Raw genomic sequence first — 112,533 nt, forward strand, 5'->3', positions numbered from 1 at the left:
ATCCTGCTGATGGACATCTCCACCATCGTGTTCGCCTTCGCAATGGGCCTGCGTCTGGGCTGGCCGTTGCTGCTGCTGGCCGTGGTCAGCGGAAGCACCAAGCTGATGATCCTGTGGCTGTTCCGCCGGGAGCGTCGTAGCGCGGGAGCCGAAACAGCGGAGCGGCGGGATGAACGGGGCGGAGTTGCGATCAATGAGATGTAGGTGCACACTTTTATGGCAAAAATTGCCAAAGAGGTCTGATCATGGCCACGATGAACATCTCGCTCACCGATCCGCTCAAGCAGTTTGTCGATGAGGAAGTCAGCCAGGGGGGGTACTCCAGTACGTCCGACTACGTGCGCGACCTGATCCGCCAGCGCCAGCGGCAAAAGGCCGAAGAGCTGCTGCGCAGGTTGATTGCGGAGGGCTTGGCGTCTGGCCCAAGTGCGCCGGTCACCTCGGCAACTTTCGAGCGGATGCGCCGTGACCTGGCAGAGCGGTTGGACCGTGAAGCGGATTGAGTGGCGGCCACGCGCGGAACAGGACGTGGCCGACGCTGCGCTCTGGTTCGCGCGTCAGGGAGGGTTGGCGCTGGGCGAACGGTTCATCGCGACGGTGGATGCCACACTGCTGCGGATCGCGGCATTTCCTGGGGCAGGGTCCGCTCGGCACGCTTGGGTCAGCGATGACCTGCCGGTCCCACTGCGATTCGTGATCTTGCCCATCTTTGATCGCTATTTGGTCTATTACCTTGACCTTCCGGACCGCGTTGACATCCTTCGCGTCTGGGATACCTCGCGCGGGCTCGATGCATTGATGGATCAGACGCCATGACCGTCCTCCGGTGCACGCAGCGCCATTCAAGCGGATGACGCATCCGCTCGTCCCCATCCATCCTGCACGGACATGATTTCATGACCCATCTCCCCCAGCTCCGCATCCCTGCCACCTACCTGCGCGGTGGCACCAGCAAGGGCGTGTTCTTCAAGCTGACCGATCTGCCTGCTGCGGCGCAGGTGCCTGGTCCGGCGCGCGATGCGCTGCTGATGCGCGTGATCGGCTCGCCCGATCCGTATGCCAAACACACCGATGGCATGGGCGGCGCGACCTCCAGCACCAGCAAGTGCGTGATCATTTCCGCGCCGTCGGTGCCGGATCACGACGTGGACTACCTGTACGGCCAGGTCTCGATCGAGACCGCCTTCGTGGACTGGAGCGGCAACTGCGGCAACCTCAGCACCGCGGTCGGCCCGTTCGCGATCAGCAACGGACTGATCGAGCCGGCGCGGATTCCGCACAACGGTTTGTGCACCGTGCGGATCTGGCAGGCCAATATCGGCAAGACCATCCTGGCGCATGTGCCGATCGTGGACGGCCAGGTGCAGGAGGATGGCGATTTCGAGTTGGACGGGGTGACCTTCCCGGCGGCGGAGATCCAGCTGGAGTTCCTCGACCCGTCCGATGATGGCGACGGCGAGGGCGGGTCGATGTTCCCGACCGGCAATCTGGTCGACACGCTCGACGTGCCCGGCGTGGGCAGCTTCCAGGTGACGATGATCACCGCCGGCATTCCCACCATCTTCCTCAACGCGGCCGACCTGGGCTACACCGGCACCGAACTGCAGCCGGCGATCAACGAGGACAAGGCCGCACTGGCCCGCTTCGAGGCGATCCGCGCGCACGGCGCGGTGCGCATGGGGCTGATCGAGACCATCGAGCAGGCCGCGATCCGCCAGCACACGCCGAAGGTCGCGTTCGTCGCCCCGGCGCAGGACTACGTGTCTTCCAGCGGCAAGCAGATCGCGGCCGGTGATATCGATCTGCACGCACGCGCGCTGTCCATGGGCAAGCTGCACCACGCCATGATGGGCACTGCCGCAGTCGCCATCGGCACTGCCGCCGCGATCCCGGGCACCCTGGTGAACCTGGCCGCCGGGGGCGGCGAGCGCGAATCGGTGAGCTTCGGGCATCCCTCGGGCACCTTGCGCGTGGGCGCGCAGGCGGCCCTCGTTGACGGTCAGTGGACGGTCACCAAGGCCATCATGAGCCGCAGTGCCCGCGTGTTGATGGACGGTGCCGTACGGGTGCCCGCGACGACCTTGTAACACCCAACAGGAGAATCACGATGTCCGGTCATGACAGCCACAGCAACCAGCGTCCCGCATGGGACACGGTCCTGACCGACATCGTCGATTACGTTCGCGACTATCAGGTCAGCTCGCCGCTGGCGTATACCACCGCGCGGCACTGCCTGATCGATACGCTGGGCTGCGGGCTGGCCGCGCTCTCGTTCCCGGCCTGCAGCAAGCTGCTTGGGCCGGTGGTGCCGGGCATGCGCGTGATCAACGGGGCACGCGTGCCCGGCACCCGGTTCGAGCTCGATCCGGTGCAGGCGGCCTTCAACATCGGCGCGATGATCCGCTGGCTGGATTTCAACGACACCTGGCTGGCGGCGGAGTGGGGGCACCCCTCCGACAATCTCGGCGGCATCCTCGCCACGGCCGATTGGCTCAGCCGCAATGCCGAGGCACTGCGGCGCGCCCCGCTGACCATGCGTGATGTGCTCGCCGCGATGGTCAAGGCGCACGAGATCCAGGGCTGCCTGGCGCTGGAGAACGCCTTCAACCGGGTCGGGCTGGATCATGTGGTGCTGGTCAAGGTGGCGTCCACGGCGGTCGTGTCGCACATGCTCGGCCTGGATCGCGAGCGCATGCTCAATGCCGTGTCGCTGGCGTGGGTGGATGGGCAGTCGCTGCGCACGTACCGGCACGCGCCCAATACCGGCTCGCGCAAGAGCTGGGCGGCGGGCGACGCCACCAGCCGTGCGGTGCGCCTGTCGCTGATGGCCGCGGCCGGTGAGATGGGCTACCCCAGCGCGCTGACCGCGCCGACCTGGGGCTTCTACGATGTCTCCTTCGGCGGGCAGCCGTTCCGCTTCCAGCGGCCGTACGGCAGCTACGTGATGGAGAACGTGCTGTTCAAGATCAGCTATCCGGCCGAGTTCCATGGCCAGACCGCGGTCGAAGCGGCAATGGACGTGCATGCGCAGATGCGCGCCACCGGAAAACGCAGCGAGGACATCGCGCAGATCACCCTGCGCACCCAGCAGGCCTGCCTGCGCATCATCGACAAGCCCGGCCCGCTGCATAACCCGGCCGACCGCGACCACTGCGTGCAGTACATGGTGGCGATCGGGCTGATCTTCGGCCGCCTGGTCGCCGAGGACTACGAGGATGACGTCGCTGCCGATCCGCGCATCGATCCGCTGCGGGCGAAGATCACCTGCGTGGAAGACCCGCAGTTCACCGCCGACTACCTGGACCCGGACAAGCGCAGCATCGCCAACGCGCTGCACGTCACCTTCTCTGACGGCAGCACGATGGAGGCGGTGGTCGAGTACCCGCTGGGCCACGCCCGGCGCCGGGCCGAGGGCATCCCGCTGCTGGAGGACAAGTTCCGCCGGCACCTGGCTGGGGTGTTTCCGACCGTGCAGCAGCGCCGGATCCTCGAGGCCTCGCTGGACCCGGTCGCGCTGGAGGCAATGCCCGTCCACGAGTACGTGGACCTCTACCTCGCCACGTAGAGCCGACCGTTGGTCGGCTGCCTTTCGCCGCGCACCTGCCCCCCGACCATGACGCCCGCACTGCCAGGGCTCTCCGCCTCCGGACGGACCGGGACGGCCCGTATACTGGCCGCCTTGTTCAAGGAGTGACGTCATGGCTAGCCGCAGTCGGTTCGGGCAGTGGAGCTGGAAGGGAATCGCAGGCCTGGCGCTGGTCGTCGGCCTGGCCATCGGCGTAGGGGGCTGCAAGCGCAACGACAGTGGCCAGCTGCCAGCCCCCTCCGGCTCACCGATCGCGGCCAAGGCCGAGGCCATCACCGAGTTCACCCTGGTCCGGGCCTACCCCGATCAGAAGAGTGACGGCCTGTCGCTGGCGCTGGAGTTCTCCCGCCCGCTGGTCGGCACCCAGGATTTCGACGCGCTGGTCCGCTTCGCCGAGAAGGTCGGCACCGAGGACAGCAGTTGGTCGCTGTCCGATGACGGCAAGACCCTGCGCTATCCGTTCGTGGAAGCGGCCAAGGAATACTCGCTGATCGTCTCCCCCGATCTGCTCGCCGCCGATGGCAGCCGGATCGGCAAGGAGCTGCGCCAGAAGGTCTTTACCGGCGAGCTCAAGCCGGTGGCCGGGTTCGCCTCGCAGGGCAGCGTGCTGCCGGCCAAGGACAGCCGCGGCCTGCCGGTGGTCTCGGTCAACGTGCCCGAAGTGGACGTGGAGTTCCTGCGCGTGCGCGAGAAGGAACTGCCGAACTTCTTCAGCCAGTACCAGCGCGGCGGCCGCCGCGGCAGCTGGGAGCTCGACAGCGACTACGGCGACAAGACCCCGATGTCGCAGCTGGCCGAGCCGGTCTACGTCAACCGCTTCGTGATCGGCGGCAAGCAGAACGAGCGCGTGCTCACCTACCTGCCGACCCAGGACATCAAGGAGCTGCAGCAGCCGGGCCTGTACTTCGCGGTGATGAAGCGCAGCGGTTCGTTCGAAGGGGAGTACGACACCGCCTTCTTCACCGTCAGCGACATCGGCCTGCATACGCGCGCCTACAAGGACAAACTGTTCGTGCACACCGCCTCGCTGCAGAGCGGGGCGTCGCTGAAGAAGATCGAGCTGCGCATCCTGGATGGAAAAGGCGAGGTGGTGCTCAAAGGCGCAACCGACGGCAACGGCAATGCGCTGCTGAACTACACCCTCGATGCCAGCCACGTGCTGATCGCCAGCAGTGGCGGTGACACCTCGATGCTGCCGTTCAACCAGCCCGCGCTGGACCTGAGCGAGTTCGCCGTGGCCGGGCGCGACAACGCCTGGTTCGACGTGTTCACCTGGTCCGGCCGCGATCTGTACCGCCCGGGCGAGACCGTGCGCATCTCCGCCCTGCTGCGTGACAACGACGGCAAGCCGGTCAAGCCTCAGCCCGTGTTCCTGCGCCTGAAGCAGCCGGACGGCAAGACCTTCCGCGAGACCCGCCTGACCCCGGGCGAGCAGGGCTACTTCAGCTTCGAGCAGCTGATCCCGGCCGAGGCGCCGACCGGGCGCTGGCAGGTGGAGTTCCGCACCAACCCGGCCAGCAAGGAAGCGATCCAGGGCATGACCCTGCGCATCGAGGAATTCCTGCCCGAGCGCATGAAGCTGGACCTGGACAGCGCCCAGAAGACGCTCAAGCCGGGCGAGCCGCTCAAACTGCAGGCCGATGCCGCGTATCTGTACGGTGCACCGGCCGACGGCAACCGCTTCACCGCACGGTTGGCCGTGGCGGCCGAACAATCGCCGGTCGAGTCGCTGCCGGGCTATTTCTTCGGCGACCCGACCACCGCGCTGCCGCGCGAGGCGCGTGACGTCATCGATACCGAGTTCCCGGCCGACGGCAAGCTGCGCCAGGACGTGGAGCTGCCGGCCGAGGTGAAGCCGACCGCGCCGATCGCCGTCGTACTGTCCGGCAGCGTGTATGAAACCGGTGGCCGCACGGTGACCCGCACCCTGAAGCGGGTGATGTGGCCAGCAGCCGCCCTGGTCGGTGTGCGCCCGCTGTTCGATCCCAAGGACGGCGCGGACGCCAACAGCACGGCGCGCTTCGAGCTGATGCGCGTGGACACGGCGGGCAAGCCGCAGCCGGCCAAGGGCCTGAAGGTCACGCTGGTGCGCGAGCTGCGCGACTATCACTGGACCTTCAACGACAACCGCTGGGATTACGACTTCACCCGTCGCTTCGAGAACAAGGACACCCGTACCGTCGACGCCGGCAGTGCCGCGGTCGGTGTTGATTTCCCGGTGGAGTGGGGCGAGTACCGGCTGGACGTGTTCGACCCGGCCACCGGGCTGACCAGCCGCTATCCGTTCAACGCCGGCTGGAGCTGGAACGACGACAACCGCGGCCTGGATGCGCGCCCGGACAAGGTCAAGCTCGCACTGGACAAGACCGGCTACAAGGCCGGCGATACCGTGCGCGTCACCGTGACCCCGCCGCATGCCGGCAAGGGCGTGCTGATGGTCGAGAGCCACAACATGCTCTACGTCCAGGATATCGACGCCAAGCCGGGCAGCACCTACGACATTCCGGTCACGGCCGAGTGGGAACGCCACGATGTCTACATCACCGCGCTGGTGTTCCGTGGCGGCAGTGCCCCGAGCAAGATCACCCCTGCCCGTGCGGTCGGCGTGGTGCATGTGCCGATGGACCGCAAGGCACGCCAGATCGCGGTCGGCCTGGTCGCACCCAAGCAGATGCGTCCGGAGCAGACGCTGCCGGTCACCGTGAGTGCCCCGCAGCTGGCCGGCAAGGTCGCGCATGTGACCGTCTCGGCGGTGGATGTGGGCATCCTCAACATCACCCGCTTTCCGGTGCCCGATGCCGCCGCGCACTTCTTCGCGCAGCGCCGCCTGGGTGTGGATGCCTATGACATCTACAGCCGCGTGATCGAAAGCTTCGACGGCAGCAGCGGCAAGTTGAAGTTCGGCGGCGACATGGCGCTGGCGGCGATGCCGCAGGCCAAGCGCCCGACCGCGCGCGTGCAGACAGTGGACCTGTTCTCCGGCCCGGTGAAGCTCGATGCCAAGGGCATCGCCCGGGTCGCGCTGAAGGTGCCGGACTTCAACGGCACCCTGCGCGTGTCGGCGCTGGTGTATGCCGATGACCAGTACGGCAAGCGTGACGTGGAGACCGTGGTGCGCGCGCCGATCCTGGCCGAGGCGAGCATGCCGCGCGTGATGGCGCCCGGCGATACCAGCACCGTGACCCTGGACGTGCAGAACTTCACCGGCACGCCGGGCGAGTTCAAGGTGCAGGTGGATGGCATCGGGCCGCTCACCCTGGGCGAGTCCAGCCGCACGCTCAAGCTCAACGCCGACGCCAAGAGCACGCTGAGCTTCCCGCTGACCGCGCGCGAGGGCTACACGGTAGCCAAGGTGCGCGTACGCGTGGACGGCAACGGCTTCAAGGTCGATCGCCGCTATGACCTGCCGGTGCGCGCGGCGTGGCCGCAGGTACTGCGCGCACAGACCCGCACGCTGGATCCGCTGGCCGCGGTCACGATGGAAGCCGGGCTGGCCGATGGCCTGATGAACGACTCGGTGACCGCGCGCATGCTGGTCAGCGCGCTGCCGCCGATTCCGTTCGCCAGTGCCTTGAACGGCGCGCTCAATTATCCGTATGGCTGCGCCGAGCAGACCACCAGCAAGGGCTACGCCGCGCTGATGCTGGATGAGGCGACCTCGGCCATGCTCGGAGCGGACGGGCTGGATGCCAAGACCCGCCGCGAGCGCATGGAAGGTGCGTTCGGCCGCCTGGCCTCGATGCAGGTCGCCAACGGCAACTTCTCGATGTGGGGCGACGACGGCTACATCAATCCCTGGCTGACCCCGTACATCGCCGAGTTCCTGCTCGATGCCAAGGACGCCGGCTTCGCCGTGCCGGACAACGTGCTGCAGAAGGCACTGAACCGGCTGAGCGAAGACCTGCTCTCCGGCGGCAACCAGTTCTATGGCGAGGATCGCCGCGAGAACCTGAAGTTTGCCAACCAGGCCTATTCGGGCTACGTGCTGGCCCGGGTGAACCGTGCGCCGCTGGGAACCCTGCGCGCGCTGTATGACAACGAGCGCAGCAAATCGCTGACCGGCCTGTCGCTGGTGCACCTGGGCATCGCGCTGTCGCTGCAGGGCGATCACAAGCGCGGCGATGCGGCCATTGCCGCCGGCTTCGCCAAGAGCGCGGCGGACCGTCCGGCCTACTTCGGCGATTACGGCAGCGCGGTGCGCGATGACGCGCTGATGATCGCGCTGCTGCACGAGCGCAAGCTGTCCAAGCCGGCCTACGATGCACGTGCGGTCGATCTCGGCCGCGCGCTGGACGCCCGCCGCAACAGTGGCTGGATGTGGCTGAGCACCCAGGAGCAGGTGGCGCTGGCGCGCATGGGCAAGGCGCTGTCGGCCAACCAGAAGAAGCTGGTATCCGGTGAACTGGTGGTCGGTGGCGAAAGCGAGAGCATCTCGGCGCGCCGCATGTTCGGCCGCAGCTTCGACTACGCCGCGCTGGCCAAGGGCGTGCGCTTCACCCCGCAGGGGGAGCCGCCGATGTTCGCCAGCCTGGAAGTGGCCGGCATTCCGCGCAACCCGCCTGAACCGGACAGCCGCACGCTGGGCGTGGAGCGCAGCTGGTACACCACCGACGGCAAGCCGTGGACGCCGCGGCCGCTGAAGGAAGGCGAGGCCCTGATCGTACGCGTCAGCGTCACCCCGAACGTGGACATGCCCGATGCACTGTTGACCGATCTGCTGCCGGCCGGGTTGGAGATCGAGAACTTCAACCTGGGCGATGCCAAGCAGTGGGCCGATGTGGTGGTCGATGGGTTGAGCGTCAACGACCGCGGCGATGCGGCCAACATCAAGCACGAAGAGTTCCGCGACGATCGCTATGTGGCCGCGCTGAAACTCTCCCGTGGCAGCACCGCCAAGGTGTTCTACCTGGTACGTGCGGTCACGCCGGGCACCTACCGCGTGCCGCCACCGCTGGTGGAGGACATGTACCGTCCGGACCTGCGCGGCGTAGGGCGCAGCCTCCCGGCATCGCTGACCGTGGTGCAGCCCTGATCGCAGGGCGGGCCGTCCGCGTGACGGCCCGCCTGCCTCGTTGCTGACCTGACATGACGTCTCTTTTTTCCAAGCGGTGGTGGGCGTCGGCGGTGCGCAGTGTGCTGCCTTACCTGCGTTGGGGTACGGCTGCGGTGCTCACGCTGCTGCTGGTGCTGGATCTCGCGTTTCCGCCACCGCTGCCCAGGCAGCGTGACACCAGCACCCTGGTGGTCGCACGCGATGGCACCCCGTTGCGCGCGTTCGCCGATGCCGACGGCGTGTGGCGCTACCCGGCCTCGGCCGAGAGTGTGTCACCGCTGTATCTGCAGGCCCTGCTGAACTACGAAGACCGCTGGTTCTGGCGGCATCCGGGCATCAATCCGTGGGGGTTGCTGCGGGCCGGCAAGCAATGGCTGTTCGAGCAGCGGATCGTCTCCGGTGGTTCAACCCTGACCATGCAGGTCGCGCGTATTCTCGATCCGCATACGCGCACGCCTTGGGGCAAAGCCAAGCAGCTGCTGCGCGCGGTGCAGCTGGAACTGCACCTGAGCAAGGCGCAGATCCTGGCGCTGTATCTGGAACGTGCGCCCTATGGGGGCACCATCGAAGGCGTGGAGGCGGCGAGCTGGGCCTATCTGGGCAAGCCAGCCTCGCAGTTGTCGCATGCCGAGGCGGCGTTGCTGGCGGTGCTGCCGCAGTCGCCCAGCCGGTTGCGTCCGGACCGCCATCCGGAGGCGGCACAGCGGGCGCGTGACAAGGTGCTCGAACGCATGGTGTCACTCGGTGTGTGGTCACGCGAGGAGGTCGACGATGCGCGCATCGAGCCGGTGGTCACCCGCGCCCTGCAGCCCCCGCTGCATGCGGCGTTGTTGGCGCAGCGCCTGCGCTCGGCGCAGCCGCGGGCGGCGCGGATCGAGAGCACGCTGGATATCGGCCTGCAGCGCACGCTGGAAGAGCGTGTGTCGTCCTACTTTTCACAGCTGCCCGAGCGCACCTCGGCGGCGTTGCTGGTGGTGGACAACCGCACACTGGAGGCACGTGCCTACGTCGGTTCGGTGGCGTTCGGCGACAAACAGCGGCTCGGCCATGTGGACATGGTGCAGGCGTGGCGCTCACCGGGCTCAACGCTGAAACCGTTCCTGTACGGCATGGCGCTGGATGATGGCCTGATCCATTCGGAAAGCCTGATGGTGGATGCGCCGCAGAGCTTCGGCGGGTATCGGCCGGGCAACTTCGATGCGGCCTTCAACGGGCCGGTCAGTGCCGCCACGGCGCTGCGGTTGTCACTCAATGTGCCGGCGGTGGACCTGCTGGATCGCGTCGGCTCGGCGCGCTTCGCGGCACGCCTGTCGCATGCGGGCATCAATCTGCGCTTTCCGCACGGCAGTGCGCCCAATCTCTCGCTGATTCTCGGCGGCACCGGCGCGCGGCTGGAGGATCTGGTCGGCACCTTCGCCGCGTTCAACCGCAACGGTATCGCCGGGCGGGTGCGTTATACCGCCGGGGATGCGGTGATCGAGCGCCGCCTGATGTCCCCCGGCGCGGCGTGGATCACCCGCGAGGTGCTCGAGTCCAATCCCCGCCCGGGCTACGGCACCGGCACCTTCGATGTCACCGGCCGCCCACGTGTGGCCTGGAAGACCGGCACCAGCTACGGCTACCGCGATGCCTGGGCGATCGGCACGACGCGCCATTACACGGTAGGTGTGTGGGTGGGGCGCCCGGATGGCACGCCGCTGCCCGGGCAGTACGGCGCGGTGACCGCGTTGCCGCTGATGTTCGAGGTGGTCGACAGTCTGCCGCGCCAGGCCGGCGATGCCCGTGCGGCGCCGATGCCGGCGAGCGTGGCGCAGGCCGATATCTGCTGGCCGACCGGTGGTCTGGCCGAGCAGATGGCGCCCGCGCTGTGCCAGCGGCGGATGCCGGCGTTCGTGCTCGATGGGGCGGTGCCGCCGACCTTCGCCGAGCGCGAGGCGCGGCTGTGGCAGCCGGGTCTGCAGCGGTTCCAGGTGGATGCGCGCACGGGGCTGCGGCTGTCGCCGGAGTGCAGCCGACCGCATGCGACGGAGTCGCGTGAGATCGCGCGCTGGCCGGCGCTGTTGTCGCCGTGGTTGCCGCACGCGCAGCGTCAGGCCTCGCAGTTGCCTGCGTTGTCCCCGGACTGCAGCGACGATGGTCGAGAGAGTGGTGGGACGCTGCATATCGAGGGGCTCAACGACCGCGCCACCCTCGCACGCGCGCCGAATGCCGAGCGCGGCGTTCGCCTGCAACTGCGTGCACTGGGCAATGAAACGACCGTGGATTGGCTGCTGGATGACCGCTGGATCGCCCGCACTGAAGGCGCGCGGCTGTTCCAGCGCGATTTCGACGAGGTGGGTGAGCACACGCTGACCGCGCTGGCCGCCGATGGTGCGTGGACGCAGGTGCGGTTCCGGATCCTGCGCTGACGGGTTGCTGCCCGCGATCGGGTAGTGCCGGCCGCTGGCCGGCATCATCCCATCAACGGTAGTGCCGGCCGCTGGCCGGCATCACACCATGAACGGTAGTGCCGGCCGCTGGCCGGCACTGCACGCCGTTCGGATGCTGCAGGAGCCGGCCAGCGGCCGGCACTACAGCGTCAGGAGCCGGCAGCGGCCGGCACTACAGGGCCAAGAGTCGGCATGCGGCTGGCGTTACTCGCCGATCCAGCCGTCCAGCAGATCGGCGAATTCGTCGGCGTGCTCTTCTTCCTGCGCGAGGATCTCTTCGAGGATGCGCTTGGTCGTGGTGTCCTTGTCGCCGACGAAGTTGATCATCTCGCGGTAGCTGTCGATCGCGATGCGCTCGGCAATCAGGTTCTCGCGGACCATGTCGCGCAGGTCGCTGCCTTCCTTGTACTCGGCATGCGAGCGCGCGGTGAGCATATCCGGGTTCAGATCCGGCTCGCCGCCCAGCTGCACGATGCGTTCGGCCAGCTTGCCGGCATGCGCCTGTTCCTGCTGTGCGTGTTCCAGGAACTCGGCCTTGATCGAATCGGCGAGCATGCCCTTGGCCATGAAGTAATGGCGGTAGTAGCGCAGCACGCAGACGTACTCGGTGGCGAGCGCATCGTTGAGCAGCTTGATCACCGCCTTGCGGTCGGCGCTGTAGCTGTCGGTGATCGCGCCATCTTCGATGTCCTTGCGGGCCTTGGCACGCAGGGTGGCGGTGTCGCTGATGCCCGGCGGGCGGGCGTTGTTGGGGGTGTTCTTGGCTGGCGTTGACATGGCTGGCCGGGTTCCTCTGTTGCGTGGGTCTAGCGGGGGAGATGCTCCAGCACGTACTGGGCCGAAGACACCTCGAATTTTCCGGGTTCCTCGATGAAGGTTTCGCGCACGACACCGTCTTCGACATACAGCGCGAAGCGACGCGAGCGCGTGCCCATGCCCGAACTGCTGGCATCCATTTCCAGGCCCAGCGCCCGGGTGAATTCACCATTGCCGTCGGACAGCATCTGCAGCCCCTCGGGGACCTGTTGGCTCTCGCCCCAGGCCTTCATGACAAACGGGTCGTTGACCGCCATGCAGAACACCTCGATGCCGCGGTGGCGGAATTCGGGGAACTGCTCGATGAAGCCGGGCAGGTGCCGGGCCGAACAGGTCGGGGTGAATGCGCCGGGCACGCCGAACAGCACCGCCTTGCGCGAATCGAACAGGGCATGGGTATCGATGGTCTCCATGCCCTCGCGGATGCGCTTGAGGGTGACTTCGGGAATGCGGTCGCCAACGTGGATGGTCATGCGGACTCCTTGGACACAGGCAGGGTAGTGAGGGGCATGGGATGGCCATGTCAACATGTTGAAAACCGGCCGTGCAGACCCATCTTCAGCGGGAAAGGCGGGCCACGGGGGCAGCGTAGCCGCCCGGGATGTCCGCCGCATTGCGCAGGATCATTCGCCCCCGGCGTCACGGTGGGCCGACCCGCAGCAGCTAGAATTGCGCGGACGGCGCCCGCCCACGCGGGTGGCCGAACTTAGTCGAGGTGTTTGGATGGAATTCAAGGATTACTACGCCACGCTCGGGGTGGAACCCACCGCGGGCGATGCTGAGATCAAGACCGCTTACCGCCGCCTGGCGCGCAAGTACCACCCGGATGTGAGCAAGGAAGCCGGGGCCGAGGACAAATTCAAGGCGGTCAACGAGGCGTATGAGGCGCTGCGCGATCCGCAGAAGCGCGCGGCCTATGACCAGCTCAAGGCGCAGGGCTACCGGCCCGGCGAGGAGTTCCATACCCCGCCGAACTACGGCGGTGGGCAAGGCTATGATTTCGAGGAGGTGTTCGGGGGCGGCGCCGGTGGCGGCGGCTTCAGCGATTTCTTCGAAAGTCTGTTCGCGCGCCAGCGCGGCGGTGGCGGCGGGCGTGCCAGCGGTTTCGGCGGTGCCAGCCAGGGCCCGCAGCCGACCCGCGACACCCGCGCCAAGCTGTCGGTCCCGCTGGAGGCCGCCTACCAGGGCGACAGCCTGCGCATCAACGTCAACGGCAAGCAGCTGGATGTGCGCGTGCCCAAGGGCATCCGCCCGGGCCAGGTGATCCGCCTGACCGGGCAGGGCACCGGTGGCGGCAACCTGCTGCTGGAAGTGGAGTACGCCGAGCACCCGCAGTTCGAGGTGGATGGCCGCAACATCCTGTACACCCTGCAGGTGACCCCGTGGCAGGCGGCGCTGGGCACCAGCATCAGCGTGCCGACCCTGGGCGGTGCGGTGGACCTGAAGGTGCCGGCCGAGTCCGATGCCGGGCGCAAGCTGCGCCTGCGTGGCCGTGGCCTGCCGGGCAACCCGGATGGCGATCAGATCGTGGAGCTGGAAATCATCGCACCGGCGCCCACCGATGAGGCGCAGAAGAAGGCCTACAAGGCGCTGGCCAAGGCCTTCGGCGAGAAGGTGTGAGGCATCGGCATCACGCCGTCGGCGGTTCCTGGTGGCTGAAAACGCGCTCCAGCACCTCCGACAGCTCGTCTTCGGAGAACGGCTTGGTGATGTAGGCCTTCGCCCCCTGCCGCATGCCCCACATGCGGTCGGTATCTTGGTCCTTGGTGGTCACCAGGATCACCGGAATGTGCCTGGTCGAGGCGTCGCGGGCCAGCGTCCGGGTCGCCTGGAAACCGTTGAGGTTGGGCATCACCACGTCCATCAGCACCAGATCGGGCAGCTCGGCCTTGGCCGCTTCCACCCCGGCCGCGCCGTCGGTGGCGGTCAGGATCTGGTGCCCGAGTTTCTCGACGATCCGCTGTATCCCCAACAGCTGCGACGGTGAATCGTCGACGATCAGAATGCGTGCCATGGTGTTCCCCGTGTGATGCCCGCAGTGTAGTGCGGGCATCGCGCCGTCGTGAAGCGCCGGGCGTGCCGTCCGTCGCCCGGCTGCCACGCTCAGTCGATTCGTACCACCGTGCGGCCGTGGTTGCCGCCCGCAAGCAGGGTATCGAACGCCGCCGGCAGGCCATCCAGCCCGATTTCGCCCGTACAGATCGCGTCCAGATGCGCCGGCTTCCACGCACCACCCAGCTTCTCCCAGACCGCTTCGCGCAGCTCGCGCGGTGCACTGGAGGAAGACACCCCGATCAGCGACACGCCGCGGATGATGAAAGGCATCACCGTCATCTCCAGCTCCGCGCTGGCGGCCAGGCCGGCACTGACCACGGACCCGTAAGGCACGGTCTGGGCCAGCAGGCTGGTCAGCATCGCGCCACCCGCGTTGTCCAGCCCACCGCCGAAGCGCGCCGACTCCATCGGGCGGGTGGTTGCCAGCACCTCACGCGGCAGGACCTCGCGCGCACCCAGGCCACGCAGGTAGTCGGCCTGGTCGGGCTTGCCACTGATCGCATGCACCTCGAAGCCCGCCCGGGTAAAGATGTCCACCGCCAGCGAGCCGACCCCGCCGGTGGCCCCGGTCACGGCCAGCGGCCCGTGGGCAGGGGTCTGCCGGTTGTCCAGCATCCGCACCAGGGCCAGTGCGGCGGTGAAGCCGGCCGTGCCCAGGATCATCGCCTCGCGCGGGGTCAGTCCCGTCGGTTGCCGGATCACCGCGCTGGCGGCCAGGCGCACATACGGGCTGTAGCCGCCATCGCGGGTCTCGCTCAGCCCGCAGCCGGTGGCGAGCACCGCATCACCCTCGCGGCAGGCCGGATCGGTCGAGGCGACCACCGTGCCTGCCACGTCGATGCCGCCGACCAGCGGGAAACGCCGCAGGATCCTGCCCTTGCCGGTGCCAGCCAACGCATCTTTATAGTTGACCGAGGACCAGTGCGCGCGGATCACCACCTCGCCCGGGTTGAGCTGCGCCAGCCCGATCGGTTCCAGCCCGGCGTGGTAGCCGGTATCGTCCTGGTGGATGCGGAAGGCGTTGAACCGGTCGGGAATTGCCATGAAGATGCCTGACGGGGGGAAACCACTACCTTACCCGCTGCGGTTATGAATCGTTCCCGGAGATGCGTGACCCCTTCCAATCCTGTCGATCTGCCCCATCTAGTAGAATCGACAACGTTTTAACGGTTGACGGTGCGGGAGTGGCCCGCAGGCAACCTTACCTTGATGGAGCGTGCATGGCCTGGAATACACCCGGCGGCAACAAGGGCGGACAAGGCCCCGACGAGAATCGACGTGGGCCGTTCGGTCCTCGCGGTGGCGGCAATGGCGGCGGTTGGGGCGGTTTGCCCGGTCCGTTGAAAGACCTGTTCGATGGCGGCATCCTGCGCTGGGTCGCGGTGGCTGCGGTGTTGCTGCTGCTGTTCTCCAGCTTCCAGCTGATCGGCGAACAGCAACGCGGTGTGGTCCTGCGCTTCGGCCAGTTCCATCGCATCCTGCAGCCTGGCCCCAACTTCAAGCTGCCCTGGCCGCTGGAATCGGTCACCAAGGTCAATGCCACCGAGATCAAGACGTTCAGCAGCCAGGTGCCGGTCCTGACCCGCGACGAGAACATCGTCAACGTCTCGCTCAACGTCCAGTACCGCATCGATGATCCGCGCCTGTACCTGTTCGGCTCGGTCGATGCCGACCAGGTGCTGGAGCAGACCGCGCAGAGCGCGGTGCGTGAGCAGGTGGGTCGTGCCGACCTCAACAACGTGCTCAACAACCGTGGCCCGCTGGCCGTGGCCGCCGAAGAGCGCTTGCAGGCCTCGCTCGGCATCTACCGCACCGGTCTGTCGGTGACCGGCCTGACCCTGCCCGATGCCCGCCCGCCCGAGGAGGTCAAGCCGGCCTTTGACGAGGTCAACGGTGCCCAGCAGGTCAAGGAGCGTCTGATCAACGAAGCCCAGGCTTATGCGGCCAAGGTGGTCCCGGAAGCGCGCGGCCAGGCCTCGCGGGCCCGGACCACCGCTGAAGGCTACAAGCAGGCCGTGGTTGCCAAGGCCGAGGGTGATGCCGAGCGCTTCAGCCTGCTGCAGGCCCAGTACAAGGACGCCCCGGAAGTCACCCGCAAGCGCCTGTGGCTGGAAACGGTGCAGACGGTGCTCTCGGAGAACCGCAAGATCATCGGCGGCGATGGCCGCCAGCTGATCTACGTGCCGATGCCGGGCGACACCCGCACCAGCACCAACGCCGCTCCGGCGGTGACCCCGGAAGTCATGCTGCCGTCGCTGCCTGCCAGCACGGCCGTGGATGGCGTTCGCAATGCGGAGCGTCCGACGACGCGCCCGACCGGTCGTGAGGAGGGCAGCCGATGAGAAGTTCACTGTGGATTGGTCTGGCCGTAGCGGTCCTGCTCGGCCTGCTGGGTTCGGTCTACGTGGTCCGTGAGGACCAGACCGCGATGGTGCTGAACCTGGGCAAGGTGGTCCGTGCGGACATCAAGCCGGGCCTGCACTTCAAGGTGCCGCTGGTGGAGACGGTGCGCGTGTTCGATCGCCGCTTCCAGGTGCTCGATACCGCCCCGGCGCGTTACTTCACCGCCGAGCAGAAGGACGTCAGCGTCGACTTCTTCGCCATCGGTTACATCTCCGACGTGCGCGCGTACTTCCGTGCGACCGGCGGCGATGCCCGCGTGGCCAACGCCCGTCTGGCCCCGATCATCACCGACTCGCTGCGCAACCAGATCAACTCGCGTTCGTTGCAGCAGCTGGTCTCCGGGGATCGCAGCGAACTGATCGCCAACCAGCTGACCGGCATCAACGAGTCGGTCAAGGCGCTCGGCATGCAGATCATCGACCTGCGCATCAAGCAGATCGACCTGCCGACCGACAGCCAGGTGATCAACGATGTGTACGAGCGCATGCGCGCCCAGCGCAAGCAGGAAGCAGCCAAGCTGCGCGCCGAGGGTGAAGAGCAGTCGCTGACCATCCGTGCCCAGGCCGACCGCGAGAGCACCGTGATCGTGGCCGAAGCCGAGCGCGACGCCCAGCAGCTGCGCGGTGCCGGCGATGCCGATGCCGCCCGCATCTACGGCAAGGCCGGCTCGGCCGACCCGTCGTTCTACGCCTTCTACCGCAGCCTGGAGGCCTACCGTGGCTCCATGACCGACGGCAACGGCGTGATCGTGCTCGACAAGAACGACCCGTTCCTGCAGTACCTCAAGAGCGATCGCTGAGGCCGCAGGCGGTAGTCATTCACGGGGACCCGGTGCAGACCGGGTCCCCGTTTTGTTTGTGGAGATGTCATGAAAGAGTTGTTCTCGGCGCTGTGCCTGGTCGCCGTGCTGGAAGGCCTGTTCCTGTTCGCCGCCCCGTTGGCCTGGAAGCGCATGGCCGAGCAGCTGTTGATGCTGCGCAGCAGCGCCCTGCGTGCGTGGGGCGGGGTGATCCTGCTGGCCGGCCTGACCACGCTCTGGTGGATCCGTCACGCATAGCGTCGGGCGTTGCCCGGCCCCTGACCCGGTAATGCCGGCCACTGGCCGGCTCCGCTCTGCCCCGCCTCTGACCGGTTGCCAACACGGGCCGCCAGCGGGGTGGCACCTGCCCAGGGAAACCCGGATAATGCAAAAAAGCCGGACGGGCCTCCCCGTTCGGCTTTTTCCGTGTCTGGGCCTTCCATCGCCGGCCGCTCCCCGTTTGGAGCCGCCATCACCGCGCTGGCCAGCCCTGCCACGGTTTACCCGTCCGCGGCCCCGATGGCCGCAACATATGAGGAGCCCGTCATGGGTCAGTCTGTCGTAGTGCTTGGTGCCCAGTGGGGCGATGAAGGCAAGGGCAAGATCGTCGATCTGCTCACCGAGGAAATCGGTGCCGTAGTGCGTTTCCAGGGCGGCCACAACGCCGGCCACACCCTTGTCATCAATGGCAAGAAGACCGTGCTGCACCTGATCCCGTCGGGCATCCTGCGCGAAGACGCGCTGTGCCTGATCGGCAACGGCGTGGTGATCTCGCCGGCCGCGCTGCAGAAGGAAATCGCCGAGCTGGAAACCTCCGGCGTGGAAGTGCGTTCGCGCCTGAAGATCTCCCCGGCCGCGCCGCTGATCATGCCGTACCACATCGCCCTGGACCAGGCGCGCGAACGCGCTGCCGGCGGCAAGGCGATCGGCACCACCGGCCGTGGCATCGGCCCGGCGTATGAAGACAAGGTGGCGCGTCGCGGCATCCGCATCGCCGACCTGCATTACCCGGCCCAGCTGGAAGAACTCCTGCGCACCGCGCTGGATTACCACAACTTCGTGCTGACCAAGTACCTCAATACCGACGCGGTCGACTTCCAGAAGACCTACGACGAAGCACTGGCCTTCGGCGAATACGTCGAGCCGATGAAGTCCGACGTCGCCGGCATCCTGCATGACCTGCGCAAGCAGGGTAAGCGCGTGCTGTTCGAAGGCGCCCAGGGCGCACTGCTGGACATCGACCACGGCACCTACCCGTACGTCACCAGCTCCAACACCACCGTGGGTGGTGCACTGGCCGGTGCCGGCGTCGGCGCCGATGCGATCGACTACGTGCTGGGCATCGCCAAGGCCTACGCGACCCGCGTCGGCGGTGGCCCGTTCCCGACCGAGCTGGACGATGAAGTCGGCCAGGGCATCCGCGACCGCGGTGCCGAATACGGCGCTTCGACCGGCCGCCCGCGTCGCTGCGGCTGGATGGACATCGTCGCGCTCAAGCGCGCCGTGGCCATCAACGGCATCAGCGGCCTGTGCATCACCAAGCTGGACGTGCTCGACGGCATGGAGAAGCTGAAGGTCTGCATCGCCTACGAATACCGTGGCAAGCGTACCGAGTACGCGCCGCTGGACGCGCAGGGCTGGGAAGAATGCACCCCGGTGTACCTGGAGTTCCCGGGCTGGACCGAGAACACCCACGGCATCACCAACTGGGATGACCTGCCGCCGGCCGCCCGCGCTTACCTGCGCGCGCTGGAAGAGCTGGCCGGTTGCCCGGTCAGCATCGTCTCGACCGGCCCGGACCGCGACCACACCATGGTCCTGCAGGACCCGTTCGCCTGATCAGGCGCGGGCGTGCCGGGCATGCCCGGTAGTGTCTGAAGGTGCAGGAAAAGCCCCGCGAAAGCGGGGCTTTTTCGTGGCCGGGGCGCCTCAGCGCTGGCCGATGCCCACCCGTACTTCGGACAACTCCAGGTTGCCGTCCTTGTTCGCATCCAGCCGTTGGAAACGCATCTCCGAGGAGCGGCGCATCTCTTCGGCACTCAGTTCACCGTCACCATTCTGGTCGGCGATGCGTAGCCACTCGGTAGCGGAGAACTCACCGTCGCGTTGCGGTCCCAGTACCGCCTGTACTTCATCGACGCTCACGCGGTAGTTGTGATCCGCATCGACCAGACGGAAGAACGCGTCACCGTCATACTCATCACGGCTGACCTTGCCATCGCCATTGCGATCCAGCATCGCGAAGCGGTCCGATGCGGTGGCAGGCAGGTCCTGCGCCGCGGCAGCACCTGCTGCGAGTACGCCAGACAACACGAGCAGGGCGATACGGGGGGCGGACATCGTCACGGTCTTCTCCAGAACGGGCAGGGCGTGCCGTCAGGGCCCAGTGTCCGCCGCGTGGATGACCGCGACAACGGCAATTTCCCGCATTCGCGCCAGTAGTTTTACTGAGTGCGCCCGGGCAGCTGACCGCAACGTTCGCGCCCGCGCCATCGACACCATGGCATGCTGTGCAGCCACTCAACGAGACACCGGGGCGGCATGGAAACGGGAGATCAGGCGGGCATCGGCATGAGCAGCGCGAACCGCGCCCTGCATGCGGTGGTATCCGAGCTTGAAGCGCTGTTGCGCGGCGACGGCGAACGCCACTGGGCGGACTGGATGCGGCGCGTCATCACCCAGCTCGAGCAGGGCAATCCCGGCGCGCCGGAAAGCCTTCTGCGCGCCTACGGTGGCATGGGGTCTTTCAACGACCTCGCGCTTGGCCAGGATTACAGCAACGGCCGCTTCCAGTGGAAGGCAGACGCTGGCGAACTCAATGACCGCCTGGATGCGCTGCGCGGCCGTGCCTGGGAACTGGCGCGGGCGATCCGGGACGCTACCCCCGGCCCCCGTTGATCAGAGCGCCTGCTGACCTTTCAGCACCGGATAGGGGTTGATGGATTCGCCTTTCCACCACTGCTTTTCCGGGCCCAGTACGTGGATCTCGAAATGCAGGTGCGGCGCGTCGGGGCTGGCATTGCCGGTGCTGCCGACATAGCCGATCACCTCGCCACGCTTGATGGTCTTCTTCTCGGCCAGACCGTCGGCATAGCGGTCCAGGTGCGCGTAGTAGTAGCAGTAGCGGCCGCTCGGCTCGAACTGGTACACGGTCAGCCCGCCCCGCACGCTGTCGAACAACTTTTCGACCGTCCCATCGGCAACCGCCAGCACCGGCGTGCCGTTTGGCGCAAGGATGTCGATCGCATCGTGCACGCGACCTTCGCTGCGTGCATCGGTGAAGGTGTCCTGCAGTTGCTCGGCACCGATGCCCTGCACCGGGAGCAGCAAGGCGCCGGCCGCGTTTGCCGGTGCCGGTGCGGCACCGCCCGCGTCAGGCGCGGGCGGTGTGGGCGTGGTCTGGATCGGTACCGGCGTCGGGGCCGGGGTGGCAGCAGGTGGCGGTGGCGCATCGAGTGCGGCGCGGGTGGAACTCGTGGCCGAGCCTATCTTGGCCGGCTCGGCGGCTCCCAGGCGGGCAGAGGGGCCAGGCCCCAGCAGCCAGTACCCGACCACGCCGATGACCAGGCCCACCGCCAGCAGTCGCAGGATCTTCATCTGCTTACTCCTGCATCACGACCGGCACGGAGGCATCCACTGCGTCGGCCACCTGCAGCGCATCCCAGTTGGTCATGCGCACGCAGCCGTGCGATTCGGTCTTGCCGACGTGGCCGGGCTCCGGGGTGCCGTGCAGGCCGTAGTGCGGCTTGGAGATATCGATCCAGACCACGCCGACCGGGTTGTTCGGGCCGGGCGGCAGCACCGCTTTGCTGTCACCGGCCTTGGCGTCCCAGAACAGCTTGGGGTTGTAGTGGAAGGTCGGATCGCGCGAAATGCCCAGGATCTTCCACTTCCCGATCGGCAGCGGGTCATGCCTGCTGCCCGAGGAAACCGGGAACTGCGCATAGACCTTGCCGTCGGCATCGAACAGGCGCAGCGTCGAGTCGGATTTGTCGATCACCAGCTTGCTGGCCTTGGCCAACGGTGTGACGGAGATGTTCGGTACCTGGATCACACTGCCGGCCTTGCCCAGGTCCACGCCCGGGTTAAGGGTTTTGAGCAGTTCCGGCGAGGCATGGAAGCGTTCGCCCAGCGCCTCTTCCACCGAGCCGAAGCCGAGCGCTTTCAACTTGGCCTGTTCGGCCGGGCCCTTCGGCACGGGGTTGAACGGGCCGGCAACGTCCTCGGCGGTCAGCGTATAGCGCACCAAGGGCGGAGCGCTGTCCGGCTGCAGGGCCTTCCACGTCGCATCGTCCAGTTCGCCGGTGACCTTCAATCCTCGCGCGGCCTGGAAGCCGGAGACCGCGCGTTTCTGGTTCGAGCCGACTTCGCCATCGATCTGCCCCGGCGAGAAATGGGCGCGATCCAGCAGCACCTGCGCGTGCAGATCAGAGCGGACGCCGGTCGCCACGGGTGTCTTGGCGGTGGCCGTGTCAGCGGGAGTGGCCGCGGGTGCCGTCTGTGCGACCGCCCAGCCGGAGGACGCTCCCAAGGCGAGGGCGAGCGCGGTGAGGCGGGCGATTCGGTGCAGGCGAAGGGACATCGGCAACTCCAGCGGGAACGTGTTTCCACCATGCCTGCCCGGTGTGCGCACTCGCCGTGAAAACCCTGACGCGCGGCTGAGTGGCGTACGGGAACGCGCACGCGGCGCGCCTAAGGTGAATCCATTCACAGCGTGATCACGCTAGCCGGTCAAGCCGCTGGCCCTGGCGCCGATACCAGCCCACCCCCCACGTTTTTGGATGTCTCATGAATTATCTGCGCAACGTCAGTGTCGTCTGGCGTCTAGGTATGGGTTTTGGCCTGTTGTTGCTGCTGGTGGCGGCCGTCGTGGCCACCGGCGCGACCGGCAGCGCCGTGCAGAAGCGCGCGATGCAGCAGGTGGTCGAGGTCAACGTGACCAAGGTGAGGCTGCTCTCGGACATGCTCGATGCCAACAACCAGATGATGGTCGTGCGCCGGGAGATGCTGATCCGGCAGGGCGACGGTCTGGCCGATGACGAAGCGCGCATCGCCGCACTGGTCGCGCGCTATGAAGCCAGCTGGGCCGCCTACCAGGCGCTGCCCACGCAGCCCGAGGACAAGGCCATCGGCGAGGCCATCGCGGCAGCCCGCGCGGTGGCGCGTCCGCTCAACAAGCAGATGAGCGAACAGCTGCAGCAGGGCGATGTTGCCGGTGCCACGGCGCTCACCCTCGGCGCCGTGCAGCAGGCGGCCAATGGCTGGAACCAGGCGCTCAGCAATGGCGTGGTCTACGAGGAAAAGCAAAGCCGCCAGGCCGCTGCCGAGGCGATCCGGCTGGGTGAGCGGACCCTGCTGCAGTTGCTGGTGCTGGGGGCGATCGCGCTGGTGGTCGGCATCGCCGCCTCCGTGCTGATCGGCCGCAGCCTGACCGGTCCGCTGGCCCGCGCCGTCGGTCTGGCCAACCGGATGGCCAAGGGTGATCTGGCCCACGACGTGGATCTGGGCGGCCGCGATGAGATCACCCAGCTCGGCAACGCGATGGCCACGGTTCGGCAGAGCGTCCAGGGCGCCATCGCCGCGCAGCTGGACATGGCGCGTCAGCATGAAGCCGGGGCCATCAGCCATCGCATGGATGAGACGGCCTTCCCCGGCGATTTCGGGCGGATGATCCACGCCACGAACGCGTTGGTCGGTTCCCACGTCGCCGTCGAGTTCCACATGGTCGAGGTGATGCAGCGCTACGCGATCGGCGACCTCAGTCGCGACCTGGACAGCTACCCCGGCGAGAAGGCCGTGTTGACCACCACCATGGCCAACGTCAAGGACAGCCTGATGGCGATCAACCAGCAGATCGAGACGTTGGCCGCCGCCGCGCGTGCCGGTGACTTCTCGGTGCGCGGCAGCGAGCAGGCCTTCCAGTTCCAGTTCCGGGCCATGGTGGCCCAGCTCAACGGCATGATGGCCAGTTCACAGAGCAGCATCGCCGACCTGTCGCAGGTGCTGCGCGCGATCTCCACCGGCGACCTGACCGCGCGGATGGAGGGCCACTACGAGGGTGTGTTCGCGCAGATGCGCGACGATGCCACGGTGACCGCCGGGCAGTTGACCGGCATCGTGCGGCAGATCCAGGGCGCGGCCGGCAGCATCAACGATGCCGCGCAGGAACTGGCGGCCGGCCACAATGACCTGTCGCGCCGCACCGAGCAGCAGGCCGCCAATCTGGTGGAGGCGGCCGCGTCGATGGAAGAGCTGACCTCCACGGTCCGGCAAAACGCCGAACTGGCCAACCAGGCCGACCTTGAAGCCCATGCAGCCGGTGCCGCGGTCAAGGCGACCGAGCAGGCGATCGCGCAGGTGGCGGCGGTGATGAGCCAGATCGACCAGTCCTCGGCGCGCATCGCCGAGATCTCCTCGGTCATCGACGGCATCGCGTTCCAGACCAATATCCTGGCGCTGAACGCTGCGGAGGAAGCGGCCCGCGCCGGCGAGAACGGGCGCGGCTTCGCGGTCGTCGCCACCGAGGTCCGGACCCTGGCCCAGCGTGCCGGCACCGCGGCCAAGGAGATCAAGGAGCTGATCGACGACGCCAGCGCCAACGTCAGGACCGGGCTGAATGTCACGGTGCAGTCCGAAGCGGCGATCGCCCGCCTGACCCAGGCCAGTTCGCGCACCAACCAGCTGATGAGCGACATCGCCGCGGCGACCAAGGAACAGGCCGCGGGCATCGAGCAGGTCAACCAGGTGGTGGTGCAGATGGACCAGGTCACCCAGCAGAATGCGGCGCTGGTGGAAGAAGCCACCGCCGCCAGCCGCGCGCTGGAGCAGCAGGCGCACGCACTGACCGGGTCGGTGGCGGTGTTCACCCTGGAACCCGATGCCACGGCGCGGGTCCGGCCGGCGCCGTTGCAGGCGGCATGATCGCGCGGCCCGCCGGGTAAACCGGAACGCGCCGCGTCGGCGGGGCGTTGTGCCGGTCGAACCCGTCCGCCGGCGCACGCTGCCGGCGGACGGGCTCAGTCGTCGTTCTCTTCCGCCGCCTCGCGACCCTGCTGGCGGATCAGCGCTTCTTCGCGCGCATCGTTGATGGCATGGCGTACGCCATCCAGGTCGATGCTGCTTTCATCCTGTTCGAATTCGCCGGTCAGCACGCTGTCCGGCAGCAGGTCGCCGGCCTCGAACAGCGCCCACATCTCTTCGCCGTACCAGGTCTCCAGCAGTTCCGGCGCCCAGCGGCCCAGATAGGCGGTGAGGTTGTTGACGTCGCGCAGCAGCATCGTGCGCGCGGCGTTGTTGCCCGCCGCACTGACCACCTGCGGGAAATCGATCACCACCGGGCCTTCCGGGCCGACCAGCACGTTGTACGGCGACAGATCGCCGTGGATCAGGCCGCAGCACAGCATCCGCACCACCTGGCGGACCAGGATCTGGTGGAACTCGCGGGCCTGTTCAGGACTGAGCTCGACCTCGCCCAGGCGCGCGGCGGAATAGCCCTCGGCATCGGTGACCAGCTCCATCACCAGCACGCCGTGGAAGTAGCCGTACGGCTCGGGCACGCGCACGCCGGCATCGCGCAGCTGGTACAGCGCTTCGACCTCGGTGTTCTTCCAGGCCGCTTCCTGCTGCTTGCGGCCGTAATTGCTCGCCTTGCCCACGGCGCGCGCTTCGCGGCTGCCACGGACCTTGCGGCCTTCCTGGTACTGCACGCGCTGCTGGAAACTGCGCTGGGCCATGTCCTTGTAGACCTTGGCACAGCGCACGTCGTCGCCGCTGCGGACCACGTATACCGCTGCTTCCTTGCCGCTCTTGAGCGGGCGGAGCACTTCATCGATCACGCCGTCGTCGATCAGCGCCTGCAAGCCTTGGGGGGTCTTCACGGTATCTCGGGAATCGGCTGGCGCGGGGCCTGCCCTGGAGGGGGAGGGATTTTCGCATCTTCGGGCCGGGGGAGCCATCGACCCGGCCCGGCGCAGTGAGGTCGTTCAGCTGCGTGTACGTGCGCGACAGCTTGAAATCTGATTCACATCGGCGCGGCAGGCTGGGGCCACCTTCCAAGGAGTGTCGCCCATGATGCTGTCCCTGCTGCGCCGCACCGGTGCCGCCCTGGCCATGTTGCTGGCCGTTTCCACCGTGCATGCCCGCCCTGCGGCCACCGATACCGTGCTGATCGTGGTCAGCGGCGAAGGCCGCGACCAGGGCAAGACCCGTCCCGGCTTCGAGATGGACGAGTTCGCGCAGGCCTACCTGATCTTCCGCGACAACGGCCTGGCCGTGCAGGTCGCCAGCCCGCAAGGCGGACCGGTCGAGGCCGACAAGTTCAACGCCGAGGAGCCCTTCAACGCACGCGTCCTGGCCGATCCGGCCGCGGCCGCACTGCTGGCCGATACCCGCGCCACCGCGACCCTCAGCGCCGCCGACTATGCGGCGGTCTACGTGGTCGGTGGCAAGGGCGCGATGTTCGACCTGCCGGCCGACCCCGCGCTGCGGGGGCTGCTCGGCACGATGCACGACCGTGGCGCGGTGGTCGCGGCGGTCTGCCACGGCCCGGCCGCACTGGTGGACGTGCGGCTGGCGGACGGATCGCTGCTGGTGGCCGGGCGCCGCATGACCGGCTTCACCAATGCAGAGGAAGGGGTGTTCGGCAAGCGCTGGGCGAAGGAGTTTCCGTTCCTGCTGGAAACCGCGCTGCGCGAGCGTGGCGCGCGCTGGGAGCAGGCGCCGCTGATGATGCCCAAGCTGGTGGTGGACGGGCGCCTGATCACCGGGCAGAACCCCTATTCGACACCGGCCGTGGCCGAGGCGATCGTGCAGGCCACCGGCCGCACGCCGATCGCGCGCACGCCGTGGCGCGATGAGGCCAGCATGGCGCTGGTGCAGCGGCTGCTGGCCGGTGAAGGCGAGGCGGTCAAGCGCGAGCTGGCCAGCAACCGTACCGGCTATCACGATCAGCTGATCGGCGTGCTCGGCTACTACCAGCTGCAGGCCGCGCAGGACGATGCGGCTGTACGTGATGCGCTGTCGATCATGCAGCTGGCCGCCCCGTACATGAGCGAACCGCAGCTGCCGCTGGGCATCGCACAGGCGCATTGGCGGCTGGGCGAGGTGGCACAGGCGCGCGCGGTACTCGGCAAACTGCTGGAAACCCACCCGGACATGGCCGAAGCTAAGCAGCTCAAGGACACGATCGAAGGCTGACCCATGGACGATGGCCTGCACATCCTGGTGATCGAGGACAACCCGGCGTTGCGCGCCGGCATGGCCACGCTGCTGGAGGCCCGCGGCCATCGCGTGGCCTTTGCCGCCGATGGCCGCAGTGGCCTGCAGATGGCATTGGCAGAGCCGCCGGATGTGCTGGTGCTGGACCTCACCCTTCCGGGCATGGATGGCCTGCGCGTATGCAGCCATCTGCGTGAGCAGGCCGACCGCCACATCCCGATCCTGATGCTGACCGCGCGCGACACGCTGGCCGACAAGCTGGTCGGCTTCCAGGCCGGTGCCGATGATTACCTGGTCAAACCGTTCGCAGGCGAGGAACTGCTGGCGCGGTGCCTGGCCCTGGCCCATCGGCACGGCCGACGCGACGGGCATGTGCTGCGCGTCGGATCTCTCGGCATCGACCGCCGCAGCGGGACCGTACACCGCGGTGAGCAGCCGATCGAGTTGCCGCAGACGGCCTACCGCCTGCTGGTGCTGCTCGCCGAAGCCTGGCCGCGCACGGTGACCCGCAGCGAGTTGATCCGGCGCCTCTGGGGCGATGAAGCACCGCCCTCGGATCCGCTGCGCTCGCATCTGTATCTGTTGCGACAGGGGCTGGACAAGCCCTTCGACCGGCCGATGCTCAAGACCGTGCACGAGGTCGGCTTCAGGCTGGAGGCCGACGCATGACGGCACGGGTGCATCGCCTGCGCAACCGGTTGATGCTGGCCTTCGCGGTGTTCGCGCTGGCGGTGGCCGGCCTGTTCGGCCTGTACGTGGCGGTGTTCGTGTACAGCGTCGAAGACCGGTTCTTCGACGCAATGCTTGAGCAGGAAGCGCAGCAGCAACTGGAGCAGCGGGCCGCGAGTGGGACCTGGTCGCCACCGCGCAATGCGTTCATGGCGGTCCATGACAGCCCTGCCAGCTTCCCCACGGATCTCAAGGCCGCCTTCGATGCTGAGCCATGGCGCCGCGAGATCGCCGGCACCGAAGGGCGGCACTATCACCTGCGCGCGCTGCCGCCGGGCGGAGCCGGTACACCGGGATGGCTGGTCGCCGAGGTCAGCCAGCAGCTGGTGGTGCGGCCGATGCGCAGCCAGATTCTGGCGCTGCTGGCCTGGTCCGGGCTGGCCGTGGTGGTGGTCGCCATCCTGGCCGGCGCATGGCTGGCGCGACGGACCACGCGTCCCTTGTCGAAGCTGGCGGCGCTGGTCGACGGCATGGCGCCGGACAGGTTGCCGGTGGGGTTCGCCGGGGACTTCCCCGATGACGAGGTCGGCGTGCTCGCCCGCGGCCTGGACAATCTGAGCGGGCGCGTGCGTGCCTTCATTGCGCGCGAGCATGCCTTTACCCGTGATGCCAGCCATGAGCTGCGCACGCCCCTGGCGGTGATCCGCAGTGCCACCGAACAGCTGGCCAGCGAACCTGGCCTGTCCGGGGCCGGGCGGCGGCAGCTCGCGCATGTCCAGCATTCGGCGCGTCAACTCGAACAGACCGTCATCACCCTGCTGACACTGGCCCGCGAAGAGAACGTGGAACAGGACGCGACGCCACTGGCGGTGCTGCCGGTGCTGGAACAGGTGGTGGTCGAGCAGGCCGTGCTGCTGGAGGGCAAGCCGGTGGCGGTGCGGGTGGACGTGCCAGCCGACGTGAGCCTGCCGGTACCGGGGCCGGTGCTGCACATGCTGCTGGCCAATCTGGTCGGCAATGCGTTTGCGCATACCCGGGCGGGTGAGGTGTACATCGATGTGGCGGCTGGACGACTGCGCATCCGCAACACGGCGCCGGCAGGTGACCCTGACACGATCATGCAGCCATTCGCGAAAGGCGAGGGCAGCGCCGGCTTCGGGCTCGGCCTGGCGATCGTGCACCGGCTGTGCGACCGCTTCGCCATCGACCTGCGCATCGAGGGAACCGAGCACGCCACGGTCGCCAGTTTCAGCGTGCAGTAAGGCCGGCCCGCTTCCGTCCATCGCCAAAGTGCGCGATGCTCTGCCGAACGGGGGGGGGGCGCATGGGCAACAGGGACGAGGGCAGCATTCACGGGGATGTCCCGGCGGAGCAGACGCCGACCGATTGGTCGTTGCTGCCGGTCACGCACGGCAATGAAGACTCGATGGTGGCTGTGATCTGGCGCCTGCTGCGGCAGGAGCCGGCGTTGATGGTGAGTGGGGGCTACGTATTCCTGTCCGTGCTGGGGTTGTGGTCGAGCTACTTCTTCTATTTCAAGTTCCGGTTGTCGATCCTGGATTACCTGCAGGTCAGCGACTTCCTGGTGGCCGGGCTGCGTGATCCGGCCTACGTGCTGATCCTGCTGTTGGGCGCGTTGCTGGCAGTGCTGCTGGGCTGGCCGGAAACACTGCGGCGGCGCAATCCAGCCAAGGTGGCACGCCTGCGTGCGCGGCATTGGGGATGGCGGATGCTGTTCTCGGAGTCGCCGTGGATGAACTGGGAATTCTCCGGGCTGCGTCCGCTGACCGGCATGTGTATTGCGGTGGTCTGCTTCATGGCATTCGGCGCGGCGCTGTATGCGCTGAGCTCGGCCGAGAAGATCCGCGATGGTAGGGGCGGTACACCAGTGCAGGTCGTGCTCGGAGGTGACGCTGCAGCGCTGCCGGGCACCGCGAAACTGCTGGGATCCAGCAGTGCGTTCGTGTTCCTGTGGTGGCCGGAGCAACGGCGCGCCGAAGCCGTGCCGATCAGCGCGATCCGTCGGCTGCAGTCGTTGCCCTTGCCAGTCAAACCGGTGGCGCCCCGAACGGTCACCCCATCCAGGCCGTCCACCGCGCCAGCGGCGCGGTAAGCGCAACGGTAAGTGCTCTGCCGCCTGCTGCTTCAGGCAGCACGCGGTAGATGCACGGTCGGCCCTGCGCGTACGTCAGCCCTTGCCGGCTGCTCGCTTGCGGGCGCCGGTCGCTGCCGTCTTTTTCGCAGGCGCCCCGGTGGCGGTTTTCGAGGCCGCTTTGCCGGTGGCCTGCTTGGCGACGGTCTTCTTCGCCACCTTCTTTGCCGTTTTCTTGATCGCGGTTTTCGTCGTCGCTTTTTCAGCGGCCTGCGTCGCCGTCTTTTTTGCAGTCTTCTTGGTGGCCTTCCCGGGCGCTGCTTTCGCAGCGGCCTTCTTCGCAGCGGTTTTGTTTACCGCTGCCTTCTTCGTCGCCGCGGTCTTCGAGGTCGTCGTGGTCTTGGCGGCGGTCTTGTTCGCACTACCGCTCCTCTTCCCGCCACCATCCTGCTTGTTGACCGTGGCCCAGGCGATGCGCTCCGCAGCCGCTTCGCTGCGGCCCTGGTCTTTCTCGCTTTCCTCGATATGCTCGGCGTTGCGCTTCTGCTTGTCGGTATAGCTGGATTTATCACCGCGCGGCATGGTCATGCTCCTGTCTGGTGACGAAGGTGGCGCCGCTCAGGAGAGCGTGCGCACCTTCGGTTCGCGGGCCCACTGCCGCGTAGCGGCGGCGGCAAGGAAGGCCTTGGCATCCTCGGCTTCCACCACCCCGGCATCGTTGCCGACACGCGCGATCTTCAACAGCGCCTGCGCGCCATCATCGGCGGCGATCGCCTTCAGGTGGACCCAGGCATCGCTGACGAAATCGATTGCGGCCGATTCCTTGCCCAGCTTCTTTGCCGCCTCGGGGCTGAGTACGACGGCCACCGCATCGAAGACCACCGACGGCGTACCGGCCAGCTGGCCATCCGCCGCCAGCGTCTTGCCGTCACTGAGCCTGGCGCCACCGATCTTGGGCGCAACCAGCTTGACGCTGGCGCCGGCCTTGTCGGCCGCCTTGCGCAGGTTGGCGATCAGCGCCGCATCGGAGCCCTCGTCGAACAGGATGCCGATGCAGCGACCGGTCAGCAGGTCCTTGGTGCGGCCGATGATGCGCACTTCCGGCGCCTTCGGGAAATCCTGCGCCGGGGTCTGCGTGGCGGCCGGCTCGGGCAGGGCCGGCATCGCCAGACCATCGGCAACCCGCTTGGCCAGGGCCTCATCGATGTTGCGCAGATGGCTCACGGTGCGCTCGCGCACCTTGACCGTCTCCACCTTGGACAGCTCGAACACCAGCGCCGAGGCCAGATGAGCCTGTTCCGGTGCCTCCAGGCTGCGGAAGAACATCCGGGCCTGGCTGTAGTGATCGGCGAAGCTGTCGGCCCGCACGCGCCCCTTGCGGCCGTCATCCGGCGCGGTGGCGTGGCTCGGGAAGCCATCGGCGGTCTCGCGCGGGCTGTCGCCCTCCAGCGAACTGGGATCGTAGGCGACCCGTCCCTTGGGGATGTTCATCTGCATGTGCCCGTCGCGCTGATGATTGGCGAAGGGGCACTTGGGCGCATTGACCGGGATCTGGTGGAAGTTCGGGCCGCCCAGGCGGCTGAGCTGGGTATCCAGGTAGGAGAACAGGCGGCCCTGCAGCAGCGGATCGTTGCTGAAGTCGATGCCCGGCGGCACGTTGGCCGGGCAGTAGGCTACCTGCTCGGTTTCGGCGAAGAAGTTGTCCGGCCAGCGGTCCAGCACCATGCGCCCGATCACGGTCAGCGGCACCAGCGACTCGGGAATGATCTTGGTCGAATCCAGATGGTCGAACGGGAAAGCCTCGGCCTGTTCCTCGGTGAACAGCTGTACCGCCAGTTCCCACTCGGGGAAGTTGCCGGTGGTGATCGCCTCGAACAGATCACGGCGGTGGAAGTCGTTGTCCGCGCTCTGCAGCTTCACCGCCTCGTCCCAGACGGTGGACTGGATGCCCAGCTTCGGCCGCCAGTGGAATTTGACGAAGGTCGACTCGCCGGCATCGTTGATCAGGCGGAAGCTGTGGATGCCGAAGCCCTCGATGGTGCGCAGCGAACGCGGGATCGTGCGGTCGCTCATCGCCCACATGATCATGTGCATCGATTCGGGCATCAGCGAGACGAAGTCCCAGAAGGTGTCGTGCGCGCTGGCTGCCTGCGGGAATGCCCGGTCCGGTTCCATCTTCACCGCGTGGATCAGGTCGGGGAACTTGATCGCGTCCTGGATGAAGAACACCGGGATGTTGTTGCCGACCAGGTCCCAGTTGCCTTCCTTGGTATAGAACTTGACCGCGAAACCGCGCACGTCACGCGGGGTGTCGACCGACCCGGCGCCACCGGCCACGGTGGAGAAACGGGTGAACACCGGGGTGCGTACGCCCACTTCATTGAGGATCCGCGCCCGGGTGTACTCGCCAAGCGAGCGGGTCAGCTCGAAATAGCCGTGCGCCGCGCTGCCGCGGGCATGCACGATGCGCTCGGGGATGCGCTCGTGATCGAAGTGGGTGATCTTCTCGCGAAGGATGAAGTCTTCCAGCAGGGTCGGCCCGCGCGGGGTGGCGCGCAGCGAGTTCTGGTTGTCACCGACCGGAATGCCCTGGTTGGTGGTCAGCCCGGGGTGGCCGTTGCCCGCGCGCTGGTGCAGTTCATCCCCTTCGCCGCGGACATCGGTGGCGGGTGCGGGGGCGTTCTTCGTGCTTTTCTTGCTGGCGGCCATGAGGCGACTCCGGGAGCTGGCGGGAAGGGGGATCACCTCACACTGGCGGGCCGGGCGTTAATCGAAGGTGCGAAAACACGACGCTGCTTGCACCCGCGCTTCACATGCGGCGCCCGGGCGCTGGGTGAGGCGCGCGCGGGCAGGTATCCTTGGGCGCGTCTTCTCCTGTCTTTCCCAGCCGCATGCGCGTTGAACCCGCCGACATCGAAGCCCTGTTTGATGCGATCCCCGACGTCCTGTTCTTCATGAAGGACTGCGACGGGCGGTATACGCATATCAACCAGACCATGCTGCGCCGGCTGGGCCTGAAGTCGCGCAAGGAGGTGATCGGGCGGACCGCGGCGGAGATCTATCCCACCGGCCTGGGGGCCGATTACGCCACCCAGGACGAGCAGGTGCTGGCCGGCAAGGTCATCGAGAACCTGATGGAACTGCATCTGTTCGCCAACCGCGAGCCGGGCTGGTGCCTGACCTGCAAGCGGCCGCTGCTGGTGGACGGGCAGATCCGCGGGTTGATCGGCATCTCGCGCGACCTCGGCCAGAAGGACAGCCTGGGCACCCAGTACGAACAGCTGCGCCTGGCCCTGGCCCATCTGAATGCGCATTACGCCGAGAACGTGCGCATGCAGACCCTGCTCGACATCACCGGCTTCTCGCTGTCCAAGCTGGAGCGCACCTTCCGCAAGGTGTTCCAGATGACCCCGCAGCAGGTGCTGACCCGGCTGCGCATCCAGATGGCGGTGCACCTGCTGCACGGCCCGGACAGCATTGCCAGCATCGGGCAGGCGTGTGGCTTCACCGACCAGAGTGCGTTCACCCGGAAGTTCAAGGCCGAGGTCGGGCTGTCGCCCCGGGCCTATCGCGCCCAGATCGGGGAGCGCGCCGCCGCCTGAGGCGGGGTGGGGCTTCCGGCCTATGCCGCCGCGCGGCCGACAGGGTATGGTGTCGCACTTGTTGCCCGCCAATCGATTCCGATGCCCGCATCCCAGACTCCGGCTCCTGCCACTCCGCCCGCCGATACCCGCCTCGGGCACGCGCTCAAGCCTCGCCAGCTGATCATGATGGGCCTGGGCAGCGCGATCGGTGCCGGCCTGTTCCTCGGCTCCGGCGTGGGCGTCCAGGCCGCCGGCCCGGCGGTCCTGCTGTCGTATCTGGTGGCCGGCGCACTGGTGATCATCGTGATGAACGCGCTGGGCGAAATGGCCGCAGCCAAGCCGACCAGCGGCGCGTTCTCGGTGTACGCCGCTGATGCCATGGGGGCCACTGCCGGTGCCACGGTGGGCTGGCTGTGGTGGGTGCAGCTGGTGATCGTGATCGCCGCTGAAGCGGTCGGTGCGGCTGGCCTGCTCGCCACGGTGTGGCCGGCGATCCCGGTGCCGATGGCTGCGCTGGCCTTCATGCTGTTCTTCACCGCGATCAACCTGCTCGGGGTGAAGAACTTCGGCGAGTTTGAATTCTGGTTCGCGATCCTGAAAGTGGCCGCGATCGTCGGCTTCATCCTGATCGGCGTGGCGCTGCTGATGGGCTGGCTGCCGGACGTGGCCTCACCGGGCCTGCGCAACTTCACCGAGCACGGCGGGTTCATGCCCAAGGGCCTGGCCGGCATCGGCGCGGCGCTGCTGGTGGTGGTGTTCGCCTTCGGCGGCACCGAGATCGTGGCGGTGGCCGCGGCGGAAACCGAAGATCCCGAGCGCAGCATCGCCCGCGCGATCCGCACCGTGGCCTGGCGCATCCTGGTGTTCTACATCGGCTCGCTGAGCGTGATCATCTCGGTGGTGCCGTGGACCAGCGAGGCCCTCCGCTCGCCGTTTGCCGCTGTGCTCGAAGCGGCCAAGATTCCTGGCGCGGCCACGGCGATCACGTTGATCGCGGTGATCGCGCTGTTGTCGGCGCTCAATGCCAATCTGTACGGCGCGTCGCGGATGATGTACTCGCTGGCCCAGCGTCGCGAGGCGCCGGCCGTGCTGGGCTGGACCGATCCGCGCCAGGTGCCGATCATCGCGGTGCTGGCCAGCGTGCTCTTCGGTTTTGCGGCGACGGTGATGGAGCTGCTGTTCCCGGACAAGGTACTGCCGGTACTGCTCAATATCGTCGGCTCGACCTGCCTGCTGGTGTGGACCATCTCGCTGCTGTCGCAGCTGATCCTGCGCCACCGTGCCAACCGCGACGGCACCCGCCTGCCGTTCCGCATGGCCGGCTATCCGTACCTCACGGTGATCGGCCTGGGGGTGCTGGCGCTGATCTTCGGCCTGCTGCTGTCCGAGTCGCACACGCGCCTGCAGTTCCTGTCGATGGCCGCGCTGACGGCGGTGATCGCCATCAGCAGCGAAGTCGCCCGCCGCGTGCGCGCCAGCCGCCGGGCCGACTGACCCCGGGCGGGTGGTGGGTGCCGACCGTTGGTCGGCACACCCCGCAAGGGCACGCAACAAAAAACGGCCCGCGCGATGCGGGCCGTTTTCATTCCAGATGCATGCCGATCAAGGTAGGTACCGACCGTTGGTCGGTACGCCTGTCAGGCATCGTGCCGACCATCGGTCGACACCTACATCTCCACGCCCTCGTCTTCCTTGTACGCATCGACCGGGATGCAGGCGCACATCACGTTCTTGTCGCCGTACACGTTGTCCACGCGCGCCACCGGCGGCCAGTACTTCTGCTGGCGCAGGCTGGCCAGCGGGAAGGCCGCCAGCTCGCGCGGGTAGGCGTGGGCCCACTCGCTGGCCGACACCACCGCAGCGGTATGCGGGGCGTGCTTGAGCGGGTTGTCCTCGCTGTCCAGGCGGCCGTCTTCGATCGCGGCGATCTCTTCGCGGATCTGGATCATCGCGTTGATGAAGCGATCCAGTTCGTGCAGCGATTCGCTTTCGGTCGGCTCCACCATCAGCGTGCCGGCGACCGGGAAGCTCAGGGTCGGGGCGTGGAAGCCGAAGTCGATCAGGCGCTTGGCCACGTCCTCGGCGCCGATGCCGGAGGTCTTCTCCAGCGGACGCACGTCCAGGATGCACTCGTGCGCCACCAGGCCGTTGCGGCCGGTGTACAGGGTCTTGAAGTGCGGGGCCAGGCGCTTGGCGATGTAGTTGGCGTTGAGCAGCGCGACTTGGGTCGCCTTGCGCAGGCCGGCGGTGCCCATCAGCGTGATGTACATCCAGCTGATCGGCAGGATCGAGGCGCTGCCGAAGCTGGCCGCGCTGACCATGCCCACATCGCCTTCGCCGCCAAGCACCTTCGGCAGGAACGGGGCGAGGTGCGACTTGACCGCGCACGGGCCCACGCCCGGGCCGCCGCCGCCGTGCGGAATGCAGAAGGTCTTGTGCAGGTTCAGGTGCGACACGTCCGAGCCCCACTTGCCGGGCTTGGCCACGCCGACCAGGGCGTTCATGTTGGCGCCGTCGGTGTACACCTGGCCGCCGTGCTTGTGCACGATCTCGCAGATTTCCACCACTTCTTCCTCGAACACGCCATGCGTGGAGGGATAGGTGATCATCAACGCGGCCAGGCGGTCGCTGTACTTCTCCGCATTGACGCGGATGTCGTCCAGGTCGACGTTGCCGTTGGCATCGGTCTTGGTCACCACGACCTTCATGCCGCACATCTGTGCCGAGGCCGGGTTGGTGCCGTGCGCCGAATCCGGGATCAGGCAGACGTCGCGATGGCCTTCGCCGCGCGAGCGGTGGTAGGCGCGGATCGCCAGCAGGCCGGCGTACTCGCCCTGCGCACCGGAGTTCGGCTGCAGGCTGACCGCGTCATAGCCGGTGCATTCCACCAGCATCGCTTCCAGGCCGTCGATCAGTTCCTTGTAGCCGGTGGCCTGGTCGGCCGGGGCCAGCGGATGGATGTTGGCGAACTCCGGCCAGGTCACCGGAATCATCTCGGCGGTGGCGTTGAGCTTCATGGTGCAGCTGCCCAGCGGGATCATGGTGCGATCCATCGCCAGGTCCTTGTCCGCCAGCGAACGCAGGTAACGCAGCAGTTCGTGCTCGCTGTGGTGGGTGTTGAACACCGGGTGGGTCAGGAATTCGCTGGTACGCACCAGGCCGGCCGGCAGCGCGTCGGCGGTGGCGGCGTCGAGGGCATCGACATCCACCGTGGCACCGAACAGCTGGCCGAGCGCGACGATGTCGGCGCGGGTGGTGGTTTCATCCAGGCTGATGCCGACCGCGTCGCTGTCGATCGCGCGCAGGTTGATGCGCGCCGCGGCGGCCTTGGCGTGGATCGCCTTGGCATCGACATCCTTGACGTGGAGGGTGTCGAAGAAGTGCTCGCCGACGTTGACGCCGGCAGCGCGCAGCGCACTGGCCAGGATCGCGGCCAGGCGATGGGTGCGGCGGGCGATGCGGGTCAGCCCTTCCGGACCGTGGTACACCGCATACATCGACGCCATCACCGCCAGCAGCACCTGGGCGGTACAGATGTTGGAGGTCGCCTTCTCGCGGCGGATGTGCTGCTCGCGGGTCTGCAGGGTCAGGCGGTAAGCGGCATTGCCCTGCGCATCGACCGAGACGCCGATCAGGCGGCCCGGCATCGAGCGCTTGTACGCATCGCGGCAGGCCATGAAGGCGGCATGCGGGCCGCCGAAGCCGAACGGCACGCCGAAGCGCTGCGAGTTGCCGACCACAATGTCCGCGCCCCATTCGCCGGGGGCGGCGATCAGGGTCAGTGCGAGCAGGTCGGTGGCCACCGCGACCAGGCCGCCGCGCGCATGCACGGCATCGGCCAGCGCCTTGTAGTCGCCGATATGGCCGAAGGTGTCCGGGTACTGCAGCAGCACGCCGTAGGCTTCGGCTTCCATCGCCTCGGCCGGGGTGCCCACGCGCAGCACGATGCCCATCGGCTCGGCGCGGGTGCGCAGCAGTTCCAGCGTCTGCGGGTGCACCGCGTCGTGCACGAAGAAGGTATCGGACTTGCTCTTGGCCGAGCGCTTGGCCAGCGTCATCGCTTCGGCGGCGGCGGTGGCTTCATCGAGCAGCGAGGCGTTGGCGATCTCCATGCCGGTCAGGTCGGCGCACAGGGTCTGGAAGTTGATCAGCGCTTCCATGCGGCCCTGCGAGATCTCGGCCTGGTACGGGGTGTAGGCGGTGTACCACGCCGGGTTTTCCAGCACGTTGCGCAGGATGACGTTCGGGGTGAGCGTGCCGTAGTAGCCCTGGCCGATGAAGGTGCGGAACACCTGGTTCTTGTCGGCGATGGCGCGGATCTTGGCCAGTGCCTGCACTTCGGTCAGCGACTCGGGCAGGTCCAGCGGCGCCGGCGACTTGATCCCGGCCGGGACGATCGCATCGGTCAGCGCGTCCAGCGAGGCGTGGCCGACCACGTCGAGCATCTGCGCGATTTCGGCGTCGTTGGGGCCGATGTGGCGTTCGACGAACGCGTGGCTGTGTTCAAGCTCGCGCAGGGAGGGAGTGTTCTGGGACATGGCTGGCATCTCGGAGAGTGGGCACGCACGTTCGGAAGGCGGCCGGGCCAGGGCGCGTCGCGGGCGACAGCGATCCACCGGACCTTGCGGTCTTCCTGGGTGCCCCTCTGTCCTTTTGCCTGAGAGTTTAAAAGCGCGCATCGGCGTGCTTCGTGCCCCTTCGGCGCCGGCACTCGCCGGTCTCTCCAGAGTTTTGGTACGGGTGGTATCGGGCCTGAGCGATTACGGGCGTTGCGCCTTCGGCAGCGGGTGCTTCAAAACAAAGCGCCGCTTCTCCCACCATGTAGCCCGGCGATTATAGCCCAGCGCTTCCACTCGCTGGGCCTTTCCAGCACCTGAATACGGGGACGCACGGACCCCGGAAACCGCGCTTGGCCATGGTGCCGGGGGCGGCAAAGGCCTATGATCACCGGATCCTCGTATTCATTTGGCGCCGCCCGTTCCGGGCTGGCGCCCGCCGTGCATTGCGCATGGCCGCTGACGGAAGCCCGCATGACGCCCGCCTCGCCCTCGACCCGCCGCCTGGCCCTGCTGCTCGCAGGCCTGGCGATGTTCGGTCCGTTCTCGATCGACACCATTTTCCCGGCGTTCCTGCTGCTGGGCGACCGCATGCAGGTGGACCAGGTCGCGGTGCAGCAGACCATCAGCGTGTACCTGCTGTTCTACGGGCTGATGAGCCTGGCGCACGGCCCGCTGTCGGATGCGTTCGGCCGGCGCCGGGTGATCATCGGCGGGCTGGTGTTGTTCATCGGCGCCTCGATCGGGTGCGCGCTCTCACGGGACATGACCACGCTGCTGGTCTTCCGTGCCCTGCAGGGCGTGACCGCCGGCGTGGGCGTGATCGTCGGCCGTGCGGTGATCCGCGATCTGTACCACGGTGCCGACGCGCAGCGACTGATGAGCCAGGTCTCGATGATCTTCGGCGTCGCGCCGGCGATCGCGCCGATCATCGGCGGTTGGATCCTGCTCGGTGGCGGCGACTGGCCGCTGATTTTCTGGTTCCTGGTGCTGTTCGGCGTGGTGCTGCTGCTGGCCACCGGCAAGTGGCTGCCCGAAACCCATCCGGTCGAGGCCCGCACACCGCTGTCGATGCGCGCGCTGCTGCGCAGCTATGCCCGCATGGGCTCCAACCCGCGCCTGCTCCGTCTGGCCGCGGCCGGCGCCTTCAACTTCTCCGGCATCTTCCTGTACATCGCCTCCGCGCCGGTGTTCGTGATGCAGCACCTGCAGCTGGGCGAGGGCGGCTTTGCGTGGTTGTTCATTCCCACCATCGGCGGCATGACGGTCGGTTCGTTCCTGTCCGGCCGCATGGCCGGGCGGATCGTGCCGCAGCGGCAGATCGCGATCGGTTTCGGGCTGTGTGCGGTCTCGGCGCTGTTGAACGTCGGTTACGTGGTGTCGGTGCCGCAGATCGCGCTGCCTTGGGCAGTGATGCCGATCTTCCTTGGCGGTGTCGGCATGGCGCTGATCTTCCCGATCCTGGCGCTGGCCGTGCTGGACATGTATCCGCATCAGCGCGGCCTGGCCTCGTCCATGCAGATGTTCATCCAGCTGATGATCAACACCGTGGTGGCCGGCGTGGTCTCGCCGATGCTCAGCAGCAACCCGCTGCATCTGGCCCTGGGCTACGCAGGCTTCTTCGCCATCGGCGGCAGCTTCTGGTACTGGGAGCGGCACTGCGAACGCCGCCGCGACCTGCTCACGCCGATCGAGTGAGCCACACGCACGCCCCGCCTGCACAGAATGCAGGCGTGGCGGCATTGCCATTGTGCGACTGCGGCGTATCCTGTGCCTTCGCCAGCCAGTTCGTGCTCCACGACAGCCAATACGCTCCCCTGCGGACGCCGCGTCCGCCGCAATTCAGGGTGATTGCATGGCTGCCCAGCAGACCTACCGCCTGTTCGATGTCGCGCTCAAGCAGCGCACTGTTCTCTCTCCGTCGCTGACCCGCATGGTCTTCGCTGCGCCCGATGTGGCCAACATGAAGACCGACGGGCCGGATCAGCGCATCAAGGTGTTCTTCCCGCTCGCCGGCCAGGCAGCCCCCGAGGTGCCGCAGGGCGAGGACTGGTACGCGCGTTATCGCGCGCTGCCCGACACAGAGCGTGCGCCGATGCGCACCTACACCCTCCGTGCGCTGCGCCCTGACGTGGGCGAAGTTGATATCGATTTCGTGCTGCACGGCGAGACCGGCCCCGCCTCGCGCTGGGCCATGCAGGCACGTGTCGGCGAACGGGTCGGCCTGCTGGCGCCGGATGCGCGGGTTGAAGCCAGCAGCGAGGGCTACGAGTGGAAGCCGCCGGCGCAGGTGAAGCGCGTGCTGTTGGTGGCCGATGACACTGCGCTGCCAGCCGTGGCCGGCATTCTGGAAGGCCTGGCGCAGTGGCCGCAGCCGCCGGAGGTGCAGGCCTTCCTGGAGGTGGAGCACGAAGCGGATGTGCTGCCGCTGCAGGCACCGCCCGGTGCGCAGCTGTTCTGGCTGGCCCGCGAGGGCGCCGCGCATGGTCAGCGGCTGCAGGACGCGGTACGGGCCCGGATCGGTCCCTACGGTCCGCGCGATGGTGAGCAGGAACTGGCCGAGATCGACATCGATCAGGACATCCTGTGGGAGCAGGCCAGTGCAACGGGTGGCGGGCTGTATGCCTGGGTCGCCGGCGAGGCCGGCGCGGTGATGGCGATCCGCCGGCACCTGGTGAAGACCTGTGGGATCGACCGCCAGGCCATCACCTTCATGGGCTATTGGCGGCACGGCAAGGTCCTGGATTGAGCCGGCCGCAGCCGCTTCAGAACGGGCCCGCCGGGGCCCGTGCGGTATCCTTGGCGCTTTGCCGCAGTCCGGATTTCCCCATGTCGACCACCTCCAAGCTGCGCCGCGACATCCGCCGGCGCCGTGAAACCCAGGCCGCCAACCGTGAGCAGGCCAACGCCACGCCGGTTGAGCCGCATGCCGAGCTGCGCGACCAGCAGCGCACGCTGCTGGCCGGCATTGTCCGCCGGGATGGTGAGTGGGTGCTGGGCATGGACGGCCGTATCGCCGGCCAGACCCCCAGTGCAGCGCGGGTGCTGGCCCTGATCATGCAGGCCGCTGAACTGCACGAACGCCAGGGCACCCCGGTGCGTCTGGTGTATTCGGACGCGCTCAAAGACGCGGCGCACGCCGAAGCCAAGGCCGACGGCATGGACTTCGAGCAGTTCAAAGTGGAACTGGCCGCCCAGCTGAAGCCGGCGTCCTGAAACAACACGGGGCGGCGCACCCGCGCCGCCCCGTCGTCCCTCAGCGACCGCGCAGGTCGTCGATCACGTCCACGTTATCGAACTTGTCGATGACGCATTTCACGTAATCGGCGGGCTTGAGCGCCGAATACGGCGTCTGGTAGGTCACCAGCTTGCACTGGTAGCTCTTGCCGCCGACGTTGCCTTCGTGCCAATCGTAGTTTTCTTCCCAGTAGATCGGCAGAGCGCCAGCGCCGCCCTCATCGAACTGCTTCATGCCTTTGCAGCCCAGCACTTCATTGCCCGGCACCGGGACGTTGAAGTGAGCCGCCGCGGCCCGGTAGTACGTGATCCGGTTCTGCGACTGCAGGTGCTCAGTGCTGCCACCGCATTCCACACCACCGTTGATGATCTGCGTGGTCACCCCGAAGCCGGGCACCAGACCATTGGCGAGGTCGCGTGCGTTGGGCTGCCAGGTGCCGTCGATCACATGCATCATCGAGGGCTTGGGCGGCTGCGGATACATGTAGAAGAACGCGGCGCTGGCCAGGTTCAACCAGGTATCGGCGACCAGCTCGGGCTGGTCGAGCAGGGTGCGCACGGTGCCGAACATCGCATCGGAGAACGGTCCGTAGTTGTAGTTGTAGGACAGCTGCTTGGCGCCCCGCCCGAAGTAGCTCTTGAAGCGACCGGCGTGAGGGCCGCTCTCGAACACACCACACGGCCAGGTCTGGCCCTGCCAGGTGGCCGGGTTGCATTCGCCTGCGTAGCCATCGGGCGTTTCCTCGCTCCACCCCATCTCGCGGACGTGCACCAGCGCCTGGCGCCACTCGGGAATCGGGCTGTGCGCATCGTGGCCGCCCGTCTCCTGCGCGAAGTGCGCCACCATTGTTGCCAACGTCCTGCGGCAGATGGCGTCGGCATCGCGGCCATCGGTGTAGGAGGCGCAGATCGCCGGGAACTTGGCGAACGCCTGCAGGAAGCCCCGGTAGGTGTACTCCGGGGCCCGCATCGGGAAGAGGTCGTCGAACTGCGCGGCATCCAGCAGCGCTTCGACCCGGCGCACGTTCTCGGGGTTGGCCGCGCGCAGTGGCTCGACGGCCTGGACCTGGGTGTTGGGCAAGGTACGAATCGATGCCAGCGTCTGCTGCATCAACGGGAAGTCGGTGAGGCGGGCCTCGTCGGCCAGCAGCTGGCTCAGCGGGATCTCGACCGGGTCAAGCGGATCGGGGCCGCCGGGGCCCGGACCGCCGGTGTCATCGTCACAGCCGGGTGCGGTTTCGGCAATCTCTTCCCAAGGCGAGAGCCATGGTTGGGCCGGGTCGATGGCCGCGGGCGATTCGCCGACGTTGGCCCACCATTTCGCCTTGAAATAGCGCGACTGGAAGATCACCACGCAGCCGGCGACGTAGGTCTGGGTCGGGTCGTAGGTATCGCTGGCGGCGGGCATGGCGGCGGTGCGCAGCGGTGGACGGGAGTCGGCATCCGCCGAGGCGGACCGGGTGACGGCGAAGGCGGCGTTGCTGCCGTGGGCCGTGGCGCAGCCAAGTACGGCCAGCACCGCAGCGGCCAGAAGGGTGTGACGGGTCATGGGCAATCCAGCGCAAGGGAACGAGCACTGACCGTAACGCTCACACACCGGCATCACGTGTCGCGTTCTGCATGACGTTGTGGAAGCTTGAACTGCATCGGACCTGTCTATCGCATTGGATCACTTTTTCACGCAATGCTTGTCGAGAGGCCCGCGCGCACGGACTGTGAACCGGCTCACGCGCTGCGCGGAAGAGCGGACGGGGCGGAAGCAAAGAAAAAGGCCGACATCGCTGTCGGCCTTTTCCTGATTGCCAGGGTTGCGCGTTGGATTACTGCTTGGTCGTTGCCGGCGCCGCCGTGGCCGCAGCCGTCGTGCTGGCCGGCAGCTGCCAGCCACACATCTGGCCCTGGTTCTGCTGCTTGAGCCACTCGTTGACCGGGGTGAAGTACTCGATCATCGGGCCGGCATCGAGTTTGTCGCCGCCGGTGATTTCCTTCAGCGTCGCCTGCCACGGCTGGCTGGCGCCCTTGCTCAGCATCGCCCAGAACTTCTGGCCGGCTTCCTTGTTGCCGTAGAAGCTGCACTGGTGCAGCGGCCCCTTGTAACCGGAGGCATCGCACAGGCCCTTGTAGAACTGGAACTGCAGGATGCGCGCCAGGAAGTAGCGGGTGTACGGGGTGTTGCCCGGCACGTGGTACTTGGCGCCCGCGTCGAAGAATTCCTCACCGCGCGCGCTGGCCGGGGCCACGCCCTGGTACTTGGCCTTCAGGTCCCACCACGCCTGGTTGTAGTGGTCCGGGGTGATCGAGCCGTCGAACACGCCCCAGCGCCAGCGATCGATCATCAGGCCGAACGGCAGGAACGACACGCCGCTCAGGGCCATGCGCATCTGCGCGTTGATGGTCGCCTCACGGCTTTCCTGCGGCGTGTCGACCAGGCCGATCGAGTTCAGGTACTGCGGGGTCATCGCCAGCACGATGGTGTCGCCGATCGCTTCGTGGAAGCCATCGTTGGCACCGCCCTGGAACAACGGCGGCAGCGGGTTGTAGGCCAGGTCGTAATAGATGTGGCCCAGCTCGTGGTAGATCGTGGTGAAGTTCTCTTCGTTCGGCTTGATGCACATCTTGGTGCGCACGTCGCCGTCCATGTTCATGTCCCACGCGCTGGCGTGGCAGACCACGTCACGGTCCAGCGGCTTGATGAACTGGGTCTTGTCCCAGTACGACTTCGGCAGCGCCGGCATGCCCAGCGAGACGTAGAAATCCTGCGCGCGCTCGGTCATCTGCTTGGCGGTGCGCAGTTCGGCCTCACGCTGCGCCTTGTACAGCGCTTCGACGTTGGCACCGCTGCCGGCCTTGGCCAGGGCGCCACTCAGGTTGGTCTGGTACTGCTTTTCCAGCGCGGCGGTGATGTCCAGGTTGCCGGCACCGGGATACGGTTCCAACTGGTCCCACAGGTTGGACCAGTCCTGCTGCCACATGTTGCCGGTGAGGTGCGCGGCGATCAGGCCGCCATTGACCTCGGCCTTGTCCTTGCCATAGGTCGCATCGAGCTTGGTGCGTGCGTAGCAGTGCAGCTGCTCGTACATCGGCTTGACCTGGTCCCACAGCCGGTCGGTTTCCGGGCCGATCTGGTCGGCGGGCATGTCATAGCCGCTGCGCCACATCTGGCCGGCATCGGCGAAGCCCATTTCCTTGGCGCCTTCGTTGACCAGGCTGACGAAGCGCTCGTAGTCGGCGCGCATCGGCTTGGTGGTGCCATGCCAGCCCTGCCAGGCGTCGAGCTGCTTGTCGTAGTCGCGGCTGCGGGCCAGCACCTGCTCCAGGTCGCCGAGCTGGCGGCAGCTCTGCGGGTTGGCTTCGTCGGTGCAGTACTTGCCCGAGCCATAGGCGCCTTCCATGCGGCTGGCGATGCGGGTCAGCTCGGAGAGCTTGGCCGGGTCGCGCGGGGCGGGCATGGAGGTCATCAGCTTGAGCAGGTGGATCTGGCGCTTGGTGTCTTCGCTCATCGGCTGGCCGTCGTACTGGCCGGCCTGGGCGATCCAGCCATTGAGCACGGTCAGCCAGCGTTCGTTGGCCTTGGCCGCGACGCGCTCGGAATCGTCATTGATGTAGGTCGAAGACAGCCACTGGGCCGAGGTCATTTCCGGGTACATGGCTTTGTACTCGGCGTTGACGCGGGCGATGAACTGGTCCGCGGTTTCCTTGGACTGGGTGGTGCCCGTGGCCGGTGCATCGGTGGGGGACGGTTCCTTCTGGCAGGCCGCCAGCGTCAGTGCGGCAGCACTGACTGCCAGGGCCAGCAGGAGCGGGCGGTGGTTCACGGGCACATCCTTGGGTGGTGACAGACCGGCGAAGGCTAGTGAAGCGCCGGGCACACCGCAAGGGGCAAGGCAGCACGGTCCCGCCACGGTATGGCCTGCCTCGCCTCAACTGGAAGGCGAAAAGCGGGCGATTTTCCGCCCCGGACGCTGGACCATCACCAAAGCGCGGACGTCCTCAAACCTCGCACCCAGCAAACAGATCCCGGTCACGCTCATACACCGATGTCTTGACCTGCATCAGCCCCAGCACCGACGGAAACAGATTGTCGTGGTCGGTGTACTTGCCCGCGCGCGCCCGCACGCAGGCCAGGTTGAGCCCGCGGTTGGCCGCGAACGAGGGCGAGAACCACATCGTCATCGGTACCCGGGTCTGTTCCTGCGGGGCGATCGCGTAGGGCACGCCATGCAGGTAAAGGCCTTTCTCGCCAAGCGACTCGCCGTGATCGGAGAGATAGATCATCGCCGTGTCGTAGTCGTCCATGCCCTTCAGTGTGCCGATCGTGCGCGAGAGCAGGTGATCGGTGTACAGCAGCGCATTGTCGTAACTGTTGGTGATCTGCTCGCGGCTGCACTTGCCCAGGTCCGGCGTATCGCAGGTCGGGGTGAAGCGGCGGAAGCGCGCCGGATAGCGTTCGAAGTAACTCGGCCCATGGTTGCCCAGCTGGTGCAGGACCACCACGCGGTCACCGGGCCTGGCGCGGACCTGGGTGGCCAGATCGTCGATCAGGATCTCGTCCATGCAGCGCCCGTTGGCGCACAGCGTCGGGTGTTTGGCATCATCCAGCGGCTGCATTTCCAGGCCCTCGCACACGCCCTTGCAACCGGATTGGTTGTCGCGCCACAGCGTGGCGATGCCGGCGTGGTCCAGCGCGTGCAGCAGTGACTGGTGCGCGCGGATCTTTTTCTCGTCGTAGTCGTGGCGTCCGTAGGGCGAGAACAGGCAGGGCAGGGAGACTTCGGTGCTGGTGCCGCACGAATGCATGTCCGGGAAGTTGATCACCCCGGCCTGGACCAGTTCCGGCGTGGTCTGTCTGGCATAGCCGTTGAGGCCCCAGTTCTGCGCGCGCGCGGTTTCGCCCATCACGATCACCAGCAGGCGCGGGCGGCTGCCGGCTGCACGCGGGGTGGCCTTGGCATCGGTGCCGATCGGCAGTTTCGGAGCGCGCTGGATCGGGTTGTCGCCGCGCAGCGCCTTGGGCAGGCCGAGCAGGAAGTTGCCCGGCGTGGCCAGATAGCGCACCTCGCGCTGGTTGCGCATCAGCGAGGACATCTCCTGGAAGGACAGCATCGCCCCGCCGAAGGCAATCAGGGCCGAGAGCAGCAGGAAACCGAGGCGCCACAGCAGGGCCCTGCCCAGCGTGCGCCGGCGCAGCTGCACGCGCCACAGCAGCAGCATCGGCGCCAGGGCCAACAGCAGCAGTGGGGCGATCAAGGTGGGCGTGATCAGCTCGCGGCTTTCCCTGTGGTCGGTGGCCAGCACGTTGCGCAGCATGTCCGCATCCAGATAGATGTGGTAACTGCTCATGTAGTGCGCGGCCAGCGCCGTACCGATCAGCAGCACGCTGAGCACCACCTTGGCGTTCCAGCGCCACACCAGCAGCCCCATCAGCAGACAGTGCGCGCCGACCAGGAACAGCAACAGCGAGACGGCGAAGCCGACGCTGCCCGGGTGCGTGGCCATCGCGCTGTGCCAGAACAGGCCGTTGCAGGCCACCGCGAAGAACACGCTGGTGAGCAGGATCAGGGTTTCGGTGGTGCACTGCGGGCGCCAGCCACGCAGGGTGGCCAGCGCAGGGAAGCGCGAGGCGCGCGGAAGGGTGGTGCTCATGCCGCTTCTCCCTGCGCGCTGACCGGTGCAGTGCTGCGTTCGCGCAGCCGCCCCGGTTCGATCAGCAGGTACAGGCCAAGCGAGACCGCCCAGCAGGTGGCCAACGTCCACAGGTCATGCGACAGAAAGTGCGCGCCACGCAGCTGCTGCGAAACCCCGAACAGGCCGCCAGCCAGCAGGCCGACCGCCAGACCGCCCCAGCGCCAGGCAGGGCGCATCATCAGGGCGACGAAGTACAGGCTGACCCATGCAAACCCCGCGCTGGAATGCCCGCCCGGAAAACACACCCCGCGCGGCATCCCCGCTGGGCGTGTGGCGAACAGGCCGATGAACTCGCGGCTGCCGCCATAGCGGGCCAGATCCCACGGGCAATCCATGTTGGTCAGTGACTTGAGCAGCGAGACCACGCCGGTGCCCAGTGCGACCGCGAGCACGAGGTACAGCAGCGGCCAGCGCCACGCGGCGGCCCGTTCGCTGCGCCAGGCGTGGAAGCACAGCATGATCGCCACCAGCGCCGCTGCACTGCTGGCCCATTTGCCGGCCTGGTGGATCAGGTGGGTGGTGACCCAGGCATTCTGCAGCGCCCACTGCTGCCCTTCGAGTCGATAGAGCTGATCGGCCAGCCACTGGTCGCCACCGGCGCCCATCAGCACCGCGCTGGCCAACAGTGTCACGGCCAGCGGGAGCCAGAGATGGGCACGGAGGAAGCGCGGCGTGGTTGTGGCGGCGGGAAGGGAAGAAAGCGCAACGGTGGACGCTGGAAACATGGACGAAGAGGCCGGCGGGAGATTCCGGCGCCATGGTCGTCAGCGGAGTGTCGGAGAGTGGTCGGAGCGATGTTGGCCGCCGGTTAAGCGCGGCCTGCCGTTCAGTCTTCCTCGTCCTGCGCGGTGTCGGTGGCGGTCACGGCGGCGTGGCAGTCGGCCTGCCAGGCGGTGCCCGGGAACAGCAGCCACCGGTTGCGGTTGGCGCTGCCGATCTCGATCACCGCCGACGGGTCCACACACGGGCTGATCGCTTCATCGAGCACCAGCAGCCAGCGTTGCCGGGGCGCGTGTGACAGCCACGGGCCGGCGGCCTGCCACTGCTGGTCCCACGGGGTCTTGAAACCAAAATCGGTCACCGGGCGGTCGGCCTGCAGCAGGTTCTGTTCGCGCCAGGCGACCACGCCGAGCTCGGCCTCCGGCCCGATCCGCTTGCCGACGCGCTGCATCACGGCCGAGGCGGAACTGTACGGGTTCAGGGTTGGCATCAGGACCCAGCCGTACAGATTCCAGAGCAGGAAGGCCGCCGCGACCACCAGCGCGCCTGCCCGGTGCTGGCGCCACCACAGGGCCAGCGCCAGCAACACCACGCCGAAGGCGATCAGCCAGCCGCCAAGCACGGGCAGCAGCGTGTCGGGCATCGCGCGCCGCGCCAGCTGCACGTGCGCCCATGTGCTGGCCGACCACAACTGGGTGCCGACATACAACGCCGCCACACCGAGAACGGCGACATACGCCCACAGCAGCCAGCGCAGGCCGGCCCGGCGCAGCAGCCCGGGCAGCAGCGGGGCGGCGGCCAGGCACAACGCGGGCAGCATCGGGAAGATGTAGACCTCGCGTTTACCCGGGCTGGCACTGAAGAACACCAGCACCAGCAGCGACCACCCCAGCAGCAGCCACCAGCGTCCATCCAGGCGCTTGAGGCGGCGCCACCATGCCGGCACCAGGGCGGGCAGCAACAGGCTGCCCGGCAGCCACAAGGTCGCCATCACCTGCAGGTAGTACCAAGCCGGCTTCACGTGGTGCCATGCGTTGGCGTAGCGGGTGCCGGTCTGCTTGAACAGCAGTTCGCGTGCGTAGGCGTGCAGGGCGGGGTCAGACGAATGCAGCAGGGCAACGCCCAGCGGTGCCAGCCAGACCGCCGTGCCGAGCAGGAAGGCGGGCAGCAGCCACCACAGATCGCGGGCGGTGCCGGCCGGCAACGCCGCGCCGCGCGCGCGCCAGCGCCAGGCGGCGAACGGCAGCAGCACCAGCAGCGGCAGGAAGCCCACGCCCTTGGTCACCGTGCCCAGCCCGGCGGCGAAGCCGGCCAGCCACAGCGCGGGCCGGTTGCGGCCTTCCAGCAGGTGGCGCAGCAGCCCCCACAGCGACAGCGTGGTCATGGCCACCAGCACCATGTCGATCTGCGCCCGCTTGGCCATCAGGCCGAACTGCAGGCAGCTGAACAAGGCGAGCAGGGCCCACCACCCGACGCGGCGGTTCCACAGGCGCCGCCCCAGGTCCCAGGTCAGCCACAGGGTCAGCAGCGCCGCGAGCAGCGATGGCACCAGGAACGCGATGCTCCAGCCGCCGAACAACTGGTGGCTGGCGGCCTGCATCCACATGAACACCGGCGGCTTTTCGGCGTACAGCTCGCTGCCCCTGTGCGGCAGCAGCCATTGCCCGGACTCGACCATGGCCTGCGCGGCCAGCACGAAACGGGGTTCATCGGGCGGTGAGGGCTGGCGCAAGCCGATGCCCGCCGCCAGCGCCAGCAGCAGGGCAAGGCACACCAGCACACGCGGCCAGCGCCGCAGGAAGAGGGATTCGGTCACGCCCAAGCTCACCGGCAAAACAGCCACTGTCTCCCCGACAGCGTAGGAAAAGCGTCGTAACCACCCCATTGCGACCGGATTCCGACACGGTTCCGGCTACCATGCGCCCAACCGGTCAAGAGAGTGTCCCATGCGGTTGCTGGTCATTGAAGACAACCGTCAGCTGGTTGCCAATCTATTCGATTATTTCGAATCGCGGGGCCATGTACTGGACGTCGCACCCGATGGCGTGACCGGCCTGCACCTGGCCGTGTCGCAGCCCTATGACGCCCTGATCCTGGACTGGATGCTGCCGCGCATGGAAGGGCCCGAAGTGCTGCGCCGGCTGCGTGCCGACCACGGCTCGGAAGTGCCGGTGATCATGCTCACCGCGCGCGACGAACTCCCCGACAAGATCGCCGGCTTCCGCGCCGGCGCCGACGACTACCTGACCAAACCCTTCGCACTGCCCGAGCTGGAAATCCGGCTGGAAGCGCTGATGGTGCGCGCCAAGGGGCGCAACCCGCGCAAGGTGCTGGAAGTGGCCGACCTCAAGCTGGATCTGGCCACCCTGGAGGCGCAACGCGACGGCAAGCTGCTGCACCTGTATCCGGCCTGCCGCAAGCTGCTGGAGGTGCTGATGCGCGCCAGCCCCGGCGCGGTGACCCGCCAGCAGCTGGAATTCGCACTGTGGGGTGACGAGCTGCCCGACGGGGATCTGCTGCGCTCGCACGTGTACGAACTGCGCCGCAGCGTGGATGGCCCGTTCCAGCAGAAGCTGATCCACACCTTGCCGCGGGTCGGTTACCGCCTCGGCGTTTCCGCGGCGGGTGGTGCAGATGAAGTGGCGTAAGCGCCCGCCCACGCCATCGCCGATGCACCGGCGCATGGTGTGGTGGCTGCTGGGGTACCTGGCGCTGATTTCGCTGGCGGTGTTCAGCGTGGGCAACTACGTGCACGAACACGCCGAACACTCGGCATGGCGGGCGCTGCTCAACTCCGAGCTGGACAGCATCGTCAACCACATCGAACACGAGCCGCACTACCGCTGGCAGGATTCGGACACGCTGCGGCTGTTCTACATCAACGGCAGCCCGACGGTGCCGGAAAGCCTGCGCACGCTGCACCCGGGGCTGCACGACGGCGTGGAGGTCAACGGCCGCGCCAGCGCGGTGATGGTGCGTGAAACCACCCAGCTGGGGCGCTTGGCGCTGGTGCTGGACATCAACGATTTCCACGAGCTGGAGCAGTTCGCCACGCGCTGGGTGCTGCTGGCCGGCGTGCTGATGATCATCGTGACCGTGCTGATGGCCTCCTTCGGCGTCGGGCGGCTGGTGCGGCCGCTGAGCTCGCTGGCACGGCGCATCGACGATCTGCACCCGGGGGTGCCCGGGCAACGGGTGGAGGTGGACCCGCGCGCCAGCTCCGAGCTGTACGTGATCGCCAACGCGCTCAACGACTACCTGGCGCGCAACGAACAGTTCGTCGAGCGCGAGCGGGTCTTCATCAGCACCGCCAGCCACGAACTGCGTACGCCGATCGCGGTGATCACCGGGGCCTCGGAACTGGCGCTGGGCCAGCCGGACATTCCAGAGCGTGCGCGCCAGCAGATGCAGCGTGTGCACCGCACGGCCCAGGGGGTGGAGCAGCTGATCCAGCTGCTGCTGGTGCTCGCACGCGACCCGGCCCGGCTGGCCGCGCTCGGTGAACGCATTCCGCTCGACCTGCTGGTGCCGGACATCATTGAAGACCATCGTCATCTGATGGGCGACAAGGACCTGCACATCGAGATCGACGGCCTTGCGCGCGTGGATATCATCGCCCCGCTCGGCGTGGTCCAGGCCGCGATCGGCAATCTGCTGCGCAACGCGATCGAGAACAGCGGTCGCGGCACCATCCACATCCAGGTCTCCGGGCAGGCCGTGGTGACGCTGCAGGACCCCGGGCTGGGCATGAGCCCGGAAGAGATCGCCGCCGTACATGCACGCATGGCGCGCGGCGACCGCAACGAGCAGAGCGGCATCGGCCTGGAGCTGATCGCCCGGCTGTGCGAGCACCTGGGCTGGGCGCTGCAGATCCAGCCGTGTGTGCCGCGCGGTACCTGTGTGATCCTCGATCTGGGCGCTTCGCTGCCGGGCCGCTCTGAACGCGCATCGCTGCCCGCGTCGTGATCGGCCCGCGCGCTGCGCTGCAAAGTGTGGCGTCGTGAAGACAATGTTAAGCTCCGGAGGCGCCGCTCTATGCGGCGCTTTTTTTTTCCCTTCGATCGACAGAGGATGGCTTGATGCCGACCGAACCCAGTACTGCCCTGATCACTAATGACATCGTCGGCCTCGGCCTGATCGCCGCCACCCTGGCCGTGATCTTCTGGGCCGCCAGTGGCCCGACCCCGATCCTCAAGAAGATTTTCGCGTGGGTGCCGGCGCTGTTGCTGTGCTACTTCATCCCGGCCATCTACAACACCGCCGGCCTGATCGACGGCCACAACACCTCGCTGTACAACCCGATCGCCCGTGACGTGCTGCTGCCCGCAGCGCTGGTGCTGCTGACACTCTCGATCGACCTGAAGGGCATCATGAAGCTGGGCCCGAAGCTGCTGGTGGTGTTCTGCGCCGGCACGCTGGGCATCATCCTCGGCGCGATCGTGTCGTTCCAGACGATGTCCTGGATCCACCCGGCCACCGTGGCCGGTGATACTTGGAAGGGCATGGCCGCCCTGGCCGGCAGCTGGATCGGCGGCGGCGCCAACATGGTGGCGATGCGCGAAGTGTTCGGCACCGATGCCACCACCTTCGGCCAGTTCGCGGTGGTCGACGTGGCCTGCGCGAGCCTGTGGATGGCGGTGCTGCTGTTCCTGGCCAACCGCGCCCAGCAGATCGATACGCGCAATGGCGCCGATACCCGTGCCATCGATGAGATGAAGGCCCGGATCTCCGCCTACGAGGCGCAGAACGCCCGCATTCCCAGCCTCACCGACCTGATGGTGATCGTCGGCGTGGCACTGGGTGGCGTCGGTCTGGCGCATGCCATCGCCGCACCGCTGAGCGGCTGGTTCAAGACGAATGTGAGCTGGGCCAGCCAGTTCAGCCTGGACAGCGCGTTCGTCTGGGTGGTGCTGTTGTCCACCGCGCTCGGCCTGGGCCTGAGCTTCACCCGCGCGCGCCGCCTGGAGTCGGCCGGTGCCTCGCGCCTGGGCACGCTGTTCCTGTACTTCCTGATCGCCTGCATCGGCATGCAGATGGACCTGCTTTCGCTGCTGGACCGCCCGTGGCTGTTCGCGTTGGGCGCGATCTGGATGCTGACCCACATCCTGGTGCTGTGGATCGCCGCCAAGCTGATGCGCGCGCCGCTGTTCTTCTTCGCGATCGGCTCGCAGGGCAACATCGGTGCGGCGGCGTCGGCACCGGTGGTCGCCGCGGCGTTCCATCCGTCGCTGGCGCCGGTTGGCGTGCTGCTGGGCACCGTGGGCTATGCCACCGGCACCGGCCTGGCCTATGTGACCGGGCTGATCCTGAAGTGGATGGCGGGCGCGTAAGCAGGCGCTCCTAGTTGTTGACTCCCGGGGCGGCCTTGATGGCCGCCTCTTTTTTGGGCGACGTGCCGCTGAGGTGCGAAAGGTCTGGGATCACCGTCACGTCCAGCTGTCAGAAATGGCTTCATTTGTCATGAAGTGTGAAAGAGGTGCCGGATCGTCCTGATACCGCCGCGTAAGGTCCGGCGCCATGCACTGTGCCTTGCGCCGGGCGCGCACGGCATGGAACCCATCTGTCGATGGCAGTCGGCGCCCATCAGGGAATGCGATGAAGACGAAGGGAACCTGGATGTCGCTGGTCACCACCGGCGTACTGATGATTGCTTCTGTACTGCCCGTACAGGCCGCACCGGGCGACGGTGGCAACGTGCATGCGGTGACGGAGGCGAGTGCGCGCGATGTGGCGGCGTGGCTCGGTCAGCCGGCATTGGCCGACGCCGTGGTCGATGCGCTGGCGGCGCACCCCGATCGCGGGCTGCCATTGACCTCGGTCATGGCCCGGGCCGATCCGGATGGCAGCAGCCTGGCGGCGCGCACGCTGGCTGGACGCGATGGCCTGGTCCGCCAGTACAAGGGCTTGCCGGCCGGTGCGCGCAGTTTGCTGCAGGTCCGCAGCTTCGTGCCTGCTGGGCAGGTGCTGAGCGCGGTGGCGCCTGCCGATCTCTGGGTAGCGGTGCTGCCAACGGGAGACGACCGCACCTGGACGTCGATGGTCGCCTACGACCGGCACGGACGTCAGCATCTGCTGGACGCGCAGATAGCCCCGACCTTCCCGGTGCTGATCGTGGACATCGACACAGGTCAGGCGGTGCAGGAAGGCATGGCGCTGATCAATGCAGGGTTGCAGGCGAGGGGGCTGCAGTCGGCAGATCGCCTCACGGTGACCGCCAATGGAGCGAGCTCTCTGGATGTCACCCGGCTCGACCGCATTCGCCTGGTCAATGACGGCGAGCCGTGGGCATTGGGCGGCGCCGAAGTGTTCGCGGTCGTGTCCGGGCTGCAGATCGACACGGCAGAGCCGGAGATGGCCACGGTGTCACTGCCGTATCTGGACCATGACAAGACCGATTACACCCCGGGCCAGCCGTTGGTGATCTGGGGCAATTACCGGTTCGACACCGCCAACGTGCAACTGTTCGAAGACGATGGCGACACCAATTACAAAGACCTGCTGATCGCCCTCACTTCAGGCGTGAAACTGGCGCTGGGTGCCTTCGCCCCGGAGTATGCGGTGATTGCTGATATCGGCGGCGCGATTCTCAAGGCAATTCCTAGCGGCTGGTTCACCAACGATACCGACTACCTGGACAGCTTCTACCTGCTCCAGCGCGGTCAGCGCTATACCGGAAGGATGGGCGCGGCGAACAATGCACAGGTGACGTTGAGTCCCCTCACGCTCCAGTAGTGCCGGCCGCTGGCCGGTTCCGCTTGAGGACGGCCGCAGGCAGTGTCGATCGCAGTCTGAAAAAAAAGGCGGCGCTTTCGCGCCGCCGTTTGTTCATCTGTGTCCCAACCCGCGGCCGGGACCATGCGCACCCTGCGGCGTCAGCAGCAGCGCCCCCCGTTCTTGCCGCTGTATCGCGCCTCCTGGCGCTCGCGGAAGAACGTCTTGTAGTCCATCGGCACGCGGTCCGGATGCTTCTCCAGCACATGCCGGACGTAGTTGTCGTAATCAGGAATGCCGCAGCACAGCCGTGCGGTCTGCACCAGGCGCCGCCAGATGCGGCGGTGGGCCTGGTATTGACCGGCGGGGACGAGTTCAGTGCTCATCACAGGTCCGCCATCTGGTGCGGCTCAAGCGCCACGTACGGGGTTTCCTTGTCGGTCCGCTGCGGAGTGCGGCGGGCCATGAAGATGGTCTTGATCGCGTAGAACAGGATCGAGAACACCACGAACAGGAACAGCACGGTCAGGCCGGTATTGACGTAGGCGTTGACCACGATCTGATGCATCTGGCCGACGGTCTTGGCCGGGGCGGTCAGCGTGCCGCTGGCGATCGCATCCTGGTACTTGTGCGCCTGGGCCAGGAAGCCCTGTGCCGGGTTGCTGTCGAAGATCTTGATCAGGCCGGCATACGTGGTGCAGATCAGCAGCCACACGGCCGGCACGCCGGTCACCCAGGCGAAGCGGTCACGCTTCATCTTGAACAGCACCACGGTGCCGAGCATCAGCGCGATACCGGCCAGCATCTGGTTGGAGATGCCGAACAGCGGCCACAGGGTCTGGATGCCACCGAAGGGATCCACCACGCCGGTGTAGAGCAGGTAGCCCCACAGCGCCACGCAACCGGCGGTGGCGATGATGTTGGCGGTCCACGATTCGGTCTTCTTCAGGGCCGGGATGAAGTTGCCCAGCAGGTCCTGCAGCATGAAGCGACCGGCACGGGTACCGGCATCGACCGCGGTGAGGATGAACAGCGCTTCGAACAGGATCGCGAAGTGGTACCAGAACGCCATCATCGCGTTGCTGCCGCTCGGGATCGCCTCGTGCAGGATCTGCGCGATACCCACCGCCAGCGTCGGTGCGCCACCGGCGCGGTGCAGGATGGTCGGCTCGCCGATCGCCGCGGCCGTGGCCTCCAGCTGTTCGGGGGTGATGATGAAGCCCCACGTATTGCTGATGTAGGCCGCAGCGGAGACCGCATCCGGACCGATCACGGCCGCCGGTGCGTTCATGGCGAAGTAGATGCCCGGGTCGATGATCGAGGCAGCCACCAGCGCCATCACCGCGACGAACGATTCCATCAGCATGCCGCCGTAGCCGATGTAGCGCATGTGGCGCTCATTGGCGAGCAGCTTGGGCGTGGTGCCCGAGGCGATCAGGGCATGGAAGCCGGAGACCGCGCCGCAGGCGATGGTGATGAACAGGAACGGGAACATCCCGCCTTTCCAGACCGGGCCGTCGCCGCTGGCGGCGAACTGGGTCAGGGCCGGCATCTTCAGTTCCGGCATGACGATCAGGATGCCGATCGCCAGCGCCACGATGGTGCCGATCTTGAGGAAGGTGGACAGGTAATCGCGCGGGGCCAGCAGCAGCCACACCGGCAGCACCGAGGCGACGAAGCCGTAGCCGATCAGCATCCAGGTGATCTGGATGCCGGTGAAGGTGAAGGCCGGGCCCCAGACCGGATCGGCGGCGACCTTGCCACCGAACCAGATCGCGGCCAGCAGCAGGATCAGGCCGACCACGGAGATCTCGCCGATCTTGCCCGGGCGGATGTAGCGCATGTACACGCCCATCAGGATGGCGATCGGCATGGTCGCGATGACCGTGAACATGCCCCATGGGCTTTCGGCCAGCGCCTTGACCACCACCATCGCCAGCACCGCCAGGATGATGATCATGATCAGGAAGGCGCCGAACAAGGCGATGGTGCCGGGTACCGGCCCCATTTCCTCACGCACCAGGTCACCCAGCGAGCGGCCGTTGCGGCGGCTGGAGAGGAACAGGATCATGAAATCCTGCACCGCGCCGGCCACGACCACACCCACCACCAGCCAGAGCAGGCCGGGCAGGTAGCCCATCTGCGCGGCCAGCACCGGGCCGACCAGCGGGCCTGCACCGGCGATGGCGGCGAAATGATGGCCGAACAGCACGTGTTTGTTGGTCGGGACGTAATCCAGGCCATCGTTGTTGATCACCGCGGGCGTGGCCCGGGTCGGATCGAGCTGCATCACCTTGTCGGCGATGAACAGGCTGTAGAAGCGATACGCGATGAGATAGATGGAGACCGCAGCGACGACGATCCACAGCGCATTGATGGGCTCACCGCGGCGTAGCGCGACGGTGCCTAGGCAGAATGCGCCAAGCAGTGCGATGACTGCCCAACCCAGTTTCGAAAAACCTTTCATGAGATTGCGTCTCCCTGGAGATCGTCGTAAGAGTCCGCCTTGGCACTGACGGGGTCAATGCAATGGCGGGGGCTTGCTGCTAGTACTTTGGTCGTAGGGTGGGTGTGGCGCGTGTCTGTGCACGTCGCCGGAACATCACGCTTGGAACAATCGGTTGCGGGCATGACGGTTGGCCGGCGGGGCCGGCGAGGCCATCTTGTTGATCGATCACCGACCCTGGAGTCACCATGAGCAGCCCAACCCCGGTGCGCGTGCTGCGCACCATCCGTGGCATGGCCACCTCCGATGGCGCCGGCGTGCGCCTGACGCGGGTGATCGGTGGGCCGTCGCTGCCCGATCTGGATCCGTTCCTGCTGCTGGATGAATTCGGCACGGACCGCGCCGAGGACTACATCGCCGGCTTCCCCAGCCATCCGCACCGCGGGTTCGAGACCGTGACCTACATGCTCGACGGACGCATGCGGCACAAGGACAACCACGGCAACGAGGGCCTGCTCACGCCGGGCAGCGTGCAATGGATGACGGCGGGCCGCGGTCTCATCCACTCGGAGATGCCCGAGCAGGAATCCGGGCAGATGCGTGGGTTCCAGCTGTGGGTGAACCTGCCGGCGCGCGACAAGATGACGGACCCGACGTACCAGGAGTTCGCGCCGGACCACATCCCGGTGACCGTGCCGGCCGACGGCGTGCAGGTCAAGGTCATTGCCGGCCAGGTGGGTGACACCGTGGGGCCGATCGTGCAGCCGGCCACCGATCCGGTGTACCTGGACATCACGCTGGATGCCGGCGCGGGCTGGAGCTACGCGCTGCCCGATGGCCATAACGCGTTCGCCTATGTGTTCGAAGGCGGGCTGGAGATCGGCGAAGGCGACGATGCGCGTCCGGTAGCCCGCCAGGAAATGGCGGTGCTGGGCGGCGGCGAGCAGCTGGTCCTGCGTGCCGGTGAAACCGGGGCGCGCCTGATCCTGGTGGCGGGCCGGCCGCTGCGCGAGCCGGTCATGCGGCATGGGCCGTTCGTGATGAACACCAAGCAGGAGCTGATGCAGGCCTTCGTGGATTTCCAGGAAGGCCGCTTCTGAGGGGCGTTGGCACCGCTCGCTGGCCGACAAACGCAGGACACCTGACGGTGTGGGAGGCGCCGGCCAGCGGCCGGCGTTACCGTGAATGGCGGGATGAGTGCGGTGCACCGTCCCGGCCTCGTGCTCAGCGCCCGGCGGCGACGGCCGAGGGCGTCAGGCTCATGCCCTGCGCCAACAATTGCAGCGAGCCGAGTTCGCTGGCGTCACCGGCATACAGCGCGATCTGGGCAAAGCGGTTCCTGTCGAACTTGACCACGGTGATGCGGCGGGTTTCATACCCCGGCGGCTTCTGGCCGCCCAGGTCGGGCTGGTACCAGTATAGGGTTTCACCGGCGAAGCTGCCTTTTTCCTGGCGCAGCGCACGGTTCAACGGCAGCTCCGGATTGCGTGCGCTCAAGGTCAGGCTGAGCACTTCACGCCCATCGGCGGTGCTGGCCCTGCACAGGATCAGGTCCCGCTGGGCCAGTTGCTGCCAGTTCAGGCCGCTGCTGGCGGGCAGGGACGGACATTCGCTGGTCGCTTGCGCCGCGACGGCGCCGGCAGACACCAGCAGACACACACACACAACAGCGCGCAGGACGTTCATGCATTCCCCCAAGGTCGATGATCGCGTCCGTCGCTGACAGGCGTTCCGGTGGCCGTCGACACCCCTGGCCGTGGTGGCGCATTCCCCGCGCGTCTACCGGATCACTCGCTGCCGTCAGTGTCGGACGAGTGCTCGGGACCTTAACGGAATGTGACTCAGTGTACAAATAACGGTTTCAGTTGATTCCTTTGTCAGCGTCAGCGGCCGGGCGGGGGTTGCCCGCCCGGCCCTGAGCATCAGCGCGGCGCGGTGCCCATCCACTTGTAGAGAGTGCCGCCGATCAGCCCGCCCAGCAGCGGAGCCAGCCAGAACAACCAGAGCTGGCTGAGCGCGCCGCTGCCGGCGAACAGGGCCACGGCAGTGGAGCGCGCCGGATTGACCGAGGTGTTGGTCACCGGAATGCTGATCAGGTGAATCAGGGTCAAGGCCAGGCCGATGGCGATCGGGGCGAAGCCGGCCGGTGCGTTGCCGTGGGTGGAGCCCATGATCACGATCAGGAAGAACGCGGTGAGCACCACTTCGCAGAGGGCGGCGGCGGCGACGCTGTAGCCCCCCGGCGAAAGTGCGCCATAGCCGTTGCTGGCGAATGCGCCGGCCTGGCTGCCATCGATCTGGAAACCGGGCGCGCCGGAGGCGATCTGCAGCAGGATGAAGCCGGCCAATGCGCCGCCCAGCACCTGCGCCACGATGTAGGGAAGCAGCTCGCGCGCGGGGAAGCGGCCGCCAGCCCACAGGCCGACACTGACCGCCGGATTGAAGTGCGCGCCGGACACGTGACCGAACGCATAGGCGCCGGTCAGCACGGTCAGGCCGAAGGCCAGCGCGACGCCCAGAAAGCCGATCCCCAGCGGATTGCCATCGCCGCCGAACGTGGCGGCCAGCACGGCGCTGCCACACCCACCCAATACCAACCAGAACGTGCCCAGGAACTCGGCGGCCAGACGTTTGCCCATGCTCATCGACGTGCTCCACGTGTATGCCCGGGGTGGGCAGGCGCAACGTAGCTGAATCGGGGTTCATCGGGGTGACGATGGCGTCAATACCCGACGAACGGTCGATGGCGGTGCGCGGGTCAGTACGTGGGCAGCGGAATGAACTCTTTGTCGTCGCCGGGGATGGTGCCGAAACGCCCGGATTCCCAGTCGTGCTTGGCCTGCTCGATACGCTCGGTGGAGCTGGACACGAAGTTCCACCACAGGTGGCGCGGGCCATCCAGCGGTTCGCCGCCCATCAGCATCGCCTTGATCGGGGTCTTGGCGCGCAGGCGGCCGCGGGCACCGGGCTCGGGAATGATCAGGTGCTGGGCGGGAACATCCACGCCATCGAGCTGGGCCTGGCCTTCCAGGATGTAGAGCGAGCGCTCGGCGTGGCCGGTATCGAGATCGATTTCCGCATCGGCATCCAGATCGATGGCAACGTTGAGGGTATCGGCGAAGACCTTGACCGGCGATTCTTCGCCGTACGCGCGGCCGGCGATGACACGCAGCCAGGCCCCCTTGCGGCGCTGCTGGGGCAGGGTGGCGGCGGCATGGTGGTAGAACGCGGGATCGGTCTCTTCAAACTGCTTCGGCAGCGCGAGCCAGGTCTGCATGCCGTGCAGCGGATGGTCGTGCTCGCGTTCGACGGCGGGCGTGCGTTCGGAATGGGCGATGCCGCGGCCGGCGGTCATCCAGTTGACGTCGCCGGGGCGGATCACCTGGTCCGAGCCGAGCGTGTCGCGGTGGCCGATGGCGCCGGACCACAGGAAGGTGACGGTGGCCAGGCCGATATGCGGATGCGGGCGCACGTCGATGCCGGTGCCGGGGGAGAGCACGGCCGGGCCCATCTGGTCGACGAAGACGAACGGACCCACGCTGCGCGCCTGCAGGGTCGGCACGGCGCGGCGTACCTGCAGGCCACCGATGTCATGGATGCGGGGGGCGATGATGGTCGTCATGCGGGCGGTCTCGCTGGCGGGGACAGAGCGGGAGGATCGCATGCGGGGTGTGGGGGCGGGAGGCCTGTATCGGTAACAGGTTGTTCTGGTCGCACAGGGATGGCAGCACAAACGACAACGCCACCTCACGGTGGCGTCGTCACATCACATCATCGCGCCTCAGATCACGGGCTCACGCAGTACCGGCGAGTCCCATCCCGGGCGCGGGGCGAAGCGATCGCCGTAGCGCTGCTGCAGCACCTTGAGGCGTTCGACCAGCACATCGGCACCGGTGGCGCGGATGTACTGGATCGGGCCGCCGCGGAACGGGGCGAAGCCGGTGCCGAAGATCACGCCGGCATCGAGCAGGTCCGCATCGGCGACCACGCCGTCGTGCAGGCAGGCCACCGCTTCGTTGAGCAGCGGCAGGATCAGGCGGTCTTCCAGATCGGCCGGGATCTCGTAGTTGGCGGGGACGTCCGGCTTCTGCGCCCGGCCGTTCTCCCACTTGTACAGGCCCTGCCCGTCCTTCTTGCCGCGCTTGCCCTGTTCCACCGTCGCCAGGGCAGCCGGCACCTGCAGCCCCAGAAAGGGCGCCAGTTCCTTGCCCACGCCTGCGGCCACGTCCAGACCGACGGTATCGAGCAGTTCGATCGGGCCCATCGGCATGCCGAACTTGACCGCGGCCTTGTCCAGCACCGGCCCGGGCACGCCTTCGGCATAGGCGGTGGCGGCTTCGAGCATGTACGGGAACAGCACGCGGTTGACCAGGAAGCCAGGGGTACCGGCGACCGGCACCGGGAACTTGCCCAGTGCCTTGCAGAACGAGGCCAGGCGACGCTCGGTTTCCGGGGCCATGCCGTCGTGATGGATGATTTCCACCAGCGGCATCTGCGCGACCGGGTTGAAGTAATGCAGGCCGGCAAACTGCGCCGGCCGCTGGATGTGGTCGCGCAGTTCGTCCAGCGGGATCGATGAGGTGTTGGTGGTCAGCAGCGCATCGGCCTTCATTGTCGGCTCCAGCGACTGGTACAGATCACGCTTCGCTTCCGGATTCTCGATGATCGCTTCGATCACCAGATCGGCCAGCGCCACGCCCTCGCCCGCGAGATCGGCCTTCAACCGCGCGGCCACGGCCGGGCGCTTGCTGTCGTCCTTCACCCGCTTGGCGAACAACGCCTGCGCGCGTTCCATGGCCGGATCGATGAAGCGCTGCTCGCGATCCTGCAGGGTCACGTTGAAGCCCTTGTAGGCCGACCACGCGGCGATGTCACCGCCCATCACGCCGGCACCGACCACGTGCACGTGCTGGATGCCATGGTCCTTGCCACCCAGGGCCTTCAGGCGTTCGGTCAGGAAGAAGATGCGGATCAGGTTGCGTGCGGTCGGCGTGCCGGCCAGCTTGACCACCGCGCGACGCTCGGCATCCAGGCGGGTCTGGATCGGGCTGCCACCGGTGCGCGCCCAGGTGTTGATCAGCGCGTACGGCGCCGGGTAGTGCTCCTTGCGCGCCTTGCGGGCGACCTGCTTGGCCATCTGCGGGGCGAGCAGCCTGCGCGCCAGCCAGGTGTTGGTGATCCACGCCGTCGCGCGCTGCTTGAACGGGCGGGTGGTGCCCTTCAGTGCGAGCGAGACCGCGGTATCGAGCAGCACGGCGGGCGCGACGACCTTGTCGACCAGGCCGATGTTGCGCGCGGCCGAGGCCGACAGATTGCGGCCGGTCAGCATCATGTCCATCGCCGCCGGCGCGCCGACCAGCTGCGGCAGGCGCGAGCTGCCGCCCCAGCCCGGGAAGATGCCCAGCTGGGTTTCCGGCAGGCCGATCCGGGTGGACGGATCATTGGAGGCCACGCGGTAACGGCAGGCCAGCGCCAGCTCGGTGCCGCCGCCCAGGCAATGCCCATGGATCGCCGCCACGGTCGGGCAGGGCAGTTCGGCCAGCTTCTGGTAGGTGCTCTGGCCACGGCGGATCGCGTCATTGACGGTGCCGCGGCGGTCGAACGCCTGGAATTCCTTCAGGTCCGCCCCGGCAATGAAGCCGGCCGCCTTGATCGACTGGATCACCACCGCCTTGGGCGGGTCCATCGCGATCCGCTCGATCAGGTCGCCCAGTTCGAGCAGCACGTCCTGCGACATGGCGTTGACGCTGCTGTCCTGGCGGTCGAGGCTGAGCACCACGACGCCATCGTCACGGATCTGCGGGTGCCAATGCGAGAAGCGGAGCCCATCGAAGCCTGAGAGCATGGGAACGTTCCATCCGGTTGTGTATGGAGAAGGGGGCTATGATCCAGAGGTTGTTTCCTCCCCGTCAAATCCCTATAGCTGGGGAGAGATACCGTCGATTCATTGCCTGGATCGGAAACCTTAACGGAACGGTGGTTAAAAGCTGGTGCGGCGCTGTGTGATCGAGCGCTGAACTTTTCCCGGGATTGGCAGTCTCATTGCCCGACGTCGGTTGGGCTGACAGGAGTGCGGCCCCCCATGGCCGAGGTTGAAACACCACAGGAGCTGGACCTGGAGCTGGTCCGACGTGTTCAGCGTGGCGAGAGCGCGGCGTTCGATGTCCTGGTGCGCAAGTACCAGCATCGGGTCATCGCGCTGATCGGGCGCTACATCGCGGACTGGAGTGAATGTCAGGACGTCGCCCAGGACACGTTCGTCCGCGCGTACCGCGCGATCGGCAGTTTCCGCGGCGACGCCCAGTTCTATACCTGGCTGCACAGGATTGCCGTGAACACTGCCAAGAACCATCTCGCCGCGCACAACCGCCGCCCGCCCACCGATGACATCGAAATCGGGGACGCCGAGCAGTACGACAGCGGCACCCGCCTGCGCGACACCGACACGCCCGAACGCGAGTTGATGCGGCAGGAACTGGAACAGACGGTGATGAAGGCAGTGTCCGCGCTGCCTGAAGAACTGCGGTCAGCCATCACCATGCGCGAGGTGGAGGGCCTGAGCTACGACGAAATCGCGCAGAAGATGGGGTGCCCGATCGGCACCGTGCGGTCGCGGATTTTCCGTGCCCGCGAGGCGATCGACACTGAACTTCGGCCGCTGCTCGATGTGGGCAGCGCCACCCGCGAGAAGAGCCGCGCATGAGCCACGATATGTCCAATGATGCTTCCCGGGGCGCGTCCCCCGATAAATTCGACGCCCATTACCGTCAGCAGCTGTCCTCGCTGATCGATGGTGAACTGTCGGCCGATGAAGCGCGCTTCATGCTGCGTCGGCTGGAACACGATGAGGCCTTGTCCAGCTGCAACGAACGCTGGCAGGTGCTGGGCGATGTGCTGCGCGGGCAGGCCTGCGCACCGGCCCCGGTCGATTTCGCCGAGCGTGTGCGCGCGTCCGTGGCCGTAGAGCCCGCCCCGGCGATGCAGGCCAGGGTGGAGCGTGGCCCGGAGCAGGCGCAACGGCGCGGCAGCTGGCGACGCTGGGGCGGTGGCGCGGCGTTGGCCGCCTCCGTGGCCGCGGTGGCGATGTTCATGACGCGCGAACAGCTGCCCGCCCAGGCCCCGCTGGAGGCGCCGACCACCATCATCGCCAGCCAGGCCGAACTGCCGGCCGCACCGGTTACCGAAGCCTCTGCCGCCGAACAGGCACTCGCCGTGGCTGCGGTGCCGGCGGCTGCGGTGGCGGCGGCCAGCCGCCGCCAGGACGTGGCCACCGCACGCCGCGCCAGCGCCAGCGCCACGCGCACCCAGCAGGCCGCGCGTGGCAGCGCCGCCGAACGCAGTGCCGAACCGCAGCGGGCGGTTGCCAGCCAGGCGCCGTTGACCCCGGCCATGCCGGCGGCGACCGTGCGGCAGTTCCCGTTCGGTGAGGTCGGCAACCTGCAGGCCAAGCCCTGGCCGCGGTCCAGCCTGGCCCCGGCTGCGGGCGGGGCGCTCAATGCGAGCTTCTCCACGCAGGCGCCGCAGGCTGCGTTCTATCCCTTCGAGCCGCGTCTGCAGGAGTCAGCCGAAACGGCCGAACCCGCACGCCGGCACCGCGACTGAGCATCGTCGCGGCGACGCTCCGCTCCGGCCCGTGCGCCGGAGCGTTCCCCCCCCCCCCTTTTTTTCCTGACCCGGAGGCTCGTGTCTGATGACCGCCCGTATCCGTACCCACGCCCTGGCGCTGATCGCCATGACGCTCCCACTGGTGGCCTGCGCCCAGTCGCCGTCGCCGGCCACCGCTGCCGCCCCGGCGGCGGCCGCCGCTCCGCGGGCGCCGGCGCCGCAGCTGGTCAGCGGTCTGCCTGACTTCACCAACCTGGTCGAACAGGTCGGTCCGGGCGTGGTCAATGTCGAGACCACCATCGTGCGCAGCAACCGCCAGGCGCGCATGGCCGGTCCGGCGGACCAGGACATGCCCGAATTCTTCCGCCGCTTCTTCGGTCCGGACTTCCAGATGCCGGGGCAGGGCGCCGACGGCCCCGATGACGGCACGCCGAGCATCCGCGGCCGCGGCATGGGCTCGGGCTTCATCATCTCCGCCGATGGCTACGTGCTGACCAATCACCACGTCGTTGCCGATGCCAGTGAAGTGAAGGTCAAGCTCGGCGATCGCCGCGAGTTCACCGCCAAGGTGGTGGGCAGCGACCAGCAGTACGACGTCGCCCTGCTCAAGATCGACGCCAAGAACCTGCCGACGGTGCGCGTGGGCGATTCCAATACGCTCAAGCCGGGCCAGTGGGTGGTCGCGATCGGTTCGCCGTTCGGGCTGGACAACTCAGTGACCGCCGGCGTGGTCAGCGCGGTGGGGCGCAGCACCGGCGGTCCGGACCAGCGCTATGTGCCCTTCATCCAGACCGACGTGGCCATCAACCAGGGCAACTCCGGTGGCCCGTTGCTCAATACCCGCGGCGAAGTGGTCGGTATCAACTCGCAGATCTTCTCCGCGTCCGGTGGCTACATGGGCATCAGCTTCGCGATCCCGATCGACCTGGCCATGGGCGCGGTCGAACAGATCAAGAAGACCGGCCGGGTCAGCCGGGGCCAGCTGGGCGCGGCCGTCGGGCCGATCGACAGCCTCAAGGCGCAAGGGCTGGGCCTGCCGGACAGCCGCGGCGCGCTGGTCAACGAAGTGGTCGCGGGCAGCGCGGCGCTCAAGGCCGGTATCGAGCCGGGTGACGTGATCCGCTCGGTCAATGGCAGCCCGATCAATACCTTCAGTGATCTGCCGCCGGCCATCGGCGCGCTGCCGCCGGGGAGCAAGGTCCGCCTGAGCGTGCTGCGCGACGGCAAGGAGCGGGAAATCACCGCCACCCTGACCGAACTGGCCGAAGACGCCGAGCGCGGCGCCACCCGTCCGGCCGCGGAAGCGGCCAAGCCGGAGACCGGCGCCAATGCCCTGCTGGGGCTGGACGTGGCCGATCTGACCGCCGCGCAGCGCCAGCAGCTGGGCCTGGCGGCCGGCGAGGGCGTGCGGATCACCCGGGTCAACGGCCAGTCGGCGCGTGATGCAGGCCTGTCGCCGGGGCTGGTGGTGCTGCAGGTCGGCCGCACCCCGGTCGGCACCGTGGCCGCGCTGAACAAGGCGCTGGGCGGTTACAGCAAGGGTGACGTGGTCATGTTGCTGGTCCGCGCCAACGGCAACAGTGCCTTCGTGGCGGTCAAGGCCGGGCAGTAAGCCCGCCCCGCCTGTGTTTCCGGGCCCGCTTCGGCGGGCCCGGTCGTTTCCAGGGGGCCGTTGGCGACAATCGCCGCCGGGCCCACGCGGGACCGGGCCGGCCATGCGATAATCCGCAGTCATCCTGACGACGCGACGCGCCGCCGCCACCTATGTCTTCTGATTCGATGCGGTTCATCCGCAACTTCTCCATCATCGCCCACGTCGACCACGGCAAGTCCACGCTGGCCGATCGCATCATCCAGCTTTGCGGTGGCCTCCAGGCCCGTGAGATGGAGGCGCAGGTGCTCGACTCGAACCCGATCGAGCGCGAGCGTGGCATCACCATCAAGGCCCAGTCGGTCTCGTTGCCGTATGTCGCCAAAGACGGCCAGACCTACCACCTGAACTTCATCGACACCCCCGGGCATGTCGACTTCTCCTATGAAGTCAGCCGCTCGCTGGCCGCCTGCGAAGGCGCGCTGCTGGTGGTCGATGCGGCCCAGGGCGTGGAAGCGCAGTCCGTCGCCAACTGCTACACGGCCGTTGAGCAGGGGCTGGAAGTGGTGCCGGTGATCAACAAGATCGACCTGCCCACCGCCGATATCGAGCGCGCCAAGGCCGAGATCGAGGCCGTGATCGGCATCGACGCGACCGATGCCGTGCCGGTCAGTGCCAAGACCGGCCTGAACGTGCAGGACGTGCTGGAGGCGATCGTGCATCGCATTCCGCCGCCGGTGCCGCGTGATACCGACAAGCTGCAGGCGCTGATCATCGACTCGTGGTTCGACAACTACCTGGGCGTGGTCTCGCTGGTGCGCGTGATGCAGGGCCAGATCAAGGCGGGCGACAAGCTGCAGGTGATGTCCACCGGCCGCAACCACCAGGTCGACAACGTCGGCGTGTTCACTCCCAAGCGCAAGGTGCTGCCGGCCCTGCGCGCCGGTGAAGTGGGCTGGGTCACGGCCAGCATCAAGGACGTGCACGGCGCGCCGGTCGGCGACACCCTGACCATGGCCGCCGACCCGGCCGCCAAGCCGCTGCCGGGCTTCCAGGAAATGCAGCCGCGCGTGTTCGCCGGCCTGTTCCCGGTCGATGCCGAGGATTATCCGGACCTGCGCGAAGCGCTGGACAAGCTGCGCCTGAACGATGCCGCGCTGCGCTTCGAGCCGGAAAGCTCCGAGGCGATGGGCTTCGGCTTCCGCTGCGGCTTCCTGGGCATGCTGCACATGGAAATCGTGCAGGAGCGCCTGGAACGCGAATACAACCTGGACCTGATCAGTACCGCACCGACCGTGGTCTATGAAGTGCTCAAGACCGACGGCACCATCATCAACATGGACAACCCGGCCAAGCTGCCGCCGGTGAACCAGGTCGATGAGATCCGCGAGCCGATCATCCGCGCCAACGTGCTCACCCCCGAGGAGTACATCGGCAACATCATCAAGCTGTGCGAAGAAAAGCGCGGCAGCCAGCTTGGCATCAACTACCTGGGCAGCCAGGTGCAGATCAGCTACGAACTGCCGATGGCCGAGGTGGTGCTGGACTTCTTCGACAAGCTCAAGTCGGTCAGCCGTGGCTATGCCTCGCTGGACTACCACTTCGTGCGCTTCGATGCCGGTCCGTTCGTCCGCGTGGACGTGCTGATCAACGGCGACAAGGTCGATGCGCTGTCGCTGATCGTGCACCGCAGCCATGCCGATCGCCGCGGCCGCGAGCTGTGCGAGAAGATGAAGGAACTGATCCCGCGGCAGATGTTCGACGTGGCCATCCAGGCCGCCGTCGGCTCGCAGATCATCTCGCGCACCACGGTCAAGGCGATGCGCAAGAACGTGCTGGCCAAGTGCTATGGTGGCGACGTTTCGCGCAAGAAGAAGCTGCTCGAGAAACAGAAGGAAGGCAAGAAGCGCATGAAGCAGGTCGGCCGCGTGGAAATCCCGCAGGAAGCCTTCCTGGCCGTGCTGCAGATGGACAAGTAAGGCCGGATGGCTTTCCCGGCAGCGGCGGGCGGCACCGGATCGGTGTCGCCGGACGCGCAGGGGCACACCACACCGCTGCAATCGTTCCCAAGGACACTGCATGAAATTGTTTGAGTTCCTCCTGGTCGTACTGACGTTGGCCTCGGGCCTGATCCTGCTGGCTGAAAAGCTGTACTTCGCCAAGCGCCGCGCCCAGCGCGCCGGCCTGCTGGACACCGAGCCGGTGGTGGTCGATTACGCCCGGGCGTTCTTCCCGGTGCTGGCGATCGTACTGGTGGTGCGCAGCTTCATCGCCGAGCCGTACAAGATCCCGTCCAGCTCGATGATGCCCAACCTGCTGATCGGCGATTTCATCCTGGTCAACAAGTTCTCCTACGGCCTGCGCCTGCCGTTGAACAACGCCAAGGTGATCCCGTTCGGCGAGCCCAAGCGGGGCGACGTGGTGGTGTTTCACTTCCCGGGCCACTCGGACAACGATCCGGCCAAGGGTGAGAACTTCATCAAGCGCGTGATCGGCGTGCCGGGCGACCAGATCGAGTTCCAGGGCAATGGCCTGATCCTCAACGGTGAGCCGGTCAAATACGACAACAAAGGCCTGTACGCCGGCCATAACGGCCAGGGCGAGGGCAGCTCGCTGCTGGTCGAGCACCTGCCGGGCCGCACCCATACCGTGCTGGAGACCGACTACGCCCGCGGCGAAGGCCAGTGGACCGTTCCGGCCGGCAAGTACCTGGTGATGGGCGACAATCGCGACAACAGCGACGACGGCCGCTTCTGGGGCCTGCTGCCGGAGGAAAACCTGCGCGGCAAGGCCTTCCTGATCTGGCTGAACTGCTCGGGCTGGTTCTGCAAGGACGGTTTCGAGCCGTCGCGGATCGGCACGGGTATCCATTGATTGATGGCACACGCGTATCTGGGGAGAACGCAATGAAGAACATGACATCGCAGCGCGGCATCACCTTGACCTCGTTCCTAGTGGTCCTGATCGTGGTCGCCTTCTTCCTGTACATCGGGATGAAGCTGTTCCCGATGTACCAGGAGTATTACGCCGTGCGCACGGCGCTGAAGAGCCTGGCCAAAGAGCCGGGGGTGGCCAACATGGAGCCGGCCAGGGTCCAGGAGCTGTTCTTCAAGCGCATCCACATGAGCTATTCCGAGAATCTCAAGCCCTCCGATATCAAGTTCGACCGCATCGACGGCGGCTGGAACTTGAAGGTCAACTACGAAGTGCGCCGTGAGCTGATCGGCAATCTCGACGTGGTGGGCAAATTTGACACCAACCAGGATCTGACTCTCCGCGGTGCCGACTAAGACCTTCCAACGCGGTGACCTGATCGGTCACCCCTTCAACGATCCGGGCCTGCTCCAGCAGGCGCTGACGCATCGCAGTGCCGGCACGCCCAACAATGAGCGGCTGGAATTCCTCGGCGACAGCATCGTCAACATGGTGGTGGCCCAGGCGCTCTACGAACGCTGGCCCAAGGCCGACGAGGGCGCGCTGACCCGCGCCCGTGCCGAACTGGTGCGCGAGGGCGCGCTGGCGGTGATCGCGCGCGAGCTGCACCTGGGCGAGCGCCTGATCCTGGGCCCGGGCGAGATGAAGACCGGCGGCCATCGCCGCGACTCCATCCTGGCCGATGCGCTGGAAGCGGTCGTCGCCGCAATCTACCTCGATGCCGGCTTCGCCACCTGCCGGACCGTGGTGCTGCCCTGGTTCACTGCTTCGATGCAGGCCCTGCCGGCCACCGGCAAGCCGGAGAAAGACCCCAAGACCCGGCTGCAGGAATGGCTGCAGGCGCGGCAGAAGGCATTGCCCCTGTACGAGCTGGTGTCAGAATCGGGTGACGATCACGCCAAGACCTTCCGGGTACGCTGCGGCGTAACCGACCCCGCTGTCAGCACCGAAGGCGAAGGTGCCTCGCGACGGCTGGCCGAACAACAGGCGGCTGCCGCCGCCCTCGAGCAACTGGATTCCAAGTGAACGAAGCAACCCCCCATCGTTCCGGCAGCGTGGCCGTCATCGGTCGCCCCAACGTCGGCAAATCCACCCTGACCAACGCCCTGGTGGGCGCCAAGGTCAGTATCGTCTCAAACCGGCCGCAGACCACGCGGCACCGGCTGCTCGGCATTGCCAGCTACCCGGAAGGGCAGATCGTGCTGGTCGACACCCCCGGCCTGCACCGTGCGCAGAAGCGCGCCATGAACCGGGTGATGAACCGCGCCGCGCGCGGCTCGCTCGAGGGCGTGGACGCCGGCATGCTGGTGATCGAAGCCGGCCGCTGGGACGAGGAAGACACGCTGGCCTTCAACGTGCTCAGCGACTCGGGGATCCCGGTGGTGCTGGTGGTCAACAAGATCGACCGGCTCAAGGACAAGGGCGCCCTGCTGCCGTTCCTGCAGCAGGTCACCGAGGGCCGCACGTTCGCCGCGGTGCACCCGATCTCGGCGCAGAAGCGCAATGGCCTGGAATCGCTGGTCCGCGACCTGATGAAGCTGTTGCCGGAAGCCCCGCCGATGTTCGGCGAGGACGAGATCACCGACCGCAGCCAGCGCTTCCTCGCCGGTGAGCTGGTGCGCGAGCAGCTGATGCGCCAGCTCGGCGAAGAACTGCCGTATGCGACCACGGTCGAGATCGAGCGCTTCGTCGAAGATGGCAACCTGCTGCGCATCGGTGCGGTGATCTGGGTCGAGCGCGAAGGCCAGAAGGCGATCGTGATCGGCAAGGCCGGCACCCGCCTGAAGGAGATCGGCGCCAAATCCCGCCTGCAGATGGAACGTCTGTTCGGCGCCAAGGTCTTCCTGGAAACCTGGGTCCGGGTGCGCGAAGGCTGGTCCGACGATGAAGCCGCGCTCAAGGCGTTCGGCTACGAATAAGCCGGCCCCTCCAACCCCGGGCGGTTGAACCATGCGCATCGAGGATGAGCCGGCGTTCGTGCTCCACGCCCGCCCGTGGCGGGAAACCAGTCTGCTCGTGGAGGTGCTGACCGAGCAGTACGGCCGGATCGGGGTGCTTGCCCGAGGCGTATCCAGCCCGCGCAGCCAGGCGCTGCGCGCGGCCCTGCAGCCATTGCAGTGGATCCGCCTGACCGCCGTGCAGCGGGGCGAGCTGGCCCAGCTGCGCGGGGCCGAGGCCCTGGACGCTGCGCCACGCCTGACCGGCCAGGCGATGCTGGCCGGGTTCTACATCAACGAACTGCTGATGCGGCTGGCGCCCCGCCAAGACCCGCTGCCCGAGCTTTACGACCATTACGCGCAGGTCCGCGCACGGCTGCGCGATGGCGAGCCGCTGGCCTGGACCCTGCGCCGTTTCGAGCGCGACCTGCTGGAGGCCCTGGGCTTCGGCTTCGATCTGCTGCACGGCAGCGATGAGGAGCCGGTCGACCCGGCCGCACGGTATGAGCTGGACCCGCAGGAGGGGCCGCGCCGGCTGCTCAGCGACCGCGGTGTGGATCAGCGCCGTGGCACCGCGACCGGCAGTGCGTTGCTGGCGCTGGCCGCCGATGAACTGCCCGGGCCCGAGGATCTGGGCAGCCTGCGCCGGCCGATGCGCGCAGTGCTGATGCACCATCTGGGCGGGCGAGGGCTGAAATCCTGGGAAATGCTGGAGGACCTGGCGCGACGGGACACCTGAGCGCAGGCGGCCCGCGGCGCCGTTGCGGGGGGACTCACGCGGAAACGCTGCACGCGCTGCCGCCCGTGCTCACTGCAGCAGGGCGTCGACCGCCACGCGAAAGCGGCTCTGCGCCCCGGTGGAGTCCGGGGCCTGGTGCAGCTGGCGGACCGCCCGGGCCAGGCGCGCGGCGCCGACAAATCCGCAGCTGGCCTGCAGCCGATGCAGCTGGCCTGCAGCCGATGCAGCTGGCCGCGCAGGGCCCGCACATCGTCCTCGCGCAGGGCCTGGGCCACCGCGTCGCGAACCCCGGGCAACTCGGCCAGGAACAGCTCGCGCAACGCGATGAGGTGGTGGCGCTGCCCGTTCAGCGCGGCCAGGGCCGTGGTTTCGTCCCAGTCCTGGCGCTCGCCCTCCGCGTCCTCGGCGTCGGCAAGCACCGGGGTGGACAGGCTGCCAGCGGTATGCACCAACGCGCGGCGGACGGCCTTGAGCAGGTGCTCACGGCTCAGCGGTTTGACCAGGGTTTCACTAAAGCCGGCATCGCGCAGCCGCGAATGGATCGAGGTGTCGCCATCGGCGGTATGTGCCAATGCCGGCGTGTCCGGCCGCGAGCGGCGCAGCTCCTGCAGCAGTTGCGTGCCGTTACCGTCGGGCAGGTTGACGTCGATCAGCCACAGATCATGTTGGTTGCCACGGGCGCGGTCCATGGCCGTGGCCAGGGAATCGGCGGTATCCACCTGCGCCGGCAGGGTTTCCAGCGCGGCCTTGAAGAAGCCGCGGCTGATGGTGTCGTCCTCGACGAGCAGGAATCGGGGCATGGGATCCCTCGGGGTCATCTGCATTGGGGCTGCCTCCATGTCAGCTGCGCCCATATTAAACGCGAAGTCCCCGCCTGCAAGCGGTTTCAGCGGGCGGCAAGTCAGTTGGCAGTTGGTATCTGCGACAATACGCACCCTTTTTGCCCGCAGCCTGTTGCCACGTGGCCCGAACCCGCTCCCGCCTCGACCGTACTCCCTTCCAGACCGACATCCTCGACCTCAGCCATGACGGCCGTGGCGTTGCCCGCCGCGACGGCGAGGGTGGCAAGGTCACCTTCATCACCGGCGCGCTGCCCGGTGAGGTGGTGACCGCCGAGCCGACCGCGCGCAATCGTCATTTCGATGAAGCCCGGACCATCGAGGTCGTACAGGCCTCGCCGCAGCGGGTGACCCCGCGCTGCCCGCATTTCGGCGTCTGTGCCGGCTGCGTGCTGCAGCACCTGGAAGAGTCGCAGCAGATCGTGGCCAAGCAGCGGGTGCTGATCGACAACCTGACCCGGATCGGCCACGTCACGCCGGGCACGGTGCTGCCGCCGCTGGTGGGCGACAGCTGGGGCTACCGCCGCAAAGGCCGCTTCTCGGTGCGCCGCGTCGAGAAGAAGGACAAGACCCTGGTCGGCTTCCGCGAGCTGGACCCGCGTTTCGTCGCGGACCTGAGCCAGTGCCTGACCGTCATTCCGGAAATCGGAATGAAGGTCGGCGTGCTCTCCGAGTTCATCGAGACCCTGGACGGCAAACGCGACATTCCCCAGATCGAATTCATCGCCGGCGATGACGCGATCATGCTGACCATCCGCCACATGCAGCCGCTCAGCGATGCCGACCGTGCCGCGTGGATCGCCTTCGGCCAGGCACACGGTTTTGCGATCTCGCTGCAGCCCGGTGGCGTGGAGTCGGTGCAGCCGCTGTGGCCGGCCGAGGTGCCGTTGTCGTTCAAGCTGGCGCCGTGGGATGTCGAGCTGGCGTTCCGCCCGCTGGATTTCATCCAGGTCAATGCCAAGCTCAACGTGCAGATGATCGCGCACGCGCTGGCCCTGCTCGATGCCGGTCCGGACGAGCGCGTGCTCGATCTGTTCTGCGGGCTGGGCAATTTCACCCTGCCGCTGGCGCGCACCGTGCGCAACGTGGTCGGCGTGGAGGGTGATGCCGGCCTGGTGGCGCGTGCGCGTGAGAACGCGGTGCGCAACGGGCTGGAGAATGCCGAGTTCCATGCCGCCGATCTGACCCAGGACCAGCGCCAGGCCTCGTGGATGCGCCAGGGCTTTGACAAGCTGCTGCTGGATCCGCCGCGCTCGGGCGCCATCGAAGTGCTGCAGCAGCTGCCGCTGAAGCAGTTCAAGCGCATCGTCTACGTGAGCTGCCATCCGGGCTCGCTGGCGCGCGATGCCGGCTACCTGGTCAACGAGCAGGGCTTCACCCTGGTCTCGGCCGGCGCGATGGACATGTTCCCGCACACCGCGCACGTGGAAAGCATCGCGGTGTTCGAAAAGCGCTGATCAGCGCCCGTCCCCGGGCGCGGCGTTCTGCCACTGGCCGTGTGCGTCGAACACATAGGTCTGCGGTTCGGTGCCGCGCTCGGTCGCATCCCCGGCGGTGACATTGCAGCGGATCTCCGGCGCCTCGGTGCTGCGCAGTTCGCAGTCGTCGATCGCGAAGATCTGCAGGCGTTGCTGGAACGCGCGCAGTTCCTCGCGGGTGGCGGCATCGTCGATGGACGCAGCACGGCGATCAAGCTGCGCATTGAGCAGCTCGCGGACACGTTCGCGCGGGGGCACCGGCGCGTCGACATCGGCGCGCTGCATCGCCCAGCCCATGCCCTGCGGAACGAAGCGCAGCATGCGGTAGCGGTTCTTGAGGCCGATCTCCATGCCGACCAGGCAGTCGTATGCACCGGCGAGCGTGGTGCTTGTCCAGCACGGGCCATGTTCGAACCGGCGAGGGGTGAACATCGACTGCAGCAGCAGATCCTGGGTAGAGGCGGCCGGCGTCTTTTCCGCCTCGACCATGGCCATCACCGCCGCCTCGATCTGTGCAGGCGTGGGCGGCGAGGCGGCGAGCGCGCCCAACGGCAGCACGGTCAGCAGCAGGGCGGGGAAGAGCGGTTTCATCGGGGCGTCCTTGCAAGGCAGCCGGGCAGTATAGAAGCGCGCCGTGGCCGCGGTGCCGCGATCGCCGCATACTGTGCGCATGGGCATTGAAATCGAACGCAAATACCTCGTCACCGGTGAGGGCTGGCGCACCGCTGCGCACGCGGTGATCCCGATGGCACAGGGCTATCTCAACGACGCCGCCTCGCTGGAGAGCGGCGCGCAGAAGGCATCGGTGCGCGTGCGCATCCAGGGCGCGCAGGCCTTCCTCAACATGAAGTCGCGCGAGATCGGGCACACCCGGCAGGAGTTCGATTATCCGATCCCGGTGGAGGATGCGCGCGCGTTGCTGGCGCTGTGCGTCGGCGGGCTGATCGACAAGCGCCGGCACCTGGTCGAGCACGACGGGCTGCTCTGGGAGGTGGACGAATTCCTCGGCGAGAACGCCGGGCTGGTGGTGGCCGAAGTGGAGCTCGAGCACGCCGAGCAGACGGTCACGCTGCCCGAGTGGGCAGGCGAGGAAGTCACCGACCAGGTGCGCTATTACAACCTGGCCTTGGCAGCGCACCCCTTTTCACGCTGGTCCAGCGCTGAACGCGGCTGATCCGCGGCCCTTGTGAAGCGGTCTTTCCGCCCACAATCTGGCCAGATGAAAATCGATATCTGGTCGGATGTGGTGTGCCCCTGGTGCTGGATCGGCAAGCACCGGTTCCAGCAGGGACTGGCGTTGCTCGGCGCTGACGCGCCCGAGGTGGAGGTGCATTGGCACCCGTTCCTGCTCGATCCCGACGCCGGCACGGCCCCGGTACCGCTGCGCCAGGCGTACGCGGCCAAGTTCGGCAGTGCCGAGCGCACTGAACAGATCCTGACCCAGACCCAGGCCGCGGCGTGCGCCGAGGGCCTGCCGATGGATTTCAACCAGGGCCAGGTCCGGGTGACCACGCTGCCGGCGCACCGGCTGATGTGGCTGGCCGGGCGTGAAGGCGTCCAGGCCGAGGTCGGCGAGGCACTGTTCCGCGCGCATTTCGTGGAGGGCCGCAACCTGGCCGACCCCCAGACCCTGATCGCCGCCGGCGCCGCCGGCCGGCTCCAGGCCGAGCGCATCACCGCGCTGCTGGAAGGAGAGGAGGGGCTGGAGGAGATCCAGGCGCAGCTGGCGCAGGCGCAGCGCTTCGGCATTCAGTCCGTGCCCACCTTCGTGATCGACGATAAATACGCCATCCAGGGGGCCCAGCCACCGGAGGCGTTCGCCCAGGCCCTGCGCCAGATCGCGGCCGAACGCACGCCTGCAGGCCCTGCGGGGCACGGCGATGGCTGCGGCCCGGACGGTTGCGAGGTCTGACGCTGCGCGCGGGTTCTGCGACAATGCGGCAGTGCGCCATGGTGGCGCCCCGTATTGGAGACACCCCATGCTCGTGATCGGCGTTGCCGGGACCGAACTCACCGCCCAGGAACGCGAGTGGCTGCAGCACGACGCCGTGGCCGGCGTCATCCTGTTCAAGCGCAACTTCGCCTCGCGCGAGCAGATCGCCGAGCTCTCGGCGGCCATCCGCGCCGCCGCGCCGCGCCCGCAGCTGATCTGCGTGGACCAGGAAGGCGGCCGCGTGCAACGCTTCCGCGAGGGGTACAGCGCGCTGCCGCCGCTGCAGGGCTTCGATGCGCTGTATGCCTCCGATCGCGAGGCCGCGCTGGCCCTGGCCGAGCAGCACGCTTGGCTGATGGCCAGTGAAGTGCGCGCCAGTGACGTGGACCTCAGCTTCGCCCCCGTCGTCGATCTGGGCCGTGGCAACCTGGCGATCGGCAATCGCGCCTTCAGCGCGGACCCGCAGGTGGTCGCAGCGTTCACTGCCGCCTATGTGCGCGGCATGCACAGCGTTGGCATGGCCGCCACGCTCAAGCATTTCCCCGGGCACGGCACCGTGCTGGAAGACACCCATTTCCACGACGCCAGCGACCCGCGCTCGCTCGATGAACTGCGCGCGCTGGACCTGATCCCGTTCGCGGCCGGCATCGCCGCCGGCGCCGATGCGGTGATGATGGCCCACGTGGTCTACCCGCAGGTCGCGCCGGAGCCGGCCGGCTACTCGCCACGCTGGATCCAGCAGATCCTGCGCGAACAGATGGGCTTCCGCGGCGTGGTCTTCTCCGACGACATCGGCATGGCCGCTTCATTCGCCGCCGGTGGCGTGAAGGCGCGCGTGGATGCACACCTGGACGCCGGTTGCGACGTGGTGCTGGTCTGCCACCCCGAACTGGTGGAAGAATCGCTGCGCGCCGTCGAAGGTCGCACCCTCAACACCGCTGCGCTGCTCGGCCTGATCGGCCGCGGCGCGCTGGGCTGGGACGGCCTGCTGGCCGATTCCCGCCACGGCACCACCCAATCCCGTTTGCTTGACACCCTTGGAAGAACCGTCTGATGCCCAACCTCACCATTTCCCAGGCCCTGGCCCAGGCCGACCTGCTGGTCGACCGTCCCACCATCGACAAGGCCATCGCTGGCATCGCCGACGCCATCGCGCGCGACTACAAGGGCGAGGTCCCGCTGTTCCTGTCGATCATGCACGGCGCGCTGCCGTTCGCCGGCCAGCTCGCACTGGAACTGGGCGCACGCGGCCAGGACGTGCAGTTCGATTACCTGCACGCCACCCGCTACCGCGGTGAAACCACCGGCGGCGACCTGGTCTGGAAGCACAAGCCGGCCACCGCGCTGTTCGGCCGCCGCGTGCTGCTGGTCGATGACATCCTCGACGAGGGCTACACGCTGCAGGGCGTGCGCACCTGGTGCCTGGAGCAGGGCGCCACCGACGTGCGCATCGCCGCGCTGACGGTCAAGCTGCACGACCGCGCGCTGCCGGACGTCAAGGCCGACTACGCCGGCATCGACCTGCCGGACCGCTATGTGTTCGGTTTCGGCATGGACGTCAACGAAACGCTGCGCTGCGTGCCGGCCATCTACGCGATGAAGGAATGATGGAACACATTTCCCTTGCCGTCATCGGCGGCACCGGCGTCTACAAGCTGGCCCAGCTCGACGATGTGAGCAGCCACCAGGTCCAGACGCGCTACGGCACGCCGTCCGGCCCGATCCGCGTCGGCACGCTGCTGGGTCAGCGCGTGGCCTTCCTGGCCCGCCATGGTGAAGGCCACTCGCTGCCGCCGCACAAGATCAATTACCGCGCCAACCTGGCCGCGCTGCAGCAGATTGGCGCGCAGCGTGTGCTCGCGCTCAACACGGTCGGCGGCATCACCGAACTGTTCGGCCCGCGCGTGCTGGCCTGCCCGGACCAGCTGATCGATTACACCTGGGGCCGCATCTCCACCCTGTGCGAAGAGCCGGGCACCGACGTGCTGCACGTGGACTTCGGCCACCCGTACACGCCGATGCTGCGCAGCAAGGTGCTGGCCGCGGCGAAAGTGACCGGCGTGCGCCTGCAGGACGGTGGCTGCTACGGCGCGACCCAGGGCCCGCGGCTGGAAACCAATGCGGAAATCGCGCGCATGCGCCGCGATGGCTGCGATCTGGTCGGCATGACCGGCATGCCCGAAGCCAGCCTGGCCCGCGAGCTCGGCCTGGACTACGCCTGCCTGGCGATCGTGGCCAACTGGGCCGCCGGCTGTGGCGATGGCGATGAAATCACGATGGCCGAAGTGCTGGCCAATGTGGACGCCGCCTCCTCCGGCCTGCCCGAATTGATCGGTGAATTGGCACGGGGGTGATTGTCATTACCGTACAAGGTTTGCATACTCCGCCAGTGCGCTGGTTGAGCGTACACCACCCATTCATAGAAGAAGGTCTCGCATTACCATGCCGAACGGTACCGTCAAGTGGTTCAACGACGCCAAGGGATTTGGCTTTATCTCGCCGGAGGACGGCAGCGCCGACGTCTTCGCGCACTTCTCCGCGATCAACTCCAAGGGCTTCCGCAGTCTGCAGGAAGGCCAGAAGGTCACCTATGACGTGACCCAGGGCCCGAAGGGCGCCCAAGCCTCGAACATCGTGCCGGCTGAGTGATTTTCTCGGCTGCGCATTGAAAACCCCGCTTCGGCGGGGTTTTTTTTCATCAGTGAGTCCCCCATGACCCCTCGTCGCACCATCGCCATCGTCGGTTACGGCACCGCTGGCCAGGCCCTGTCGATCCTGCTTTCACGTGACCATCACCAGGTGCACGTGTTCGAGCGCGCGGCGCGGCCCGGTCCGGTCGGGGCCGGCTTCCTGCTCCAGCCGACCGGGCTGGAGGTGCTCTGGCAGATGGGGCTGCTGCCCGCGGTGATGCAGCACGGTGCCCCCGTGCGCCGCTTGCACGGCCAAACCCCGTGCGGGCGCACGGTGATGGACATGCGCTATGCCGACTTGAATCCAGCGCTGCACGGCGTGGGCATGCAGCGCGGTGCGCTGTTCTCGCTGCTGGCCGCTGCGTGGGAGCAGCCGGGCAATCTGCAGCCCGCTACGTCCATCGTCGAGGTGAACACCGCGCAGGGGCGCGTGCGTGACGCACAGGGGCGCTGGCATGGCCCCTATGATCTGGTGATCGCCGCCGATGGCGCGGCCTCGTCGCTGCGTGCGCAGGTGCAGGGCACATCGCTTGACCGCGAATACCCGTGGGGCGCGCGGTGGTGCCTGCTGCCGCGCGGCGATTGGCCGCACATCGATGAGCTGCGCCAACGCTATGTGGCGGCGCGCAAGATGATCGGGCTGCTGCCGGTGGGCACGCGACCCGGCAACGATGAGCCGCAGTTGAGCTTCTTCTGGAGCCTGCCACGCGACCGGTTCGCCCAGTGGGAGCGTGACGGCATGGCGCGCTGGCTGGATGAGATCGCCACATTGTGGCCGCAGGCGCACGCGCGGTTGGCGGGCGTGTGTGAACCCACACAGTTGGCTCGCGCCGGGTATCGCGACGCGGTGCTCGCGCGCTGGCACCGCGAGCGGCTGGTGCTGGTGGGGGACGCCGCCCACGCGATGAGCCCCCAGCTGGGGCAGGGCGTGAACATGGCGCTGATGGACGCACTGGCGTTGCGCGATGCACTGCGCGCGCACGCTGATCGCGACAATGCGCTGCAGGCCTACCAGGCACAGCGCCGCGCGCATGTAGCGATCTACCAGTACTGGAGCCGCTGGCTGACGCCGTTGTTCCAGTCCGAACGGGATGGCCTGGCGCGCGCCCGCGATGTGCTGTTCCAGCCGATGGGCCGCATCCCGGGCGGGCGTGGACACATGCTCCGCGTCCTCAGTGGAACGCAGCGCGGCTGGCTCGGCAGACTGCCGTTGTCGCCCGCGTTCATGCAGGCGATGCACGGGCTGCAGGACACGCGCGAGCGCGACAGCATCTGCTGATAGCCCCGCGTAGCAGTGCATCGCAGCGGATGTGAAGGCGTGAATAACATCCATTGACGGTGGACTCACCGCCCACGTGGGACAACACTCAGGCAAACGCAGCGTGCATGTGGTTCATCCATGCGCGACCTGCTGCTTCCACGGACGCGCTGTCCGATGCCTGATCGCTTGGAGCCCCGCGACTGCGGGGTGGTAGGGTGGGGCTGCGTTTGCGACCTACGGTCCGGTGGACCGATCGCAACCCAAGGAGATTGAAATGCTGTTCTCGGCCGAAACTCTGGAAAGTGAAATCCGCAAACTGCGCGGACTGCTGCAGATGCTGCATGAGGATCAGCCGGACGTGATGGAAGACGTGTTTGAGTTCCATGTCACCAGCCTCATCACGCACGCTGCGCCGGAACACCACCCGCGCATCCGCAGCGCTGCCCATGAGATGTTGACCGCGATCCAGCGGCAACCGGTGCGGCCCAATCCGAATGCACCGGATATCCGGTTGATGCCCAGCCTGTTGGCCTCCGCTGCCTGATGCAGGCAAGGTAACTGCGTCACCGACGTCGCGCGCTGTCCGGATCAGCGCGCCGGCAACGCGATGGCCTGGTCCTCGACGCAGGCCACCAGCCTTTCGCCCGAGGCCAGTACCGGTGCGATGCCGGCAGTGAAGCCCGAGAACGCCGGCAGTATCGTCATTCCCTCGCGCATCCAGAACGCTGGCCAACGCCGCTGCATGCCCGGCAAGCGGGCCAGCGGATGCAGGTGACCACACAGCACATGCAGCCCTGGCTGCGGCTGCGGTGCATGACGCAGCAGGAACGGTCCTTCCTGGATACGCTCGCCCAGCAGTTCGATGCCCAGGTCGGCCTTGGGCAGCACACGGTCATGATTGCCTTCCAGTGCACCGATCCACAGCTGTGGATGCTGCTCGCGCCATCCCTGCCACTGGCGGTACCACGCGGCGCGGTGCGCAGCGCCATGCAGTACATCGCCGAGTATCCACAGATGGCGGATGGCGCGCTGCTGTACCACGGTGCCCAGACGCTGCAGGTCATCGGAGGTGCCGCCACTGGGCAGTCCGATGCCCGAACGCCGGAACAGATCGGCTTTGCCCAGGTGAAGATCGGCGATCAACAGTGCATCGCGCGCCGGCCAGTACAGCGCACGCGCACCGAGCAGATGGACGCTTTCGCCGGCGAGCGTGATCGGCAGTTCAGGCGCCATGGCGCTTCTCCAGTTGCTGCGCGGCGCGCAGGACGCGGGTCTTCCAGTCTTCGTTGCTGAGCTGGCCGCGCAAGCGTTCTGCCCAGAGCGGGAAAGACAACGGTCCCAGGCTGGTCGGATGCTGCACGCTCAGCGTGCGGGCCTGGCAGCTCGACAGAGCGCGGGCCAGGCTTCCCAGATCGAGTTGATCCTGCAGCACTTCGTGTTCGGCCAACGTCAGCAGGATGTGATCCGGATCGTGCTGTCGCAGCACGTCGTACAGCAGCCCGCTGGAGGCCTGCAGCTGGCGCAGGCTGCGCGGTGTGCGGCCGGGCAGTGCCGGTACGAGCATGCCTGACACCCGCGCGATATCGCGGAACTGGCGCCGCGCCAGTTCGCCCAGGTTGAGGCTCTCGCGCAGATCGGTGAGCAGTCCCTCCGGTGCCAGCAGGGTGCGCACGCGCGCTGCATCGAGTTCGACCGGGCGTGCCGGTGCGAGCACGAAGCCATAGTCGTTGGCAGCGTAGCCGAAGGTATTGCTGTGCTGCCGCGTCCAGCGCAATGCCATCAGCGCGGCCAGCCCTTCATTGACCTGGCGACCGGCGAAGGGATACACGAACACGAACTGGCCATCGCGACGCCGCACGTGCTCCACCAGCAGCAGCTCCGGACCGGGGAGGGCGGACAGGCGCGTCTGCAGCGCGAGCAGCGGCGCCAGCCAGCGCATCTCCGGGCTGTCGGCAGGGCGGGCCAGCACCGTTTCCATTTCATGGCCCAGCGCGTCGGACAGTGGCAGCCGGCCGCCCTGCCAGCGCGGCACCACGCCATCGCCGCCCCGGGCCAGGCGCACATACGCGGTCAGGTTCTCCAGCCGCACCAGTTCCAGCAGGCGACCGGCGAACTGGAAGCGATCACCGGGGCGCAGCCGGCTGAGGAACTGCTCCTCCACCGCACCCAGCCGGCCGCCGCGCAGGAACTGCACCATGACACTGCCATCGCTGGTGATGGTGCCGATCGACAGCCGGTGCCGCAGCGCGACGCGACGGTCGTGCACGCGGTAGATGCCATCGTCATCGCGCACCACCTTGTGGAAGTCCGGGTACTGCGACAGCGCGCGGCCGCCCTGCACGATGAACTCGAGCACGCCCTCCCAGTGCGTGCTGTCCAGCCCGGCGAACGCGTGCGTGCGCCGCACCTGCTCCAGCAGCGCGTCCGGATCGAAGCCGCCGCCCAACGCGCAGCTCACCGCGTGCTGCGCCAACACATCCAGCGACAATCGCAGCGGCCGGCGGGCTTCGATGTGCCCCTGGGCCAGCGCGCGACGCGCGGCGGCATACTCCACCAGCTCCAGCGCGTGCGAGGGCACGCACACGATGTGCCCGGATTCGCCGGGGCGATGCCTGGCGCGCCCGGCACGCTGCAGCAGCCGCGCGATGCCCTTGGGGCTGCCGATCTGCAGCACCTGGTCGACACTGGGGAAATCGACGCCGAGATCCAGGCTGGAGGTGGCGACCACGCAGCGCAGGCGACCTTCGCGCAGGCCCTGCTCGGCGGCGCGGCGCAACGCCGGGTCCAGTGAGCCATGATGCAGTGCGAGGGTATCCGGGTCTTCCGGCCACACTGCCGCCAGTGCCTGGTGCCAGAGTTCGGCATGGGCGCGGGTGTTGGTGAACAACAGGCTGGTGCGCACCGTGAGCAGCTTCTCCAGCACGCGCTGCAGCTGCGACAAGCCCAGGTGGCCGGCCCAGGGAAAACGCTCGCCCTGCGCGGGCAGCAGTGTCTCCACGCTGACCGGACGGGGGCGTGCGCCGGCCACCAGCGGCGCGTCGGGCACGTCGGGCAAGAGCACCTCGCGCGCCTCCTCCAGATTGCCCAGCGTGGCCGACAGCCCCCATACCTGCAGGGCGGGCAGGGCGTCGCGCAGGCGGCGCAGATTCAACTGCAGCAGTACGCCCCGCTTGTTGCCCAGCAGTTCATGCCACTCATCCACGACCACGCAGCGCAGGTGCTGCAGGCGGGCCATCGTGTCGGGGTAGCTGAGCAGCAGGGCCAGTGATTCGGGCGTGGTCACCAGCACATCCAGCCGACCCTCGCGCGCCAGTCGCTTGTCGCGCGCGCTGGCATCGCCGGTGCGCAGGCCGACCTGCCAGTCCAGCCCGAGGGCGTCCAAAGGCTCTCGCAGCGCGCGCGCGGTATCGGCGGCCAGCGCGCGCAGCGGGGTGATCCACAGCACCTGCAGGACCGGCACCGGTGTCTTGGCACGGCCACGCGTGGTGCGTGGTGGAGGATCGTGCAGCGCCTGCAGCAGCGGCCCGCCGAACATCGCCAGCGTCTTGCCGCTACCGGTGGGTGTGTGCAGCAGGCCCGAGTCGCCCGCCAGGTAATGCTTCCACATCGCTTTCTGGAACGGCAGCGGCGCCCAGCCCCGGCTGGCGAACCACGCTGTCAGGCGGGCCATGGCCTCCCGTCGCGTCACCGCGCCAGTGCCTGCAGCTGGGCCAGCGTGTCCGCTTCGCTGGCCGGTTTGTCATGCCGCCAGCGCAGGATCCGCGGAAAGCGCACGGCGATGCCGGACTTGTGGCGCTTGCTGCGGTTCACCGCCTCGAAGCCGAGCTCGAACACCTGCTCGCCACGAACGCTGCGGACCGGCCCGAAGCGCTCGATCGTGTTCGCGCGGATCCAGCGGTCCAGCGCGAGGATTTCCTTGTCATCCAGGCCCGAGTACGCCTTGGCCACCGGCACCAGCGTCTGGCCATCCCACACGCCGAAGGTGTAATCGGTGTACAGCGTACTGCGGCGGCCATGGCCGGACTGGGCATAGATCATCACCGCATCGATGGTCAGCGGCGCGATCTTCCACTTCCACCAGTCGCCGCGCCGGCGTCCGGCCTGGTAAACCGACTCGGCGCGCTTGAGCATCAGCCCTTCCACGCCACGCTCGCGGGCCAGGTCGCGCTGCAGTGCCGCCGTGTGCCAGTCCGCCACGCTGAGCGCCGGTGACAGCCGCAGGCGCGGGTCGTCCAGCGTGGCCAGTACCTCGGCCAGGCGCGCCCGCCGTTGCGAGAGGGGCAGGGCGCGCAGGTCTTCACCGCCCAGCTCGAGCAGATCGTAGGCAAGCACGCGCACCGGCGTATCGCGCAGTGTCTTCGGGCCGGGCTTGAGTCGCTGGATGCGGGTCTGCAGGGCGGTGAAGGGCAGCGGCAGATCGTCGCCGTCCGCCCAGGCCAGCAGCTCGCCATCGATCACGCAGCCATCGGGCAACGCCATCGCGGCCGCCTCGATCTCGGGGAAGCGACCGTCCAGTCGCTCCTCGCCACGCGACCACAGCGCGACCTCACCCTGGCGGCGCAGCACCTGCAGACGGATGCCATCCCACTTCCATTCCAGCAGCCAGTCATCGATCGGGCCCAGCGTGTCGACCTCGGCCTCCAACGGCGATGCCAGGAAGAACGGGTAGGGCTGCTGGCGATCCTCGGGGCGCTCTTCGGGGGACAACAAGGCGGCCAGCAGGCCCGGCGTGGGTACCCAGCTGCCGAGCATGCGCTGGGCAATGCGCGCGATGTCGATGCCCGACCATTCGGCCAGCGCCTGCTGCACCAGCCGCTGTGACACGCCCACCCGCAGCGCGCCAGTCAGCAGCTTGTTGAACACCAGCCGCTCATCGAAGGCGAGCTGTTGCCACGCCCCGGTGACGGCGGCGTGACGCACCGGCTCGGGCTGATTGGCCACCGGCAGCAGCTTCTGCTCGATCCAGTCGGCCAGCCCGATATCCGCGCCGGCCTGCGCCGGATCATTCATGAGCAGGGTCAGCGTCTCGGCCAGATCGCCAACCTGGTCATAGCTGTCGTCGACCAGCCAGGCGGGCGTATCGGACAACTCGGCCACCCACGCGCGCAGCTCGGCGTTGCCGGCGATCTTCTGGCGCGCGCTGGTGACCTTGCCGCCGGCCAGCAGGAACAGGGCCCATGCGGCATCGTGCGCGGGGGCCTGCTGGAAGTAGCGCACCAGCGCGGCGCGTTTGTCGCCGGTCGCGGTGCTGCGGTCCAGCTCGCTGTAGAGCGCGGCAAAGCGTTTCATTCTTCGTCCCCGTAGCCGGTGGCGAAGGCCTCGGCGGCGACGCCACGCTCGCGCAGGAAGCGGATCAGCGCGTCGGTGTTGCCGTGGGTGGCGATGACGCGGCGCGCACCGGTCTCGGCGATGGTGCGCAGCAGGTCAGGCCAGTCGGCGTGATCGGAGACGACGAAACCGCGATCGTAGTTGCGCCGGCGGCGGTTGCCGCGCACGCGCATCCATCCGGAGGCAAAGCCCAGCTGCGCGCGCTTGAAACGGCGCATCCACGCGCTGCCCGCCGCCGAGGGCGGCGCCAGGATCAGCTTGCCGGCGAACGCCGCCCCGCGTTCCTGCTCGCTGACCGGTTCGGTGGCCAGCATCGGGATTCCCGCCTCGCGATAGACCGCCACGCCCGTGGCGATCGCCCCATGCAGCAATGCTGGTTGGGTTTCCAGCGGCAGCAGTTCGGCGAGGATCCGCTGCGCCTTGCCGAGTGCGTAGCACAGCAGCACGGCTGCCTCGCCACGCGCTTCGCACTCGCGCCGCCAGGCCACGATGTCCGCGGCGACCTGTGCGGTGTCCGGCCAGCGATACACCGGCAGGCCGAAGGTTGCTTCGGTGATGAACGTATCGCACGGCACCACCTCGAACGGCGCGCAGCTCGGATCGTGCTGGCGCTTGTAGTCGCCCGAGGCCACCCACACCCGGCCCGCATGCGCGATCCGCACCTGCGCCGAGCCGAGCACATGCCCGGCCGAGTGCAGGGAGACCTCGGTGTCGCCAAGGGTGAAGCGTTCACCATAGGCGTGCGCGGTGCAGTCCACATCGCCCAGCCGCCAACGCAGGATCGGCAGGGTCTGCGTGGTGCAGTGATAGTGACCCATGCCGTTGCGCGCATGGTCGCCGTGGCCATGCGTGATCACCGCGCGCGGCACCGGCCGCCATGGGTCGATATGGAAGTCACCGGCCGGGCAGTACAGCCCCTCCGGGCGCAGCACCACCAGGTCGTCGTTGTCGGCATCGGCGTTCATGCCTGCACTGTGCCGCCGCGCTCGTGCAGGAGGTGAGAATCCGCATGAACGGCGGCCTGCACGGGGATGCGGCAGAATCGGTGCATCTGTCTGCAAGGAGGTCGCCCTGATGACGTCTGCCTGGCCCGCGTTCGAGACGCACGAGGTGAGCAACCAGCCGCCGCCCTTCGGAGGCCGGAACCTCTGGGCCGACGACAGTGCACTGGCCGATGCCGTCCAGCGCGAGGGAGGTGGCATTTTCGTGAGCCCGCTGGCGCGCTACGGCGGGCTCGCCGGCGATGCGCTGTACCGGCTCGGCTTCGATGCCAACCGCGACCGCCCGCGCCTGCGCACGCACGACGCGCAGGGCCATCGCATCGATACCGTCGAGTTCCATCCGGCGTACCACGAGTTGATGAGCACGGCCAAGACGCATGGCGTGGCGGGGCTGTCCTGGCATGACGGCCGCCCCGGCGCGCATGTCGCGCGCGCTGCCTTGAGCTACCTGCATCACCAAGCCGAGGCGGGCACCAGCTGTCCGTTGACGATGACCCATGCGGCGGTCGCGGTGCTGCGCCAGGCGCCGGCGCTCGCCGAATGGGCGGACAAGGCGGCGGCCCCGCACTACGACCCGCGTGACGTCCCGATTGCCGACAAGGCCGGGATCACCCTGGGCATGGGCATGACCGAGAAGCAGGGCGGTTCTGATGTGCGCAGCAACACCACGCGCGCCGAGCCGCAGGCCGATGGCAGCCATGCGCTGATCGGCCACAAGTGGTTCTTCTCCGCGCCGATGTCAGATGGCTTCCTGGTGCTCGCGCAGGCGCCGGGTGGGCTGAGCTGTTTCCTCATGCCGCGGCGCCTGGCCGACGGCAACCGCAACGCGTTCCGTCTGATGCGCCTGAAGGACAAGCTTGGCGACTGGTCCAACGCCTCCAGCGAGGTGGAACTGTGTGGGGCCTGGGCGCAGCGCGTGGGCGAGGAAGGGCGTGGGGTGGCCACCATCATCGGCATGGTGATGATGACGCGGCTGGACTGCATGCTTGGTGCCGCGGCGGAGATGCGCATGGCACTGGCGCAGGCACTGCACCACACCCGGCACCGCAGCAGTTTCGGCGCGCGGTTGAGCGAGCATCCGCTGATGGCCAATGTGCTGGCCGACCTGGCGATCGAATCCGAAGCGGCCACCGTGTTCGCCATGCGCGTGGCGCGTGCGGTCGACCAGGCCGGAGGCGATCCGCAGCAGGCGGCCTTCGCGCGCATCGCCACGGCGGTGGGCAAGTACTGGGTGTGCAAGCGGGCTGCCGTGTTCGTCAACGAAGCGCAGGAATGCCTGGGCGGCGCGGGCTATGTGGAGGAGTCGATGCTGCCGCGGTTGTACCGGCAGGCGCCGTTGAATTCGATCTGGGAAGGCAGCGGCAACATCCAGTGCCTGGACGTGCTGCGTGCGCTGTCGCGCGAGCCGCAGGTACTGCAGGCGCTGCAGGTTGAGCTGGACGCGGTGGCCGGGACAGATGCCCTCTATGACGCCGCGTTGCGGGCACTGCGGGCGCAGTTGGCGACACCGCCGGAGCAGGCGCAGGCACGCCGGGTCACCGAGCGCCTGGCGCTGTTGTTGCAGGCCGCGGTGCTGCTGCGTGCGCAGAGCCCGAACGCGTCCGCCTTCATCCGCTCACGGCTGGGGGCCGAGCATGGGATGGCCTTCGGCACGCTGCTGGCCGACGTGGACTTCGCGGCCGTGCTGGGCCGCGCTCTGCCGTAAGCGGCCGCCAATGAAAACGCCCCCTCCGGAGAGGGGGCGGTGGTCACCACGCTGTGGCGGTGCGTAACGCCGACTCAGCGCTTGGCTTCGTTGGCGTTCTTCTTGGCATCATCGGCCACGTCGCGCGCCTTGTCGGCGACCTTCTGCGCGGCATCGGCGGTGGAATCGCTCGCGTGGGCCGCGGCATCCTTGGCCGCGACCTTGGCTTCGCCGGCGGCTTCGGAGGTGGCGGCGGCAGCACGGTCGAGTGCCTGCTGGGTATCGGCGGCAGCGCGCTCGGAGGCGGCGGCGGCATCGTCGGCGGCACTGCGGGTCGCCGCAGCGGCCTTGTCGACTGCTTCGCGGGCGGCAGCGTTGGTGCTGTCGGCGGCCTGGGCGGCATCACGGCGCGCCTGTTCGGCTTCCGGGCCCTTGCAGGCGGCCAGGCCGAGCAGCAGGGAAGCGGCCAGCAGGGAGGTGGTCAGCGGACGGATCTTCATGTGGCGCTCCAGAACGGCGATGGATGGGAGGCCAGCCTATTCATGCGCCTGTGAAGAACCGGTGGGTGGCGGCACGGCCACCAAAACGCGCCCAAAGAAAAAGCCGCTGGCGAACCAGCGGCTTCTTCAGACTTGCTTGAAGAAAGAAGTGATTACTTCTTGGCTTCTTCAGCAGCGTCCTTGGCCTGCTCAGCGGTGTTTTCCGCAGTCTTGGCAGCGTCCTTGGCCTGCTCAGCAGCAGCGTCGGTGGCAGCGCCAGCAGCCTGGGCAGCGGCATCAGCCGAAGCGTCAGCAGCGGTGGTGGCGGTGTCAGCAGCAGCCTGGGCAGCGTCAGCAGCCGGGGCGCCAGCAGCAGCGGCCTGGTCAGCAGCGGCCTGGGCGTCAGCGGCGGCTTCGTTGGCCGAAGCGGCGGCGTCAGCAGCCTGCTCCTGCTTCGAGCAGGCGGTCAGAGCCAGGCCCAGGGCCATTGCGATCAGCAGCTTGTTGATGCTCATTGTTGTGAATCCTCGTCGTTAGATTAGGCAACGCGCTATTGCGCGCCCGGCAACATGATGACAAGCCACGATTGGCTGTCAAGCGATCGCGCATTCAGTTTTGAGAAATGCGCGTTAAACCAAATCAAATCAATTCGATAGCGATGGCAGTCGCTTCGCCGCCGCCGATGCACAGGGTAGCAATTCCGCGCTTGGCCCCACGCGTGCGCAATGCGTTCACCAGCGTGACCACCAAGCGTGCGCCCGAGGCACCGATGGGATGGCCCAATGCGCAGGCCCCGCCATTGACATTGACCTTGTCGTGCGGGATGCCCAGCTCGCGGATCGGCGCCATCGCAACCACGGCGAAGGCTTCGTTGATCTCGAACAGGTCCACCTGGTCCAGCGTCCAGCCGGTCTTGTCCATCAGCTTCTGGATCGCACCGATCGGCGCGGTGGTGAACCACTCCGGCGCCTGCGAGTGGGTGGCGTGGCCGACGATGCGCGCCAGCGGCTGCAGGCCGCGGGCGGCGGCATCGTCCTCGGAGAGCAGCACCACGGCAGCGGCGCCGTCGGAGATGCTCGAGGAGCTGGCGGCGGTCACCGTGCCGTCTTTCTTGAAGGCCGGGCGCAGGGTCGGAATCTTGGCGATGTCCGAGCGGCCGGGCTGCTCGTCCTGCGCGTACTCGACCTCGCCCTTGCGGGTGCTGACCTTGACCGCGACGATTTCGCCATCGAAGGCGCCGTTGGCCTGCGCGGCCTGCGCGCGGCGGACCGATTCGATCGCGAAGGCATCCTGGTCCTCGCGGCTGACCTGGTACTTCTCCACGGTGCATTCGGCGAACTCGCCCATGGCCTTGCCGTCGTACGCATTGACCAGGCCGTCGTGGGCCATGTGATCCACGGCCTGGAAGTTGCCGAAGCGGTTGCCGGTGCGCGAGTTGGGGATCATGTGCGGGGCGTTGGACATCGATTCCATGCCGCCGGCGACCACGATGCTGGCCGAGCCGGCCTTGATCAGGTCATGCCCCAGCATGATGGCCTTCATGCCCGAACCGCACACCTTGTTCAGGGTGGTGGCGCCGGTGGACACCGGAATCCCGGCGGCGATCGCGGCCTGGCGGGCCGGCGCCTGGCCGAGGTTGGCCGGCAGCACGCAGCCCATGATCACTTCGGAAACATCCGCGGCCGGTACTCCGGACTGCTCCAGGGCCGCAGCGATCACGGTGGAGCCCAGGGTCGGGGAGGGCACGCCGTTGAACTGGCCCAGGAAGGAGCCGATGGCGGTGCGCTTGGCGGCGGCGATGACGATGTTGGACATGTGCAATCTCTTTGGTGCGTGAGCTAAGAGCGGAATGGGAACGCGGGCGTTGGAAGCCGACGCATTTCCCGGCAGACTGCGTGGGGGTCGGCCCAGTATAGAGGGTCGGCATTGACTGCCGGTGTCTGCCCGGGGGGCAGGCAGGTGGGGAAGGTCCATTCACTAGGGGAACAGGGATGAAGCAGGTTGTGATCGGCAGGTCGGCCTTGGCCGCGGCATTGGCATTGGCACTGAGTGCCTGCGGAGGTGGGGGCAGCAATGTCCGGGGGGATCTGGAGCCGTCGCCGCCCCCGACCACGCCCCCGTCGCCGCCGCCAACGACGCCCCCCACAACGCCGCCCCCCACAACGCCGCCGGTAACGCCTCCGCCTCCGGCCGTCGATGCACACCTGACGGTGATCAATGCGCGCGATGCGCAGTTCACCGGGAAGGGCATCCGCATCGGCGTTGTCGATTCCGGCGTGAGCCGCACCAATCCGGCGGTGTCCGGGCGGGTGGTGTCCAGCCGCGCCTATATCGATCCGCTGGTCAACAATCTCAACATCGATGACGTGGTCGGCCATGGCACGACGGTGGCCTCGCTGGCGGCGGGACGCGCGTTCGGCGCCTGGCCGGGCGGCGTCGCGCCGGAGGCGCTGATCGTCTCGGCACGGATCATCGCCGACAAGCGGCCTGCCGACGATGGCACGGGCAATGGCAACGAAGTGACCGGCGCGCTCGGTCTGGCCGGCGTCCACCAGGATCTGATCACCGACGGTGTGCGGATCATGAACAATTCGTGGGGCGGGCTGTATTGGACCAACACGGCCGCCACCGCACCCATCGCCGCGGAGTATCGCCCGTTCATCGTCGGCCACAACGGTCTGGTGGTGTTCGCGACCGGCAACGAGAGCCGCGCCAATCCGTCCAGCATGGCCGCGCTGCCCAGCCAGCCGGGCCCGGGCAATACCCGGCCGGCGGCGGATCTGGAGCGCGGGTGGCTTGCGGTGACCGCCGTGGACACCAACAAGCCCGATACCCTCGCGTCCTACGCCAATGCCTGTGGTGTGGCAGCCAATTACTGCCTGGCCGCGCCGGGCACGGCCGTCTTCCTCGATCCCAAGAACCCTGGCGGTCCGTTGCTGTACGGGTCTGGCACCTCTTACGCGGCGCCGCTGGTCTCCGGGGCCGCCGCGCTGGTCTGGGAAGCCTTCCCGACGTTGACCACGGACCAGGTCCGGCAGGTATTGCTGGGCACCGCGACCGATCTGGGCGCGGTCGGTACCGATGCGGTCTTCGGGCATGGCCTGCTCAACGTGGGTCGCGCCGTGCGCGGGCCGGGTCGGCTGGACTGGGGCGACTTCCATGCGGCGCTCGGCACCGCCTACACCGTCTGGTGGGGAGGCCTGTCGGGCGCGGGCGGGGTGGTCGTTGACGGCGGTGGCAACGTGGTCGACGGGATCGATGATCCGGGCATGACGCTCGGCGGGGAAAACCGCAATGCCGGGCAACTGCGCATCACCGGCGGGGCGACCGTAGCCATCAACGACCTGTATCAATCCGACATCGTGGTGGACGCCGACTCCTATCTTTACGCCTGGGATGTGATCACCAACGGGACGATCACCAACAACGGCGTCATGCAGATCAACTCCAACGCGAACCCGCGGATCGCCACGCAGTACAACGGCGATCTGTACAACAACGGCATCCTGTTCAACCGCGACCACGCCAACAGCACCCTCAGCGGCAACTTCATCCAGAGCGCGACGGGTGAGTTCTGGATGTTGCTGGGCACCGATCCGCTCCACATCGGCGGCCGGGCGACGCTGGATGGCGGACTGTTCGTCTATGGGTTGGCGGAGGGCTACGTCGCACGGCGGGAGCATGAGGTGCTGGTGGCCGACGGGGGCGTCAACGGACAGTTTTCCTCGCTGGGCTTCAATGCGGCCACGTTGCCACTGCTGCAGGCGACCGTGCACTACGACCCCAACCGCGTGTATCTGGACGTGGAGCCTACGTCGGTCACCACTGCTGCGGCGGCCCGCACATCCGATGTCGGCACACTGGCCTCGGCCGCACGTGTGGAAGCGGCGTTCCAGGCGCTCGATGCGCGCCTGCAGCCGTCGGCACCCTCGACCGCGATCGTGCTGGATCCCGACCTGACTGCAGCGGCGGGGGCGATCCAACAGACGCCCACCGACCAGGCGTTGAGCCAGATGCTGGACAGCTTGTCCGGCAAGGCGCATGGGCTGGCCGCTGCGATGACGTTCGATGCGATCGACATGAACCGTCGCGGTCTGTCGGCGCGTCTGGATGCAGCGATGGCCACGCCCCGTCTGCGCGGCGCATGGCACAGCGCGCTGGGCGAGGCGGGGCAGGGCAGCTTCGCCGGCACGGGGGTGCAGACCCAAGGCTGGATGATGGGTCAGGATCTGGCCTTGGGCAGCAGCGGCATGATGGGCGTCGCCTTCGGCGAGACGCGCAGCAACAGCAGTCGTGACTGGGGCGGTGACCGTGGCCGCGATCGTCAGTCGCAGGCGCAGGTATATGCCGGCTGGAATGTCGGCAACGGCTATGCCATCGGCCAGGTCGGGGTCGGTCAGTTCACCCGCAACATCGACCGGCAACTGCTGCTGGGCGCTGGGCAGTACGGCGTCAACGCGCGTTACGGCGGCCACTTCAGCACCGCCAGCATGGAGTCCGGCTACCGCTTCGGCTCGGCGGTGGCGGGGCTGACGCCCTACCTGGGCGCGGAATACGCCCGCGTGGACAGCGACAGCTTCAGCGAGGACGGCGGCTTTGGCTTCGGCCTGCGCGCCGAAGGCAACGTTGCCAGCCGCAGCCAGGCGCTGGCCGGCCTGCGGGCGGAGACGCGCTGGGGCAGCTGGTCGCTGCGCGGTTACGCCGAGTGGCAGCAACTGCTGTCCAGCACCGGGCTGGATCCGCAGGCGAGCTTCGTCGGCGTGGAGGCCTGGGCACCGTTGGCAGGCCTGCAGCCGGCCCGCTCGGGCGGCTTGTTCGGGCTCTCGGTGGAGTCGTGGCTGAGCCGCAGCAGTCGCCTGGCGTTCGGCTATGACCAGCGCTTCGGCCCGCGCGGCGATCTGCGCCAGGTGCAGCTGCGCTACTCGGCCGGGTTCTGACGGCCGGTCTCACTGCGACGTGTATGAAAAAAGAGGGCGCGATCGATGATCGCGCCCTCTTCGTTTGTCACGCCGGCTCAGTTGCCGCGCAGCGTGCCCCGCCGCGGCGTGCTGCGCCCCAGCGGCATTTTCAGCTTGCCGATGGAGAGGATGCGCGACTCGGCGATCTGGTCGGCAGCGCGTTGCGGGGCGATGCCCTCGCTCTGCGACAGCGCGAAGATGCGGCCGAGGTTGTGGTAGATGCTGCGGATCAGGCGCATCGCGCGCTCACGGTTGTAGCCGTCGATCTCCAGCGAAACGTTCATCACGCCACCGGCGTTGACCGCGTAATCCGGCGCATAGAGGATGCCGCGGGCATGCAGTTCATCACCCACTTCCAGGCTGGAGAGCTGGTTGTTGGCCGTGCCGCAGACGATCCTGCACTTCAGGCGCGGCAACGTGTCCGGATTGATCGCGCCTTCCAGCGCGCACGGCGCGAAGATGTCGGCGTTGACGTCGTAGATGTCCTCCGGCTTGACCGCTTCGGCACCGTACTCGGTGACGGCGCGATCCACGCGCGCGCTGTCCAGGTCGCTGACGTACAACTTGGCACCACGGTCGCGCAGCAGCTTCACCAGTTCCATGCCGATGTGCCCCAGGCCCTGCACCGCGATGCTGGCCTTGCCCACTTCCTCATGGCCCAGCTTGTGCTGCATCGCCGCCATCAGCGCCTGCAGCGCGCCATAGGCGGTGAACGGGGCCGGGTCGCCGGAGCCGCCATGTACCTGGTGCACGCCGGTGACGTACTCGCTTTCCAGGTAGATGTTCTCCATGTCGTTGACATCGGTGCCCACGTCCTCGGCGGTGATGTAGCGGCCGCCCAGCGAATCGACATAGCGGCCGAACGCGCGGAACAGCACTTCGCTCTTGTCCCGCTTCGGATCGCCGATGATCACCGCCTTGCCGCCGCCCACGTTGAGCCCGGCCAGGGCGTTCTTGTAGGTCATGGTGCGGCTCAGGCGCAGCGCATCGGCCAGGGCCTCGTCGGTGCTGGCGTAGGGACGCATGCGCACACCGCCCAGGGCCGGGCCCAGGGTGGTGTTGTGGATGGCGATGATCGCCCTCAGACCGGCATCGCGGCTGTGGCAGAACACCACTTGTTCGTGACCGGTGGTTTCGAGGGTTTCAAATAACATGGTGGCTCCGATGGTGCGAACGGTGGCGAACAGCGGCGAACGCGCCAGCAAAAGGTGGGTTGTAAAACAAAAAAAGCGACGTCGTCGGGTCTCGGACGGGTCGCGCGGCGCCATTCTAGTCCATTCCGATGGAGGGTGCTGTCAGGGGATCTCCCGTCGCGCTGTCATTAAAGTTGCTGAAGCGCAGGCCGATGCCGTGGCAACGGTGTGGATGGCCGGTCATCGCAGGAAGGATCACGTGGGCGCAGTCGCAACAGGGCAGGTGCGGGACCCGGTGCATCCGGGGCGATGGGCATGAGCGTCGCGATCTGGGTGGGGGTTGCGGTGCTGGTGCTGCTGGGTGGGGTCGCGCTGCTCCGCCAGCGGCGTGTCGCGCCGGTACCCGCGACGGGGCGCGCAGCCGCCACGCAGGCGTGCGGAGCGTTGCCCGCGGGCAGCGTTCCGCCAGGCACCGACCCCGTGGCGGTGCTGCAGGCCGGGCTGCACACGCTGGCGCTGGTGCCCCGCAGTGGCGATGCTGCCGATGCAGCGGCCCCGCACGCGCTTGAGCTGCGCGATGCGGTCACCGCCTCGCTGCTGGCGCGGGACTGGTCGGCCCGCCACCTGCCTCGCCGCCCACAACTGCTGCCGCAGCTGATCCAGACCGTCAACGACAGCGACGCCTCGGCGCGCGCGATGGCCGGGATCATCAGCCAGGACCCGGTGCTGACCGGCAACCTGCTGCGCATCGCCAACAGCCCGGTCTACCGGGTACAGACACGCCCGGTGGAAACGCTGCAGCGGGCCGTCACCCTGGTAGGGACCGATGGAATCCGCCAGATCATCAGCGCGGTGCTGGTGCAGCCGGTGATGCAGCTGCAGTGCGATGCCTTTCCGCAGTTCAGCGCGGTGATCTGGGAGCACGCGCTGCTGGCATCGCGCGCCGCCGCCGATCACGCGCGCACGGTGACCCATGAAGATGGCTTCGCCGCGCAGTGGCTTGGTCTGACCCAGGGCCTGGGGGCGGCGCTGGTGATGCGGCACCTGCTCGATGCCTGCGCCGAGCACGGCGTGGCGGTGCCGCCGCGCGCGCTGGCGGCCGAACTGCTGGACAGCTGGACCCTGCCGGTGGCCAGCCGGATCGCCGCCGCATGGGAGCTGCCCAAGGCCGTGCACGATGCCTTGATCCGCCAGAGCGGCGGTGGGCTGGCGGCCAGCCTGCGCCTGGCGCGCGCGGCGGCCGCGGCCAGCCTGCTGTGCCGCCACGGCCAGATCGGCCAGGCCCAGGCGCTGGCCCTGCTGGAACAGCTGGACGACACGCCGCCGCACGCGCTGCAGTGGATCTGGCGGCGGGTCCACGGCCGGGCGGTGGAGACCGTGGACTGTGACGAGGCCGAGTACGACGTGGCCCGGGCGGGCTGAGCTAGAGCTGCGATTCCAGTGGCAGCCAGCTGATCGCACGCGCGCTGGCACGCAGCCAGAAACCCGCGTCCGGTTCGCGGTACAGCCAGTGCGGCGGCTGTGCATCGCGTTCCAGCCAGCGCACGTCGCCCTCCGGGCCCAGGGCCACCCAGTAACTCTGGCTCGGGCTGGCCAGGCGCAGATACTCCTGGCGCAGTTGCGCGGCAAGCACCGGATCGTTGAACAACACGCCCATCTCGGTGTTGAGGTACGCCGAGCGCGGATCCAGGTTGAACGAGCCGACGAAGCCACGCTGGTCATCGATCATGAACGCCTTGGTGTGCAGGCTGGCCCCGCTGCTGCCGAACAGGCCACCGCCATCCACGTTGCCGCGTGATTTGAGCTCGTACAGCTGCACGCCACTGCGCAGCAGCGGCGCACGGTAGTGCATGTAGCCGCTGTGCACGGCGGCCACGTCGTTGGCCGCCAGCGAGTTGGTGATCACCCCGACCTGGGCACCGCGCGCGACCATCGCGCCCAGCCCTTCGGTGCCGTCCTCGCCCGGGACGAAATAGGGCGAGATCAACAGCGCCTTGTGCCGCGTGCTTTCCAGTTCCTCCACCAGCCGCGTCACCAGCCAGCCGGCCTGGTCGTCGCGGCGGTGCTTCATCGGCGGGTCCGAGGCGATCTCCACCTTGCCGCTCCAGTGCAGGTCCAGTGCATCGCGGTAGTACGAGCGCTGCGCCTGCGAGCGCGCGACCCTCTCCAGGTAGGGCCTGGCACTGTCCAGGCGCGCTTCGTGCTCGCTTTCGCCGATCAGCAGGCGCAGCTGCGGTTCGGTGTAGAACGCCAGCGCACGGATCGGCACGGCGGTATCGCTGTTCCAGTAATCGTCGAAGATCGTATTGGCCTGCTGCACCGCTTCGCCGGCGACCAGCAGATCCAGGTCGCGGAAGTTCACATCCGGGCGTGCGCTGAAATACTCCTCGCCGATGTTGCGGCCACCGACGATCGCCACGCGCCCGTCGGCGATCCATGACTTGTTGTGCATCCGGTGATTGACGCTGAAGACACGCTGCACCATCTCGACCAGGCGCCAGAGTCCGTTGCGGTTGCGGAACGGGTTGTACAGGCGGATCTCGATGTTGGGGTGCGCATCGAGCGCCATCATCAGCGCGTCCTTGTCCTGCGCGTTCATGTCATCGAGCAGGATGCGTACCCGCACGCCGCGCTCGGCGGCGCGGTACAGCTCGTTGGCCATGAGATGGCCGATGAGGTCGTCGTGCCAAATGTAGTACTGCAGGTCCAGGCTGCGCCCGGCGTGCTGGGTGATCACCGCGCGCGCGGCGTACGCGTCCAGCCCGTCGGACAGGAAGGCCACACCGGTCTGGCCGGGGTGCCCGGCCTGCAGGCGGACCAGCTCGCGATCGATCGGGGTCTGGTCGGCCTGCGTGGGCAGTACCGTCGAACGCTCGCCGACGGCCTGCGGGGTGAGGTGGTCGGCCAGCAGCAGGCCGCTGAGGACCAGTAGGATCAGCAGGGCGACAACGATCCCCAGCCAGCGCAGCAGCCGGCGCCAGAACGGTTTTTTCTCGGTCATGCGCCGATCGTAAGCGGCGGGGGCGTGCAGGGCGAGTGCTGGCGCGGTTTAGAAGCGCTCGTCCGGCGCCAGGTAACGCCACTGGCCCGGGACCAGCTTGCCCATCGCCACGCGGCCGATGCGCAGGCGGCGGATGCTGATGACCTCCAGCCCGACCTGGGCGCACATGTCGCGCAGCTGGCCCGGATGCACCGGCTTGATCGCAAAGCGCAGGCGGGTTTCGTTCTGCCAGCTCACCTTGCACGGTGGCAACGGCCAGCTGCGGAAGCTCAGGCCGTGCGCGAGGCGCTTCATGCCGTAGGGCGCCAGCTCGCCACTGACTTCCACCAGATATTCCTGCTCCAGCGTTGCACCGCGATCCTTCAGGTGCGAGATCACGCGCCCGTCCTGGCTGACCACCACCAGGCCGCTTTCGTCATCGGACAGCGGCATCACCAGCTGCAGGGCATGGAAATGCCGCTGCAGCAGGGTCACGCCGGTGGCGTCGAGTTCACTGCGGGTGTCCGGGGTCACCAGGGCGCACAGTTCGTCCGAGCGCATGCCGGCCGGCTTGTGCAGCAGCATGCTCACGGTCTCGGTGCGGGTCGCCTCGGCGTTTTCGCGCAGTACGATCGTCTCGTCGGTGACCATCGTCTGCGGTTGTTCGACCACCTGGCCGTTGACGGTCACCCAGCCGCCCTCGATATAGCGCTGGGCGTCGCCACGGGAGCAGCCGATCAGGCTGGTCAGGCGTTTGTCGAGTCGGATCGGGTCGGTCATGGGGCAGGCAACATAAAACGGGAAGCGGGCGGGGAGTGTACTGGCTGGGGCCCGGCGCTGCGCGATGAAGGCCGCTGCGGCTCAGGCCGGCGTGCGTTCCAGGTGGGTCAGGTACAGGCGCAGATCGAACTCCAGCTGGTGGTAATCCGCTTCCATGTGGGTACACAGCTGGTAGAAGGCCTTGTTGTGGTCCGATTCCTTCAGATGGGCCAGCTCGTGCACCACGATCATCTTCAGGAACGGCGCCGGTGCCTCGCGGAACACCGTGGCGATGCGGATCTCGCGGCTGGCCTTGAGCCGGCTGCCCTGCACCCGCGAGACCGTGGTGTGCGTGCCCAGCGCGTGCTTGAGCACCTGCAGCCTGCTGTCGTAGATCACCTTGGACAGCGGCGCGGACTGGCGCAGATAGCGCTCTTTCAGGCCCTGGGTGTAGTCGTAGAGCTGGCGGTCGTTGCGGACCGTATGCAGTTCGGCATAGTGGCGCTCCAGCCACGGCCCCAGCCGGTCGCCCGCGATCAGCTCGCGCACCTGTTGCTGCAGGGCGTCGGGATAGCCGGCGAGGTACTTCAGGGCGGTCATGCGGGCGGTTGGGGCGGGACGGGCAGACCAGTATGATGGCCTCCGGAATCCCGCAACAACAGATGCTAGGCGTATGGCGAAGGCAAATCCCCTGCAGGAGCAGCTGCTCAAGGCTGGGCTGGTCAAGAAATCCCAGGTCTCCCAGGCCGCCCGTGAACAGGTGAAAGCCCGTCACGGCAAGGCCCCGGTCGCGCCCAGCGAAAGCCAGCGCGAGGCCGAGCGCCTGCGTGCCGAGAAGGCTGAACGCGATCGCGCGCTGGAAGCCGAGCGCAAGGCCAAGGCCCACGCCCAGGAACTGCAGGCCCAGGTCCGCCAGATCGTCGAGGCGCACAAGGTCAAGCGTGAAGGCGAAAGCGAGTACCGCTTCAATGACGGCACGCTGATCCGCACGATGCTGGTCAACAACGTGCTGCGCCGCCAGCTGGCCTCGGGCAGCCTGGTGATCGTGCGCCATGGCGACGGCTTCGAACTGCTGCCGCGCGCCGCGGCCGAGAAGGTCCGTGAGCGCGATGCCAGCGTGATCGTGCTCGACAACAGCCAGCCCGGCAGCGAGCCGAGCACCGGCAATGCCGAGGACGATGCGTACTACGCCCAGTTCCAGGTGCCGGACGACCTGGTCTGGTAAGCCACGTCTGAAGCGTTCACCCGGCGCCGCGGGCGTTCAGCCCCACGTTGGCTGGGCGTCGTGGGCCGGGTCTATGCTGGTGGCCTGACACCGGCATGGGAGACACATCATGGCGACAGGTTGGGCAGGCGACGGCGCCGTCCAGGATCAGATCGACGCCACCGTCGATGAGGCCATCCAGCGCGCCCGCGCACAGCTGCGCGACGGCCCCGGATTGACCCACTGCGAGCACTGCGACGCGCCCATTCCCGAGGCGCGGCGGAAGGCTGTACCCGGTGTACGCCTGTGCGTGCGCTGCCAGGAAGAAGAGGACGCCGCCCAGCAGGAGGGCAGCGGCTACAACCGCCGCGGCAGCAAGGACAGCCAGCTGCGCTAGGTCGCGATCCTGCGCCGGGCATTGCCTGGCCGACGGCGGCGCGGACTCAGCCGTCCCCTTGAATCCCGCCCGGCGCCTGCGAAGGATCGCGCCAACGGCGCACGGTGCGTTGGAAGAACATGTTGTTGGGCATCTGCAGGACCGTGCCTTCATGCCCGCTGCCGGTTTCCTGCAACGTGGTGTAGATCAGATTGATATCGATCACGCGGCCCTTGAGTCCAGGCTTCTCACCGTTCTCCAGCAGCTCGATGTAATCGTGCAGGCGGAACGGCCGCGTGGTGAAGATCAGCAGCGTGCAGAAGATATTGGACAGCACGCTCCACGCGGCGAAGAACGCCACCGCACCGACCGCGGCGAACCCGGTGAAGGCGGTCCAGAGTACCGTTGCCGAGACGCCCACGATGTTGAGCACGATCAACAGCACGGTGAAATACACCACGAAGGTGAACACCCGGCGCGCGCCCATGATCATTTCCGGCGGCAGCGTGTAGTGCTCACCGACGCGGCGGATCAGCCGCCGGGCAACCAGCCGCAGCAGCCAAGCCACCAGCAGGGTCACCAGAATCTGCAGGGCAGGGACCCCGTAGTGCAGCCATTCGTGGGTCCAGGCGGGCAGATGGTCTTTCATGGGGCGGAATTCCTTTGCAGCGATAGTGCCGATCCCGCCATGGTAATGCCGATGCGCCTCACCGCATCGTGCTGTGCACTTACGGCCGCGGGCTGCCGTACACATCGAACGCAGCGATCATCGCCGAGGCGCACAGCGGCGCATTCTGCGCGTACTGCACGCAGACATCCGGCGCGTCGGGCGCCAGCGTGACCCGGATCTGCAGCGGACTCCACGGCAGCGTGCAGCCGGTGGCCAATGAGAGCAGCACGGCCAGGCAACTGGATGACATGGGGATACTCCTTGGCGGGCGCCGGTAGTGACAAGGGATTGGATGCAGCGCCGGGCAGGAAGGTTTAAAGGCCGCAGAAAAATTCCGCTCTGCCGCACGAGTGCCACACGCTACGGGGCCCTTCCGCTCGCGGCAGGCTGGATCGGAGACACAACAAAAAGAATGTTACCGGCGGCTTAAACCTTTTCCATGCCCCCCGCATCCAACGGATATGCTCGACACGACCATGCCCGCCTCCAGCGCCACGAACCAGGCCGACGCCGCCGATGACCACGCCCTGGTGCGTGCCGCGGCTGCCGGTGACGTGGCCGCGTACGAACGCATCTACCGACGGCATTCGCCGCGTGTGTACGCCGTGCTGTGGCGGCTGTGCGGCGGCCACGCGGCGCGCGCCGAGGATGCCCTGCAGGAGGCCTTCCTGCAGGCATGGCGCGCCCTGCCGGGCTTCCGTTTCGAAAGCAGCCTGGGCACCTGGCTGCACCGCCTGGGCGTGAATGCAGCGCTGATGGAACTGCGCGCCAACGCTACCGGCGATGCACGCGATGCCGGTGAGGAGGGCTGGGAGTCGCTGGCCATGCTGCCCGCCCAGGACCGCTGCGCCGGCACCTCGATGGACCTGGAGCGCGCGCTGGAAACACTGCCGCCACGGGCCCGCGCGGTCCTGGTGCTGCATGACATCGAAGGGTGGAAACACCAGGAAATCGCCGACCAGCTGCAGATGGCCGTCGGCAGTTCCAAAGCACAGTTGCACCGTGCGCGCAGCCTGCTGCGTGCACGCTTAGGAGAAACCGCATGAACCCCCATGATTCCGAACACGACGTACTGACTGCACGCCTGCGCGCCTTGCCTGCCGAGCGCGTTCCGCCGGCACGGGTCTGGCAGGGCATCGCCGCACAGTTGCCGGCGCAGGCCCAGGGCCAGGTGCACGCCCCGGCGGTTGCCGCGGCAACGCTGCCGACACGCCGCCGGCGGGAGCGCTGGCCGCTGCGCATCGGGCTCGGCCTGGCCGCCGCGCTGGCGCTGCTGATGGTGGTGCCGACGCCGGTCCCGCATACGCCAGCGCCGTCGCTGCTGCAGCGCCAGGCCGATGCGATGGCCGGTGAATACCAGCAGGCCATTGCGGCGCTGCCCAGTGCCGATGTCACCGATGAGTGGCGCCCGGCCCTGCATGAACTCGATGCCAGCGCGGACAACATCCGCGCGGCCATCGCTGAAAATCCCCGCTCGCGCTATCTGCTCGGGCAACTGCAGCGTACCTATGCGCTGCGGCTGGAACTCACCCAGCAGGCGGTGCTGTCCGCCGGCCTGCCCACTTGAAGGAGAACCCCATGCGCATTCCTCTGTCCCTGATCGCCGCCCTGGCCCTGTGCCTGCCGCTGGTTGCCCAGGCCGCTACCAACGTCAATGAGCGCCACCCACTGGGCGCCGGCGGCCGCGTGGAGATCAGCAACATTGCTGGCAAGGTCACCGTGCGCGGCTGGGACCGCAACGACGTGGCATTGACCGGTTCGATGGCCGATGGGCTTACCCTCAAGCAGGACAAGAGCAGCAACCGTGTGCGCTGGGAAGTGGAGTATCCGCGCGGCCGCAGCAATGGCGGGGCGACCCTGGAGCTGCGCGTGCCACGTTCGGTGGAAGTGCAGCTGGGCACCGTCAGCGCAGACATCGATGTGGCCGATATCGACGTGCGCCGCCTGCAGGCCAACAGTGTCAGCGGCAGCATCACCGCGGCCGGGCGCAGTGGCGAGACCACGTTGAACACGGTCAGTGGTGGCATCCGCTCGCAGCTGCAGACCGCACGCCTGGATGCGCGCACGGTCAGTGGCCAGTTGCTGGCCGGCGGTGGGGCGTCAGGGGAAGTGGCGGCCGAATCGGTCTCCGGCCGGGTCAACGTCAATGCGGGGCGGATCCAGCGGCTGGCGGTGGAAACCGTCTCGGGCAGCCTGGATGTGAGCGCGACCGGCATGGCGCCGGGCGGCAAAGTGACGATGCAGACGGTCAGCGGATCGGTCGCGCTGAAGCTGCCGGCCACTGTCTCGGCGCAGTTGAACGTCAAGACCTTCAGCGGTGGGATCCAGTCCGACGCCGGGCAGGTGGAAAAGCCGCGCTATGGCCCGGGCAGCAGCCTGGATGCGCGTCTGGGGTCGGGCGATGGGGATATTTCGATCAACTCCCATTCCGGGAGCGTGCGGGTCAGCCTGGGCCGCTGAGTGCGGCCACCGCACCGGCCAATGCCGGTGCGGTCGGCAGCAACGTCAGCCGGCTTTCTTCAGCGCCAGGGTATTGCCCAGCACTTCGATCTTGCCGCCACCTTTACGGAAAGCAGCCAGATCCGCAGCGATGCTCTGGCTGCTGACGGCGGAGTTGGACCCTTGCTTGCGGTCGACGCGAACGGTGTTGCTTGCCTTGGGGGAGGTCTTTGGCGTACGAGCCATGGATGCTCCTGCTATGGATGAAGCGTGGAAGAAAACGTCGACAGATCCTGCTGTTGTCGACGGTAGTCCTGCCGCACGAGGCGGCAATCATCGCCGCCCATGTCGAACTGGCGGCAGATCGCGGGTCGCTGCGAGTAGATCGTGCAGCGCAGGTGATACGGGTCGATCGCAGCGCACCAGCCTTCTTCGTTGCGCGCCATCACCGTGCCGCCACGCGCATCGGTATCCAGCAGGTAGCCGGGCACGTTGTCGTCAGGCATGACGGTGACGGTGAGCCGACAGCACACCGCGTCGCAACGACGGCAATCGATGGGGTCGGGCTCGGACGATGTAAGAAGTGCAGCCAGGCGTTCGCCCAATCTGAGTGTCTCTTGGCGGCTCGGGGTGCAGCAGGCTGTGAACGAGCCGGATCACAGCGATGAGCGATCCCGGCACCGCGGACAGGTCCGGACGGTGGCAGCATCGAAGAGGACGGTGGCCTGGGAGGCCAGGAAGATGGTGCTTGTTGCGTCAAGCGCATTGCGCTTTGAAGCCGAAAGATGATAGCGCTTTCGGCGTAACGTTTTGTTAATAAGGCCGTTCACGCCTCTTCAGGCCTTGTGGGACAAGGCCTGGCGGTGCCGGTGGATCAGTTGGCGGCGGCCAATGCCAGCCCGTGGACCACCCCGAAGGACGGATTCCCGCGGACCAGGGTCGAGCCCGGGAAAGCGTTGGCCACCGCCTGCTGCAGGTAGCCGGCGCGCGACATGCCGCCGGTCAGGAACACCGCTGCCGGGTCGTGGCCGATGTCGCTGCGCACCTGCTCCAGCAGGGCGGTCAGCTCGCCCAGATACCCACCGGCGGCGGTCTCCAGCCGCGAGGCATCGATCTGCATCTGCAGGCCGCGTTCGATGAAGTCCAGCGCGCTGTCGTGGCTGGCCACGCTGCTCAAGGCGATCTTGCAGCGCTCGACTTCACGATACAGACGCGCGGTATTGCCGGTGTCCTGCAGCGCGGTCAGGCGCGGGCCGAACGGCGCGTCCACATCGCGGTAGGTGTGCTGGCGGAAATCACGCTGGCGGGTCATGTCCTGCACCATCGCCGCTTCCACGTAGTGGTGCGCCGGCACGCGGGTGATGCCGCGGCCGAACAACGGCATGTAGCCGCCCAGGCTCAGCGCCAGATCGATATCGGTACCGCCACGGGCGATGCCCCAGGCGCGGTGGATGGTCGGGGCCTGGCCGCCGCCTACGCGCGCATGGGCGACGTCGGTGGTACCACCGCCGATGTCCACCACCACCGCGTCGTGCTCCTGCGGGCTCTCGGCGTGGTAATGCATCGCGGCGGCCGCCGGCTCTTCGAGGAAATCGATGCTGTCGAAGCCGGCTGCGATCGCCGCGCCGTGCAGGATCTCCAGCGCCTGCGCGTTGCCGGCCTCGCCGATCGAGCTGCGGAACTGGACCGGGCGGCCCAGCGTGGCGGTGCGGATCGGCGTGTCCAGCTGGCGCGAAGCGGTCAGGCGGATGTGCTCGAGGATGTGCGTGGCGATGCCAGCGATGGTCTGGCGCGCACGCGGGTGCAGGTTGTAGCCGAGCATCGACTTGGGGCTCTGCACCAGGTTGCCTTCGTTCTCTTCGAAATAGGCCTCCAGCGCGTCATCGCCGTAGACCGCGTTCTGCAGCAGGGTGGTGGAGCTGAGCGGGGCGCGCATCTGCTCTTCCATCCACTGCCGGCGCACCACGCGCAGGGCCTCGCGGCGCAGTGCATCAGGGGTACGCTCCTGGCCGGCGGCACGGGCATCGCGCGCGGCCGCGTCGACCAGCCGGGCCAGGTCGTGCTCCAGCGCCGGGGTCAGTTCGAAGTCGTTCGGGTCGCGCATCACCTCGGGGAAATACACCGTGGTGCGGAACTGTTCGGCCTGGCCGAACTGGATCGGCACGACCTTGCCGTCGATCACCACGGCGGCGGCGGAGTTGCTGGTGCCAAAGTCGATGCCGAGTTTCATGCGGGGGCCGGGCCGGTGGTCAGGGGGCGCGCACTTTGCGGCAACGGGACCGCCGACGCAAGGGCAGCCGGTAACGGGCGGTTACACTAGCGGCCGTTTCGTAACCGAAGAGCTGTCGATGTCCGCCATTCCCGCCTGCCCGCAGTGCACCCTGGAAAACACCTATGCCGATGGCGCGCTGTTCATCTGCGCGGATTGCGGCCACGAGTGGGCGGCCGGTGACGGTGGCGGCGAGGCCCTGGTGGTACGCGACAGCAACGGCAACGTGCTGGCCGCCGGCGACACCGTGACCGTGATCAAGGACCTGAAGGTGAAGGGCTCCTCGATTCCCCTCAAGCAGGGCACGGTGATCCGCAATATCCGCCTGGTCGAGGACGATGCCGAGCACATCGAAGGCAACTCGGAAAAGATCAAGGGCCTGGTCCTGAAGACCTGCTTCCTTAAGAAGGCCTGAGCCGGCTCAGTTGGCGTTGGTGCCGCGCTGGCGCCAGCGCTGCAGGCTGTCCAGCTTGGCCTGGTAGCGGGATCTGAGGGCGTCGCCGTTTTCGCCGGCCAGATCCCGCGCGCGCTGCATTTCGATCGAGGCCCGGCGCGCATCGCCGGCCAGGAAGTAGCTCCGGGCCAGCGCGAAGTGGAAGGGGTGGGCGGTCTCGTAGAGACGGACGGCCCGGCGGTAGAAACGCACCGCCGCGGCGTAGTCCCGGCGCTGCTCGGCCTGGGTGCCGAACATGTACTGGGCGAAGGGATCGTTGCGCTGTACGCGCGCCAGCCGGCTGGCCAGCAGGCCGGCCTGGCGGGTGTCGCCCATGCGCCGGTACAGCGCGCTGGCATTGCTCAGGCTGGCGCCATGCCGGGGTTGCAGGCGCAGGGCGGTTTCATAGTCCCTGCGGGCCTGGTCCAGCTCGCCGATGCGCGCATCCAGAACGCCCAGGTTGTTCCAGGCGGCCACGAAGTCCGGCGCCATGCCCAGCGCGGCCCGGAAGTAGGCGCGCGCGCCCCCGGTATCGCCGGCGGCCATGCGGTCGGCCCCGCGGTTGTTGTAGAAGTGCGCCAGTGTGCGTTGCCGGCTGATGCGCTGCGGGCCAAGGGGGTCATACAGCACGCTGTGGTCCAGATCGACCGTGCCGCTGCGCCCGTCCAGCACGATGCCCGCGTTGACGTGGCCCACGCTGTAGATCACCCCGGAGGCCTGGTACCAGCTCACCACCTGCGCCACTTCCTGGACATGCGCATCGATGCCGGCCAGGTTGGCCAGGGTGACGAACAGCAGGGTGAAGGACAGGCAGTTGGCGCGCCGCGTCTGCCACGTTTCACTGATGGTGTGGGTCGCGTCGGGGTCGTAGGCCAGGTGCAGCCCGTGTTCGTCGAAGATCATCTCGACCAGCCGCTGCAGGCGGCGCTCACGTGAGTAGCCCGGGTCGATGACCCGTTCGTGCAGCAGGGCGAGCAGCGGGGCGGGCACCTCCAGGATCTGCGCCGGCGAGGGCAGTGCGGTGGCGCTTGGCTCAGCTGCGGCCGGCGGCGCCGTGTCGGCCGCCCAGACCGGCGCGGCGGCCACGGCCATCCACGCGATCAGGAAAAGTCTGCATGCGGTCATCGCCGTCACCTCGCGAGGCGTTGGGGTCCGTCCGGTCCAGTCTAGGCGTGTCGTCGGGCGCTGGCATGCCGTTCATCGGCCGATAGCGCCATCCACAGGGGATGTGGATCAGCGGTCGACAAACATGTGGATAACCGGGCACACCCACTGCGCGGCAACGGTTCTGTGAAGGTGGTCAAAAAAGTACCGCCCGGCTTGCCAGCGTCGCTGTGACGGCCAATCATGCCTGCATGCACGTCGAACCGATTCCGCTGCCCGCCGGGCAGCTTGCCGAGCTGGAAACCGCCTACGCCCTGCCGCCGCGGGCGTATCACAACTGGTCGCACGTGCAGGCCGTCCTGCAGCACTGCCGCACCGTCGCCGAGGCCGGCCCGGGCTGGGCCCAGCCGCGTGAGGTGCAGTTGGCCGCGCTCTATCACGACGCCATCTACGACGCCGGCCGCGGCGACAACGAAGCGCGCTCGGCCGAGATGGCACGCCAGGCCATCGCGCGCTGGCTGCCGGAAGCCGGGATCGATGCGACGCGGGTGGTCGAGCTGATTGAACTGACCGCGCGCCACAGCAAGCTCGCGCCCGGCGACGTCGATCCGGAGGCGGCGCTGTTCCTGGATTGCGACATGGCCATTCTGGGGGCGCCGACGGCGGTGTTCGATGCGTACGACCGCGGCATCGCCGAGGAGTACGCCGGGCACGTGCCGGGCTTCCTGTTCCGGCTCAACCGCCGGCGCTTCCTCAAGCAGGTGCTGGGGCAACCGCGGATCTTCCTGAGCGACTTCTTCCACCAGCGGCTGGATGCGGCCGCGCGCGACAACCTGCGCCGGCGGGTTGAGCGCTGAACCACGCCCGCTACACTGTGCGCGCTGTTTTCCCTATGTGTGTGGCCATGTCCGTGTCCGTTCCAGATCCCGATCCGCGTCCGCAGCCGCCGGAAGAACCCGGCCCCAACGAGTGCTGCGGCAGCGGCTGCCCGCTGTGCGTGCTGGATCTGTACAGCGATGAGCTGCAGCGCTACCGCGCCGCGCTGGCCGCCTGGAAGCAGCGTCACCCCGAGGCCACCGACTGACCGCAGGAGCTGCGATGTCGCTTCCCTTGCCACGCCCTTTCCGCTGGCCCGCGCAGCATCACGCACGCGTTGCCCTGCTCACGCTGGTGGCGCTGGCGCTGTTCGTGGCCATCGCGTTGTGGACGCAATGGGCACGCGATGACCTGGACTGGGTGCAGGCCACCCTGAGCCTGTACCTGCATGGCCCCTGGGGACTGGCGCTGCGCACGGCTTACTGTGTGCTGGCGCTGGCGATCATGCTGCTGGCCCTCTCCCTGCATGCCAACAGCCGATCACCCCGGCGCAGTGCGGCCGCGCCGCTGCTGTTCTGGGTGGCCGCGCTGGGATTGATGGGCGTGGCAATCGGCGACAGCTGGCTGCCCGAGCGCGCACCGCTGCTGGCACCGCTGGTGCACGGGCTGTCGGCCAACACCGCGTTCCTGTGCGTGAGCGTGGCGATGCTGCTGCAGAGCTGGTACCTGCGCGCCGATCCGCGCTGGCGCACGTGGGCCGGGCCGGCCTGGTGGTGGGCCTGGCTGTGCTTCGTGCTGCTGTGGCTGCACGTGCTGTGGCGCGGCCCGCCGCGCGGCGCTGGGCAGAAGCTGGTGATCGCCGTGGTGCTGGTGTGGCTGGTCTCGGTGGCCTGGCAGCTGTGGCGGCAGGCGCGTCGGGACGCGCGCTGAGCGTCCTGCCACGCTGTGTACATGCCCTTGGCAGGGCAGGGGCGTATCGTTGGCGCACTAGTCATGGGATGCGCGACGATGCGGCGAGCCGGTTGGGGGATGATGCTGGGTGTGGTGCTGGCGGGGATGTCCGGACAGGTGCTGGCCGCGCCGGCGCAGCAGCTCAGTCACGGGCGTTTCGAGAACGTGCCGGTGTACCTGCCGGACGGTCGCCCGCAACGGGTGGTGGTGTGGTTTGACGGTACCCCCAGCCATGCCGACAGCCAGCAGCGCATCGATGCCTTGCGTGCCGAGGGCGCCCTGGTCGCCCAGGTGGATGTCGCGCACCTGCGCCAGGTGCTGGCCCGCGAGAAGAGCGGTGATTGCGCCTTCGGTGCCGGCGACGTGGAGAATTTCTCACGCTGGTTCCAGGCCTATCTGCACGTGCCGGGCTATCACCTGCCGCTGATCGGCGGCGATGGCGAGGGCGCGGCGCTGGCGTACGCGGTGGCCGCCGAGGCCGATACCCAGGTGTTCGCCGGACTGCTCACCACCGGTTTCTGTCCGTCGGGCGTGCGCGAGCGCAAGGTCTGCGGCGCTGGCAGCAGCCACGGCCGCCTGCAGCCGGCCGAACTGAACTTCCCCTGGTTGAACGCCGCCGGCGATGTACATTGCCCGGCCGGCGAGTCGGCCGCGTTCGTGCGCCAGGTGGGCATGGGCCGCCAGTTCGAGCGCACCGCGCGGGGCGAGGCGTTGCCCGGCCTGCTGGCCGCGGCCAAGGTGATCGGCGCGCAGAAGGGCGTCAGCCTGGCGCCGCCGCCGGATGACCTCAAGGGCCTGCCGGTGGTCGATGTGCCGGCGAGCAAGCCGGGCGACACCTTCGCCATCTTCGTCTCCGGTGATGGCGGTTGGGCCGGGTTGGACAAGGAAGTGGCCGCGTCGCTGAGCGAGGCCGGGGTGCCGGTGGTCGGGGTGGATTCGCTGCGCTACTTCTGGACCGCACGCACGCCCGACGGCTTCGCCCGCGATCTGGAGCGCATCGCCACGCACTACAGCCGCCAGTGGCAGCGCCGCAACGTGGTGCTGGTCGGTTTCTCGCAGGGCGCCGATGTGCTGCCGGCGGCCATCAACCAGCTGTCACCGGCTACGCGGGAATCGGTCTCGATGATCGCGCTGCTCTCGGTGGGCAAGACCGCCGACTACGAGTTCCATGTCAGCAACTGGCTCGGCGGCGGTGGCGATGGCCTGCCCATCGCGCCGGAGGTGGCCAAGCTGCCCGCCGGCAAAACGTTGTGCGTCTACGGCGAAGACGATGGCGACGCGCTGTGCCCGTCGCTCCCCGCCGGTGGCAATGCGCAGGTCATCAAGCTTCCCGGCGACCATCACTTCAAGGGCGATTACGATCGCCTCGCCGATACCATCGTCCAGCATCTGCCGGCGCGCTGAGCGTAGGCGGCCCCCGGCCGGCACAGGCTCAATCGTGCCGGCGCGGGTCCAGTGAGATCAGCCGGGTCGCATCCAGCAGGGCGGCGGGCAGGTGCACACCGCCCGGCGCGGCCAGATAACGTGCGCGCCAGACCGGGGCGAACTTCGACTTGAAACGGCGCAGGCCGCTGAAGCCGTAGAAGCGTTCGCCATGCCGCGCGACCACGTTGGCGAAGCGGTTCCAGCGCCCGGCCAGGCGATGTTGGGCCAGCCCGGACAGCGGTGCCATGCCCAGCGAGAACCGGTGGAAACCCTGCTCGCGGCCCCACAGAAACAGTTCGATGAACAGGAAATCCATCGTGCCTTTGGGCGCATCGTCGACGTGGCGCATCAGGTCGACCGACAGCTCATTGCCCGCCGGCGCCTGCCACAGATTGGCGAAGGCCACGATGCGGCCCTCGGCTTCGACCAGTGCGACCGGAAAGCGTGACAGGTAGACCGGATCGAAACTGCCCAGCGAAAAGCCCTTCTCATCGCCGGCCTTGTCATCCAGCCACTGCTGGGAGACCACCGACAATGCCGGCAGCAGTGCCGGTACTTCCTCGGGCGACGCAACCCGGAAGCTCAAGCCACCGCGTTTGCCGCGGTTCCACGCTTGGCGCAGATCCGCGCGATCGCGCCCTTCCAACGTGAACGCCTGCAGCGGCACCATCGCCTCTTCGCCAAGCTTGACCAGGGTCAGGCCCAGGTCGAGATAGGTCTGCCAGTGCGCCTCACCCACCTGGTAGAACACCGGGCGCAGGCCGAGCCGATCGGCTTCCTCACGGAAGCGCCAGATCAGCGCACGTACCACGTCGGGCGGGCCGACCGGATCGCCCATCGCGATCAACGAGCCGCCGTAGCGCTGCATCATCACGAAGCCCCGCTGCGCCTCATCACGCAGCACTGCCTTGTCTGCGGTGAGCACCAGACAGGCCTGGGTGTCTTCGGCGGCGGCCAGGATCGGCGCGAGCGCGTCCAGCGTGGAGGCATCAGCGGCCGGCAACGGGCTGCGCGTGCTGTGCAGCAACCGCGCCAGGCCGAAGATGGTCAGCGCGATCGCCACCAGCAACAACGCACGCAATGCACGCGGAGCGTTGCCCTGCAGCGCGAACTGCCACCACAGCTCGTTCTGGTATTCCACGTGGCTGTAGACGAAGAACAGCAGCCAGATCACCGCGACCAGCACCAGCCCGAGGTTGCGGATCCACGGCCACGACCAGGCCTCGTCCAGCAGCGCGCCCTGGCGATAGAACTCACGGCGTGAGGCCCACAGCGCGGCCGCCACCAGCAGGGCGGACAGCGCGATCAGCACCTGCCCACCGCGTAGCCAGATCGGCAACGGGGACAACACGCAGATGCCGAGCGCGAGCATCCACGCAGCATGGCTGCGCCGCTGCAGGCCCTGGCCGATCAGCAGCAACGCGACACCGGCCAGACTGCCCAGCAGGTGCGAGGTTTCCAGGATCGGCAGCGAGGCGGTGATCAGGTGCCGGCGTGGTGTCGGCAAGGTGCCATCGATCACCAGTGCGGCACCGACGCTGAACACCGCCAGCGCGATGATCTGCGGCAGCCAGGGGCGCAGCGCGGTCCAGCCGACGCGGGTCGCACCGGCACCGGCACGCAGCGGGCGGCGCAGCGCCGGCGCAACCGCCAGCACCGTGGCCAGCAGCAGCGGCAGCACGTAATAGGTCACGCGGTAGATCAGTGCGGCGGCCAGCACCGCAGCGGGCGCCACCTGCGGCAGCAGCTTGAGCAGGCTCCACTCGAACACGCCCAGGCCAGCAGGCACGCTGGAGATCAGGCCGGCCAGCACCGCGACCAGATACAGCCCAACGAAACCGGGCAGGCCGGTTGGCGTATCCATCGGCAGCAGCACATAGAACGCGGCACTGGCCAGCACCAGTTCGACCACGCTCAGCGCAGTGACGCCGAGCATGGTGCGCCGGTCGGGCAGCCACAAGGCATGCCCGCGGATCTGGAAGCTGCGGCCCTCGCGGCCGACCAGCAGCACCGTGCCGGCATAGGCCAGCAGGCCGAGAACGCCGATGACCCGCACCGCCTGCACCGGGATCGGCAGCGCCAGCGCGGCAGCGCCGGGCTCAAGCAGGAAGGCCAACGCCAGCAGCAGCCACGCCCCGAACACGAAGCCCAGTGTGCTCATCAACACCACCTGGCCGATCTCGCCCAGGCTCAGCCCGGCACGGCCATAGCCACGCAGGCGCACGGCACCGCCGGTGAGGGCGGCAAAGCCCAGGGTCTGCCCCAGCGTATGCGCCAGGAACGCGGTGATGCCGACCCGCGCCGGATGCAGGCGCTTGCCGCTGCGGCGCAGACCGATCGCATCGAAACCGATCAGGCAGGCATAGCTGGCCAGGCCAAGCAGCACGGTCAGCGCGATCTGGCCGGCGCCCAGATGCCGGAACGCCTCGCGGATCGCGCGGTAGCCATGCTCATCGAATTCGTTGGCCAGCCCACGCAGGGCCAAGGCCAGGATCACCAGCGGGATGACGACGGTCGCGGCGCGGCGCCAGGGGGAGCGGGCCGGCGGGGGAGCAGGGGCGGTGTCGGTCATCGGTACAGCGTGCTCCGGGGTGGGCGATGAAAGAGTCAACACAGGCGTGGCCGCCTGACCGGCAAATCGTGCGCCTGATGCCGTCGCTTGCCAAGCGGGTGCGCTGTGCGTGCTGTGGCTGCTTTGCGCACCGGGCCGGGCAGGCGCACGCCGCATCGGTGACAATGCGGTTTCATCCAGAGGAGTAATCGCCATGTTGGAACGTTTCGACGTTGGTCCGCGCATGTCCGAAATGACCGTGCACAACAAGGTCGCCTATCTGTCCGGGCAGATCCCCGAAGACACCAGCCAGGACATCACCGGCCAGACCCGTCAGGTGCTGGAAGAGATCGACAAGCTGCTGGCGCTGGTGGCCAGTGACAAGCAGCACATCCTGCGCGCGGAAATCTTCCTGGCCGACATCAACGATTTCGCCGGCATGAATGCCGCGTGGGATGAGTGGGTGGTGGCCGGCATGACCCCCGCCCGTGCCACGGTGGAAGCCAAGCTGGCGGATGCGAGCTGGAAGGTGGAGATCGTGGTGACGGCGGCATTGCCGTAAGCGCACCGCGGAACCGCTGGGCGTCATGGTGATCGACGCATCGCTGTGCGCCCAGGTCTTGCCGCCGCCGCGAGGCACCTAGCGGCCGGCGCATGGGTCAGCGCGCGCTGACCAGGTCGATGCAGTCCACCGGGCACGGCGGGATGCACAGCTCGCAGCCCGTGCACAGATCGGCGATGACGGTGTGCATGTACTTGGCGCCGCCGACGATCGCATCGACCGGGCAGGCCTGGATGCACTTGGTGCAGCCGATGCAGTCGGCTTCGATCACCACCGCGACCTGCGGTGCCTTGTGTGCACCGCGCGTGCGGTCGAACGGCACCGCCGGCACACCCAGTACGTTCGCC

At 67.7% G+C, this 112,533-nt stretch carries 102 protein-coding genes, 1 pseudogene and 1 riboswitch (2 of these 104 cut by a window edge); of the genes and pseudogenes, 60 read left to right on the top strand and 43 right to left on the bottom strand.

Features of this window, described 5'->3' with window-relative positions; translation table 11 throughout:
* The 7 genes from NJD74_RS01675 to pbpC form a co-directional block, all read left to right on the top strand.
* Positions 1–204, top strand: partial view of a hypothetical protein gene (locus NJD74_RS01675; RefSeq protein WP_319623530.1) — the 3' end only. 513 nt of this gene lie to the left of the window's left edge; 204 of the gene's 717 nt are visible here — the last part of the coding sequence; the start codon falls outside the window, past its left edge; the stop codon is at positions 202–204.
* Positions 205–245: 41 nt separating this feature from the next.
* The gene (locus tag NJD74_RS01680) at positions 246–503 is read left to right on the top strand and encodes a type II toxin-antitoxin system ParD family antitoxin (RefSeq protein WP_019186079.1); all 258 of its coding nucleotides are present in this window, start codon (positions 246–248) and stop codon (positions 501–503) included.
* Complete coding sequence (locus tag NJD74_RS01685; RefSeq protein ID WP_319623531.1) at positions 466–816, top strand: type II toxin-antitoxin system RelE/ParE family toxin; 351 nt, start codon at positions 466–468, stop codon at positions 814–816. The genes NJD74_RS01680 and NJD74_RS01685 overlap by 38 nt, the downstream gene beginning before the upstream one ends.
* Positions 817–896: 80 nt before the next feature.
* A complete protein-coding gene (gene prpF / locus NJD74_RS01690) occupies positions 897–2,087 on the top strand; it encodes a 2-methylaconitate cis-trans isomerase PrpF (protein ID WP_319623532.1) in 1,191 nt (396 codons plus the stop codon).
* Between the two features lie 20 nt (positions 2,088–2,107).
* On the top strand, positions 2,108–3,565 hold the full coding sequence (locus NJD74_RS01695; RefSeq protein ID WP_319623533.1) for a bifunctional 2-methylcitrate dehydratase/aconitate hydratase: 1,458 nt from the start codon (positions 2,108–2,110) through the stop codon (positions 3,563–3,565).
* A gap of 133 nt (positions 3,566–3,698) precedes the next feature.
* Positions 3,699–8,618, top strand: coding sequence for an alpha-2-macroglobulin (locus tag NJD74_RS01700; RefSeq protein ID WP_319623534.1), 4,920 nt, complete (start codon positions 3,699–3,701; stop codon positions 8,616–8,618).
* A gap of 53 nt (positions 8,619–8,671) precedes the next feature.
* The gene (pbpC, locus tag NJD74_RS01705; RefSeq protein WP_319623535.1) at positions 8,672–11,047 is read left to right on the top strand and encodes a penicillin-binding protein 1C; all 2,376 of its coding nucleotides are present in this window, start codon (positions 8,672–8,674) and stop codon (positions 11,045–11,047) included.
* 225 nt (positions 11,048–11,272) lie between these two features.
* Here the strand turns inward: pbpC and NJD74_RS01710 are convergent, their stop codons facing one another.
* The gene (locus NJD74_RS01710; protein ID WP_319623536.1) at positions 11,273–11,845 is read right to left on the bottom strand and encodes a ferritin-like domain-containing protein; all 573 of its coding nucleotides are present in this window, start codon (positions 11,843–11,845) and stop codon (positions 11,273–11,275) included.
* A gap of 29 nt (positions 11,846–11,874) precedes the next feature.
* Positions 11,875–12,357 (bottom strand): peroxiredoxin, encoded by a 483-nt coding sequence (locus NJD74_RS01715; protein ID WP_019186086.1) that lies wholly within the window; start codon positions 12,355–12,357, stop codon positions 11,875–11,877.
* 250 nt (positions 12,358–12,607) lie between these two features.
* Between NJD74_RS01715 and NJD74_RS01720 the strand changes: the two genes are divergently transcribed.
* Positions 12,608–13,504 carry a DnaJ C-terminal domain-containing protein gene (locus tag NJD74_RS01720; protein ID WP_019186087.1) on the top strand — a complete coding sequence of 299 codons (897 nt, stop codon included), beginning with the start codon at positions 12,608–12,610 and terminating at the stop codon, positions 13,502–13,504.
* Positions 13,505–13,514: 10 nt separating this feature from the next.
* Here NJD74_RS01720 and pilH read toward each other — a convergent pair whose 3' ends face one another.
* The gene (gene pilH, locus NJD74_RS01725) at positions 13,515–13,898 is read right to left on the bottom strand and encodes a twitching motility response regulator PilH (protein ID WP_019186088.1); all 384 of its coding nucleotides are present in this window, start codon (positions 13,896–13,898) and stop codon (positions 13,515–13,517) included.
* A gap of 89 nt (positions 13,899–13,987) precedes the next feature.
* The gene (locus NJD74_RS01730; protein ID WP_070471391.1) at positions 13,988–14,983 is read right to left on the bottom strand and encodes a YhdH/YhfP family quinone oxidoreductase; all 996 of its coding nucleotides are present in this window, start codon (positions 14,981–14,983) and stop codon (positions 13,988–13,990) included.
* Positions 14,984–15,159: 176 nt separating this feature from the next.
* Between NJD74_RS01730 and hflK the strand changes: the two genes are divergently transcribed.
* From hflK to NJD74_RS01750, 4 genes are all read left to right on the top strand, one after another.
* Positions 15,160–16,281 carry an FtsH protease activity modulator HflK gene (gene hflK / locus NJD74_RS01735; RefSeq protein WP_070471393.1) on the top strand — a complete coding sequence of 374 codons (1,122 nt, stop codon included), beginning with the start codon at positions 15,160–15,162 and terminating at the stop codon, positions 16,279–16,281.
* A complete protein-coding gene (locus tag NJD74_RS01740) occupies positions 16,278–17,141 on the top strand; it encodes a protease modulator HflC (protein WP_019186091.1) in 864 nt (287 codons plus the stop codon). Before hflK ends, NJD74_RS01740 begins: the two co-directional genes overlap by 4 nt.
* 69 nt (positions 17,142–17,210) lie before the next feature.
* Positions 17,211–17,399 carry a DUF2065 family protein gene (locus tag NJD74_RS01745; RefSeq protein WP_070471394.1) on the top strand — a complete coding sequence of 63 codons (189 nt, stop codon included), beginning with the start codon at positions 17,211–17,213 and terminating at the stop codon, positions 17,397–17,399.
* 288 nt (positions 17,400–17,687) lie between these two features.
* Complete coding sequence (locus NJD74_RS01750) at positions 17,688–18,980, top strand: adenylosuccinate synthase (protein WP_019183490.1); 1,293 nt, start codon at positions 17,688–17,690, stop codon at positions 18,978–18,980.
* A gap of 90 nt (positions 18,981–19,070) precedes the next feature.
* Here the strand turns inward: NJD74_RS01750 and NJD74_RS01755 are convergent, their stop codons facing one another.
* Positions 19,071–19,481, bottom strand: coding sequence for a hypothetical protein (locus tag NJD74_RS01755; protein WP_319623537.1), 411 nt, complete (start codon positions 19,479–19,481; stop codon positions 19,071–19,073).
* Positions 19,482–19,712: 231 nt separating this feature from the next.
* Here NJD74_RS01755 and NJD74_RS01760 point away from each other — a divergent pair, with 231 nt between their 5' ends.
* Positions 19,713–20,039, top strand: a complete 327-nt coding sequence (locus NJD74_RS01760; RefSeq protein WP_102788116.1) for a hypothetical protein — start codon at positions 19,713–19,715, stop codon at positions 20,037–20,039.
* Here NJD74_RS01760 and NJD74_RS01765 read toward each other — a convergent pair whose 3' ends face one another.
* Together NJD74_RS01765 and NJD74_RS01770 are read right to left on the bottom strand one after the other, a co-directional pair.
* Positions 20,040–20,738: a M23 family metallopeptidase gene (locus NJD74_RS01765; protein WP_102788115.1), complete on the bottom strand. Its 699-nt coding sequence runs from the start codon at positions 20,736–20,738 to the stop codon at positions 20,040–20,042. It lies immediately after the preceding gene.
* Positions 20,739–20,742: 4 nt separating this feature from the next.
* Positions 20,743–21,723, bottom strand: a complete 981-nt coding sequence (locus NJD74_RS01770; protein ID WP_070470434.1) for a L,D-transpeptidase — start codon at positions 21,721–21,723, stop codon at positions 20,743–20,745.
* A 206-nt stretch (positions 21,724–21,929) separates the two neighbouring features.
* On the opposite strand from NJD74_RS01770, the gene NJD74_RS01775 reads away from it, so the two are divergent.
* Entirely contained in the window at positions 21,930–24,062 is a 2,133-nt protein-coding gene (locus tag NJD74_RS01775) for a methyl-accepting chemotaxis protein (RefSeq protein ID WP_319623538.1), read from the top strand.
* Positions 24,063–24,157: 95 nt separating this feature from the next.
* On the opposite strand, the gene NJD74_RS01780 is transcribed toward NJD74_RS01775, so the two are convergent.
* Positions 24,158–25,018, bottom strand: a complete 861-nt coding sequence (locus NJD74_RS01780) for a PA4780 family RIO1-like protein kinase (RefSeq protein ID WP_046273976.1) — start codon at positions 25,016–25,018, stop codon at positions 24,158–24,160.
* Positions 25,019–25,208: 190 nt separating this feature from the next.
* Here NJD74_RS01780 and NJD74_RS01785 point away from each other — a divergent pair, with 190 nt between their 5' ends.
* From NJD74_RS01785 to NJD74_RS01800, 4 genes are all read left to right on the top strand, one after another.
* Positions 25,209–26,336, top strand: a complete 1,128-nt coding sequence (locus NJD74_RS01785) for a DJ-1/PfpI family protein (RefSeq protein ID WP_102788113.1) — start codon at positions 25,209–25,211, stop codon at positions 26,334–26,336.
* Between the two features lie 3 nt (positions 26,337–26,339).
* Positions 26,340–27,026: a response regulator transcription factor gene (locus tag NJD74_RS01790; protein WP_070470430.1), complete on the top strand. Its 687-nt coding sequence runs from the start codon at positions 26,340–26,342 to the stop codon at positions 27,024–27,026.
* Positions 27,023–28,288, top strand: a complete 1,266-nt coding sequence (locus NJD74_RS01795; RefSeq protein WP_070470428.1) for a HAMP domain-containing sensor histidine kinase — start codon at positions 27,023–27,025, stop codon at positions 28,286–28,288. Before NJD74_RS01790 ends, NJD74_RS01795 begins: the two co-directional genes overlap by 4 nt.
* A 62-nt stretch (positions 28,289–28,350) precedes the next feature.
* Positions 28,351–29,139, top strand: coding sequence for a hypothetical protein (locus tag NJD74_RS01800; protein ID WP_319623539.1), 789 nt, complete (start codon positions 28,351–28,353; stop codon positions 29,137–29,139).
* A gap of 75 nt (positions 29,140–29,214) precedes the next feature.
* Here the strand turns inward: NJD74_RS01800 and NJD74_RS01805 are convergent, their stop codons facing one another.
* Both NJD74_RS01805 and NJD74_RS01810 read right to left on the bottom strand, forming a co-directional pair.
* Positions 29,215–29,700, bottom strand: coding sequence for a HupB (locus NJD74_RS01805; RefSeq protein ID WP_319623618.1), 486 nt, complete (start codon positions 29,698–29,700; stop codon positions 29,215–29,217).
* A gap of 36 nt (positions 29,701–29,736) precedes the next feature.
* On the bottom strand, positions 29,737–31,827 hold the full coding sequence (locus NJD74_RS01810) for a catalase (RefSeq protein ID WP_070470422.1): 2,091 nt from the start codon (positions 31,825–31,827) through the stop codon (positions 29,737–29,739).
* Positions 31,828–32,009: 182 nt separating this feature from the next.
* Here NJD74_RS01810 and NJD74_RS01815 point away from each other — a divergent pair, with 182 nt between their 5' ends.
* Both NJD74_RS01815 and NJD74_RS01820 read left to right on the top strand, forming a co-directional pair.
* Entirely contained in the window at positions 32,010–32,720 is a 711-nt protein-coding gene (locus tag NJD74_RS01815; RefSeq protein WP_019183477.1) for an AraC family transcriptional regulator, read from the top strand.
* 75 nt (positions 32,721–32,795) lie between these two features.
* Entirely contained in the window at positions 32,796–34,196 is a 1,401-nt protein-coding gene (locus NJD74_RS01820; RefSeq protein WP_319623619.1) for an amino acid permease, read from the top strand.
* A 173-nt stretch (positions 34,197–34,369) separates the two neighbouring features.
* Here NJD74_RS01820 and gcvP read toward each other — a convergent pair whose 3' ends face one another.
* A complete protein-coding gene (gene gcvP, locus NJD74_RS01825; protein ID WP_319623540.1) occupies positions 34,370–37,240 on the bottom strand; it encodes an aminomethyl-transferring glycine dehydrogenase in 2,871 nt (956 codons plus the stop codon).
* 97 nt (positions 37,241–37,337) lie between these two features.
* Positions 37,338–37,439: riboswitch (glycine riboswitch) on the bottom strand.
* 293 nt (positions 37,440–37,732) lie between these two features.
* On the opposite strand from gcvP, the gene NJD74_RS01830 reads away from it, so the two are divergent.
* From NJD74_RS01830 to NJD74_RS01840, 3 genes are all read left to right on the top strand, one after another.
* Complete coding sequence (locus NJD74_RS01830; RefSeq protein ID WP_070470415.1) at positions 37,733–38,956, top strand: multidrug effflux MFS transporter; 1,224 nt, start codon at positions 37,733–37,735, stop codon at positions 38,954–38,956.
* Positions 38,957–39,113: 157 nt separating this feature from the next.
* Complete coding sequence (locus tag NJD74_RS01835; protein ID WP_070470414.1) at positions 39,114–40,007, top strand: siderophore-interacting protein; 894 nt, start codon at positions 39,114–39,116, stop codon at positions 40,005–40,007.
* A gap of 80 nt (positions 40,008–40,087) precedes the next feature.
* Entirely contained in the window at positions 40,088–40,474 is a 387-nt protein-coding gene (locus NJD74_RS01840; RefSeq protein ID WP_070470412.1) for a hypothetical protein, read from the top strand.
* Positions 40,475–40,514: 40 nt separating this feature from the next.
* Here NJD74_RS01840 and NJD74_RS01845 read toward each other — a convergent pair whose 3' ends face one another.
* The 5 genes from NJD74_RS01845 to NJD74_RS01865 all read right to left on the bottom strand — a co-directional run bounded on the left by NJD74_RS01845 (position 40,515) and on the right by NJD74_RS01865 (position 48,716).
* Positions 40,515–42,044, bottom strand: coding sequence for a glycoside hydrolase family 19 protein (locus NJD74_RS01845; protein ID WP_217350007.1), 1,530 nt, complete (start codon positions 42,042–42,044; stop codon positions 40,515–40,517).
* A gap of 271 nt (positions 42,045–42,315) precedes the next feature.
* Complete coding sequence (locus NJD74_RS01850; RefSeq protein ID WP_070470408.1) at positions 42,316–44,310, bottom strand: M2 family metallopeptidase; 1,995 nt, start codon at positions 44,308–44,310, stop codon at positions 42,316–42,318.
* 175 nt (positions 44,311–44,485) lie between these two features.
* A complete protein-coding gene (locus tag NJD74_RS01855) occupies positions 44,486–46,138 on the bottom strand; it encodes a phosphoethanolamine--lipid A transferase (protein WP_319623541.1) in 1,653 nt (550 codons plus the stop codon).
* On the bottom strand, positions 46,135–46,905 hold the full coding sequence (locus NJD74_RS01860; RefSeq protein WP_319623542.1) for a phosphatase PAP2 family protein: 771 nt from the start codon (positions 46,903–46,905) through the stop codon (positions 46,135–46,137). Before NJD74_RS01860 ends, NJD74_RS01855 begins: the two co-directional genes overlap by 4 nt.
* A 101-nt stretch (positions 46,906–47,006) precedes the next feature.
* Positions 47,007–48,716 (bottom strand): glycosyltransferase family 39 protein, encoded by a 1,710-nt coding sequence (locus NJD74_RS01865; RefSeq protein ID WP_319623543.1) that lies wholly within the window; start codon positions 48,714–48,716, stop codon positions 47,007–47,009.
* A 130-nt stretch (positions 48,717–48,846) separates the two neighbouring features.
* Between NJD74_RS01865 and NJD74_RS01870 the strand changes: the two genes are divergently transcribed.
* The 4 genes from NJD74_RS01870 to NJD74_RS01885 all read left to right on the top strand — a co-directional run bounded on the left by NJD74_RS01870 (position 48,847) and on the right by NJD74_RS01885 (position 53,632).
* Positions 48,847–49,548 (top strand): response regulator transcription factor, encoded by a 702-nt coding sequence (locus NJD74_RS01870; RefSeq protein ID WP_319623544.1) that lies wholly within the window; start codon positions 48,847–48,849, stop codon positions 49,546–49,548.
* Positions 49,535–50,866 (top strand): HAMP domain-containing sensor histidine kinase, encoded by a 1,332-nt coding sequence (locus NJD74_RS01875; RefSeq protein WP_319623545.1) that lies wholly within the window; start codon positions 49,535–49,537, stop codon positions 50,864–50,866. Before NJD74_RS01870 ends, NJD74_RS01875 begins: the two co-directional genes overlap by 14 nt.
* A 113-nt stretch (positions 50,867–50,979) precedes the next feature.
* Positions 50,980–52,230: a DUF819 family protein gene (locus tag NJD74_RS01880; RefSeq protein WP_319623546.1), complete on the top strand. Its 1,251-nt coding sequence runs from the start codon at positions 50,980–50,982 to the stop codon at positions 52,228–52,230.
* Between the two features lie 199 nt (positions 52,231–52,429).
* Positions 52,430–53,632: a DUF3103 family protein gene (locus NJD74_RS01885; protein WP_319623547.1), complete on the top strand. Its 1,203-nt coding sequence runs from the start codon at positions 52,430–52,432 to the stop codon at positions 53,630–53,632.
* Between the two features lie 140 nt (positions 53,633–53,772).
* Here the strand turns inward: NJD74_RS01885 and NJD74_RS01890 are convergent, their stop codons facing one another.
* On the bottom strand, positions 53,773–53,997 hold the full coding sequence (locus NJD74_RS01890; RefSeq protein WP_019183464.1) for a CstA-like transporter-associated (seleno)protein: 225 nt from the start codon (positions 53,995–53,997) through the stop codon (positions 53,773–53,775).
* A complete protein-coding gene (locus NJD74_RS01895) occupies positions 53,997–56,078 on the bottom strand; it encodes a carbon starvation CstA family protein (RefSeq protein WP_121038787.1) in 2,082 nt (693 codons plus the stop codon). The genes NJD74_RS01890 and NJD74_RS01895 overlap by 1 nt, the downstream gene beginning before the upstream one ends.
* 227 nt (positions 56,079–56,305) lie before the next feature.
* Between NJD74_RS01895 and NJD74_RS01900 the strand changes: the two genes are divergently transcribed.
* Positions 56,306–57,157 carry a pirin family protein gene (locus tag NJD74_RS01900; protein WP_319623548.1) on the top strand — a complete coding sequence of 284 codons (852 nt, stop codon included), beginning with the start codon at positions 56,306–56,308 and terminating at the stop codon, positions 57,155–57,157.
* Between the two features lie 124 nt (positions 57,158–57,281).
* Here NJD74_RS01900 and NJD74_RS01905 read toward each other — a convergent pair whose 3' ends face one another.
* From NJD74_RS01905 to NJD74_RS01920, 4 genes are all read right to left on the bottom strand, one after another.
* On the bottom strand, positions 57,282–57,743 hold the full coding sequence (locus NJD74_RS01905; protein WP_070470395.1) for a hypothetical protein: 462 nt from the start codon (positions 57,741–57,743) through the stop codon (positions 57,282–57,284).
* A gap of 236 nt (positions 57,744–57,979) precedes the next feature.
* A complete protein-coding gene (aqpZ, locus tag NJD74_RS01910; RefSeq protein WP_083298677.1) occupies positions 57,980–58,702 on the bottom strand; it encodes an aquaporin Z in 723 nt (240 codons plus the stop codon).
* Positions 58,703–58,815: 113 nt separating this feature from the next.
* On the bottom strand, positions 58,816–59,679 hold the full coding sequence (locus tag NJD74_RS01915; RefSeq protein ID WP_019183458.1) for a pirin family protein: 864 nt from the start codon (positions 59,677–59,679) through the stop codon (positions 58,816–58,818).
* 159 nt (positions 59,680–59,838) lie between these two features.
* Complete coding sequence (locus NJD74_RS01920; protein WP_319623549.1) at positions 59,839–61,902, bottom strand: 3-hydroxyacyl-CoA dehydrogenase NAD-binding domain-containing protein; 2,064 nt, start codon at positions 61,900–61,902, stop codon at positions 59,839–59,841.
* Positions 61,903–62,139: 237 nt separating this feature from the next.
* Here NJD74_RS01920 and rpoE point away from each other — a divergent pair, with 237 nt between their 5' ends.
* The 9 genes from rpoE to recO all read left to right on the top strand — a co-directional run bounded on the left by rpoE (position 62,140) and on the right by recO (position 70,863).
* Entirely contained in the window at positions 62,140–62,760 is a 621-nt protein-coding gene (rpoE, locus tag NJD74_RS01925; RefSeq protein ID WP_019183456.1) for an RNA polymerase sigma factor RpoE, read from the top strand.
* Entirely contained in the window at positions 62,757–63,659 is a 903-nt protein-coding gene (locus tag NJD74_RS01930) for a sigma-E factor negative regulatory protein (protein WP_319623550.1), read from the top strand. The genes rpoE and NJD74_RS01930 overlap by 4 nt, the downstream gene beginning before the upstream one ends.
* 88 nt (positions 63,660–63,747) lie before the next feature.
* A complete protein-coding gene (locus NJD74_RS01935; RefSeq protein ID WP_319623551.1) occupies positions 63,748–65,274 on the top strand; it encodes a DegQ family serine endoprotease in 1,527 nt (508 codons plus the stop codon).
* A gap of 167 nt (positions 65,275–65,441) precedes the next feature.
* Positions 65,442–67,232, top strand: coding sequence for a translation elongation factor 4 (lepA, locus tag NJD74_RS01940; RefSeq protein ID WP_019183453.1), 1,791 nt, complete (start codon positions 65,442–65,444; stop codon positions 67,230–67,232).
* 100 nt (positions 67,233–67,332) lie between these two features.
* A complete protein-coding gene (lepB, locus tag NJD74_RS01945; RefSeq protein WP_019183452.1) occupies positions 67,333–68,127 on the top strand; it encodes a signal peptidase I in 795 nt (264 codons plus the stop codon).
* 32 nt (positions 68,128–68,159) lie between these two features.
* Positions 68,160–68,543 carry a DUF4845 domain-containing protein gene (locus tag NJD74_RS01950; RefSeq protein ID WP_046273302.1) on the top strand — a complete coding sequence of 128 codons (384 nt, stop codon included), beginning with the start codon at positions 68,160–68,162 and terminating at the stop codon, positions 68,541–68,543.
* Entirely contained in the window at positions 68,533–69,213 is a 681-nt protein-coding gene (gene rnc, locus NJD74_RS01955) for a ribonuclease III (protein ID WP_319623552.1), read from the top strand. The genes NJD74_RS01950 and rnc overlap by 11 nt, the downstream gene beginning before the upstream one ends.
* Positions 69,210–70,106, top strand: coding sequence for a GTPase Era (gene era, locus NJD74_RS01960; protein WP_019183449.1), 897 nt, complete (start codon positions 69,210–69,212; stop codon positions 70,104–70,106). The genes rnc and era overlap by 4 nt, the downstream gene beginning before the upstream one ends.
* 31 nt (positions 70,107–70,137) lie before the next feature.
* Positions 70,138–70,863, top strand: a complete 726-nt coding sequence (recO, locus tag NJD74_RS01965; RefSeq protein WP_319623553.1) for a DNA repair protein RecO — start codon at positions 70,138–70,140, stop codon at positions 70,861–70,863.
* A gap of 69 nt (positions 70,864–70,932) precedes the next feature.
* On the opposite strand, the pseudogene NJD74_RS01970 reads toward recO, so the two are convergent.
* Positions 70,933–71,687, bottom strand: a pseudogene (locus tag NJD74_RS01970) (response regulator).
* A gap of 137 nt (positions 71,688–71,824) precedes the next feature.
* Between NJD74_RS01970 and rlmD the strand changes: the two are divergent.
* The gene (rlmD, locus tag NJD74_RS01975) at positions 71,825–73,159 is read left to right on the top strand and encodes a 23S rRNA (uracil(1939)-C(5))-methyltransferase RlmD (protein WP_070425663.1); all 1,335 of its coding nucleotides are present in this window, start codon (positions 71,825–71,827) and stop codon (positions 73,157–73,159) included.
* Here the strand turns inward: rlmD and NJD74_RS01980 are convergent, their stop codons facing one another.
* On the bottom strand, positions 73,160–73,771 hold the full coding sequence (locus tag NJD74_RS01980; protein ID WP_319623554.1) for a hypothetical protein: 612 nt from the start codon (positions 73,769–73,771) through the stop codon (positions 73,160–73,162).
* Between the two features lie 79 nt (positions 73,772–73,850).
* Here NJD74_RS01980 and NJD74_RS01985 point away from each other — a divergent pair, with 79 nt between their 5' ends.
* The 8 genes from NJD74_RS01985 to NJD74_RS02020 all read left to right on the top strand — a co-directional run bounded on the left by NJD74_RS01985 (position 73,851) and on the right by NJD74_RS02020 (position 79,608).
* Positions 73,851–74,354, top strand: a complete 504-nt coding sequence (locus NJD74_RS01985) for a CYTH domain-containing protein (protein WP_026069817.1) — start codon at positions 73,851–73,853, stop codon at positions 74,352–74,354.
* Between the two features lie 45 nt (positions 74,355–74,399).
* On the top strand, positions 74,400–75,092 hold the full coding sequence (locus NJD74_RS01990; protein ID WP_319623555.1) for a DsbA family oxidoreductase: 693 nt from the start codon (positions 74,400–74,402) through the stop codon (positions 75,090–75,092).
* 67 nt (positions 75,093–75,159) lie between these two features.
* Positions 75,160–76,167 carry a beta-N-acetylhexosaminidase gene (gene nagZ / locus NJD74_RS01995; protein ID WP_319623556.1) on the top strand — a complete coding sequence of 336 codons (1,008 nt, stop codon included), beginning with the start codon at positions 75,160–75,162 and terminating at the stop codon, positions 76,165–76,167.
* On the top strand, positions 76,167–76,721 hold the full coding sequence (locus tag NJD74_RS02000) for a hypoxanthine-guanine phosphoribosyltransferase (protein WP_019183441.1): 555 nt from the start codon (positions 76,167–76,169) through the stop codon (positions 76,719–76,721). Before nagZ ends, NJD74_RS02000 begins: the two co-directional genes overlap by 1 nt.
* A complete protein-coding gene (locus tag NJD74_RS02005; RefSeq protein ID WP_070425660.1) occupies positions 76,721–77,467 on the top strand; it encodes an S-methyl-5'-thioinosine phosphorylase in 747 nt (248 codons plus the stop codon). Before NJD74_RS02000 ends, NJD74_RS02005 begins: the two co-directional genes overlap by 1 nt.
* Before the next feature lie 88 nt (positions 77,468–77,555).
* On the top strand, positions 77,556–77,762 hold the full coding sequence (locus tag NJD74_RS02010; protein WP_019183439.1) for a cold-shock protein: 207 nt from the start codon (positions 77,556–77,558) through the stop codon (positions 77,760–77,762).
* Positions 77,763–77,825: 63 nt separating this feature from the next.
* Complete coding sequence (locus tag NJD74_RS02015; protein ID WP_319623557.1) at positions 77,826–79,082, top strand: NAD(P)/FAD-dependent oxidoreductase; 1,257 nt, start codon at positions 77,826–77,828, stop codon at positions 79,080–79,082.
* A gap of 256 nt (positions 79,083–79,338) precedes the next feature.
* The gene (locus NJD74_RS02020) at positions 79,339–79,608 is read left to right on the top strand and encodes a hypothetical protein (RefSeq protein WP_019183437.1); all 270 of its coding nucleotides are present in this window, start codon (positions 79,339–79,341) and stop codon (positions 79,606–79,608) included.
* A 44-nt stretch (positions 79,609–79,652) separates the two neighbouring features.
* Here NJD74_RS02020 and pdeM read toward each other — a convergent pair whose 3' ends face one another.
* From pdeM to NJD74_RS02040, 4 genes are read right to left on the bottom strand one after another with little or no spacing between them, the layout of a single operon-like run.
* A complete protein-coding gene (gene pdeM / locus NJD74_RS02025; RefSeq protein WP_319623558.1) occupies positions 79,653–80,297 on the bottom strand; it encodes a ligase-associated DNA damage response endonuclease PdeM in 645 nt (214 codons plus the stop codon).
* Complete coding sequence (locus NJD74_RS02030) at positions 80,287–82,734, bottom strand: ligase-associated DNA damage response DEXH box helicase (protein WP_319623559.1); 2,448 nt, start codon at positions 82,732–82,734, stop codon at positions 80,287–80,289. Before NJD74_RS02030 ends, pdeM begins: the two co-directional genes overlap by 11 nt.
* A gap of 14 nt (positions 82,735–82,748) precedes the next feature.
* A complete protein-coding gene (locus NJD74_RS02035; RefSeq protein WP_319623560.1) occupies positions 82,749–84,353 on the bottom strand; it encodes an ATP-dependent DNA ligase in 1,605 nt (534 codons plus the stop codon).
* On the bottom strand, positions 84,350–85,357 hold the full coding sequence (locus tag NJD74_RS02040; protein ID WP_046273294.1) for a ligase-associated DNA damage response exonuclease: 1,008 nt from the start codon (positions 85,355–85,357) through the stop codon (positions 84,350–84,352). Before NJD74_RS02040 ends, NJD74_RS02035 begins: the two co-directional genes overlap by 4 nt.
* Positions 85,358–85,466: 109 nt before the next feature.
* On the opposite strand from NJD74_RS02040, the gene NJD74_RS02045 reads away from it, so the two are divergent.
* Positions 85,467–87,098, top strand: a complete 1,632-nt coding sequence (locus NJD74_RS02045) for an isovaleryl-CoA dehydrogenase (protein ID WP_319623561.1) — start codon at positions 85,467–85,469, stop codon at positions 87,096–87,098.
* Positions 87,099–87,172: 74 nt separating this feature from the next.
* On the opposite strand, the gene NJD74_RS02050 is transcribed toward NJD74_RS02045, so the two are convergent.
* The 3 genes from NJD74_RS02050 to NJD74_RS02060 all read right to left on the bottom strand — a co-directional run bounded on the left by NJD74_RS02050 (position 87,173) and on the right by NJD74_RS02060 (position 89,371).
* Complete coding sequence (locus NJD74_RS02050) at positions 87,173–87,577, bottom strand: hypothetical protein (RefSeq protein WP_070425654.1); 405 nt, start codon at positions 87,575–87,577, stop codon at positions 87,173–87,175.
* Positions 87,578–87,729: 152 nt separating this feature from the next.
* Entirely contained in the window at positions 87,730–88,071 is a 342-nt protein-coding gene (locus NJD74_RS02055) for a hypothetical protein (protein WP_019183430.1), read from the bottom strand.
* A gap of 124 nt (positions 88,072–88,195) precedes the next feature.
* Complete coding sequence (locus NJD74_RS02060; RefSeq protein ID WP_019183429.1) at positions 88,196–89,371, bottom strand: thiolase family protein; 1,176 nt, start codon at positions 89,369–89,371, stop codon at positions 88,196–88,198.
* A 176-nt stretch (positions 89,372–89,547) separates the two neighbouring features.
* On the opposite strand from NJD74_RS02060, the gene NJD74_RS02065 reads away from it, so the two are divergent.
* Positions 89,548–92,493: a S8 family serine peptidase gene (locus NJD74_RS02065; RefSeq protein ID WP_319623562.1), complete on the top strand. Its 2,946-nt coding sequence runs from the start codon at positions 89,548–89,550 to the stop codon at positions 92,491–92,493.
* A 77-nt stretch (positions 92,494–92,570) separates the two neighbouring features.
* Here NJD74_RS02065 and NJD74_RS02070 read toward each other — a convergent pair whose 3' ends face one another.
* Positions 92,571–93,668, bottom strand: a complete 1,098-nt coding sequence (locus tag NJD74_RS02070) for a Glu/Leu/Phe/Val dehydrogenase dimerization domain-containing protein (protein WP_026069816.1) — start codon at positions 93,666–93,668, stop codon at positions 92,571–92,573.
* A 288-nt stretch (positions 93,669–93,956) separates the two neighbouring features.
* Between NJD74_RS02070 and NJD74_RS02075 the strand changes: the two genes are divergently transcribed.
* A complete protein-coding gene (locus tag NJD74_RS02075; RefSeq protein WP_102788092.1) occupies positions 93,957–95,069 on the top strand; it encodes an HDOD domain-containing protein in 1,113 nt (370 codons plus the stop codon).
* A 1-nt stretch (position 95,070) separates the two neighbouring features.
* Here the strand turns inward: NJD74_RS02075 and NJD74_RS02080 are convergent, their stop codons facing one another.
* From NJD74_RS02080 to NJD74_RS02090, 3 genes are all read right to left on the bottom strand, one after another.
* Positions 95,071–96,648, bottom strand: coding sequence for a phospholipase D family protein (locus NJD74_RS02080; protein ID WP_319623563.1), 1,578 nt, complete (start codon positions 96,646–96,648; stop codon positions 95,071–95,073).
* A 48-nt stretch (positions 96,649–96,696) separates the two neighbouring features.
* Positions 96,697–97,407: an rRNA pseudouridine synthase gene (locus NJD74_RS02085; protein ID WP_319623564.1), complete on the bottom strand. Its 711-nt coding sequence runs from the start codon at positions 97,405–97,407 to the stop codon at positions 96,697–96,699.
* Between the two features lie 81 nt (positions 97,408–97,488).
* Positions 97,489–97,986 carry a M48 family metallopeptidase gene (locus NJD74_RS02090; protein WP_319623565.1) on the bottom strand — a complete coding sequence of 166 codons (498 nt, stop codon included), beginning with the start codon at positions 97,984–97,986 and terminating at the stop codon, positions 97,489–97,491.
* A 73-nt stretch (positions 97,987–98,059) separates the two neighbouring features.
* Here NJD74_RS02090 and NJD74_RS02095 point away from each other — a divergent pair, with 73 nt between their 5' ends.
* A complete protein-coding gene (locus NJD74_RS02095; protein WP_319623566.1) occupies positions 98,060–98,611 on the top strand; it encodes a DUF2058 domain-containing protein in 552 nt (183 codons plus the stop codon).
* 109 nt (positions 98,612–98,720) lie between these two features.
* On the top strand, positions 98,721–98,987 hold the full coding sequence (locus NJD74_RS02100) for a DksA/TraR family C4-type zinc finger protein (RefSeq protein ID WP_121038682.1): 267 nt from the start codon (positions 98,721–98,723) through the stop codon (positions 98,985–98,987).
* Positions 98,988–99,033: 46 nt separating this feature from the next.
* Here NJD74_RS02100 and NJD74_RS02105 read toward each other — a convergent pair whose 3' ends face one another.
* Together NJD74_RS02105 and NJD74_RS02110 are read right to left on the bottom strand one after the other, a co-directional pair.
* Positions 99,034–99,615, bottom strand: coding sequence for a mechanosensitive ion channel family protein (locus NJD74_RS02105; RefSeq protein WP_121038679.1), 582 nt, complete (start codon positions 99,613–99,615; stop codon positions 99,034–99,036).
* Between the two features lie 79 nt (positions 99,616–99,694).
* Entirely contained in the window at positions 99,695–99,886 is a 192-nt protein-coding gene (locus NJD74_RS02110; RefSeq protein ID WP_319623567.1) for a hypothetical protein, read from the bottom strand.
* 211 nt (positions 99,887–100,097) lie between these two features.
* On the opposite strand from NJD74_RS02110, the gene NJD74_RS02115 reads away from it, so the two are divergent.
* Genes NJD74_RS02115 through NJD74_RS02125 form a run of 3 tightly spaced genes read left to right on the top strand, consistent with a single transcriptional unit; the run spans position 100,098 to position 102,096 of the window.
* Positions 100,098–100,682 carry a sigma-70 family RNA polymerase sigma factor gene (locus tag NJD74_RS02115; protein WP_319623568.1) on the top strand — a complete coding sequence of 195 codons (585 nt, stop codon included), beginning with the start codon at positions 100,098–100,100 and terminating at the stop codon, positions 100,680–100,682.
* Positions 100,679–101,203: a hypothetical protein gene (locus NJD74_RS02120; protein WP_319623569.1), complete on the top strand. Its 525-nt coding sequence runs from the start codon at positions 100,679–100,681 to the stop codon at positions 101,201–101,203. The genes NJD74_RS02115 and NJD74_RS02120 overlap by 4 nt, the downstream gene beginning before the upstream one ends.
* 11 nt (positions 101,204–101,214) lie before the next feature.
* Positions 101,215–102,096, top strand: coding sequence for a DUF4097 family beta strand repeat-containing protein (locus NJD74_RS02125; protein WP_319623570.1), 882 nt, complete (start codon positions 101,215–101,217; stop codon positions 102,094–102,096).
* Positions 102,097–102,141: 45 nt separating this feature from the next.
* Here the strand turns inward: NJD74_RS02125 and NJD74_RS02130 are convergent, their stop codons facing one another.
* The 3 genes from NJD74_RS02130 to NJD74_RS02140 all read right to left on the bottom strand — a co-directional run bounded on the left by NJD74_RS02130 (position 102,142) and on the right by NJD74_RS02140 (position 104,305).
* Positions 102,142–102,321: a hypothetical protein gene (locus NJD74_RS02130; protein WP_019183415.1), complete on the bottom strand. Its 180-nt coding sequence runs from the start codon at positions 102,319–102,321 to the stop codon at positions 102,142–102,144.
* A gap of 11 nt (positions 102,322–102,332) precedes the next feature.
* Complete coding sequence (locus NJD74_RS02135; RefSeq protein ID WP_080114834.1) at positions 102,333–102,632, bottom strand: YkgJ family cysteine cluster protein; 300 nt, start codon at positions 102,630–102,632, stop codon at positions 102,333–102,335.
* A 317-nt stretch (positions 102,633–102,949) separates the two neighbouring features.
* Positions 102,950–104,305 carry an Hsp70 family protein gene (locus NJD74_RS02140; protein WP_121038664.1) on the bottom strand — a complete coding sequence of 452 codons (1,356 nt, stop codon included), beginning with the start codon at positions 104,303–104,305 and terminating at the stop codon, positions 102,950–102,952.
* Positions 104,306–104,423: 118 nt separating this feature from the next.
* On the opposite strand from NJD74_RS02140, the gene NJD74_RS02145 reads away from it, so the two are divergent.
* Entirely contained in the window at positions 104,424–104,759 is a 336-nt protein-coding gene (locus NJD74_RS02145; protein WP_019183411.1) for a zinc ribbon domain-containing protein YjdM, read from the top strand.
* Between the two features lie 6 nt (positions 104,760–104,765).
* On the opposite strand, the gene NJD74_RS02150 is transcribed toward NJD74_RS02145, so the two are convergent.
* Positions 104,766–105,902, bottom strand: coding sequence for a tetratricopeptide repeat protein (locus NJD74_RS02150; RefSeq protein WP_319623571.1), 1,137 nt, complete (start codon positions 105,900–105,902; stop codon positions 104,766–104,768).
* 230 nt (positions 105,903–106,132) lie between these two features.
* On the opposite strand from NJD74_RS02150, the gene NJD74_RS02155 reads away from it, so the two are divergent.
* The 4 genes from NJD74_RS02155 to NJD74_RS02170 all read left to right on the top strand — a co-directional run bounded on the left by NJD74_RS02155 (position 106,133) and on the right by NJD74_RS02170 (position 109,052).
* On the top strand, positions 106,133–106,738 hold the full coding sequence (locus NJD74_RS02155) for a hypothetical protein (RefSeq protein WP_319623572.1): 606 nt from the start codon (positions 106,133–106,135) through the stop codon (positions 106,736–106,738).
* Positions 106,739–106,785: 47 nt separating this feature from the next.
* Entirely contained in the window at positions 106,786–106,965 is a 180-nt protein-coding gene (locus NJD74_RS02160; RefSeq protein WP_319623573.1) for an oxidoreductase-like domain-containing protein, read from the top strand.
* A 14-nt stretch (positions 106,966–106,979) separates the two neighbouring features.
* Positions 106,980–107,627, top strand: coding sequence for a DUF998 domain-containing protein (locus tag NJD74_RS02165; protein WP_319623574.1), 648 nt, complete (start codon positions 106,980–106,982; stop codon positions 107,625–107,627).
* Positions 107,628–107,726: 99 nt separating this feature from the next.
* Positions 107,727–109,052, top strand: a complete 1,326-nt coding sequence (locus NJD74_RS02170; RefSeq protein WP_319623575.1) for an AcvB/VirJ family lysyl-phosphatidylglycerol hydrolase — start codon at positions 107,727–107,729, stop codon at positions 109,050–109,052.
* Between the two features lie 28 nt (positions 109,053–109,080).
* On the opposite strand, the gene mprF is transcribed toward NJD74_RS02170, so the two are convergent.
* On the bottom strand, positions 109,081–111,645 hold the full coding sequence (gene mprF / locus NJD74_RS02175; protein ID WP_319623576.1) for a bifunctional lysylphosphatidylglycerol flippase/synthetase MprF: 2,565 nt from the start codon (positions 111,643–111,645) through the stop codon (positions 109,081–109,083).
* 193 nt (positions 111,646–111,838) lie between these two features.
* Here mprF and NJD74_RS02180 point away from each other — a divergent pair, with 193 nt between their 5' ends.
* Positions 111,839–112,186, top strand: a complete 348-nt coding sequence (locus NJD74_RS02180) for a RidA family protein (RefSeq protein ID WP_121038644.1) — start codon at positions 111,839–111,841, stop codon at positions 112,184–112,186.
* Positions 112,187–112,283: 97 nt separating this feature from the next.
* Here the strand turns inward: NJD74_RS02180 and rnfB are convergent, their stop codons facing one another.
* A protein-coding gene (rnfB, locus tag NJD74_RS02185; protein WP_319623577.1) for an Rnf electron transport complex subunit RnfB crosses the window boundary here: on the bottom strand, positions 112,284–112,533 show its 3' portion. 170 nt of this gene lie beyond the right edge of the window; the window shows 250 of its 420 coding nt (coding positions 171–420); its start codon lies beyond the right edge, outside the window; it ends in the stop codon at positions 112,284–112,286.

Origin of the sequence: Stenotrophomonas sp. RG-453, from assembly GCF_033843685.1 — a bacterium.
In the GTDB taxonomy this organism is placed as follows: Bacteria; Pseudomonadota; Gammaproteobacteria; order Xanthomonadales; family Xanthomonadaceae; genus Stenotrophomonas; species Stenotrophomonas bentonitica_A.

Bases quoted from the DNA above. Each gene is read 5' to 3' on its own strand.
- NJD74_RS02040 (WP_046273294.1), bottom strand. From the start codon at position 85,357: ATGAACGCCGATGCCGACAACGACGACCTGGTGGTGCTGCGCCCGGAG.
- NJD74_RS01785 (WP_102788113.1), top strand. From the start codon at position 25,209: ATGATGCTGTCCCTGCTGCGCCGCACCGGTGCCGCCCTGGCCATGTTG.
- NJD74_RS02010 (WP_019183439.1), top strand. From the start codon at position 77,556: ATGCCGAACGGTACCGTCAAGTGGTTCAACGACGCCAAGGGATTTGGC.
- gcvP (WP_319623540.1), bottom strand. From the start codon at position 37,240: ATGTCCCAGAACACTCCCTCCCTGCGCGAGCTTGAACACAGCCACGCG.
- NJD74_RS01875 (WP_319623545.1), top strand. From the start codon at position 49,535: ATGAAGTGGCGTAAGCGCCCGCCCACGCCATCGCCGATGCACCGGCGC.
- NJD74_RS01890 (WP_019183464.1), bottom strand. From the start codon at position 53,997: ATGAGCACTGAACTCGTCCCCGCCGGTCAATACCAGGCCCACCGCCGC.
- NJD74_RS02105 (WP_121038679.1), bottom strand. From the start codon at position 99,615: ATGAAAGACCATCTGCCCGCCTGGACCCACGAATGGCTGCACTACGGG.
- NJD74_RS01770 (WP_070470434.1), bottom strand. From the start codon at position 21,723: ATGTCCCTTCGCCTGCACCGAATCGCCCGCCTCACCGCGCTCGCCCTC.
- NJD74_RS02065 (WP_319623562.1), top strand. From the start codon at position 89,548: ATGAAGCAGGTTGTGATCGGCAGGTCGGCCTTGGCCGCGGCATTGGCA.
- pbpC (WP_319623535.1), top strand. From the start codon at position 8,672: ATGACGTCTCTTTTTTCCAAGCGGTGGTGGGCGTCGGCGGTGCGCAGT.
- lepB (WP_019183452.1), top strand. From the start codon at position 67,333: ATGAAATTGTTTGAGTTCCTCCTGGTCGTACTGACGTTGGCCTCGGGC.
- NJD74_RS02095 (WP_319623566.1), top strand. From the start codon at position 98,060: ATGGCGAAGGCAAATCCCCTGCAGGAGCAGCTGCTCAAGGCTGGGCTG.
- pdeM (WP_319623558.1), bottom strand. From the start codon at position 80,297: ATGGCGCCTGAACTGCCGATCACGCTCGCCGGCGAAAGCGTCCATCTG.
- lepA (WP_019183453.1), top strand. From the start codon at position 65,442: ATGCGGTTCATCCGCAACTTCTCCATCATCGCCCACGTCGACCACGGC.
- NJD74_RS01950 (WP_046273302.1), top strand. From the start codon at position 68,160: ATGAAGAACATGACATCGCAGCGCGGCATCACCTTGACCTCGTTCCTA.
- recO (WP_319623553.1), top strand. From the start codon at position 70,138: ATGCGCATCGAGGATGAGCCGGCGTTCGTGCTCCACGCCCGCCCGTGG.
- NJD74_RS01840 (WP_070470412.1), top strand. From the start codon at position 40,088: ATGTCGACCACCTCCAAGCTGCGCCGCGACATCCGCCGGCGCCGTGAA.
- NJD74_RS02020 (WP_019183437.1), top strand. From the start codon at position 79,339: ATGCTGTTCTCGGCCGAAACTCTGGAAAGTGAAATCCGCAAACTGCGC.
- NJD74_RS01765 (WP_102788115.1), bottom strand. From the start codon at position 20,738: ATGAAGATCCTGCGACTGCTGGCGGTGGGCCTGGTCATCGGCGTGGTC.
- prpF (WP_319623532.1), top strand. From the start codon at position 897: ATGACCCATCTCCCCCAGCTCCGCATCCCTGCCACCTACCTGCGCGGT.
- NJD74_RS01745 (WP_070471394.1), top strand. From the start codon at position 17,211: ATGAAAGAGTTGTTCTCGGCGCTGTGCCTGGTCGCCGTGCTGGAAGGC.
- NJD74_RS01710 (WP_319623536.1), bottom strand. From the start codon at position 11,845: ATGTCAACGCCAGCCAAGAACACCCCCAACAACGCCCGCCCGCCGGGC.
- NJD74_RS02005 (WP_070425660.1), top strand. From the start codon at position 76,721: ATGGAACACATTTCCCTTGCCGTCATCGGCGGCACCGGCGTCTACAAG.
- NJD74_RS02075 (WP_102788092.1), top strand. From the start codon at position 93,957: ATGGGCATGAGCGTCGCGATCTGGGTGGGGGTTGCGGTGCTGGTGCTG.
- NJD74_RS02015 (WP_319623557.1), top strand. From the start codon at position 77,826: ATGACCCCTCGTCGCACCATCGCCATCGTCGGTTACGGCACCGCTGGC.
- NJD74_RS02145 (WP_019183411.1), top strand. From the start codon at position 104,424: ATGTCCGCCATTCCCGCCTGCCCGCAGTGCACCCTGGAAAACACCTAT.
- NJD74_RS02130 (WP_019183415.1), bottom strand. From the start codon at position 102,321: ATGGCTCGTACGCCAAAGACCTCCCCCAAGGCAAGCAACACCGTTCGC.
- NJD74_RS02180 (WP_121038644.1), top strand. From the start codon at position 111,839: ATGTTGGAACGTTTCGACGTTGGTCCGCGCATGTCCGAAATGACCGTG.
- NJD74_RS01720 (WP_019186087.1), top strand. From the start codon at position 12,608: ATGGAATTCAAGGATTACTACGCCACGCTCGGGGTGGAACCCACCGCG.
- NJD74_RS01830 (WP_070470415.1), top strand. From the start codon at position 37,733: ATGACGCCCGCCTCGCCCTCGACCCGCCGCCTGGCCCTGCTGCTCGCA.
- NJD74_RS02150 (WP_319623571.1), bottom strand. From the start codon at position 105,902: ATGACCGCATGCAGACTTTTCCTGATCGCGTGGATGGCCGTGGCCGCC.
- NJD74_RS02120 (WP_319623569.1), top strand. From the start codon at position 100,679: ATGAACCCCCATGATTCCGAACACGACGTACTGACTGCACGCCTGCGC.
- NJD74_RS01795 (WP_070470428.1), top strand. From the start codon at position 27,023: ATGACGGCACGGGTGCATCGCCTGCGCAACCGGTTGATGCTGGCCTTC.
- NJD74_RS02050 (WP_070425654.1), bottom strand. From the start codon at position 87,577: ATGAAGATCCGTCCGCTGACCACCTCCCTGCTGGCCGCTTCCCTGCTG.
- NJD74_RS01755 (WP_319623537.1), bottom strand. From the start codon at position 19,481: ATGTCCGCCCCCCGTATCGCCCTGCTCGTGTTGTCTGGCGTACTCGCA.
- NJD74_RS01870 (WP_319623544.1), top strand. From the start codon at position 48,847: ATGCGGTTGCTGGTCATTGAAGACAACCGTCAGCTGGTTGCCAATCTA.
- NJD74_RS02110 (WP_319623567.1), bottom strand. From the start codon at position 99,886: ATGTCATCCAGTTGCCTGGCCGTGCTGCTCTCATTGGCCACCGGCTGC.
- NJD74_RS02165 (WP_319623574.1), top strand. From the start codon at position 106,980: ATGTCGCTTCCCTTGCCACGCCCTTTCCGCTGGCCCGCGCAGCATCAC.
- NJD74_RS01930 (WP_319623550.1), top strand. From the start codon at position 62,757: ATGAGCCACGATATGTCCAATGATGCTTCCCGGGGCGCGTCCCCCGAT.
- NJD74_RS01905 (WP_070470395.1), bottom strand. From the start codon at position 57,743: ATGAACGTCCTGCGCGCTGTTGTGTGTGTGTGTCTGCTGGTGTCTGCC.
- NJD74_RS01760 (WP_102788116.1), top strand. From the start codon at position 19,713: ATGAGCAGCGCGAACCGCGCCCTGCATGCGGTGGTATCCGAGCTTGAA.
- NJD74_RS02070 (WP_026069816.1), bottom strand. From the start codon at position 93,668: ATGTTATTTGAAACCCTCGAAACCACCGGTCACGAACAAGTGGTGTTC.
- NJD74_RS02125 (WP_319623570.1), top strand. From the start codon at position 101,215: ATGCGCATTCCTCTGTCCCTGATCGCCGCCCTGGCCCTGTGCCTGCCG.
- NJD74_RS02045 (WP_319623561.1), top strand. From the start codon at position 85,467: ATGACGTCTGCCTGGCCCGCGTTCGAGACGCACGAGGTGAGCAACCAG.
- NJD74_RS01790 (WP_070470430.1), top strand. From the start codon at position 26,340: ATGGACGATGGCCTGCACATCCTGGTGATCGAGGACAACCCGGCGTTG.
- nagZ (WP_319623556.1), top strand. From the start codon at position 75,160: ATGCTCGTGATCGGCGTTGCCGGGACCGAACTCACCGCCCAGGAACGC.
- NJD74_RS02080 (WP_319623563.1), bottom strand. From the start codon at position 96,648: ATGACCGAGAAAAAACCGTTCTGGCGCCGGCTGCTGCGCTGGCTGGGG.
- NJD74_RS02030 (WP_319623559.1), bottom strand. From the start codon at position 82,734: ATGGCCCGCCTGACAGCGTGGTTCGCCAGCCGGGGCTGGGCGCCGCTG.
- NJD74_RS01800 (WP_319623539.1), top strand. From the start codon at position 28,351: ATGGGCAACAGGGACGAGGGCAGCATTCACGGGGATGTCCCGGCGGAG.
- NJD74_RS02100 (WP_121038682.1), top strand. From the start codon at position 98,721: ATGGCGACAGGTTGGGCAGGCGACGGCGCCGTCCAGGATCAGATCGAC.
- NJD74_RS01815 (WP_019183477.1), top strand. From the start codon at position 32,010: ATGCGCGTTGAACCCGCCGACATCGAAGCCCTGTTTGATGCGATCCCC.
- NJD74_RS01730 (WP_070471391.1), bottom strand. From the start codon at position 14,983: ATGGCAATTCCCGACCGGTTCAACGCCTTCCGCATCCACCAGGACGAT.
- NJD74_RS01935 (WP_319623551.1), top strand. From the start codon at position 63,748: ATGACCGCCCGTATCCGTACCCACGCCCTGGCGCTGATCGCCATGACG.
- NJD74_RS02115 (WP_319623568.1), top strand. From the start codon at position 100,098: ATGCTCGACACGACCATGCCCGCCTCCAGCGCCACGAACCAGGCCGAC.
- NJD74_RS01845 (WP_217350007.1), bottom strand. From the start codon at position 42,044: ATGACCCGTCACACCCTTCTGGCCGCTGCGGTGCTGGCCGTACTTGGC.
- NJD74_RS02035 (WP_319623560.1), bottom strand. From the start codon at position 84,353: ATGAAACGCTTTGCCGCGCTCTACAGCGAGCTGGACCGCAGCACCGCG.
- NJD74_RS01750 (WP_019183490.1), top strand. From the start codon at position 17,688: ATGGGTCAGTCTGTCGTAGTGCTTGGTGCCCAGTGGGGCGATGAAGGC.
- NJD74_RS02090 (WP_319623565.1), bottom strand. From the start codon at position 97,986: ATGACCGCCCTGAAGTACCTCGCCGGCTATCCCGACGCCCTGCAGCAA.
- NJD74_RS01805 (WP_319623618.1), bottom strand. From the start codon at position 29,700: ATGCCGCGCGGTGATAAATCCAGCTATACCGACAAGCAGAAGCGCAAC.
- NJD74_RS01915 (WP_019183458.1), bottom strand. From the start codon at position 59,679: ATGACGACCATCATCGCCCCCCGCATCCATGACATCGGTGGCCTGCAG.
- NJD74_RS01740 (WP_019186091.1), top strand. From the start codon at position 16,278: ATGAGAAGTTCACTGTGGATTGGTCTGGCCGTAGCGGTCCTGCTCGGC.
- NJD74_RS02155 (WP_319623572.1), top strand. From the start codon at position 106,133: ATGCACGTCGAACCGATTCCGCTGCCCGCCGGGCAGCTTGCCGAGCTG.
- NJD74_RS01985 (WP_026069817.1), top strand. From the start codon at position 73,851: ATGGGCATTGAAATCGAACGCAAATACCTCGTCACCGGTGAGGGCTGG.
- NJD74_RS02160 (WP_319623573.1), top strand. From the start codon at position 106,786: ATGTCCGTGTCCGTTCCAGATCCCGATCCGCGTCCGCAGCCGCCGGAA.
- hflK (WP_070471393.1), top strand. From the start codon at position 15,160: ATGGCCTGGAATACACCCGGCGGCAACAAGGGCGGACAAGGCCCCGAC.
- NJD74_RS01700 (WP_319623534.1), top strand. From the start codon at position 3,699: ATGGCTAGCCGCAGTCGGTTCGGGCAGTGGAGCTGGAAGGGAATCGCA.
- NJD74_RS02140 (WP_121038664.1), bottom strand. From the start codon at position 104,305: ATGAAACTCGGCATCGACTTTGGCACCAGCAACTCCGCCGCCGCCGTG.
- pilH (WP_019186088.1), bottom strand. From the start codon at position 13,898: ATGGCACGCATTCTGATCGTCGACGATTCACCGTCGCAGCTGTTGGGG.
- NJD74_RS01880 (WP_319623546.1), top strand. From the start codon at position 50,980: ATGCCGACCGAACCCAGTACTGCCCTGATCACTAATGACATCGTCGGC.
- NJD74_RS01980 (WP_319623554.1), bottom strand. From the start codon at position 73,771: ATGAAACCGCTCTTCCCCGCCCTGCTGCTGACCGTGCTGCCGTTGGGC.
- NJD74_RS01920 (WP_319623549.1), bottom strand. From the start codon at position 61,902: ATGCTCTCAGGCTTCGATGGGCTCCGCTTCTCGCATTGGCACCCGCAG.
- NJD74_RS02000 (WP_019183441.1), top strand. From the start codon at position 76,167: ATGCCCAACCTCACCATTTCCCAGGCCCTGGCCCAGGCCGACCTGCTG.
- mprF (WP_319623576.1), bottom strand. From the start codon at position 111,645: ATGACCGACACCGCCCCTGCTCCCCCGCCGGCCCGCTCCCCCTGGCGC.
- aqpZ (WP_083298677.1), bottom strand. From the start codon at position 58,702: ATGAGCATGGGCAAACGTCTGGCCGCCGAGTTCCTGGGCACGTTCTGG.
- NJD74_RS02055 (WP_019183430.1), bottom strand. From the start codon at position 88,071: ATGAGCATCAACAAGCTGCTGATCGCAATGGCCCTGGGCCTGGCTCTG.
- NJD74_RS01835 (WP_070470414.1), top strand. From the start codon at position 39,114: ATGGCTGCCCAGCAGACCTACCGCCTGTTCGATGTCGCGCTCAAGCAG.
- NJD74_RS01775 (WP_319623538.1), top strand. From the start codon at position 21,930: ATGAATTATCTGCGCAACGTCAGTGTCGTCTGGCGTCTAGGTATGGGT.
- NJD74_RS01855 (WP_319623541.1), bottom strand. From the start codon at position 46,138: ATGAGCACCACCCTTCCGCGCGCCTCGCGCTTCCCTGCGCTGGCCACC.
- NJD74_RS02085 (WP_319623564.1), bottom strand. From the start codon at position 97,407: ATGACCGACCCGATCCGACTCGACAAACGCCTGACCAGCCTGATCGGC.
- NJD74_RS01715 (WP_019186086.1), bottom strand. From the start codon at position 12,357: ATGACCATCCACGTTGGCGACCGCATTCCCGAAGTCACCCTCAAGCGC.
- NJD74_RS01680 (WP_019186079.1), top strand. From the start codon at position 246: ATGGCCACGATGAACATCTCGCTCACCGATCCGCTCAAGCAGTTTGTC.
- NJD74_RS01895 (WP_121038787.1), bottom strand. From the start codon at position 56,078: ATGAAAGGTTTTTCGAAACTGGGTTGGGCAGTCATCGCACTGCTTGGC.
- NJD74_RS01990 (WP_319623555.1), top strand. From the start codon at position 74,400: ATGAAAATCGATATCTGGTCGGATGTGGTGTGCCCCTGGTGCTGGATC.
- NJD74_RS01860 (WP_319623542.1), bottom strand. From the start codon at position 46,905: ATGTTTCCAGCGTCCACCGTTGCGCTTTCTTCCCTTCCCGCCGCCACA.
- NJD74_RS01810 (WP_070470422.1), bottom strand. From the start codon at position 31,827: ATGGCCGCCAGCAAGAAAAGCACGAAGAACGCCCCCGCACCCGCCACC.
- NJD74_RS02170 (WP_319623575.1), top strand. From the start codon at position 107,727: ATGATGCTGGGTGTGGTGCTGGCGGGGATGTCCGGACAGGTGCTGGCC.
- NJD74_RS01900 (WP_319623548.1), top strand. From the start codon at position 56,306: ATGAGCAGCCCAACCCCGGTGCGCGTGCTGCGCACCATCCGTGGCATG.
- NJD74_RS01695 (WP_319623533.1), top strand. From the start codon at position 2,108: ATGTCCGGTCATGACAGCCACAGCAACCAGCGTCCCGCATGGGACACG.
- NJD74_RS02060 (WP_019183429.1), bottom strand. From the start codon at position 89,371: ATGTCCAACATCGTCATCGCCGCCGCCAAGCGCACCGCCATCGGCTCC.
- rpoE (WP_019183456.1), top strand. From the start codon at position 62,140: ATGGCCGAGGTTGAAACACCACAGGAGCTGGACCTGGAGCTGGTCCGA.